The following is a 114,534-nucleotide window of genomic DNA, read 5'->3' as shown; positions in this document are numbered from 1 at the left end:
GTGCACTGGCTGGCTGCTGTTCAAAAGGACCGTGCTCGAGTACTTTGCCGGCTTTTGGTCTGTGCCCGGCGCGATCGGCCTCGCAAGCCAACTTTGCTTTGCAGGCTTTCCATTTCTGCAGGCGAGCGGTCACCGAATCGAATCGAGCAGGTGAGCGCGATTGCCGCGTGGTTTGGAAACGCCGTGCTCGCACATGCGAGGGCCGACGTCGCTCATGAGCAACGTCTCCGAATTTCCACAACAGGATCGTTCATCGACTGGGTTGTCGAGCTGATGAACGAACCTGCTTCGGTGGACAGGCGATGAACGTGTGCGATGTCACCGGGAACGACTCGCATCTCGTCCCGATGCCGGCAAGATCGCGCTTTGTCATGCACGGCCCGCCCCCTCCGCTGCCGAGCTGCCGGACGCGGCCAGCTCCGCAATGCGTGTCGCTCGCAACAACACGGGCCGATCGACCATCTTCCCGTCGACCGTCACCACGCCGCCGTTCGCTTCGCGCATCGCGTCGAGCACGCGGCGCGCCCAGCGCACCTCATCCGCACTCGGTCGAAAGCACGTGTGCACGAATCCGATCTGCCTCGGATGAATGCACAGCTTTCCGCCGAATCCCAGTTGCTTTCCGTTTAACGCGTCGCGCTCGATCCGTTCCCCGTCGTGAATATCCGGCGTCACGCCGTCGACCGGCGATTCGATCCCGGCGACGCGCGAAATCAACGTCAGCTGCGAGCGAAAGTGATTGAGCGAAACGCCATCATCCGACATACCCATGTCCACGATGAAATCGAGCGTGCCGAACAACAATCGTCCGACATGCGGTGCCTTGGCGACCTCAAGCGCATTCCACATGCCACGCGCGCTTTCGATCAGCGGATAGACCGGCACACGCCGGCGCGCAAGCGCAATGGCAGCGCACACGTCATCCGCACGCTCGGCCTTCGGCAGCACGATACCGGCCACCCCGTTCAACGCGCCGAGCGCGGCATCCGTCTCGAACCACGGCGTGTTTCGTGCGTTGATTCGAACGAGCACCGGATGCCCGGGCGAAACCCACTGTGCTATCGCCTCGCGCGCGGCCACTTTGGCCTCCGGCTCGACCGCATCCTCGAGATCGAGGATGACCGCATCGGCGCCGCTCGCGAGCGCCTTGTCGAACCGTTCGGGCTTGTTTCCCGGCACGAACAGGTATGACCGGGCATTCACGCGCACCGCTTCTCTCGCCGCGATGTCGACGCCCATGTTGTCCGACCTTACGCGAACCTTCACGTCGTCATCGACCGCTCGTTTCACTGCTGCTGCCATCTTCACGGGCGGCTCCTCCGTCGAGTCGTTGGCATCATCCTGTTTCGCCGGCCATTACACGCGGAAACCCGCCACGCGACAACTATCGATCGACACTGCCGGTCATAGCCCGAACCTATTGCGCCGCGCACTTTTGAGCGCCGGGAAGAAGTGCCCCACGGCCACTCCTCTTCATTGCGCCTACCCGCTTCCGAAGGTTGTGCGCTGCGTGAGTGGCGGCATTCACCCGCGCAGCGATTCGAGGACCGCGCGGCCTTTCTCCGCAGCCGGAAGCCGGCACGAAGCGCGTCGCCCACCGCGAAACCGCCGTCGGGATTCACAGGCCATCGGACAAGCCGTGTGCTGCTCCGCACAAACCGGATGCCGGGTTGCGCCGGCCCCGTGCACCGCAGCGCCACCGGTGCAATCGTCGCCGGGCAATCGGTCGCGACACCGCGCTAGCGCAAACCCGCCCCCGGTTGCACTGTTCATCGCCGTTCGCGTCCTGTATTGTCCTTCCATCCCCGGTTGCGGAACCGGTGCATGGGAGGCATCACGATGCAGAAAAAGAACGCTGCAGCCATCTGGATCCTGATCGCGATGGTGGCAGGCATCCTGATCGGCTACATGATCTTCACGAGCTTTCCTGACAAAAAGGCCACCACCGAGATCGCCGGATACATCTCGCTCATCTCCGACGTGTTCCTGCGCCTGATCAAGATGGTGATCGGGCCGCTCGTCTTCTCCACGCTGGTCGTCGGCATCGCGCACATGGGCGACGCGGCATCGGTCGGGCGCGTGTTCGCGAAATCCATCGGCTGGTTCGTCACCGCGTCGCTGATCTCGCTGCTGCTCGGGCTGTTCATGGCGAACCTGCTGCGGCCCGGCGACAACCTCGGCCTGCCGCTGCCGGACATCGGCGCATCGGCGAATCTCGCGACGTCCAAGTTCACGCTCAAGGATTTCGTCGGCCACATGGTGCCGAGGTCGTTCGCCGAGGCGATGAGCAACAACGAGATCCTGCAGATCGTCGTGTTCTCGATGTTCTTCGGCGTGGCACTCGCCGCGCTCGGCGAGCGCGGCAAGATCCTCGTGGCCGCGATCGACCAGCTGTCGCACGTGATGCTCAAGATCACCGGCTACGTGATGAAGCTCGCGCCGCTCGCGGTGCTGGCGGCGATGGCCGCGACCGTCGCGGTCAACGGGCTGTCGGTGTTGCTGAAGTTCGCGGTGTTCATGGGCGATTTCTACGTGAGCCTGTTCCTGCTCTGGACCTTGCTCGTCTGCGCGGGTCTGCTGTTCCTCGGCCGCCGCGTATTCAAGCTGCTGGTGCTGATCCGGGAAGCGTTCATGCTGTCGTTCGCGACGGCCAGCTCGGAAGCCGCGTATCCGAAGATCCTCGATGCACTCGACCGGTTCGGCGTCCGGCGCAGAATTTCGAGCTTCGTGATGCCGATGGGCTATTCGTTCAATCTCGACGGCTCGATGATGTACTGCACGTTCGCGGCGCTGTTCATCGCGCAGGCGTACAACATCCACCTGTCGCTCGGCACGCAGATCACGATGCTGCTGGTCCTGATGCTGACGTCGAAGGGGATGGCCGGCGTGCCGCGCGCGTCGCTCGTCGTGATCGCCGCCACGCTGCACCAGTTCGGGCTTCCGGAAGCCGGGCTGCTGCTGATCCTCGGTGTCGACACGTTCCTCGACATGGGCCGCTCGGCCACCAACGCGGTCGGCAATTCGATCGCCAGCGCGGTAGTCGCGAAGTGGGAAGGCCAGCTCATGTCGGAGGCGGAAGCCGAGGCCAACCTGGCGCGCATCGACGCGGAGCAGGAAGGGACGATCGCGCATCCGGCGGATGTCTGACGGAGGCCCGGCGATGAAGATGCAGCGATTCTGGCGTGCGCTCGCGCTCGCAGGCCTGCTTGCCGCGGGCGCCACCGCGCACGCGGAAGATGCGCCGTCCACGACGCCGCGCGTCGAGCCGTTCGCGCCGGCCCAACTGACTGGCACGCTCGCGAAGGTGCGCAGCAGCGGCACGATCGCGATCGGCTATCGCGACGCGTCGATCCCGTTCTCGTACCTGAATGCGCGCAACCAGCCGATCGGTTATTCGATCGAGCTCTGCAAGGCGCTCGTGTCGTCGATCGAGGATGCGGTCAACAAGAGCCTGACGATCCGCTGGGTGCCGGTCACGTCCGACAACCGCATCGACGCGGTGGTCAACGGCACGGTCGATCTGGAATGCGGCTCCACGACGAGCAACCTGGAGCGCCAGAAGCGCGTGGCGTTCTCGCCGATCATCTTCGTGGCCGGCACGAAGGTGATGGTGAAGCGAGGCTCGCCGATCCGCTCGTTCCGCGATCTCGCGGGCAAGAAGGTCGCGGTGACGGCCGGCACGACCAACGAGAAGGCGCTGCGCGACCTGGACGCGCGGTTCAGGCTCGGGATCCAGCTGCAGGTGGTGCCGGACCATGCGCAGGGCTTCGCGCTCGTCGCGAACGGTCAAGCCGACGCGTTCGCGACGGACGACGTGCTGCTGTACGGCCTGATTGCCGAGAATGCGAGCAAGGGCGGCAAGTACGACGTGGTTGGCGATTTCCTGTCATACGACCCGTACGGAATCATGTTCCGCAAGGACGATCCGCAGCTCGCGCAGGTCGTGAAAAGCACGTTCGAGGAGCTGGCCGTCGACGGCGAGATCACGCGACAGTACAAGCGCTGGTTCCTGCGCCCGCTTCCGTCGGGCATGAGTCTCAACCTGCCGATGAGCCCGCAACTGGAGACCATCATCGAGACGATCGGCGTCAAGGGCGAATGAGATTGCGCGACTGACCGCACGGACGCATGTAAAAGCGGCCCCGGTGTCTGACCTGACACCGGGGCCGTTCACATGAAGCACCGCGTTCAACCGACCCGCGCTTCTCCCTGCCGCGCCGCGTCACCGTCTTCCGTCGCCGTTCGCGCCAGCACGGGCTTCAGAGCGTGCCCGGTATGGCTCGCCCTCACCTGCGCGAGCCCTTCGGGCGGCGCCGCCGCGACGATCGTGCCGCCGCCCACGCCGCCTTCCGGGCCGAGATCGATGATCCAGTCGGCTTCCGCGATCACGTCGAGGTCGTGCTCGATCACGACCACGCTGTGCCCGCCGTCGACCAGCCGGTGCAGCACGCGGATCAGCTTCGCGACGTCGGCCATGTGCAGACCGACCGTCGGCTCGTCGAGCACGTAGAGCGTATGCGGCGCCTTCTGGCCGCGCCGCGTGATGTCGTCGCGCACCTTCGTGAGCTCGGTGACGAGCTTGATGCGCTGCGCCTCGCCGCCGGACAGCGTCGGCGACGGCTGGCCGAGCGTCAGGTAGCCGAGGCCGACGTCCTTCATCAGCTGCAGCGGATGCGCGATGTTGGAAATCGGCGCGAAGAACTCCACGGCTTCGTCGATTTCCATCGTCAGCACGTCCCCGATGTTCCGGCCGCGCCACGTGACCGCGAGCGTCTCCGGATTGAAGCGCTGCCCGTGGCACACGTCGCACGGCACCTTCACGTCGGGCAGGAAGCTCATTCCGATCGTGCGCACGCCTTGCCCTTCGCAAGCCGGGCACCGCCCGTCGCCGGTGTTGAACGAAAAACGCGACGCCGTGTAGCCGCGCGCACGCGCTTCGAGCGTATCGGCGAACAGCTTGCGGATCGTGTCCCACACGCCGATGTAGGTGGCCGGGCACGAGCGCGGCGTCTTGCCGATCGGCGTCTGGTCGACTTCGAGCACGCGGTCGATCCGTTCCCAGCCGCTCAGCGATTCGCAGCCCTGCCACGCATGCGTGACGTTCAGCGACGGCCGCGGCGCGCTGCGCGCGAGCACGCTCGAGCGGCGGTTCGTGGCCGGCGCGTCCTGCTGCGCGGCCTTGCGTGCGCGCCGCGTGGCCGGCGACGACAGCGCCGAGCGGCCCACCGCATCGAGCAGGTTCGTCATCAGCACGTCGCGCGCGAGCGTCGACTTGCCCGAACCGCTGACGCCCGTCACCGCGACGAGCCGCGCGAGCGGGATGCCGACGGTGACGTCGCGCAGGTTGTGCAGCGTCGCGCCGTGCACGGTCAGCCAGCCCTCCGGCACTGCCGGCGCGCCCTGCTTGCCCGGCAGGCTCACCGCACGGCGCGGTTGCAGCGGGTGCGTCATCGGGTGCGCGAGCAGGCGCCCCGTCACCGAGTCCGGCCGCGCGGCCAGATCGGCGACCGCGCCCTCGGCGACCAGCGTGCCGCCGCGCTTGCCGGCGCCCGGGCCCACGTCGATGATGTGATCGGCGCGGCGAATCGTGTCCTCGTCATGCTCGACGACGACGAGCGTGTTGCCCTTGTCGCCGAGCTTGCGCAGTGCATCCAGCAGGATCTGGTTGTCGCGCGGATGCAGGCCGATCGTCGGCTCGTCGAGCACGTAGCACACGCCTTGCAGGTTGCTGCCGAGCTGCGCCGCGAGCCGGATGCGCTGCGCTTCGCCGCCCGACAGGCTCGGCGCCGCGCGATCGAGGCTCAGATAGCCGAGCCCGACTTCCTCGAGAAACGCGAGGCGGCTGCCGATCTCGCTGACGATGTCGCGCGCGATCTGCGCGTCGCGCCCCGTCAGCTCCAGCGCGTCGATCCAGCGGCGCGTATCGGACACCGTCCACTGCGCGACCTCGACGATCGGATGCGCATCGAACGTGACCGCGCGCGCGGACGGATTCAGGCGCGTGCCGCTGCAATCCGGGCACGGCTCGTTGCCGACGCCTTCCGGTTCCTGCTCGTCCGACGGCAAAGTCTGCTCGCGGCCGCGATCGTCCCCGGCGAGCACCGTGTCGTCGTACGCGGCGCGCTGTTCGCGCGTGAGCGTGACGCCCGTGCCGACGCAGGTCGTGCACCAGCCGTGCTTGCTGTTGTACGAGAACATCCGCGGATCGAGTTCCGGATAGCTCGTGCCGCACACCGGGCACGCGCGCTTGACCGACAGCACCTTGATCTCGCCGACGCGCGCGGTCGAGCGGTCGTTCTGCATCGCGTGGTGCAGCCCGTCGAGCGGCGCGAGCAGGTGCATCACGCCCTTGCCGAGCTCGAGCGTCTCGTCGAGCACGCGCCGCAACTCGGCCTCGTTGTCCGGCGACACGACGATGTCGGCCACCGGCAATTCGATCGTGTGCTCGCGGAAGCGATCGAGCTTCGGCCACGGATCGACCGTCACGAACTCGCCGTCCACGCGCAGATGCGTGCTGCCGCGCGCCTTCGCCCACTTCGCGAGATCGGTATACACGCCCTTGCGGTTGACGACGAGCGGCGCGAGCAGCCCGACATGCTCGCCGCGATGGTCGCGCAGCAACTGCGCGGCGATCGATTCGACGGTTTGCGACGTGACGGGCGTGCCGTCGTGGATGCAATGCTGCAGGCCGAGCTTCACGTACAGCAGCCGCAGGAAGTGCCAGACTTCGGACGTGGTCGCGACCGTGCTCTTGCGGCCGCCGCGCGACAGCCGCTGTTCGATCGCCACCGTCGGCGGAATGCCGTACACGGCGTCGACCTCCGGCCGCCCGGCCGGCTGCACGATCGAGCGCGCATACGCGTTCAGCGATTCGAGGTAGCGGCGCTGGCCTTCGTGGAACAGGATGTCGAACGCGAGCGTCGACTTGCCGGAACCCGACACGCCGGTGATCACGTTGAACTTGCCGTGCGGGATGTCGACGTCGAGCGCCTTCAGGTTGTGCTCGCGCGCGTTGACGATCCGCACGACGTCCTCGCCCTCGATCGCGCGCCGCTCGCGGGCGGCGTTCAGCACGGCCTGCAGCGGCACGCCTTCGTCGGCGAGCGCGGTTTCGCCGTCCATCGCGCGGTCGTACTGCAGCAGCGCGACGCCGGTATGCGATTGCGCGCATGCCTTCACGTCGTCGGGCGTGCCCGCGCACAGCGCGAGGCCGCCGCCGTCGCCGCCCTCCGGGCCGAGATCGATCAGCCAGTCGGCCGCGCGGATCACGTCGAGGTTGTGCTCGATCACGATCAGCGAATGGCCGGCCGCGAGCAGCTTGCCGAACGCCTGCATCAGCTTCGCGATGTCGTCGAAGTGCAGCCCGGTCGTCGGTTCGTCGAACATGAACAGCTTCGCACGCGCGATGCGCGCCTCCTCGCTCGCGACGCGGCGCCCGCCCGCGGCGGCCGCCGATTCGGCGAGGAAGCCGGCCAGCTTCAGCCGCTGCGCTTCGCCGCCGGACAGCGTCGGCACCGGCTGGCCGAGCTTCACGTATTCGAGGCCGACGTCGACGATCGGTTGCAGCACGCGCAGCACCTCGGCATCGGTCGCGAAGAACGCCGCCGCTTCGCTGACGGTCAGGTCGAGCACGTCGGCGATGTTCAGCGCGCGGCCGTCGCGTTCGATGCGCACTTCGAGAATCTCGGCGCGGTAGCGGCTGCCGTCGCAATCCGGGCAGCGCAGATAGACGTCGCTCAGGAACTGCATCTCGATGTGCTCGAAGCCCGAGCCGCCGCAGGTCGGGCAACGGCCGTCGCCCGAGTTGAAGCTGAACGTGCCGGCGCCGTAGCCGCGTTGCAGCGCGAGCGGTGCCTTCGCGAACAGCTTGCGGATCTCGTCGAACGCGCCGACGTAGCTGGCCGGGTTCGAACGCGTGGTCTTGCCGATCGGCGATTGATCGACGAACACGACGTCGCCGACCTGGTCGGCACCCGTGAGATTGCGGAACGCGCCCGGCGACTCGGTCGCCTTGCCGTGGTGGCGCGCCATCGCCGGATAGAGCACGTCCTGCAGCAGCGTCGACTTGCCGGAACCCGACACGCCCGTCACGCACACGAGCCGCTGCAGCGGAATCTCGACCGTCACGTCGCGCAGGTTGTGCTCGGTCGCGCCTTCGAGCACGATGCGCGGCGTGTTCGCGTCCACCGGGCGGCGCGCCCAGTTCGACGCATGCGCGACATGCTTGCGGCCGCCGAGATACTCGCCCGTCAGCGTGTGCGCGGAACGGATGTCGCCCGGCGTGCCGTCGTAGACGATCGTGCCGCCGCGCTCGCCGGGGCCCGGACCCATGTCGATCAGCCGGTCGGCCGCGAGCATCACCGACGGATCGTGCTCGACGACCACCAGCGTATTGCCCGCGTCGCGCAGCCGCTGCATCGCCTCGACGATCCGCGTGAGGTCGCGCGGATGCAGGCCGATGCTCGGCTCGTCGAGCACGAACAGGGTTTTGGTCAGCGACGTGCCGAGCGCCGTGGTCAGGTTGATCCGCTGCACCTCGCCGCCCGACAGCGTGCGGCTTTGCCGGTCGAGCGTCAGGTAGCCGAGCCCCACGTCGCACAGGTATTTGAGGCGCGTGCGCACCTCGGCGAGCAGCAGCTTCAAGGCATCGTCGAGCAGCGCGCTCGGCAGCGTGATCTCGTCGAAGAAGCGGCGAATGCGCTCGATCGGCAGCAGCATCAGGTCGTGCACCGTCAGGCCCGGCAGCGCCTCGAGCTGCGCGCGCGTCCAGTCGACGCCGCGCGGCATGAAGCGATTCGCGGGCGCGAGCACCGTATCGGCGTTCGCCTTCGAGCCGAGCCGCCACTGCAGCGATTCGGTCTTCAGGCGCGCGCCGCCGCAGACCTCGCACGGCGTGTAGCTGCGGTACTTCGACAGCAGCACGCGGATATGCATCTTGTACGCTTTCGATTCGAGATAGCCGAAGAAGCGTTTCACGCCGTACCACTGGCTCTGCCACTTGCCGTTCCAGTCCGGCGAGCCGTTGATCACCCAGTCGCGCTCGGCGTCGGTCAGGTCGGACCACGGCGTATCGCGGCGGATGTCCGCCTTCGCCGCGTAACGCATCAGGTCGTCCTGACACTCCTTCCATGCGGGCGTCTGCATCGGCTTGATCGCGCCGCCGCGCAGTGTCTTGCGCGCGTCGGGAATCACCAGGCCGAGATCGACGCCAATCACGCGGCCGAAGCCGCGGCAGGTTTCGCATGCGCCGTATGCCGAGTTGAACGAGAACAGCGCCGCTTGCGGCTCCGCGTAGCGCAGGTCGCTGTCGGGGTCGTGCAGCCCGGTGGAGAAACGCCACACCTGCGGCTCGACGGTCGCGGCAAGCGCGTTTTCCGCGTCCGGCGCGAGCACGTAGACGTTCACGCGGCCGCCGCCGCGCTTCAGCGACGCCTCGATCGCCTCGACCACGCGCACCTTGTCGGTCTGCTGCACGCGGAAACGGTCGGCCACCACGTCGAGCAGCTTGCGCGGGCCCGTGGGCGACGCGACTTCGCGCTGCGCCTGCACGCGCGTGTAGCCGCTCGCGGAGAGCCACTGCGCGACTTCGTCCTCGGATGCGCTTTCCGGCAGCTCGACCGGGAACGTGACGACGACGCGCGGATCGTCGGCGCGCGTGCGCTCGACGAGTTCCGCGTAGATCGTCTCGGGCGTGTCGTGCCGCACCTGCCGCGCGGTCTGGCGGTCGAACAGCTCGGCCGCGCGCGCGTACAGCAGCTTCAGGTGATCGTTGAGCTCCGTCATCGTGCCGACGGTCGAGCGCGAACTGCGGACCGGATTGGTCTGGTCGATCGCGATCGCGGGCGGCACGCCGTCGACGCGCTCGACCTGCGGGCGGTCCATCCGGTCGAGGAACTGCCGCGCATACGCGCTGAACGTCTCGACGTAGCGCCGCTGGCCTTCCGCGTACAGCGTGTCGAACACGAGGCTCGACTTGCCGGAACCCGACGGCCCGGTGACGACCGTCATTTCGCCCGTGCGCAGGTCGAGATCGAGGTTCTTGAGGTTGTGCTGACGTGCTCCGCGAATGCGGATCAGATTGCTGGATGACAATTTGCCTGCCCGTCTGAGTGAGTTAGCCGGAATTCACGGTGCCGGAACGCTGCGGCGGATGCCCGCAGGCGCGGCGCACGTGCCGCACGGGTCATGCCCGCGCCGCTCGAGTTCGCCGGATACTATACTGTATATTCATACAGTTTTCCACGAGCAGGCGAGGCGGCACGATCCGTCGGCGTCGGCCACGGGCTCGATGCGCTTCAGCCGCCACCCGCCGTCGCATGGGCGACGCACGTGCGGGCGAGCACGTCGGTCGGGTCGACGAGCGTCGCCCGATGCCCGTTCCGCGCGACATATTCACCGCCCGGAAGCAGGATCGGCAATTCTGTGCAGCCGAGCACGATCACGCGCACGCCCTCGGCCATCAGCGCCTCGATCGCGGCGCCGATATCGTCCAGGCACTGCCCGGTCGTGAACCCGGCCTTGACGCCCTGCCTCCCGTAAATCGCTTCCATCACGCGCGCCTGCAACGCGGGCTTCGGCGCGACTTGCCGGAGTCCTTGCGACGCCAGCGCCCTCTCGTAGACACCGCTCTCGATCGTGCCGGTCGTCGCGAGCACGCCGACCTCCTTCAGCGCCGGATACGTGTCGCGCAGGTGAGCAACCGTGACCGTCAGCATGTTGACGATCGGAATGCCGAGGTACGGCTGAATCCGCTCGACGAATGCATGCGCGGTGTTGCACGGAATCGCGATGAGGTCGGCATCGCCGTCCTCGAGCTTCTTGCAGGTCGCATACAACGAGATCGTCGGGTCCGCGCCGGTGCCCACCAGGTTCTCGGTACGATCGGGAATCTGCGGATTCTGTTCGACCAGCAGCTTGACGTGCTCCTGATCGCGCGCCGCCGGCGTGTTGCGCACGATCTTGTCCAGGAAATCGACCGTCGCGGCCGGCCCGACGCCGCCGACCACGCCGATCTTGAACGTCGCCGCGCGCGCCCCCGGCTGCCCGGTCATCGCGTACTGCGCATACGCCAGGTTCGAATCCACGAGCGGCACGCGCTGCGGGCCGATTTCATCCGCGACCAGCGCGATCTCGGTCAGGCCGGGGACGATGACCTGCACGCCCTGATCGGCAAGGTCCGCGCACGCGCGGCGCAGCAGCTCGACCGGCCGGCCGCGAAGATTGCCGCGCTTGATGCCGTCGGCGCCGTAGATGGCCTCGGTCACGAGGTCGATCCCGTCGTGCATCCGCGGATGGACGATTTCGAACCGAGGCGACGGGAAATACGCATCGAAGAGTCGCTTGTCCCGCACGTAGTCGGACGCCAGCACGCCGATGCGCGTCGCGTCGGAATACTTGCGCCGCACGTGGCTGCGCACGGCCTCGACGATATCCACGATCGGCAGGCGCGTATTCGCCTTCAGCTCGTCGATGAACGTGTGGCTCAGAAAGCACGGCAGCACGACCGTCGTCACGCCGCGCTTCTCGAACGCGCGAATCATGTCGAACACGTACAGCTTGCGTTCGATCGTCGCCGCGCTGCCCAATCCCGAGCCCTTGAACGGATACTGCTCGAAAATCATTTCGGCGTGCTCCTCGTCGGACGACGCAGGCGTCGCCTTCACCATCTTGAAGAACACGTCGGCGCTCCCCAGCGGCCCGAGACCGCCGACGACGCCGAATTTCCGCCGTGCATTCACGATATCCGCGTGCATCATGCGTTCAGCTCCGGCTGCTCGAATACGGCGTCCTGCGATTTCGCGGACCGCCGGCTCTCCCACTTCGCGATCACCGCCGTCGCGACGCTGTTGCCGATCACGTTCGTCATCGTGCGGCCCATGTCGAGGATCTGGTCGATCGCGAGAACCATCGCGACGCCGGCCACCGGCAGATGGAACATCGGCGCGACCGCCGCGACCACGACCACCGAGCCGCGCGGCACGCTCGCCATCCCCTTGCTGCTCAACATCAGCACCAGCAACATGAACACCTGCTCCGACAGCGGCATGTGCACGCCGAACGCCTGCGCGATGAAGATGGCGGCAAACGCCTGATACATCATCGAGCCGTCGAGGTTGAACGCATAACCGAGCGGCAGCGTGAAGCCCACCACCTTCTTGTCGACGCCGAACCGTTCGAGCTGCTCGGTCAGGCGCGGATAGGCGGCCTCGCTGCTCGCCGTCGAGAACGCGATCAGCGCGGGTTCGCGCACGGCCTTCAGCAAGCTCACGACGCGCCGTCCGAGAAACGCGTAGCCGACGCCGATCAGGATCGCCCACAGGACGAGCAGGCCGAGATAGAACGCGCCGATCAGCTTCCCATACGTGTAGATCACATCGAGCCCGCGCAGCGTGACCGACGACGCGATCGCGCCGAACACGCCGAGCGGCGCCGCGCGCATCACGTAGTTCGTCAGGCGCAGCATCACCGGCACCATCCCGTCGATCGACCGGATCACGACGCCGACCCGCTTGTCGTGCTTCAGCGCACTCAGCGCGATGCCGAGGAAGACCGAGAACACCAGGATCTGCAGGATGTCGTTGCGCGCCATCGCGTCGAGCAGGCTGGTCGGGAACGCGTGCGTGATCACGTCCCGGGCGTTCAGTGCGGCGGTGTTCAGTCCGGTGCCGACCTCGCCCGCGCCCGCCGTGAGGTTCAGGCCGGCGCCAGGCTGCAGCGCATTGGCCATGACGAGGCCGAGGCTCAACGAAATCAGCGACGCGCAGACGAACCACCCGATCGAGCGCAGGCCGATGCGGCCGACGTCTTCGCCGCTGTCCATGCCGGCGAGGCCGGACACGAGCGTCACGAACACCAGCGGCGCGATGATCATCTTGATCAGGCGCAGGAAGATGTCGGTGACGATCGAGAAATAGCCGGCGATCGTCTTGAGCGTGGCCGGGTCCGCGATATTGGCGTGACATGCATAGCCGGCGACGACACCGAGGATCATGCCGACTGCGATGCTGAAGGTAAGGCGATTTTTCATGTCCATTCGTCCTTGGATGGCACCCGGCCGTGGGAATGCGGCGAGCGCTGCGAAGAAGGCCGGCGACGCGGATCACGCGTCACATGTGCCGTTGGAACGAATGGTAGGGACGGCCGGAAAAACCGTGATGCTGGTGCAACATGGCCGTATGCGAGCCCCGCATAAGGCGGGAAAACCCTGCTCAGCCGAGGCGGGAAGGCGCCGCGCGCAGGTGCTGCCAGAGCGTGTCGAGGAATTCGCTGCGATTGGAGACGTCGCGATACACGCGCAGTTCGATTTCCAGGTTCCACACCGCCGGGCCTGCCGGGACGAGGTCGCCGGCCGCCAGTTCGGCGGCGATTGCGCTGCGGGGCAGCCACGCGACGCCCTCGCCCTCCATCACGAGCTTCTTCAGTACCTCGGCCATGTCGGATTCGTAATGCAGCTGCAAGGCCGGCGCGTCCGGCGCACGGCCGAGCAGCAGCGCGAGACACCGGCCGAAATAGCTGGTTTCCGTATAGGAAATCAGCGGCAGCGGATTCTGCCTCGTGCCTGGAAGCCGGAACGCGGGCGCCGATCGCCGGTTCGGCCGGCACGCCGGCATCAACGTGTCGATGCCGACGGTCAGGTGCTCGTACTTCGCCGGATCGAGATGGAGCGGAAGCTCGGGATGGTGGTACGCGAACATCAGCTCGCAGTTGCCGTTGACGAGCATCAGGATCGAGTCGTGGACATTGGTCGGAATCACGCGCGCCCGCACTTCGCCGAAATGCGGGGCGAGCGCCTTGAGCCAGGCCGGCAGGAAACTCAGCGCGATCGTATGGCCCGCGGCGATCTGCAGGCTCTTGCCGCCGATCCGCTGCTCGGTGCGGATGATGGCGCGCGTGTCGTAAAGGCGGCTGAGCACGTCCTCGGCCGTTTCGCGAAACAGGCGCCCCGCCGGCGTCAGCACCGGCGGAAAGCTGCTGCGGTCGATCAGTTCGGCGCCGATCCATTGCTCGAGCGACTGGATGCGGCGGCTGAAGCCCGATTGCGTGACGTTGCGGAATTCAGCCGCGCGGGAAAAGCTTTGGTATTGCGCGAGCGCGAGGAAATCCTCGATCCATTTGATTTCCATGGTGGCCTTGGAGGGTCGCGGGTGGAGCGGTTTGCTCGCCACCGACGTGATGGCGAAGCGCGTGCCGACGGACGCCTCCATTGTATGTGCTCGATTCGGCGGCGGTTCCTGCCTCCTCGGCCCGTTTCCGCGACGAGCGCCGCTGCCGCGAGCGAGCCACCCGGTTTCGACGGCCACGCCCGCGGCAACCCGCGCGCCGCGCCTTACCGCTGCAACGAGATTTCCACCCGGCGATTGCGCGCCCGTCCCTCGGCCGTATCGTTCGAGGCGGCCGGATCGGCTTCGCCGTGCCCGGTCGCTTCAAACGAATCCGCCTTCAGCCCGCGCTCTCGCAAATACGCGGCGACCGCATCGGCGCGGCGCTTCGACAGCGCCTGGTTGTGCGCCTCCGGGCCGGTCGCATCGGTATAGCCGTCCACTTCGACACGCGAGAAATGCCTGTCGCCTTGCCGGTTCAGCAACGTGTCGAGCTCCGCGCGCGCGGCCGGCGAGAGCACCGCGGAGTCGGTCGCGAAGTACGCATCGCCGGTGAGGCTCACTTTCTCGACCGGAGCAGGTGCCGGCGCAACGGCCGCGGCAGCCGGTGCGGGCGCCGCGCCGCACTGGAACGCGATCGAGTGCGGATCGGCGCCGTCGCGGAACGGTGCCGTGGAATCGACCAGGCGCACGGGCTCGTTGCCGCACATGCGCGTTGCGACCTTCATGCAGGTCTTCGCGGTCGACAGGATGCCGTGGCAGTCGACCTGGAACGTCCGGATACCGTTTCGCGACTGCAGTTCGTAGGCGTTGTACGTCGGCCCCGACGCGCTCGAACAGGCTGCGAGGGACACGACGGACGCCAGCAAGGCAAGATGGATGTTTTTCACTTGAGGACTCCGAAAATGCGTTGGGCACGGCGCATGCGGCGCGATGGCGCGGCCGCATGCGCATGCGTTTGCGCTCGGCGCGGTCCGCTCCGGCAACGCGTGCCGGAACGAACCGCCGCGCGCGATCACTTCCACTGATACAGCATGCCCGCGCCGACGACGCGCTGGCTGCCGGCGAAACCGCCGTTCAGCGTCGCCTTCAGGTTCTCCGTAATGCGCGCCTGCACGCCGACCGCCATGGCCTTCTGGCCCTGGAACGACGCCGTGCCGACACCCATCGCGAAGTTCGAATCGCGGTCCATGTGCGGGATCGACGCCATCGCGGCGGTCGCCGCGATCCCCTCGCGCGCCATCGAATCGGTCTGCTGGATCTGCTGCTGCATCTGCGTGAGCTGGTTGTTGACCGTGTTCAGCGATTGCGTGAACTGGTTCGATACCGCATTCAGCTGGTTCACGTTCACCGCGTCGGTGCCCTGCGTGCCCGCCGCGACGTTGACGACTTGCCGCGCCGAATCCGCCGAGCCGACCGCGACGACGTTCGAGCGGCCGCCGTCGTTGCTGCCCGCGCCGACCGCCGCCGAATTGCTGCCCGACGAAGTCGCCCCGACGCCGAGCGCGGTCGAGCCGCTGCCGGACGCCGTCGACCCGTTGCCGACGGCCGTGCTGTTCGAACCGGAAGCCACCGCGCCCGAGCCGCCGGCCGACGAGTTCGAGCCTGACGGCCCCGGCGGCACGTTGCCGCCGGACGGGTTCGACGTGTAGGAACCGCCGAGGTTGGTCGTGCGCTTGTCGATGAGCGTCGTCAGCTGGTTCGCGACCGAGTCGAGCTGCGACACGTTCACCGCGTCCGTGCCGTTCTTGCCGGCGGCGAGCCCGGTGATCTGCCGGTTGCCGACGTTCACTTCGCCGGCCGACGACTGCGGGCTGCTCAGGCCGTACGCGACGTAGTTCGTCAGCGCGCCGACCGTGGTCAGCGAACCGGCGCCCAGCGCAACGCTGTTCGCGAACGTCGCCGACGCGCCGGCGCCGAGCGCGAGGGCGTCGGTCGCGTTGCTGCGCGCACCGGAACCGAGCGCGACGCTGCCCACGCTGACCGCCGCCGCATTCGCGCCCTGCGCGACGGACTGCGCGCCGGTCGCCGTCGCGCCGCTGCCGAGTGCGATCGCGTCGGCCTGCGCGGAACTCGCCGCCTGCCCGATCGCGATCCCGCCCGGCGCGGTCGCATCGACGATCGCGCCGTTGCCGATGCCGACGCCGTTGTCGCCGTTGACGACCGTCGTCGGCCCCACCGCGACCGATTCCGCGCCGACGGCCAGCGAATCCGCCGCTGTCGAATTCGCGTGGAAGTATTTCTGGCCCGTGACCGCGAACGACTGCAATGCGCCGGCAAGCTGCCGCACCGTGACCGCGTCTTGCTGGCCCGTGCCGTCCGCGACGTTGGTGATCTGGCGATACGTCCTGCTGGTCGCGTCGCCGACCGACACCGCGCCGAGCAGCGTCTGGTCCGTCGTGTTGAACGGGATCGACGCGGTGCCGTTGCGGATGGTCCCGGACGCCGGCACCGTCGCGCGGTCGGCCACCGAACCCGAGCCGAGCGCGATGCTGCCGTCGACCCGCGAAATGGCGTTCGGCCCGATCGCCACGCTGTCGACGCCGAGTGCCTGGCTGTCCGGCGCGGTCGAGTTCGCGTGGAAGTACTTGATGCCGTGCGCGTTGATGTTGTCGACCGCGGAACCGACGTTGTTGTTGATCGTCGTCGAGCCGTCGCTGTTGTACGTCACGTACGACGGCGCCGAGATCGTGCCGGTCGTCGGATCGTAGGTGGCCCCGCCGCCGATCGCGCCGGCCGTGCTGTTGCCGAGGTTGGTGTTGTTGTTCACGATGGAGCTCAAGCCCGTCGACAGTGACCCGATGCTCGTCGACGTGGCGGTCGACAGCGACGTCAGGTTGCTGTTCGTGCTCGACAGGCCGGTCGACAGCGAGCCGATGGTGGTCGATGTCGAGGTCGACAGCGACGTGATCGCGCTGTTCGTCGAGCTCAGGCCCGTCGACAGTGATCCGATGCTCGTGGACGTGGCAGTCGACAGCGAGGTCAGATTGCTGTTCGTCGAACTCAAGCCGGTGGACAGAGAACCGACGATGGTCGAGGTCGACGTCGACAGCGACGTGATCGTACTGTTGGTCGAACTCAGGCCGGTCGACAGCGAGCTGATTCCCGTCGACGTGGAGGTCGACAGGGACGTGATGCTCGACAGCGTCGACGTCGACAGCGACGTCACCGCCTGGTTCGTCGCATCGAGCTGCGACCCGTTGATCGCGTCCGTGCTCGACGAACTGATGCGCCCGGCCGCGACGTTGGTGATCTGGCGCTCGCTGCCCGCCGCGCCGACGCTGACGACGCTGGTCGGATTGACGCCGTTGAAGCTGTACGTGACACCCCCGATCGTCGCGGACGCCGTCGGATTCGGCGCGGCCGTCACCGAGCCGGAACCGAGCGCGACATCGTTGGCGTTGTTCGCCACGGCCGACGCGCCGAACGCCACTGCGCCCGCCGCTGCCGCCGTCGACGTATTGCCGAGCGCGAGGGAGCCGACGCCCTGCGCGTTGTTCGAATTGCCGATCGCCACCGCGCCGTTGCCGTTCGCGGTGTTGTTCGAGCCCATCGTCACCGCGCCGGTGCCGATCGCGGTGCTCGGATCGCCGATGGCGACCGCGCCGTTGCCGCTCACGGTCTGACCTTCGCCGAGCGCGACGGCGCCGGTGCCGCTCAGGACCTGCGAGTTGTTCCCGCCGGCGATCGAGCCCGCGCCCGCCGCCGCCGCGACCGAGTTGCTGGCGCCGATTGCGACCGTGGCACCCGCCGCCGCCACGCTGTTGATGCCGATCGCCGTCGCATTCACGGCAGACGCCGTCGCGCCGGCGCCCAGCGCGGTGCCCGATATGCCCGTCGCGAGCGCGAGATTGCCGAGCGCGACGCCGAACTGCTGCGTCGCGGTCGACTGCACGCCCATCGCGATCGAGCTGAGGCCCGATGCATTCGCGTTCAGGCCGAACGCCAGCGCATTGTCGGCGCCCGCCGAGGTATTCGAGCCCATCGCGATCGAACTGGTGCCGAGCGATTGCGCGCCCGACCCCGGCACGCCTGCCGTGCCGCCCCAGCCGATGGCGATCGACGACGTGCCCTTCGCGCCGCTGTTCACGCCCATGGCCACGGCCGAATTGCCGGAAGCGAGCGAGCCGCTGCCCACAGCTACGCCGGCCGCGCCCGAACTCGTCGACTGATTGCCGAGCGAGACGGAGCCCGTATTCGTGGCGTTTGACGAAAAACCGAGCGCGACGGCTTGCGCCCCCGACGCGACCGATCCGAGACCGAGCGCGGCCGCGTATTGACCGGAGGCCGTCGCATTGTTCCCGAGCCCGATCGCGGACACGCCGATCGCCGACGCACCGCTGCCGATCGCCACCGAGCCGCTTTGGGTCGAGCTCGACAGGTTGCCGATCGCGACCGAATAGTTGCCGGAGCCGATCGCCTGCACGCCCATCGCCACGCTGTTGACGCCGGTCGCCTGAGAATTGATGCCGACGGATGTCGAACCGTCGGCAATGGCGTGCGCGCCCGGGCCGATCGCCGTGGCTGAAACGCCCGTCGCCGTGGACAGGTTGCCGAACGCGGTGGAATTCACCTGCGTGGCGACCGAACCGTTACCGACGGCGATCGAACTCGCGCCGCCGGTCGCGGAGCCGCCCCCCGCCGAATACTGCGCGTGGGCGCCCGCCTGGAACAAGCCGAGATACGCGGCCGCGACCATCATCGCGATTCGCCGCGGCGACAGCCCCGCCAGCGCTGTCGTGCCAGCGCCAGCGTCCGGTGCCGCATGCGCATCCGCACGTCTCGACGACACCACGCGCTTGCCGCGCGCGCGATCGAGCTCGGACGCCGCGACCCACGCCCCCAGTGCTTCGTTCCAGATCGACTTGAACGACTTGTTCATCTCGTTTTCCCTCGGTTTTCGTGTGCTGAATCACGCGACAGCGAACGCGACGGCAATCGAAGCGCGCATCCATGCACGCGCCCATCGCCTCGCACCGCTCCATTGCTTCACTTCGTACAACTAACTTGATTGCAAACGGCCCCGCACGACACTAGCGACCGCTGTCGCGATCGCACGACCGCACACCGCTCGTGCCAATCGGACACGCGGCGCGGCGACGATCGCGGGTTATCGACTCACGGACACCGACATCGCTGGGCCAGGCGACGGCGCGACGCGCCCCGCGCCCGCGAAACGAACGCGTGCGGACACCGTCGCGCCGGACCCGCGGCGACGTCGAATCTCATGAGGAGGCGTCGTTCAGACGCCGGATGGAAGCAGCCGGCCTGACCTGCAGACCGGCCGCCCTGGTTCATTCGGGAGGCGGATGCCGCCGTGCGGCCCCGTGGGTTGACGCATGCGCCGCAGGATCGCGAACGCTGACAGCCGACACCGGTTCGAGCGAACCGGTGCGTTGATCTGCCATGCCTTTGATGTTCATGTCTTCTCGTGCCCGTCTGATCGACAGCGGTATCGCGCGACCGCCGTTCGAAGGATCGAACTGCCCGGCGATCGACGCGTACCCGCTCACCCCTTTTTACATCCAGGCCACCGCCGGACATTCCGGATTTCCGGAAATACCGCCGACTGACCGGATGACCCCTTCATTCCATTTATCGACTGACTTTCTTTGACGATTTCTTGCTGCCTGATGTGTCAAACTCGCATCGACTTCTGCATTCACCGATGCACCTTGTTACATCGGCACATTCGAAGAATGATGAAGTTTTTATTACCCTCGTGCCGGTTTCCGTCACACCGCTGCAATCCCGGAATATGAGATTGACAGCATGTAATGTCACATTGAATATTGCGCCCCGAAAAAGGCGGCGACGGCAAAACGTTTGCGGTGAATTCGCTGGTCATCCAGAACCGATTCCATCCGCCTCCAGCCTAGTGTGCCGGGGTTCGTCAGACCAAACCTTTTCCCGGGCGGAAAAATGCTTTTCCAGAGCGGACGATATTTACATTCATACAAGCCCGCCGGGCTGAAAATTTAAATACGAAAGCAATTTCAACCCGCCACCGATAAGATTTCCATTACGAGGCAATGAATTGATGAAATCGACCAGCACCGAATTCGGGCATGGCAACGACATAAAACGTTCAAAATCATTATTCGGGCCACGCCATTTTTATAAGGAATCGCGCGGAAATAAAAACCGATATTCGATCGGCAATCCGGAAAGTTTTTCCGCTCCCTTTTTCGCCGAACCGTTCGGAGCGGCCATGCGCCCGCTCAGCCGTGTCAGACATGCCCCCACGGACCGCACGGAATCCTCACCGACGACTTTGTTGTCGGCATATAATTTTTCGCAACAATCGTGCATATAGATGCATCGATTCCGACCCCGGCCTACCCTCCCTTCGCGTTCGCAACCATGTCATCCCGCTCGTCCAGTCCGGCGTCGCCCCGCGTCACGCCGGATCTCGTTGGCGCACACATTCTCGTCGTAGATGACCGACCGAACGACCTGCGGCTCCTGACGGAGATCCTGCGTTCCGCGCGCTGCCGGATCAGCGTCGCGTTCGATGGTCTGCAGGCCTATCACCGTGCGCAGGCGATCGCGCCCGACCTGATCCTGATGGACGTGCGGATGCCGCGCATGGACGGCTTCGCCGCGTGCCGGCTGCTGGCCTCGACGCCGTCGACGCAGAACATTCCCGTCATCATCCTGACTGCCGCGAGCGATCTCCAGGATCGCATCGCGGGGCTCGAAACCGGTGCGCTCGACTACATCGTGAAGCCGTTCGAACCGGTCGAGGTCATTGCACGGATCCGCAATCATCTGAAACGGGCGCGACGCAGCCAGCCGTTCGCGCACCTGCCCAAGCTGCCCGACCACCCCGACGCCGCGCTGGTGCGCGCGGCAAGCGACATCCTGCTGCGCGAGCTGCGCAACCCGCCCGGGCTCGACGAACTCGCGAGACAGGTCGGCACACACGAAAAACGGCTGTCGCGCGTGTTCCGCGATCATCTCGGCCAGACCGTATTCGAATACCTGCGCGACACGCGGCTGCGCGCCGCGAAGCACTTTCTCGCCGAGACGTCGATGGGCATCGGCGACATCGCCGAGGAGATCGGCTTCTCGACGCCGGGCAATTTCGCGACGGCGTTTCGCGAACGGTTCGGCATCACGCCGTCGGACTGGCGGCGTCAGCGGCCGACGATCGATGTTCCGCCGCCGTCGCATGACTGCCCGCGCGATGCATAGGCGTCGAACCTCGGGCTGGCACGCGATCGTGCTGCTGCTGACGGCACTGGTGCTCGCCTGCGCGACACACCGGGCCGCCGCGACGGAAAACCCCTCACAGCTGGACGCGGTCTCGTTGCTCGAGGATCCGGGCACGCAGTTGTCCGTCGACCAGGCCGCCGCACGGCTCGCCGAGTCTCAACGTCGTGCTGCCGCGGCGGCGCGACCGTCGTTCAACATCGAATTCTCACGCTCCGCGTGGTGGGTCGGCGCGACGCTGGTCAACCGCGACCGCGTCGAACAGCCGCTGGTGCTGGCGATCCGCGACGCGCGCGTCGACCGCGCCGATTTCTACGTCGGGCATGGCGGCACGTGGACGCTCGCCGGCCGCTTCCCGGCCGACGAAAACGGCATGAGCCGGCCGGCGTCCCGGTATCCGGTGCTCGATGCGACGCTGCGCCCGGGCGAACGGTTGCCCGTCCTGATCCGCATCACGTCGCGCAAGGAACTGCGGCTCGCGCCGAGCGCCTTCACGCGCGACGCATGGCAGGCCCACGAGCTGCACGCGACCATGTGGAACTTCGGCTTTCTCGGCGGGCTGCTCGCGCTCGTGTGGTGTGCGCTGCTGATCGGCTTCTTCTCGCGCAGCGGCATGTTCGTCGTGCTGGCCATGCTCGCGTTGAACACGACGCTGTTCGAGGCAACCTACCGCGGCTACACCGCGCTGTATCTGTGGCCCGCCGCGCGCGAATGGTCGGCGCGCGGCGAGGTGATCTTCGTCTACCTGTCGGTCGTGTGCTTCATCGCGTTCATCCTGACCGTCGCCCATCGCGAGAAGGCACGCATCCCGTTCCGCGCGATCTACGCGGGGTTCATCGCGCTCGAGTGCGCGGGCATCGCCGGGGCCGCATGCGGCGACCTCCTCACGTTTACGTGGTTCTGCCTGCGGCTGAACACCGTGCTGGCGATCGTGAACCTCACCCTCGCGCTGACGCTCGCGATTCGCCGGACGCCGACCGGCCGCGTGATGCTGATCGCGATCGCGTTCGCGAGCTTCAACATGGTGATCCGCATTCTCGACGGCAAGGACGCAATCCCGGCGTGGCTGTTCTGGCTCAAGTCCGACATCTACCCGAACCCCGTCATCGCGATCATCGGTCTCGCCACGCACCTGCTCGTGCTGGCCGCGTGGATCAACCACGTGGGCCGTCAGCGCACCGAAGCACGCAAGCGCCTCGAGCATTGGCAGCTCACCGAACAGGATCGTCTGCGCGACGAAGTCGCGAAGCGCACGGTCGCGCTCAACGACGCGCTGCAACAGGTTCGCATGCACATGCAGCAGAAGATCGAGACGCTCGGCTACGTGAGCCACGACCTGCGCGCGCCGCTGTCGACGATCAACGGCTACGCGAAGCTGCTGCTGCAAGGCGCGACGCGCAGCCAGGCGCGGCTGATCCGCTCGATCGACCGCAGCATCCGCTACCAGCTCACGCTGATCGACGAATTGCTGCAATACACGAAGGCGGAGTTGCAGCCGCTCGGCATTTCGCCGCACGCGACCGACCTGCCCGGCCTGCTGAACGACATTGGCGACTATGCGGTCGCGCTGTGTTCCCAGCAGGACAACCGGTTCGTCTACCGGCCGCTGACGCCGTTGCCGCGCAAGCTGTCGATCGACGGCATTCGGCTGCAGCAAGTGCTGCTCAACCTGCTGTCGAACGCGTCGAAGTTCACGCGCGACGGCACGGTCACGCTGTCGGTCGGCGCGTATCCGGAAGGCGATGCATGGCGGATCGTGTTCGAAGTCGCCGACACCGGAATCGGCATCGACATCGACAAGACCACCGACATCTTCCGTGCATACCAGCAGGTGCAGGCGGTGAACGGCGGCACCGGGCTCGGCCTGTTCATCGCGCAGCGGATCGTCGGCGCGATGCACGGCGAGCTGGCCGTATCGAGCCAGCCGGGCGTCGGCACGTCGTTCACGTTCCAGATCGTGGCGCCCGCGATCGGCCGCGCGATGATCCCGGCGTCGGCGCTCGTACGCGCCGCCGAACCCGCCGATCCAACCGGGCCCGTGCCGGACGCACACGCGATGCGCTGTCCGCCTGCCGACGCGCTCGACGAGCTGGCCGTGCTCGCGAGCGAAGGCCGCCTCACCGATATCGAGGAATGGCTCGGGCACCACGCGCATGCACCACGGCATGCCGCGTTCATGCAGGCGATGCGCGAGCGCCTGGACGCGCTGGATCTGCCGGCGATCGAACGACTCGCCGAGTCGCTGAAGCACACGGGCATCGCGGATGCGTCGTTCGACGTGGAACCCGACATGGCCGGGCCGGCGTGACTGCAACGCACGCGTCGCGGTCGCGCAATGCGCATTCGCGGATCGGTCGAACGCGACTGGCTGCCGCGCCCACGCGCGGCTGACGGCCGGCAACGGCGACGCAGCAAGCGATGCCGGCCCGCGCAGCCCTCCAAAGGCGCGCCGGCATCACGCCGAACGTTGCATACGCAACAACCTGCGCATCGTCGAACCGAGCGCCGCATCGTCGCGCGGCGCGGCGGCGGGCGTCACCTGCGCGGCATCGAGCTTCCGCCGTTTCGGATCGAGCCCGGTCCCACCGCTACGCCGCCGCGCCGCGTGCCGCTCGATGACCCGCTGCAGCAGACAGAACACGCACAGCAGCGCGCCGATCACGATCCGCGTCCACCACGAACTCAGCGTGCCGTCGAACGTGATCAGCACCTGGATCGTGCCGAGAATACCGACGCCGAACACCGACCCGATCACGTACCCCACCCCGCCCGTGAGCAGCGTGCCGCCGATCACGGTCGCGGCGATCGCGTCGAGCTCCATCCCCTGCGCCTGCAGCCCGTAGCCGGACAGCACGTACAACGTGAACACCACGCCGCCGAGCGCCGAACAGAAGCCGCTCAGCGCATACACGCCGACCTTCGTGCGCGCGACCGGCAACCCCATCAGCAACGCCGATCGCTCGTTGCCGCCCACCGCATACACGTTGCGGCCGAAGCGCGTGAAATGCGCGACGTAGATCGCGGCGGCCAGCGTCGCGAGCGCGATCAGCGCGCCCGCGCTCAGCGTCCCGCCGCCGACCGGCACGCTGATGCCCGCGAGCGCATGGAAGGTCGGCTCGTTGATCGTGATCGACTGCGTCGTGATCAGGAAGCATGCGCCGCGCGCGAGAAACATCCCGGCGAGCGTGACGATGAACGGCTGCAACCGGAAGTAATGAATCAACGCGCCCATCGCCGCGCCGTACAGCGCGCCGAACACGAGCACGAGCGGGACGATCACCCAGACGGGCCAGTGCAATCGTTCGGCGCCGACCGCGCAAAAGATCGTTGTCAATGCAACGACAGAGCCGACCGACAGGTCGATGCCGCCCGACACGATCACGAACGTCATCCCGATCGCGACGATCAGCAGGAATGCGTTGTCGACGAGCAGCCCGGTCAGCACCTGCATCGAGAAGAAGCCCGTGTACATCACGGATCCGAAGCTGAACAATGCGACGAACAGCACGATCGTCACGACGATCGGCAGCGTGCGCGGGTCGGTAAACCGTGCGAGGAATCGGTTCATCGCGGCGTGGCTCCGGTGGTGGTGCGCGAACGGGTGGAAGACAGCAGCCGCGACGCATGCTGGATCACCCGCGCGCGCGCCGCGTCCGACTGGATCAACGTCACGACGATCACGACGAGCGCCTTCACGACGAGCGTCGCCTCCGGCGGCACGCCGATCGAATACGTCGTATAGGTGAGCGTCTGGATGATCAGCGCGCCAAGCACGGAGCCCGCGAGGCTGAAGCGGCCGCCGAGCAGCGACGTGCCGCCGAGCGTCACCGCGAGGATCGCGTCGAGTTCGAGCAGCAGCCCCGCGTTGTTGCCGTCGGCACTGCGCACGTTCGAACTGGCGAGGATGCCGGCGAGCGCCGACATCACGCCCGAGAACAGATAGACACCGAACACGACCGCCCCCGCGCGCAGCCCGACGAGCCGCGTCGCGACCGGATTCACGCCGATCGCGCGGATGAACAGGCCGAGCGCCGTGCGGTTCACCAGCAGCGCGGTCGCCGCGATCGTCGCGATCGCGATCCAGACCGAGCACGGCACGGCCGCGAGATACCCGCCGCCGAGCTCGAGGTAGCCCGGCGCGCCGATCGGGATGATCTGTCCGCCGGTCAGCAACTGCGCGATGCCGCGTCCGGCGACCATCAGGATCAGCGTCGCGATGATCGGCTGCATCCCGACGAACGCGACGAGCACGCCGTTCCATGCGCCCGCGAGCAACCCGACGCCGAGCGCGGCGGCCAGCGCCGTGCCGACCCGCGTCGGATCGCCGTCGAGCACGATCGCCGCGGCCGCGCCGGCGATCGCGACGATCGCGCCGACCGAGATGTCGATCCCGCGCGTCGCGATCACGAGCGTCATGCCGAGCGACACGATCACGAGCGGTGCCGCGCGATTCAGGATGTCGATCGGCGCGCCGAACAAGTGGCCGTCGAGCACCACGATCGACAGGAAGCCCGGCCGATACGCGACGTCGAGCGCGAACAGCAGCGCGAGCGTCAGCACCGGCCACACGAGCGGATGGCGAAGCAACGTGCGTAACCGGATCATGACCGGCCTCCCGCGATCAATTGATACACGTGTTCCTCCGACGCCTCGGCACCGGTCAGCTCGGCGACCTTGCGGCGATCGCGCAGCACCGCGATCCGGTGGCTCACGCGCACCACTTCGCTGATCTCCGACGAGATGAACAGGATCGCGAGCCCCTGCGCGCACAGCGCGAGCACGCGCTCCATGATGTCGAATTTCGCGGCGACGTCGATGCCGCGCGTCGGCTCGTCGAGGATCAGCAGCTTCGGCTCCGTCGCGAGCCAGCGCGCGAGCAGCACCTTCTGCTGGTTGCCGCCGGACAGCAGCCCGATCGGTTGCTCCGCGTCGCGCGCCTTGATGCCGAGCCGCGCGATGTACGTCTCCGCGAGTTCGCGCTGGCGCGCGCGGCTGATCAGCCGCCACCAGCCGCGCCGCGCCTGCAGCGCGAGGACGATGTTCTCGCGGATCGACAACGCCGCGACGATCCCCTCCTTCTTGCGATCCTCCGGGCAATACGCGATCCCGTTGCGAACGGCATCGTGCGGCGACGCGAGCCGCTTGCGCGTGCCGTCGATCTCGATCGCGCCGGTGTCGGTGCGCTCGGCCGCGAACGCGAGCCGCGCGGTTTCCGTGCGCCCCGAGCCGAGCAGCCCGGCCAGCCCGACGATTTCGCCGGGCCGCACGTCGAGATCGAGCGGGCTCATCATCCCGCGCCGGCCGGCCTGCTGCATCGACAGGAACGGCGCGGCCGCGTCGGCGTCGCGCTGCACGGCCGCCGCGCCCGCTTGCAGCGTGCCGGACATCGGTTCGCGGCCGGTCATCTTCGCGACGAGCATGTCGACCGGCAGGTCGCGCGCGAGATACTCGCCCTCGCGCTCGCCGTTGCGCATCACGGTGATCCGGTCGGACACCGCATAGGTCTGTTCGAGAAAGTGCGTGACGAACAGGATCGCCATCCCCGACGCCTTCAGTCGGCGCAGCACGTCGAAGAGCCGCGCGACCTCGCCGTCGTCGAGGCTCGACGTCGGTTCGTCGAGAATCAGCACGCGCGCATCGACCGACACGGCCCGCGCGATCGCGACCATCTGCTGCACCGCGATCGGATACGCGTCGAGCGAACGCGTGACGTCGAGTGACAGGTCGAGCTCGGCGAGCGCATCGCGCGCCCGCGCATGGATCGTCTTCCAGTCGATCGCGCCGCGCCGCATCGGCTGCCGGCCCGCGAAGATGTTTTCGGCGACCGACAGGTTCGCGCACAGGTTCACTTCCTGGTACAGCGTCTGGATCCCGGCCGCCTCGGCCTCGCGCGGCGCGGCGAACCGCACCGGCGCGTCGCCGACGCGAATCTCGCCCGCGTCGTGCGCATGCACGCCGGTCAGCACGTTGATCAGCGTCGACTTGCCCGCGCCGTTCTGGCCCATCAGTGCATGAATTTCGCCCGGAAACAACCGGAAGTTCACGCGCTGCAGCGCGTTCACGCCCGGAAACGCCTTGTCGATGCCGATCATCTCGACCACCGGCGGATTCGTCATGGATCGCCCTCGATTCGAGGCGGACGACGGACGGCGGCAGCCGCGCCGCCGCCCGCGTCCGCCGGGACTCAGTACTTGCGGGTCGGCAGCACCTGCGCCGCGACGCTCATCGGGAACACCGTCTCGTTCGTGACGATGCGCTTCGGCAACTGCTTGCCGGCGACCACGTCCTTCACCGCGGTCATCAGCTGCGGGCCGAGCAGCGGGCTGCATTCGACGTCGACGTTGATCTTGCCGGCCACCATCGCCTGGAAGCCGCCCTTGGTCGCGTCGAACGACACGACGCTCACGTCCTTGCCGGGCTTGATGCCGGCCTCTTCCATCGCCTGGATCGCGCCGAGCGCCATGTCGTCGTTGTGCGCGTAGACGACGTTGATCTGCTTGCCGTACGTCTTCGCGAACGCTTCCATCACCTGCTTGCCGCCGGCGAGCGTGAAGTCGCCGCTTTGCGACGCGATCACCTTGAACTTCGGATTGTTCTTGATCACTTCGAGCAGGCCCGCGCGGCGGTCGTTGGCCGGTGCGGAGCCGACCGTGCCCTGCAGCTCGACGATGTTGATCGGGCCCGCATCGTTCTTGAAGCGCTCTTCCATCCAGTGGCCGGCGCGCCGCCCTTCCTCGAGGAAGTCGGAACCGATCATCGTCACGTACAGCGACGGATCCTTCACGTCGACGCCGCGATCGGTCAGGATCACCGGAATATGGGCCGCCTTCGCTTCGGTCAGCACCGGCTCCCAGCCCGACTCGACGACCGGCGAGAACGCGATCACGTCGACCTTCTGCGCGATGAACGAACGGATCGCGCGGATCTGGTTCTCCTGCTTCTGCTGCGCGTCCGAGAATTTCAGGTTGATGCCGGCATCTTTCGCCGCGCTCTTCACCGACACGGTGTTCGCGGTACGCCACGCGCTTTCCGCGCCGACCTGCGAGAACCCGAGCGTGATCGGCTTTTGCTGCGCGTGCGCGCCCGACGCGAATACCGTCGCCGCGGCGACGAGCGCACCGGCCGTCAGCTTCCTGATGAATGTCATGGTCCGTCTCCGATGATGTCGTTGTATGTCGCGGCCCGGCCTGGCGCGGTGCCGTGCTGTTGTGGTTCTGCGTGGCGCGGACGCGGTTCGGGCGGTGCCGGCCGGCGCGTGCGGTCGGCCCGGTATGTACGCCCCGGATCAGTCTAGAAACAAGTCCGATAACCTTCCAATGAAATATTGGATTGAAGCGATATCGGTATCGGCATACGTATAAACACCTAGCGCTTATCTTTGCCTGCCCCGACCGCTTCGACGTCGATGGGGTGGCGTATCCGGCGGCGGCGCACGGATCTTGCTGTCGGCCTTGCAAGCGCCGTTCGCGCCCCGCGACGGCCGCTCCGACAACAAGGAGAACAATGATGCTCGGCGCACATGGAAACGCTCGTCCGCTGGCGCCTCGCGCCATGAAGAAGCGCGCGTCCCGGCGCGGCTCCGGCACCGAAACCGGCGATCGTTCGGCCGCGCCGCTGCGCCATGTCGACGACCGGCATCCCGGCTACACGCGCCGGCGGTTGCGCCACGGCTTCGCGTACTACACGCAGGACGGCGCCCGGATCCGCGACGCCGACGAAATCGCCCGCATCGATGCGCTCGCGATTCCACCGGCGTATACCGACGTCTGGATCTGCATGGACCCGCGCGGCCACTTGCAGGCGACCGGGCGAGATGCGCGCGGGCGCAAGCAGTATCGCTATCACCCGCAGTGGCGCGAGACGCGCGACGCGAACAAGTACGCGCGGATGGCGGCCTTCGCCCGCGCACTGCCGCGCATCCGCACGCGCGTCGCGCGTGATCTGGCACTGCCCGGGATGCCGCGCGACAAGATCGTCGCGACGATCGTCCGGCTGCTCTACACGACGCTCGCGCGGATCGGCAACGCCGAATACGCACGCGAGAATGCGTCGTACGGACTGACGACGCTGCGCAAGCGCCACGTGACGATCCGGCCGGGACAGGTTCGCCTGCGCTTCACGGGCAAGAGCGGCATCGAGCATGACGTGACCGTGGAAGATCCGCGCGTCGGCCGGATCGTGCGGCGCTGCGCGGAGTTGCCCGGGCACGAGTTGTTCCAGTATGTGGACGACGACGGCGCACGTCATTCGATCGGCTCGTCCGACGTGAACGATTATCTGCGCGAGGCGGCGGGCGCGGAGTTCACCGCGAAGGATTACCGGACCTGGGCGGGCAGCGTTCAGGCGCTGGCGTTGCTGCGGCGCATCCCGCATGAGGACGTCACGCAGGCGCGCAAGCAGATCGTCGAAACGGTGCGGGCCGTCGCCGACATATTGCGCAACACGCCGGCCGTATGCCGGCGCTGCTACATCCACCCGGCGGTGCTCGATGCGTTCGAGGCCGGGATGCTCGCGGCGCTGGAGGTACGCCGCTCGCCGCGAGGGCTGCGCGTGGACGAGGCCGCGTTCGCGGCGTTGCTCGAACAGGCGGTGCGCTGATCGTCGAGGAAGTCAAGAAAATGACATGCCCGATACAGCGGCACACACCGCTCATCGCCCGACAGAATTCGCAGCACTGCGAAAGATCAGTGGACGCTCGTCCTGTCGCCCTGCCCGTCGCGCGAACTGCACGGCCTGCTCGACCCGGCCGTGATGCGGTGACTTCGCGCAGACCGGATCGGCCTGCGCCGGATCGCCGGCCAGCATGTACGCCTGGCAGCGGCACCCGCCATGATCCGCATGGCGCTCGTCACAGGTGCGGCACGGGTCGCGCATCCAGTCATCACCGCGAAACGCGTTGAACGCGTCGCTTTCGTACCAGATGTCCTTCAGCGACCGGTCGCGCACGTTCGGCAGCACGAGACCGGGCAATCCGCGCGCGGCATGGCACGGCAGCGCGGTGCCGTCCGGTGCGACACCGAGGAACACCGAGCCCCAGCCGTTCATGCAGGCCTTCGGCCGCTGCTCGAAGTAGTCGGGCACGACGAACAGGATCTTGCACCGGTCGCCGACGAGCTTGCGGTAGCGGTTGACCGTTTCCTCCGCTTCGCGCAGTTGTTCGGCGGTCGGCATCAGCTGGTCGCGATTCAGCATCGCCCAGCCGTAGTACTGCGTATTCGCGAGTTCGAGAAAATCCGCGCCGAGGTCGAGCGCCATCTCGATGATCTGGCCGACGTGCGGCAGGTTGTACCGATGCAGCACGCAGTTCAGCACCATCGGATAGCCGTGCGACTTGATCAGCCGCCCGACGCCGCGCTTGAGGTCGAAGGTGCGCGTGCTGGTCAGGAAGTCGTTCAGCTCGCGCGTCGAATCCTGCAGCGACAGCTGGATATGATCGAGTCCGACCGCCTTGAGCCGGTCGATGCGCGTGGCATTCAGGCCCACGCCCGACGTGATCAGGTTGGTATAGAAACCCAGTGACCGCGCATGCTCGACCAGCACCTCCAGGTCGCCGCGCTGCAGCGGTTCGCCGCCGGAAAATCCGATCTGCGCGGCGCCGAGCGCGCGCGCGTCGCTGATCACCGTGCGCCATGCGTCGGTATCGAGCTCCGCGCCGTGCGTCGCGAAATCGACGGGGTTGTAGCAGAACGCGCAGTGCAGCGGACAGCGGTACGTGAGCTCGGCAAGCAGCCACAGCGGCGCGGACGGCCGGTTCGGAGGAGGGGTCATGTCCATGTCAGTCGAGTCAGTCGAGTCAGTCGAGTCAGTCGAGTCAGTCGAGTCAGTCGAGCCAGCCGCGCAGTCGCGCATGATCGAGGAAGCGATAGACGTCCGACGCAAGGTCCGACGTGCTGAACAGCCGCTCGAGTTCGTCGATGATGTCGTCGAGCTCGCGCGTGCCGTCGCAGCGCGCGAGGATCTCGCCCGCGCTCGGGTTGAGCCGGACCATGCCTTCCGGATACAGGAGCACGTACGCATCCTGGGCCGCCTCCCATTGCAGGCGGTACATGCCCCTCAGCGAGGGGCGCAGCGGCACGCCGCTGACGGCGTCGTTGGAGTTCATGCGGGATACGCCTTTTCAATCGCATCGAGAATCGACCACAGCACATCCAGCTTGAACGACAGGATGTCGAGCGCGCGCCGTTGCGCGTCCGGTGTCGTGAAATGGTTCAGCGTCACCGCGAGCCCGTGTTCGACGTCGCGCTGCGCGAGCGGCACGCGGCTGCGGAAATACTGCAGCCCGGCCGCCTCGATCCACGGATAGTGGGACGGCCAGCCCGCGAGCCGGTCGAGGTGGATCTGCGGCGCGAACATCTCGGTCAGCGACGAGCACACGGCCTCCTGCCACGGCGCGCGCCGCGCGAAATTGACATAGGCGTCGACCGCGAACCGCACGCCCGGCAGCACATGCTCGAGCGACCACAACTCCGCGCGCTCGATACCGACCGCCTCGCCGAGCCGCGCCCATGCCTCGATCCCGCCTTCCTGGCCGCCGTGACCGTCGTGGTCGAGAATCCGCTCGACCCACAGCCGGCGCGTGTCGCGATCCGGGCAGTTGGACAGGATCGCCGCGTCCTTCAGCGGAATGCTGATCTGATAGTAGAAGCGGTTCGCGACCCAGCCGCGAATCTGCGCCGGTGAACACGCGCCGCCATTCAGGCGGCGGTTGAATGGATGGTGGATGTGATAGCGCGATTCGAGCGCGCGCAGGCGCGCCTCGAACTCCTGCGCACTCCAGGGCGTCGCGTGCAGCGCCGCGGCGGGAATCGGTGCGTTCATGGTCAGACCTCGAATTGCATGCCGTCGTGGGCGACCTCGATGCCGTGCTCGCGCAATTGCGCGCGCTGCGCGGAACCGGGGTCGAGAATCGGATTCGTGTTGTTGATGTGCGTGAGGACCTTGCGCGTGTGCGTCGGCAACAGCCGAAGGCGGTCGATCATGCCCGGCCGCGCCGCGTCGCCGCACTGCTCGAGATGCCCCATGTCGGCCGCGTGCTTCGACGACAGGCCGAGGTCGATCATCTCCGTGCCGGTCCAGAACGTGCCGTCCACCAGCACGAGGTCGGCGTCGCGCATCGCGGCGCGCACGCCGTCGTCGACGTCGGCGAGCCCCGGCGCATAGAACGCCTGTCGGCCGGTCGTCGTGTCCTCGATCAGGAGTGCGATGTTGTCGCCCGGCACGCTCGCCTCCCGGCGCGGCGAATAAGGCGGCGGCTTGCTGTCGACCGGCACGGCGGTGAAGCGGATGCCGCCGGCGCCCGGTATCGCGAACGGTTCGCCCGGTGCGATCGTGTGAACGTCGACGCCGCAGTAGTGGCCGAGCAGCGGCACGAGCGGCAGCCCGGTCGACAGGTCGTCGAGCACCGGCGCGCTCGCATACAGCGGCAGCGGCGACGTGCGTTCGCGCAGCATCAGCAGGCCCGTCACGTGATCGATCTGCGCGTCGCACAGCACGACGGCGACGATCGCGCTGTCGCGGATCGCGCGAGCCGGCTGCAGGTCGGGGGCGGCTCGCAGCTGCGCGAGGATGTCCGGCGACGCGTTCACCAGCACCCAGTCGACGCCGTCGCCGCTGACGGCGATCGACGATTGCGTGCGCGGAACGATGCCGTCGGTGCCGGCCCGCGCGCGACGGCAGTTGCCGCAGTTGCAATTCCATTGCGGCAGTCCGCCGCCGGCGCCCGAGCCGAGTATCTTGATCTTCATCTGCGTGTGCTCCCGGTGCCGCCCGCATCGTGTCCGTCGATGCGGGCGGCACAGCGCGCGTCGATCAGCGGTTGGCGATGTACATCGTGATTTCGAAACCGAAACGCAGGTCGGTATAGGCCGGGGTGGTCCATTGCATGATGTGTCTCCTTGTTGAGTGGGTGAGTCGAAAAAACCGCATCGATCGAGCGGCCGATACCCATTCAGCAAGGAGCGTGCCGGGGCGGGACTTGCGTCGCGCGGCGGCGTGCGAAAGCATGCGGCAGCCGCCGGGTGGTCACGGCACCGTCACTCTTACGATTTGCCAACGATAATATTTCAGAAACCGTCTGGCGACGGCTCATGTGACGCACGGCCGGTTGAGCAAGTGTTGAATCCTTGAACACCGGGTGTTGCAACCTGACACACCGGTGTGACAGTCGCGGCTTGCGTCACGATTCATCCCGCTCCAGCGCGTCCGGTCCGATAGCCGGCATCTTGCGGTAGATCGTGTTGCGCGATACGCCGAGCGCGCGTGCGGCGGCCGACACGTTGCCGCCGTGACGCGCGAGCGCGGCCGCGATCGCGGAGGCGGCCACGTCCTGCAGCCGCGCATCGCAGGCCGTGGTCGCGAACGCCGGCGCTTCCGATGCGAGCGGCGCGGGCGCACAAGTCTCCTGCGCCGCCGTGCCACCGTCGCGCCGCACGTCGTCGAAGAAATCGTCCGGCAAATGCTCGCAGCGAATCTCGCAGTCGTCGTCGACCATCGCGGCCGCCGTGCGCAGCAGGTTCGCGAGCTGCCGGAAGTTGCCCGGCCACGCGCAGCGCTCGAACAGCGCCATCACGTCGGGCGCGACGCTCAACGGCCGGCGCCCGGGTCCCGACAACGTCTCCCGTTGCAGCATCTTCTGGACGACCACCGCGAGGTCCGTGCGGTCGCGCAGCGGCGGCAGGCGCACGACGAGGCCATTGAGCCGGTAGTACAGGTCTTCGCGAAAGCGGTTCTGCGCGATCATGTCGCGCAGGTCGCGGTGCGTCGCGCAGATGATCGCGATGTCGACGCCGATCGCCTTCGTCGAGCCGAGCGGGTTGACGACGCGCTCCTGCAGCACGCGCAGCAGCCGCACCTGCAGCGGATACGGCATGTCGCCGATTTCGTCGAGAAACAGCGTGCCGCCGTTGGCCTGCAGCAGCTTGCCGGTCGCGCCCTTGCGGCGCGCGCCGGTAAACGCGCCCTCCTCGTAGCCGAACAGCTCGGATTCGATCAGCGTCTCCGGTATCGACGCGCAGTTGACCGCGACGAACGGCCCGTCGCGGCGAGGCGAGTCGTTGTGGATCGCCTGCGCGAGCAGCTCCTTGCCGGTGCCCGTCTCGCCGGTGATCAGCACCGGAATGTCCTTGCCGATGACCTTGCGGACCTTCGCGATCACCGCCGCCACCTGCGGATCGCCGGTGTCGAGATAGCTCAGCCGCGACAGGCTCGCCGCGCCCTGCGCGGCTGGCGGCCGCGCGGCCGACGCGGCGCCGTCGTGCACTTCGGCGGGCCGGCTGCCCTCGGCCCGCAACGCGCGCCGGAACTGCACGCGCGCGCAGACCACCGCGCCGTTGCCGAGGTTCAACGACACGTGCTGCTCGGTGCTCGCGCGCATCCGGTCGATCAGCTGCGCGCTCGTCACGTCGAACAGCGACGCGAGCGTATGTGCGCGCAGCGCGGCGAGCGGCATCCCGAGCTGGAACTGCGCACTGCGATTCGCCGACAGGAAGCGGCCGTCCGCGGTGAATGCGACGATCCCTTCCATCAACGTTCCGAGGAATTCGGGGCGGCCGTGAAACGACACCTGCAGCGTTTCCTGGAACGTCGTCGTGAACAGGTGGTTCTCGATCATCTGCACCGACATCTTCGCGAGCGCCATCGTGTGCTGGTGATAGCTGCGATGATCGCCCGTCACGTCGAGCACGCCGATCGCGTCGCCGTACGGGTCGAGGATCGGCACGCTCGAGCAGGTCAGGAAATGGTTCGCGGCCAGGAAGTGCTGGTCGCCGTGCACGACCATCGGGCACAGCTCCGCGAGCGCGGTGCCGATTGCGTTGGTGCCCTGCCGGCTCTCCGCCCAGTTCGCGCCGGGGCGCAGCGCGACCCGTTCGGCGCGCCGCAAAAAGTCGTCGTCGCCGATCGAATGCAGGATCAACCCTTCCGCATCGGTCAGCACGATCATGCTCTGCGTATTGACGATCTGCTCGTGCAGCGTCTCCATCACGGGCATCGCATGCACGCACAGCACGCGGTTCTGCTCGCGCTTGAGCGCCAGCGCGGCGCCGGACAGCAGGTCGTAGTCGGGACGTGCAGACGCCTGCAGGCCGAACGTCTCGGACCGCTCATGGGACTTCTGGATCGTCGGCGTCGGCCAGCCGGGCGCATGCGTGGCCCGTGCGTTGGCCGTCGGATGAACGTCATCGCGCATTGTCTCCTCCGGGGATCCTTCCGGTCGGTGCCGGACTTTGTGCTGGATCAAGCAAACTTCGGGCCACGCTGTCGGCAGCGTTGGCGTCGGGCGCCGCGCATCATCGCTCGACGCAAATCGAAATCAAAATGAAAGCAATGCCGATTGCATACGATTTAGGCGACGCGCCGGGACGCAATATCGCGATTCCGCCCGCCGCCGCTGCCCGATCGATCCCGATCGTGGTCGCTGGCGCGATTCTGGCTTTGACGTGAGTCAAGCCCCGGCCTGTTGTCGGGTTCTCCCGGACCCGTCACCCTCTCTCCGACACGACATGACGCAGCGACTGCCCCGACCTGCCCTGTCCCGCGACGCATGCCGGATCGCGTGGACCGAATTCGGCAACCCGCACGGCGATCCGGTCGTCGTGCTGCACGGCGGCCCCGGCAGCGGGAGCCGACCGGCAGTGCTCGGCCTGTTCAACCTGACGTGCATGCGCGTCGTGCTGGTCGACCAGCGCGGCGCGGGCGCATCGACACCGCGCGGCGGCCTGCGTCACAACAACACGATGCGTCTGATCGGCGACCTCGACGCGCTGCGTGCACGGCTCGGCATCGCGCGCTGGTGCGTCGTCGGCGGTTCGTGGGGCGCGGCGCTCGCGCTCGCCTACGCGGGACGGCATCCGTCGCACGTGACGGGCGTCGTGCTGCGCGGGTTGTTTCTGACGTCGTCTCGCGAAGTGCGCGGCCTGTTCGTCGGCACGCGCGCACGCGCGCCACGGGCCTGGCAGCGCCTGACGGCCGCCGCCGGCACCGCGCGCGCCGATCGCCTGATCGCCTGCTGCGCGCGGCGTCTCCAGCCGGGCGCCGGTGCGGCGCGGCAGCGTGCAGTCGCGCTCGCATGGAACGCGTATGAGGATGCGGTCCTGATCGGGCGGCCGGCGCGCAGCGCGCGGCCGACGCAACCTGCCATCGACCGGCTGATCGACAAATACCGGATCCAGGCCCACTACCTGCAACGCGACTGCTGGCTCGGCGAGCGCCGGTTGCTGGCGCTGGCGCGGCGGGCCGCGCAAGCCGGTGTGCCGCTGCATGCCGTGCACGGCACGCGCGACCGCGTGTGCCCGGTCGACAACGTCGATCGGCTCGCGCGCGCGGTGCCAGCGGCCATCGTCGAGCGCGTGCCGGCCGGGCATCTCGCGAGCGACGACGCCCTCGCGCGTGGCGTCGCTCGCGCGGTCCGCAAGATGCTCACCGTCACGACAGAAGACGCACCGCAACACGTCGAGCCGCCCGTTCAGTCCCACGCATAGCGGGCGCCCACCCACGCGCCGCGCGGCGCGCCCGGCCCGACGAACTGCTCGTTGACGGGGTTGAGCCCGTCGAACGAATGATTCGGACCGTTGAAGAAATTCCGGCCGAGCATCCCGAAGCTCGCGTAGCGCTTGTCGAGCAGGTTGGTGATCGACGCGAACAGCTGCAGGCGCTTCGTCACCTGCCACGTCGTATCGAGGTCAATCAGGACATAGCCGGGCACCTTCCCGTTCACGTCCTGGTTGTTCTCGTCGCCGCGCGCGAACACCCCGCTGCGATACGTGATGTTGGTGCCGACGTTCCACTTCGGCGTCGCCGCATAGTCGAGCCTCAGCTTCACGGTGCTCGACGGAATCCCGGGAATGCGGTCGCCGGAGCGAACGACGATGTTGCCTTGCGCATTGGCGCTCGAATTGCTCGCGCTGCTTTCGGTCCACGTCGAGCGGTAGGTGGCGGCGACATAGCTGTAGCTGACACCGATGCCGACCGGCCCCAGCCGCGTATGGCCCGCCAGCTCGAAGCCTTGCCGGCGCGTCTTGCCGACGTTCTGGAAATAACCGAGCGTGCTCGCGCCGCCATTGCTGCTGACAAACTGGATGTCGTCGTCGAGCGTCGTGCTGTAGACGGCCGCGCTCCACGTCGTCGCCTCACCGCTTCGGCCGCGCGCGCCCAACTCGATCGTCTTCGCGATCACCGGCTTCAGCGCCGGATCGGCGAGAAAGTCGTTCGGCAAGGAACACGGCGCGGCCGGATCGGCGCATGCGAGCTCGATCGCAGTCGGCGAGCGCATTCCTTCGTTGTACGTCGCATATGCGGTGAAGCCGGGCACCGGATTCCACGTCACGCCGACGGCCGGATTGAACCGCGAGAACGTATGACGCGCGGTGAGCAACGGCTGCAGGCCGCTCGCGTCCTCGATCGCCGCGCGCGACCAGTTGTAGCGGCCGGCCAGCGTCAGCGACCATTGCCGCGTCAGCGCCAGCGTGTCGTCGAAGTAGGCGCCGTAGCTGGCGTTGCGCGTCTTCGCGCGCGTCTTCCGGGTGAAGTCGCCGATGCCGACCGTCGCACGCGTATCCGTGAACATCGCATCCTGCGACGACTGCTCGAAGCCCGAGTTAGCGAGATCGGCGGACGCGCCCACGACGAACTGGTTGTCCAGGCCCGCGAGCTTGCCGAGCAGCGTCAGCTGCAGGTTCGCGCCGTAGCTGTCGGTCGTGATCACCGAGCGGCCGTTGGTCGCCTGCACGGTGTCGGTGGCGCCGCTGCCGTCGACGCTGCCGAAATCGTCGTTCACGTTGCTGCTGGTGTTGGTGTTGCGGTAGTGCCGATAATAGACGTTGCCGCTGAGCTGCACGTGATCGCCGAAAGCATGGTCGCCCGACACGGTGACGTACGCGGCGCTGTTGCGATTCAGGTCTGGATAGGTGTAGGCCTGCGCGCGATTGTCGAGAAACGAGCGCGGAATCGTCTGCGAGCCTTGCAGCGCATTGTCCGCGCCGCCGGCCGAGATCGACAGCGTCGTATCGGCGTCGGTGTAGCGCAGCTTGCCGAATCCCTGCCGCACGCGGCTCGCATTGTGGTCGGCCCAGCCGTTGTCGTTCGCGACGTTGCCCGTCACGTAGTAATCGAGGTTGCCGCCGATGCGTCCGCCCTGCTCGATCTGCGCGGTCTTGCGTCCCCACGAGCCGACCGATACCTGTGCGGTACCGCCCGGGCTCGTCTTGCCGTTCTTCGTCGTGATCGCGAGCGCGCCGCCGAGCGTGTTGAGCCCGTAGGTCGGGTTCGAGCCGGGAATCAACTGCATCGTGTCGATCGCCGCCTGCGGGATGAGATCCCAGTTCACGACGTCGCCGAACGGCTCGTTCACGCGCACGCCGTCGACGAACACCGACAGCCCCTGCGGCGTGCCGACGACCGGCGATGCCGTGAAGCCGCGGTAGTTCACGTCCGTCTGGTACGGATTGCCCTGCGCCTCGTTGATGTCGACGCTCGACACGTTCTTCTCGAAGTAGTCGGTCAGTACGCTGCCGTGCTGACGCGTGATGTCCTCGCCGCGAATCGTCTGGACGTTGGCCGGCACGCGCGACAGCGGCGTGCCGATCCCGAGCAGCGGCGTCGTGCCGACGACGACGATCGGCGCGAGCGTCGGCGCATCGACATTGCCTGCCGGTCCGACCTGCGCCGACGCCGGCGTCAGCCAGCCGCCGAGCATGCCGCCGAAGCACAGCGTGACGCCCGCGCGCCGGGCGACGAAGCGGCGCTTCGCCCCATCCGTTTCCTTCATCTCCACGTCTCCTCTTTTCTTGTCTTATCGTCGTTATATCGTTGTCCGTACCGATATGTCGGTGGCGACTCGGCTGACGTCGATCACCTCACCGTGCCGTACTGGCATCGCCGTCCGCCGTCGCGATCGCCACACGCGCGACACGCGCGCGCCCGATCGACGCGATGACACCGGCCACGGTGCCGAACGACTCGTTGCGGTCCGCGTGCAGGCTGACGCTCGTCCGCGGGTCGCGCGCGACGCGGCGTGCCAGCACGGCTTCGACCTCGGCTGGCGTGACCTGCGCGCCGTCGATACGGACCGCGCCGTGCGCGTCGACGGTCACGGTGACGGTCGATGCACGCATGTCGCGCGCCGGGGCGGCCGCCTTCGGCAGGTCGATGCGGATCGCATGCGTCATCAGCGGCGCGGCGACCATGAAGATCACCAGCAACACGAGGACGACGTCGACGAGCGGCGTCACGTTGATCTCGCCGAGCGGTTCGCCCGCGTCGGCTTCGCGGTTATCCGTCCTCATACGGCCGCCCGACGCACGGCGGCCGCGTTGCTCGCGGCCGGGAGCGCGGCATGCACCGGCGCGTCGATCCTGAACCGCCGCTGCTCGGCCAGCGCGATCAGGTCCTGCCCGAACTCGTCGAGCCCGGCCGTCAGGGTCTTGAGCCGCCGCAGGAACAGGTTGTACGCCAGCACGGCCGGAATCGCGACGCCGATGCCGATGCCGGTCGCGACCAGCGCCTGGCCAATCGGCCCCGCGATCGCATCGATGTCGTTCGTGGCCGACGCCGTCATCGACTGCAGCGTATGGACGATGCCGAACACGGTGCCGAACAGCCCGACGAACGGCGCGACGTTCGCGATCGACGCGAGCACGGTAAGCCCGCGCTCGAGCGACCGCTGCGCGCGCCGGATCTCGCGCGCGAGCGTGCGTTCGAGCAGATCGCGGCGATCCCACGCGACCAGCGCGGCAGGTGCGTGCGGCTCGGGCGCGTCGAGATCGCGCAATGCGATGCACACGGCACCTTGCAGACGCGCGTTCAGGCTGGCGGCCACATCGTCGTCCGTCGGCATCGACAGCGCCGGGCGATCGCCGCGGCGCGCGGCAAAACGGCGGTTGCCGAGCGCGACGCGCGCATACAGCAGCGTCTTGACGACGATCAGCGTCCAGGTGAGGGCCGACAGCACCGCGAGGAGTGCAAATGCGCCGACGACCGCGTAGTGGATGTAATCTGACATGACGGATTCCTTAGTTTCCGAGTTTGAACACGACCGGCACCCTGACCCAGCCGTCGATCGATTCCGTGCCGCGCTTCGCCGGTACGAAGCGCCAGTCCGAGACCGCCGCGACGGCCGCGTCGTCGAGCGCGTCGTGTCCGCTGCTCGCCGACAGCAGCACCTGATCGGGCCGGCCGGTCGCGAGCACATGCACGTTCAGGAACGTGGTGCCTTCCCAGCCGCGCCGCTGCGCGACGTCCGGATAGTCGGGCGCGGGATTGCGCAGGTAGGCCGCCGCGAAGCGCGGTGCGGTGACGGGTTCTGGTTTGGGTTCGGTAGACGACTGCGCGCCCGGCATCGCATGCGCGGCATCCGTCGCGGTATCCGCCGCTGCATTTTCAGCGGCAGGCTGAGCCGATTCCTGCCCCGGTACGGTTCGCCCACGTTCACTGTCCGGCTGCGCCGCCGCGATGGCGGCGGCTGGCTTGTGCGAAGGGCCTGCATGATCGGCCTGACGCGTTGCGGCCACACTCGGGCGAACCTCTCGATGCACGGCTGCTTCTCGTCTCGAATGCGACGGCATAGCCGCGTGAGGAACCTGCGTCGCGGCATCCCCCCGACGATGCACACCAGGCTCTGCCGCCCGCGTGAATTCGCTCGCGTCCACCTCGACGGCGAGTGCGTGTGGCAGCGTCGGGCGTCCATCGGATACCCATGCGTGCCAGAGGGCGACCACGATGACCGCATGAACGGCGAATACCGTTATCGCGACGGCTGGCAACGGTTCGCGGGCCCGCGCGGCCTGCGGCATCTCCATCGTCGCCGCGTACGGGCCGGCGGGCGCGACGCCGTATGCGAGCGCGACCACGCGGCGGCGCTCGCACCCGCGAGCAGCATCGGACGAAATCGGGACATGCATGGCGGTCTCTCGTTGCGCGGAATCATTCCCGTGTCGAACGGCAAGAAGCATGCCGATCCGCGCAACACCCGGCCGGCCGCCGATCGAAGCCGCCACGCATCGCTACGCAACCGCGCACGTGTTGCAGTTCGTGCCACCCCTGTTGCGCCTGTGTCAATTTGGATCAACGAGGCGATGCCTTCGGCCGCGCACCGCACTGTCATGTTTCGCAACACTCGACCCGCGGCTGTCCCCGAACGCAACACACGCGGATCATCCGCGCCACGCCGCGCATGTCGTCGCGGCGCGCACGATCGGCCGCTCCGCCTTGCGCGACAGGGCGTGCGCCCCAATGGCATGCGATTTGCGTGATTGGCTGCGCACTGGACCCGGATCCCCACCCTGCCGGCCCGGCCATGTGTTGGCCGCGGTGCGACCACAATGACTCTGGAGACAACCATGAAAAAACTCTCGGCTTCGACGAGCCGACTGGCAACGATCGGAATCGCGGCGGCGGCCGCGATCGCCCTGAATCCCGGCCTGGTGGACGCTGCCGCGGATTATCCGGCCGTCACGTACCAGCGGCTCACGGATGCGCAACGCGATCCGGGCTGGCTCACCTACTACCGCACGTACAACGGCCAGGCGCATTCGCCGCTCAAGCAGATCGACGCGTCGAACGTGAAGCAGCTCACGCAAGCGTGGAGCTACAAGTTTCCGGCCGAGCTGAAGCAGGGCTTCGAAGCCACGCCGATCGTCAACGGCCGCTACCTGTTCGTGACCACGCCGAAGGACAACGTGTACGCGTTCGACGCGGCCACCGGCGCGCAATTGTGGAAATACGAACCGAAACTCGGCGCCGAATCATTCAAGACGGCCTGCTGCGACGTCGTGAACCGCGGCGTCGCGCTGTACGGCAAGAACGTCTACGTCGCGATGCTGAGCGGCGAGGTGGCCGCACTGGATGCACAGACCGGCGCGCTCGTGTGGAAGAAGCAGATGTTCGAGCCGGGGCTCGGCTATGCGTTCTCGCTCGCGCCGCTCGCGCTCGACGGCGCGATCGTCGTCGGCAGCTCGGGCGGCGAATACGGCGCACGCGGCTTCATCGCGGCGCTCAGCCCGAACGACGGCACGCTGCTGTGGAAACGCTTCACCATTCCCGGCCAGGGCGAGAAGCACGCTGACACCTGGCCCGACGGCATGCAGGCGCACGGCGGCGCACCGGCCTGGCTGACCGGCACCTACGACGCGGCGACGCGCACGCTGTACTGGGGCGTCGGCAACCCGGGGCCGTGGCTTGCCGACCTGCGCCCGGGCGACAACCTGTACTCCGATTCGCTGCTCGCGCTGGATCCGAAGAACGGCGACCTCAAGTGGCACTACCAGTACACGAAGCACGACACCTGGGACTATGACGGCGTCAACACACCCGTGCTCGCAACGATCAAGTACAAAGGCAAGGAGCACGACGCGATCATCCACGCGGACCGCAACGGCTACTTCCATGCGATCGATCGCGACACCGGCAAGCTGATCTATGCGGAGCCGTTCGTGAAGGCGACGTCGGTGACCGGCTACACGGAAGACGGCGCGCCGATCCAGGATCCCGCGAAGTATCCGAAGGTCGGCACGACGATCGACACGTGCCCGAGCTTCCTCGGCGGCAAGAACTGGTGGTCGGTGTCGTACGACCCCGTGCGCCATCTCGCGATCGTGCCGGCGCTACATGCGTGCATGAGCTTGTCGGGCAAGTCGGTCAACTACATGGAAGGGCTGCCGTATCTCGGCGAAGGCTTCGAGATCAAGCCCGAGCCGGGCAGCGAAGGCTACGGCGAACTCCAGGCGATCGACGTGAACACCGGCAAGAAGGTATGGAGCCACTGGAGCAAGCTGCCGTGGAACGGCGGCGTCGCGACGACCGCGAGCGGCCTCGCGTTCAGCGGCTCGCTCGACGGCCACCTGTATGCGTTCGACGTCGCCACCGGCAAGGTGCTGTGGGAGAGCCCGAAGCTCGCGAGCGGGATCATCGCGCAGCCATCCGTCTTTGAAGTCGACGGCAAGGAGTACGTAGCGGTACTCGCCGGCTACGGCGGCGCGAATCCGATCTGGGGCGGCCCGATGGCCAAGGCGGCGGACGACGTGCCGCGCGGCGGCACGCTGTACGTGTTCGCCCTCGACCGCGGCTGATCGACACCCGGCCAACCGTTTTGCGTCCGCGCCGCCGGCGCGGGCGCCCCTCCCTTTCTCCTGTTCAACCGAGCGTACGATCATGAACATCCGACTTTCCCGCCTCGCCGTGGCCTGTGCGCTCGCGGCAGGCACGGCGCTGACACCGGCACTCTCCACGGCCGCGACGGCGGTGCGCGTCTGCTCGCTGCCGGGCACGCCGACGGCCGCGCTCGACAAGGCCGTCGCTCGCGACGTGTTCCGCACGGCCGGCATCGCCGCGAACTTCTCCGGGCATGACGCGGGCGGCAACGACGACGACGGCGTGTCCGCGCATGAGCTCGCCGGCATCCTCGAACACGACTGCGATGTGCTCGCCGGTTTTCCGCGCTCGGCCATCGCCGACGCATCCGATACGAAACTGCTGTTCTCGCAGGGCTATCTGCGCTCGGGGTACGTAAGCGTCACGCGCCGCGATGCCGGCGCGCCGGCCACTGGCCGCGAAATCGTCGCGGCGACCTACGCGAGCCCCGCGCAATTGATCGCGGTTCAGCAGAAGAACGCACGCTTCGATCTCGAGAACACATCCGAGCAAACGGTCGACGCGGTCGCGCGCGGCCGCGCGCATCGCGCGATCGTCTGGTATCCGGCAGTCGTCGCGTATCAGGCCGCCCATCCGAAACAGGCGTTCCGCATCGGTGCGACGTCGTCGCCGTATGCGGAATGGCAGCTCACGTTTGCATTCGCGCCGCGCTCGGCCGAGTTGCAGCAACGTATCGACGCGGCACTCACGCAAATGAAGAACAACGGCCGGCTCGCCGCGCTGACCCGCAAGTGGACGCTGCCCGGCAGCGCGCTCGAGGCGCACGAGTCGCGCATGCCGTCGCGTTTCCTCGACGGCGCGACGGCGAGCGCAGGCCGCGTGCCCGGTAGCCTGCTGCGCGCGCGCAACGCGCCGGCCGGCGGCGGCTTCATCCGCGTCGGCGCGAGCACCGGTGACGCCGCCCCGTCCTTCGACGCGGCCCAGGTCGCCCACGGCAAGGAAATCTACGGCAATGCATGTGCGAACTGCCACGGCGCCGATCTCGAAGGCAACACCGCGCCCGCGTTGAGCGGCCCATCGTTCGCGCCGCTGTCGCATTCGCACCTGACGATCGGCGGCGTGTTCGGCTACATGGCGACCAACATGCCGGCGGATCAGCCGGGCAAGTTGAAGGACGACGAATACGCGGACCTGATGGCCTTCCTGCTCGCGTCGAACGGCTATGCCGCAAGCAAGAACAAGCTGACGGCCGATACCGCTCACGCGTCGACCGCGCCGCTCGTCGCCGGGCCCGCCGCGCACAAGGACGCGAGCCAGTAACACCGGGCAAGCGGCTTCGCCACGCGATGCGGGCCGCGCCCGTCCCCACGATTTCATCTTCAACAGGAAACGACCGTGACGTACCCGACCTCCCGCAGAACCTTCATCATCAACGCCATCGGCCTGTGCGCGACGCTCGCCGCCGCACGCACCGCATGCGCGGCGCCGCCCCTCGTCGACGAGAACGACCCCGCCGCGAAGACGCTCGGCTATCGCGCGCATGCGTCCAGCGTCGACGCCGCGCAGTTCCCGAAATACCAGGCCGGCCAGCGCTGTGCAAATTGCCGCTTCTACAAGGGCGAAGCGGCGGACACCGCCGGCACGTGTCCGATGTTCGCCGGCAAGCTGGTCGCGGCGGACGGCTGGTGCAACGTGTATGCGAAGCGCGCGTGACGCGTCGCGCGACGGGCTGCCGGCGCGACACGCACCGGCGCCGGCGGCCGGCAGCGACGACGGCGCGCCGCCGCACGCGGTCGCGCATCTGCACGCGCTGATCGCGACCGGCCTGTCGCGCGGCTTCGTCACGCGCGGCGACATCATCGACGCGCTGCCCGACGACGATGCGAGCGAGAGCAGCATCGATGCGGCCGCCGCCGTGCTCGCCGAACTCGGCATCGCGGTGTCGGACAGCGCCGATGCCGCGAGCGGCTGGACGCTCGACCGCTACTTCCGGCCGGCGCCGCCCGCCCGTGCGTGGGTCGACGGCGCCGGCACGCTCGCCGCCGCCGACCTGTTCGCACCGCGCACGACCGATCCGGTCCGGCTGTACCTGCGCGAGATGGGCACGACGCCGCTCCTCACCCGCGATGAGGAATTCGCATACGCGCAGCGTATCGAGCGCGGTCGCGCGGCGTCGGTCGCGGTGCTGTGCGGCGATCCCGATGCGCTCGACGCGCTCGTGTCGATTCGTACCGAGATCGCCGAATGCCGAGCCGCCGCATCGACCTATGTGATCTTCCTCGCCGACGCCACGCGCGACGCCCGACAATCCATTGACGCCGATGCAGGCGCCTCGCCTGCCGCCGCCGGCGAGCCCGGGCGCGACGACGAGGCGCCATCGGAGGATTCGGCCTGGCGCGACGCGGTACTGGCACGGCTCGCCCGCATCGACGCATTCGCGGACGGCATTCGTGCCGCGCTGGCCTCGGGTGGCACCGCGTCTGCCGCGTATCGCATGCACGTACGCGACGCCGCCGCGCTGCTCGGCACGCTGTGTCTGTCCGCCCGCGCACTCGAACGAATGAGCGAACCGTTATGCAGCCGCGCGCGCCGGCACCGCGCGCTGCGCGGCCGGCTGGCTCGATTGTTGGCCGACGTGGGCGTCCCACCCTCATTCGCGCAGACGGACCACGACGATCACGCCGGCTGGCTCGCGTCGTGCATTGCCGCGCACCCGGCCTGCGCGCCGACGCTGACGCGACGCGCGGCGGAATTCGTCGACGCACGCGTCGCGATCGTGCGCGATGCCCCGTCGTCGGAACTGCCGCCCGGCGCGACCGCGTCGCTCGACGCCCGGCTCGGCGCGATCGAACGCGCGATGCAGCCGGCGAAAGCTGGCTTGTTCGACGCGAACCTGCGGCTCGTCGTGTCGATCGCGAAGCGCTATCCCGATCGCGGGCTGCCGTTCGCGGACCTGATCCAGGAAGGCAACATCGGCCTGTTGAAGGCCATCGAGCGCTACGACTACCGGCGCGGCTTCCGCTTCTCGACCTACGCGACCTGGTGGATCCGGCAGGCGATCACGCATGCGCTCGCCGACCTCGGCCGCACGATCCGCGTGCCGACGCATACGGTCGACGCGCTGAACAAGCTGACGCGGCTCGCACGTGAGCATCGGCAACGCGCGGGCACGGCCGCGACGCCTGCCGAATTGGCCGTCCACATGGGCGAGCCGGTCGACAAGGTGCGCGACCTGCTGGCGATCGTGAAGGAACCGGTGTCGGCGGACCTGCCGGTTTCGCCGGAAGGCGACATGACGTTCGCCGACGTCGCGCCGGATCTGTCGTCGCCGTCGCCGGAGGACGCCGCCGGCGCCACCCAGTTGCGCAACACGATCGCTGCCGCGATCGACCGGCTGCCGCCGCGCGAGGCGATGGTGCTTCGGCTGCGCTACGGGCTGCACGCGGACGAAGGCTGTTCGCTCCGCGACATCGGCCGCCAGATGAACCTGTCCGCCGAACGCGTGCGGCAGATCGAGGCGTCGGCTCTCACGCGCCTTCGTGCGTCCGACGCGCTCGGCGTGCTGCGGTCGTTCATCGCATAGCGCGGCCTCGGTCCCACGGCGCGCACGCCGTGCGTCGTGCGTCGTGCGTCATGCGCCGTGTTGACGCCTGCAACACCCGCTGCTGCATTTCGACGCAACATTCACGCTGACAAGAGCGCCGCTCGTTCCATCTTTCATTGCTCTGCAATGCAGATCAATTATCGGGAACCGCGCGCCAACGTGCATACACGCCTTTCCGGCCGAAGACCCGCGCAATTGGCATGCAAGTTGCGTTTCAACGGTCATGCGACACCCAACGCTTTCCATGGAGACCATCTTGACTGCCCTCGTATCGATCCTGCAGGAGCGCCGAATCTTCGAACCGACGGCCGACACGCGCGAGCGCGCGACCATTTCCGGCATGCCGGCCTACCGCGCGCTGGCCGCCGAAGCCGAGCAGGATTACGAAGGCTTCTGGGCGCGTCTCGCGCGCGAAGGCCTGAGCTGGCACAAGCCATTCACCAAGGTGCTCGACGAGAGCAATGCGCCGTTCTACAAGTGGTTCGACGACGGCGAACTCAACGCGTCGTACAACTGCCTCGACCGTCACGTCGAAGCCGGCAACGGCGAACGCGTCGCGGTGATCTTCGAGGCCGACGACGGCACCGTCACGCGCGTCACCTATGCCGATCTCCTTGCTCGCGTGTCGCGCTTCGCGAATGCGCTGAAGAAACGCGGAATCGGCAAGGGCGATCGCGTCGTCATCTACATTCCGATGTCGATCGAAGGCATCGTCGCGATGCAGGCCTGCGCGCGCATCGGCGCCACGCACTCGGTCGTGTTCGGCGGCTTCTCCGCGAAATCGCTCAACGAGCGGCTCGTCGACGTCGGCGCGGTCGCGCTCATCACCGCCGACGAGCAGGCGCGCGGCGGCAAGACGCTGCCGCTCAAGAGCATCGCCGACGAGGCGCTCGCGATGGGCGGCTGCGACGCAGTCAAGAGCGTGATCGTCTATCGCCGCACCGGCGGCAAGATCGACTGGCACGCCGGGCGCGACCTGTGGATGCACGAGATCGCCGACAGCGAATCCGACACGTGCGCACCCGAATGGGTCGGCGCCGAGCATCCGCTGTTCATCCTGTATACGTCGGGCTCGACCGGCAAGCCGAAGGGCGTGCAGCACAGCACCGGCGGCTATCTGCTGTGGGCCGCGCAGACGATGAAGTGGACCTTCGACTGGAAGCCCGCCGACGTGTTCTGGTGCACGGCCGACATCGGCTGGGTCACGGGCCACACGTACATCACCTACGGCCCGCTCGCGTGCGGCGGCACGCAGGTCGTGTTCGAAGGCGTGCCGACCTGGCCGGACGCCGGCCGCTTCTGGAAGATGATCGCCGATCACAAGGTCACGGTGTTCTACACCGCGCCGACCGCGATCCGCTCGCTGATCAAGGCCGCCGAGGCCGACGACAAGGTTCATCCGAAGAGTTACGACCTGTCGAGCCTGCGCATCATCGGCACGGTCGGCGAACCGATCAATCCGGAAGCGTGGATGTGGTATCACAAGCACGTCGGCCAGGAGCGCTGCCCGATCGTCGACACGTGGTGGCAGACCGAAACCGGCGGGCACATGATCACGCCGCTGCCGGGCGCGACGCCGACGGTGCCGGGTTCGTGCACGCTGCCGCTGCCGGGCATCATGGCCGCGGTGGTCGACGAGACCGGCCAGGACGTACCGAACGGGCAAGGCGGCATTCTCGTCGTCAAGCGTCCGTGGCCGGCGATGATCCGCACGATCTGGGGCGACCCGGAGCGCTTCAAGAAGAGTTACTACCCGGAAGAACTCGGCGGCACGCTCTACCTCGCCGGCGACGGCACGGTGCGCGACAAGGACACCGGCTACTTCACGATCATGGGCCGCATCGACGACGTGCTGAACGTGTCGGGTCACCGGCTCGGCACGATGGAGATCGAGTCGGCGCTGGTTTCGCACGAGCTGGTTGCGGAAGCGGCGGTGGTCGGCCGTCCGGACGACACGACGGGCGAGGCGGTGGTCGCGTTCGTGGTGCTGAAGCGTTCGCGCCCGGAGGGCGAGGAGGCGGCGGCGCTCGCGAAGACGCTGCGCGACTGGGTCGGCAAGCAGATCGGGCCGATCGCGAAGCCGAAGGACATCCGCTTCGGCGACAACCTGCCGAAGACGCGCTCGGGCAAGATCATGCGGCGCCTGTTGCGCTCGCTCGCCAAGGGCGAGGCGATCACGCAGGACACGTCCACGCTCGAGAATCCGGCGATCCTCGAGCAGCTCGGCCAGCCACTCTGAACGACGGGGCCGGCATCGGCCGGCCCTACCCAACCTCTTCGACGCACGCGCGTTCGGGCATCCATCCCCGCCATGAACGCGTCGCATGCGGCCAACACCCGGCCACGCACGTGCGTTCCGCCGCGCCCCATCCTGCGTATGCGGCCCGCGCGACGGACACCGCTTCGGATGTCCGGCGCATTCCCCGTTCGATGCATCGACGTACAACAACACTGGAGACATCCAATGAAAAGCAGAATCGTGATCGGTTGCGCCGCGCTGGCGGGCGCGATGGTGGGCAGCAGCGCCTTCGCGCAGAGCAGCGTGACGCTGTACGGCAACCTCGACGCCGCGTTGCTGTATACGAGCAAGACGCTTGACGCCGCCACCGGCGCGAACGCCGGCCATCAGTTCGCGATGACCGACACCGGCATGACGCCGACGACGTTCGGGATGACCGGCACCGAGGATCTCGGCGGCGGCCTCAAGGCGAAATTCCAGCTCGAAAGCGGCTTTGCCGTCACCAATGGCGCGTTCGCACATTCGAACGGCAACTTCTTCGGCCGCCAGGCGTGGGTCGGGCTCGATGGCGGCTTCGGCACGGTCAAGGCCGGCGTGCAGTACTCGCCGTTCCTGCTCGCGATCTTCGATTCGGATCCGCGCAGCTTCTCGCACTTCGGTAGCGGGCTGATCAACTACGTCGACAACGTGCTGGTGACGGGCCTGTTCAACCCGAACGCCGTGTCGTACACCAGCCCGACGATCGCCGGCCTCACCGGCAGCGCGATGTTCGCGTTCGGCGGCAAGGCAGGCGACTTCCAGGCCGGCCGCCAGTATTCGGCGAGCCTCAAGTATGAACATGAGGGCTTCATGATCGACGCCGCGTTCTACGACGGCAACGACGGCACCAACCCGACGCCGACGCCGAGCACCGTCGCGTTCGTCGGGCGCACGATCGGCGCCGCGTACCGCTTCGGCCCGGTCACCGCGAAGGCATCGTTCACGAGTTACAAGGTCGGCGGATCGTTCAGCAACAACGTGTATGGCGGCGGCCTCGATTACCAGGCCACGCCCGCCGTCGACCTGAACGGTGGAGTCTGGTTCACCAGCGATCGCAACGACACCGCCAATCACTCGCTGCTCGCAGCCGTCGGCACGACCTACAGCCTGTCGAAGGCAACCGCGCTGTACGCGCAGGTCGCGATGGTCAACAACCACGGTGCGATGAACACCGGGCTCGGGATCAACAACGCGCTTTACGCGGTCACCGGCACGACCGTCGGCGCGAACGTCGGGATCCGCCACATGTTCTGATGCGCAGGCGGCGGTTCAAGTGCCGAATCGCCGCCGCCGTGCATTCGCAGATCGTCGGCATCGTGTCGGTGCTCGCGCTGCGCGAAACCGCACGGCGGCCGCTGCCCGGCTCCGCGCCGTGTGTCGCGAGCCGCGCGGAAGCGCAGGACCTGATTCGCCGCGGCGTTGACGAGGGGCGCGTGCGCGACCGCAAGTTCACGCCGGTCGGCGAACGCGCGTAATCCAGTGATGCAGTAATGGAAGTCGTTGCGACGCCGCGCGGCGCTCAGCCCGCCGCGAGCTGCTGTTCGTCGAACCAGTCGAGCAGCGTCCTCGTGACGAACGCGGGATTCTCCAGGTTCGAGATGTGGCCGGCATCCGGCACCAGCGCATGGCGGCAACCGATCACGCTCGCCATCTTCACCGTCTCCGACGGCGGACGCGCCATATCGCCCGCGCCGCACATCAGCAGCGTGCGCTCGGCATCCAGTTCGGCGAGTGCGGCCAGCGTATCCGGCCGCCCGAAGATCAGCCGACCGAGCGGGACGATCGACTGCCGCAGCCGATCGGCCGGCAGGTTCGCGAGCGCGGCGCGAAACGCGGTCGGCACCGGGTCGGCGAGGTTCACGTCCGGCCGGAAGAACAGCGGCACGATCGCATCGAGCAGCGGCGGCGCGATGCAGCCGGCAGCGGCGATCGCATCGAGCATCCCGAAGTAACGCAGCCGCGTCGCGTCGGGTTCGGCCTCCAGCGATGCATCCATCAGCACGAGGGAGCGCACGCGCTGTGGTTCGCGCAACGCGAGCCGCGCGCCCCACATCCCGCCGACGCTCAGCCCCACGACCGCACACTGCTCGATCTCCAGCGCATCGAGCAATGCGCTCGCATGCGCGGCGAGGTCGTCGAGCGTCTGGGTGCCGTCGGGCAGCGGGCCGGACGCGCCATGCCCCCACAGGTCCGGCACGATCACGCGATAGCGGCTCGATAGCGCGTCGATCTGCGGCGCCCACATCGCCGAATCCCACAGGTAGCTGTGTCCGAGCAGCACCGGAAAGCCGGCGCCGTGATCCTGGTAATGCAGGGTGCTGCCATGAACGATGTGTGCGGGCATGTCGTCTCCGGATGTCGATGCGATCGGCGGCGGCCCGGAATCGGGCCGCGAACGCGAAGCGCCGAATCATCGCACAGGTTGCCGCATTGCGTATGACTGCCGTCGCGCACTTCCGCCGTGCGACCGGGACGACGCCGAACGCCGGAATGCCGGAATGCCGCGGCTGTCGCAGTTCGAGACACACGCTTACGTCGCCGCATGCGCGAGCGATGCGGCCAACGCGAATGCGGCGGCCGCGACGGCGCGCCATGCTCTCTTCATGTCGATATGAATTCGCTGTGCGTGAAGCACACCGTAGACGTGACCGCGGCGCCGGACAACCTCGGTCATCCGGCGCCGCGACGGGCGAAACGCGCGATCAGAACACCGCGTGCCCGCTGATGAGGCTCGGCAGCCAGGTGGAGAAGAACGGCATGTACGTGACGATGTTGATCGCACTGAAGATCGCGAGGTAATACGGCCACGCCATCTTCGTCGTCTCGCCGATCGACACGTTGCCGATCGCGCAGCCGACGAACTGCACCGAGCCGATCGGCGGATGAACGAGGCCGAGCGAGCAGTTCAGCAGCAGCATGATCCCGAACTGCACCGGCCCGACGCCGCACGCCATCGCGATCGGCAGGAACAGCGGCGTCGTGATCAGGATGTGCGCGGCCATGTCGACGAACGTGCCGAGGAACACCTGGATGATGTTGATGTACAGCAGCATCAACCAAGGCGCCGCGGTCGACTGCTTCAGCAGCCCCTCGATCGCATCCGGAATCTCCAGGTACGACATCTGGAAGCGCAGCATGTTCGACACGGCGATCAGCAGCAGCACGACGCCCGTCGTGCGCGCCGCATGCGACAGCGCGCGGCGCAGCTTCTCGACGGTCAGCGTGCGGTACACGATCGCGGTCAGCGCGAGCGAATACACGACGGCGATCGCGGCCGCTTCGGTCGCGGTGGCGATCCCCTTCGCGACGCACACGAGGATGATCGCAATCACCATCAGGCCCGGCACCGCGCCGACGAAGCTGCGCAGCACCGCATACCAGCCCGGGAACGCCGGCAGCGCGGACGAACCGTCTTCACGGCGCGGATAGCCGTGACGCATGGCCTGCCAGTACGCGGCGGCGAGCACGAAGCCCATCACCCACAGCACCGGCAGAAGGCCGGAGAACAGCAGGTCGCCGATCGACACGCCGCTCACCTGCTGGCCGTGCAGCATCCCCGTGATCCCCTGCGCGGCGAACGCGTAGATGATCATGTTGGTCGACGTCGGCATCAGCGCGCCGGCGAGCGACGCGTGGGTCGTCACGTTGACCGCGTAGGCCGCGCTGTAGCCTTCGCGCTTCATCAGCGGAATCACCACGCCGCCCATCGCGGACGTATCGGCGGTCGGCGAGCCCGACACGCCGCCGAACAGCGTGCACGCGACGACGTTGGCCATCCCGAGGCCGCCGCGGAAGTGGCCGACGGTCGCCTGCGCGAAACGCAGGATCCGGTCCGCGATGCCGCCGTGCAGCATCAGCTCGCCGGAGAAGATGAAGAACGGCACCGCGAGGAACGAGAATGCGTTCATCCCCGAGATCATCGACTGCATCGCGGTCGCGATCGGCAGCCCTTCGACCATATAGGTCAGCACGCAGGCAATTCCGAGCGCGAACGAAACGGGCACGCCGAGCACGAGGAAAATCAGAAAACTGACGGACAGGATCGCGAGTTCCATGACGTTATTGGCCCGACGAAGAACGACGAAGCGCGAGCAGGTGCTCGAGCGAGAAGAGGATGATGGCGATCGCCGCGGGAATCGTGATCAGGTAGCGCACGCCCTCGGGCAGCCCGATGATCGGAATGCGGTCGCCCATCGTCTCGGCGGCCATGCTGCCGCAGCCGACCATGATCGCGATCGCGAACGCGATCAGGCTCAGGTGCTGGATCGCGATCACCACGGTGCGCGCGCCCGGCGACAGGCGCCGCACGAGCGAGTCGAGGCCGATGTGGCCGCCGTCGCGCACCTTCATCGCGGCGCCGAACATCGCGATCACGATCACCAGCAGCAGCGCGATCGGCTCGACGAAATCGGGCGCGTTCTCGAATACGTAACGCATCACAACTGCGTAGAACACCAGCACCGTGAGCGCCGCGAGACTCAGCGACGCGACCACGGCCAGCGCGCGAAACAACAGGTCGTTCACGCAGCGCAGGAGCGGCGCCGCCGCGCGCGGCCGGCACGGCGCCGCACCGTCCGCGGCGGCCGCATCTGGCGCGCCCACGGCCGCCGCGCCGTTCAGGGAAGTGCGACGGGTCACTTGGTTGCCTCAATCTCGTCGACGATCTGCTTCATCTGCGGCGTCTTTTCGTACTTCGCCCACAGCGGCTGCATCGCCTTCACGAACGCCGCGCGATCGACCTGCGCGGCCGGCAGGATCTTCGCGCCGCCCTTCGTCACCGTCTGCTGCGCCGATGCCTCGCGCGCGGTCCAAAGCTTCTGGTAATACGGCACGGAATCGGCCGCGGCCTTCCTGATCGCGGCCTGTTCCTGCGGCGACAGCGTGTCCCAGATCTTCTTGGAGAACACCAGCACTTCCGGCGTCATCGCGTGCTGCGTCTCGGAGTAGTCGGGCGCTACTTCGAAGTGCTTGGTTTCCTCGTACGACGGCAGGTTGTTTTCCGCCGCGTCGACGAGGCCCGTCTTCAGGCCCGTGTAGACCTCGGCGAACGGCATCGGCGTCGGCGTGCCGCCCATCGCCCGGATCTCGTCGACCATCAGGTCCGATGGTTGCACGCGCACCTTCAGCCCCTTCATGTCGGCGGGCGTGCGCACCGGGCGCTTCGCGTAGATCGAGCGCGCGCCGCTCTCGTAGAACGTCAACGCGATCATCCCCTTCGCCGCGAACGCGTCGAGAATCTTCTGGCCGGCCGGGCCGTACATCGCCTTGCGGAAATGGTCGACGTCGCGGAACAGGAACGGGAACGACGGAATCAGCGATTCCGGCACGATTTCGTTGAACGACGCGCCGTTCACGCGCGCCATGTCGATCGCGCCGATCCGCACCTGGTCGACCGTGTCCTTCTCGGAGCCGAGCGCGCTGTTGCCGAACACCTTGATCGAGTCCTTGCCGCCCGTCAGCTTCGACAGCTCGTCGCCCATGTACTTGACCGCCATGTTGGTCGGGAAGCTGTCGCCGTGCACGTCCGCCGAGCGGAACACGCGGGCGTGCGCGGACATCGCGAAGCCGGCCATCAGCGCGACGGCCAGTGCGTTACGGGAGCGGGTGAATCGGTGCTTCATCGTCAGTCTCCTTGCTGGTTGCTCGTTATTTGGCGGCGATCCGGGCGGCATCCGCATGCATCGACGTACGGCCCGTCGAGGAATCGCAGTCATACGTTGTATGACGTGTCGGAGCGAATTTACGGCGGTTAATCGTTTTACTCACTTGGTGCATACCCTATAACGCGCACAGGCAAGGGATTGCGCCGGGATATGGGAAGAAATCGTCCCTCTTCGGGTAACTTTTAGCGAAACGTTTTCCGGAAATGGGTCCGCATCTGGATCGGCACGACGTTGCATCGCTTTCCCGAGACCGAACGCCGGTATTCGCTTCTATTTTGCAAGTTGTAGGATGACCGACCACACGACAATCGCTGCCACGCGATATCAGGCCTCGACGATCAACCGGATGCGAACCTCACGCTTCGCAACGTGGCTCGATGTGGGCGCCGTCGTTGTAATGACGATACGATGACGACTTCCGGCATACGGACCGGCGTCCACACGCATGCAGTCGCCGCGGGCACGCGCGATGCGTCCTCGCGGCGACATCGAAAATGCGAAAGGAGGTATGCGATGCAGACGACCAGAATGTCGGCAGGGCCGAATCAGGACACACCGCTGAATCCGGGCGACGAAGGGCCGCCCGATGCGCCGGGCGTGGGCGAGGACTTGTGCGGCGTGTGCCGCGGCACGGGCATGGTCGAAGGACAACCGTGCACGGTGTGCGGCGGAACGGGCAAGGTGCTGCAGGGTATCGGCGGCGGATAGACGAACGTCACGCGCATGCGATCGCGCCTCGATGCCGGAATCTGCTGCAAAGCGGTGTTCGCAGCGTCCTGGCCGGACGCACGCTCACCGACCGAGGCGTCGATCGCGCAGAAACGCGTTCAGCTCGCCGCCCGCATGCTCGATATGCCGCTTAAGGAGCGATGCCGCCGCGCGCGCATCGCCCTTGCGGCACAACGCGACCAGTTCGGCGTGTTCGGATTCGGCCACGTCGCGCGCGGCCTCGGACAGCGACAACTGCACGCGCGTGTAGCGGTCGGTCTGCTGCAGCAGCGACGCGACGATCGCCGCCGTCTTCGGCTGGTCGGCGCGCGACAGCAGCAGATGATGCAGTTCGGTGTTCAGTTCGCCCCAGCGCCCGGACTGGCTCGCATGCAGCACCTCGCTGTATTCCTCGAGGATCGCATCCAGCCGCGCGAAATCCTCGGCGGTCAGCTTCGGAATCGACTTCTTCAGCAGCACGGGTTCCAGCAGCGCGCGCAGTTCGAACAGTTCGGTGATGTCTTCCGGGGACAGTTCCGACACGATCGCCCCCTTGTGGGGCAGGATCTTGACGAGCCCCTCGCTCTCGAGCTGCACGAGCGCCTCGCGCAGCGGGATCCGGCTGATGCCGAGCTCGGTCGCCAGCGCATCCTGGCGAAGCTGATAGCCGTCGACATACTCCCCTGTCAGGATACGGCGGCGCAATTCGTTCGCTGCGGCTTCGGCGCGCGTGGCGTAGACAAGAGCAGGGCGTTTCTCGTTCATGTTCGGGCTGGGGGGAAGGCGGTCAGGCAGGGTGCCGGCGCGGCGGCGGATATTGCATATTTTCTACAATATTAGCAGAGCGCCCGTGTCGTCGAACCGCCTCCGCATGGGCTTCACGCTGTCGCGCCCTTCGTTCGGCCGCCTGCGGATGTCGTATGCCACCCCACTGCACCCGGCACGACTCGAGCCCCCAATGGCAAGCGACGATCAGAGATCTCCGCGCACTTCACCGGTTCCCAGCGCGCTTCGCTGCCGATTGACTTCCGCCCACAGCTCATCGCTGTCGTCATCGCGCAGCAGGACCATGCAGTCCAGTTGATCGTCGGTCACGCCGAAGTATTCCAGGATTTCCCGGCGAACCGCATCGACGAACTCCGCGTATTCCGGGGTTGTCTGGGCCTGCGCGTGCAGCGCATCGTACGCTGCATCGTCCGCCCCGCCGCCGTGCTCGTCGATATAGCGCGAGATCCACTGGTCTCGCTCGCGGTCGTAATCGGCCTCGGCGCGCATCGCTTGCACCGCCGTGTAGAAATCCAATTGGGCAAATGCGGCGATCGCCGCCGTTGTCGCCTGGTCGAACGTAGTCGTCATTCCATCTCTCATGTTGGTCACGGCACATGATCGCATGAGTCGCACCCGGACAGGTGCCGCGAATTCGGACGATGCAACGCGCCGCCTGACGCCGATGTTTGGCCCGTGCGCCTTCGCGCCTGTTCAACGGCCGTATTGCCGTCCCGGGCCTCTGCCTCGCAAGTGGGTCAACTCATCGTCGTCGACGGGACTGACCGTTTAGTGGTGCAGATTCAATCCAATTAGCCATCGATTCATGAAGCAGTCGATCGAAGAACCTCCCCCGAAGACGGCACCGATCGCGCTCGAGTTCCGCGTTCGCAAAACCGGTCACCCACCAGGACTCACTGGCGCAGCCCGAACATGCCGTGCCACAGAGCGCGGAAAAAGTCCGTATGCGCGTGTTCGTCACTCCTTCGCGCGTCGCTCTCTGACGCTTGCGCCGATGCCGCCTGCGTCGCCCTCTCGTCGCATTGCGGCATCTGCTCATCATGCCGTCCATCCCGCGATGCGCCCGGCTGGCGCGACGCATGCAGCTCGACCACGCTGTCGGCAATGCGCTCGGCGAGTTGAACATCGCAATCGCGGCCGAGCAGAACACCGAACACGACGTCGCGGTTGTGCCCTTGCTCGGCGAAGCGCATCGCCCATGCCACGAATCGCGCATATTCCGCTTCGCGCTCCGCCTTCAAGCGCTCCTCTTCTTCGCGAAGCCGTGCGTGACGGAGCATTTCCTCTGCGTAAACGGTGTCGTAGACGCGGCGCAGCTCCGGGTTCGAGAGAATCGCGTATGCCTCCTTGATCTCCTGAAATCGCGCATGCGCGTCCGCTTCGCACCCGACGTTGCGGTCGGGATGCGCTTTCATCGCTGCCTTTCGGTAGCCGCGCTTGATTTCCTCGTCGGTGGCGTTCTCGCACACACCGAGCAATTCATACATTGTCGTCATCGTGCGTCGGGATGAAAGTCGGATCGCGTTGATCGTAGCATGTCGCCGCAACGCCAATTTGTCGGGTTGAGAATTCACCAGACGCTAAAAACCCTGAGTGCAGGTCGGGAGCACTTTGGCGGATGACGAGATCCGAATCATTCACATCGGAACGTCCGTTTGCCAACCGGAGCGGTCGATCGAGTATCCGAATGTGCATGCAGGCCGACGGCGCTTCCTGGCCCGCAAACGTCACCGTCATATAGAATGATGCGCTTTGCCCGCACGCCTATGTGGTTCAAGAATCTTCAGCTTCATCGTCTTCCGGCACCGTGGGCCGTTACCCCCGATCAGATGGAAGCATGGTTGGCGCCTCACGCGTTTCAGCCGGGCACCAGCGTCGAGATGCAGCGCGTCGGATGGGCGTCGCCGCGTGACGACGGCGCGCTCGTGTATTCGATCAACCGGCAGATGCTGCTGACGTTTCGTGCCGAAAAGAAGCTGCTCCCGGCCTCGGTCGTCAATCAGGTGACCAAGGCCCGCGCGCTTGAAGTCGAGGAGCAGCAGGGCTTCAAGGTCGGACGAAAACAGCTGCGCGAACTCAAGGAGCAGGTCACCGACGAACTGCTGCCGCGCGCGTTCACCATTCGCCGCGATACCCGCGTGTGGATCGATACGGTGAACGGCTGGCTCGTCATCGATGCGGCTGCACAGGCGCTTGCCGACGACGTCCGCAGCCTGCTCGTCAAATCGATCGATCAATTGCCGCTCGCCGGCGTTCAGGTGGCGCTTTCACCGGTCGCCGCGATGACGGATTGGCTGCTGTCCGGCGACGCGCCGGGCGGATTCACCGTGGACCAGGATGCCGAGTTGCGCTCGAGCGGTGAAGGCGGCGCCACGGTGCGATACGTCGGCCACGCGCTGGAAGCGAACGACATGCGCCGGCACATCGAGGCCGGCAAACAATGCATGCGCCTCGCGATGACCTGGGATGACCGGATCTCCTTCGTGCTGACACCGTCGCTGACGATCAAGCGTGTCACGCCGCTCGACGTGATCAAGGAAGCGACGGATCCCACCGCGCAAAACGACGACGAACGCTTCGACTCGGACGTCACGCTGATGACGGGCGAATTGGGGCGGATGTTGACCGATCTTGTCGATATCCTGGGCGGCGATCGAGACGACGCGATTCATCAGGCGGCAGCAGCCTGAACCCCGTCGGCTGTCGAAAATCACCGCCCCGCGGCGGCGCGGTTTTGCCCTGACGCGACATGTCGAGCAGGACCGTCGCCGCGCCGGCGCGGGTCGCGGCTGCGCGCTCGCGATCCATAGGAAACCGGAGCAATTCCTGAACGCGGCTGCGATCGTCAAGGGCTCCAGGCAATTCGTAGAAGGCCACCGACCGTCTTCCCCGCCCTCCCCCGGGAATCCGCGATGAACCGAAAAAAAGCCACCCTCGCGGGTGGCTTCGGTGCGTTCAAGCAGACTTCGGCCGCATACGTCACGCGTGGGTCCGTCGGCTTGCCTCGGCGTCGACGTCGCGCAGCGACTTGCCGCGCGTTTCCTTCGCGAGGCCCACGCATACGATCGAGATCGCCGCCGCCGCGACCAGATACAACGCGATCGGCGTCGACGAATGATAACGCTCGAGCAACGACAGCCCGATCAACGGCGCGAGCGAGCCCGCCATCAGCGGCGCGACCTGATAGCACAGCGACAGCGCGGTATAGCGCACGTTGGTCGGGAACATCTCGGTCATCAGCGCCGAGTACGGCGAGTAGGTCATCGATTCGATGAACAGGCCGAGCACGATCGCGGCCATGATGATCCAGTCGTTGCCGGTGTCCATCATCGGGAACGCGACGAAGCCCCAGCCCGCGGTCAGCACCGCGCCGGTCAGGTACACGGGCTTGCGGCCGACGAGGTCCGACATCAGCCCCATCAGCGGAATGAAGAAGAAATGGATCGCGTTGGCGGCGAACATCAGCTTCAGGATCCGCGTGGTATCGAAGCCGACGACCAGCTTCAGGTACGTCAGCGAAAACGTGACGACCATGTAGTACAGGATGTTTTCGGCGAAACGCGCGCCGATACCGATCAGCACCTGCCGCCAGTGGTACTTCAGCACGTGCCCCACGCCGAGCTGCTTTTCCTGCTTCTGCGCGCGGCGCGCCTGCGCTTCCTTGAAGATCGGCGCATCGTCGACCTTGCGGCGAATCCAGAAACCGATCAGCACGACCACCGCCGAGAACCAGAACGCCGCGCGCCAGCCCCACGCGAGGAAGTCGGCCTCGGACAGCGAGCTCGACAGCACCAGCAGGATGATCGTCGCGACCAGGTTGCCGGCCGGCACGCCGGCCTGCGGCCAGCTGGCCCAGTAGCCGCGGCGGTTGTCCGGGCTGTGCTCGCTGACCAGCAGGATCGCACCGCCCCACTCGCCGCCGAACGCAAAGCCCTGAATCAGGCGCAGCGACACCAGCAGCACCGGCGCCCAGTAGCCGATCGCATCGAAGGTCGGTAGGCAGCCCATCAGGAACGTCGTGATGCCGACCACGATCAGGCTGACCTGCAGCAGATATTTGCGGCCGAACTTGTCGCCGTAATAGCCGAACACCAGCCCGCCGATCGGGCGCGCGGCGAATCCCACCGCATACAGCGCGAACGCCGCGAGCAGGCCGTCGATCGGGTTGCCCGTCTTCTTGAAGAAATGCGTGCCGAACACCAGCGCCGACGCCGTTCCATACAGGAAGAACTCGTACCACTCCGCCACCGACCCGACCATCGACGCCGCGACGACCCGCTTCAATTCCCGTTTCGATGCCGTGCCCTGCACGGCCGCCACACCACCAGGCGAGACTGCCTCGCCGACCTGACTTGTCATCTCCGTATCTCCTCTCGTTGTCTTCCATTTCCCTTGACGGGCCGGTTCGCGGGTAAGCGCGCCGAAAGATTTTATACAATATCCAATACACAATCCAAGTAATCTCAAAAATGCCTTCTGCGGAAATGCGACACGTCGGCGTGCCACCGTCGATCGTTCCGAAAGTCATCGGAGGGAGCGGATTTCGGTCAGATAAAAGCGCGACGGGAACAGGCTTACGCGACGCTGGTCCGGCTTTGTGGACCATCGTGCGGCGCCAGGACCCGCATCGCGCCGACTTCGCCGGAATCGCCCGCCATCCTCGCCGGAGGCCGTCGCGGCAGGGTTCACCGCCCGTCCCGCTGCCCGGAACGACGGCCTTCGTCATGCCCTTTTTATTTTATATTGTATAAAATATGCGAACTCGCTAGAATGCACTCGTCGATGGCTGACTCTCGGGCGAAACCGGAGGCAACGTTTCGGCACCGAGGCAAACAAGAGGTGGCCAGCCGCCGTCCGGATCATGTGAAGCATCGACGAGACGGCGAGCGCGCGTACCGCCCACGTTGCCAGCAATGGCAGTTGACCCTATCTGAATGTGAGGAAACGAGATGAGCGACAACATTTTTACCGGCACCATTCCGGCCCTGATGACGCCGTGCACCGCTGACCGTCAGCCGGATTTCGACGCGCTGGTGAAGAAGGGCAAGGAACTGGTGGCACTCGGCATGCGCGCGGTGGTGTACTGCGGCTCGATGGGCGACTGGCCGCTGCTGACCGAAGCGCAGCGCCAGGAAGGCGTCGCGCGCCTGGTCGAAGCCGGCGTCCCGACGATCGTCGGCACCGGCGCGGTGAACTCGAAGGAAGCCGTGTCGCACGCGGCGCATGCCGCGAAGGTCGGCGCGCACGGCCTGATGGTGATCCCGCGCGTGCTGTCGCGCGGCGCATCGCCGGCCGCGCAGAAGGCACACTTCGCCGCGATCCTGAACGCCGCGCCGAACCTGCCGGCCGTGATCTACAACAGCCCGTACTACGGCTTCGCGACCCGTGCCGACCTGTTCTTCGAACTGCGTCGCCAGCACCCGAATCTGATCGGCTTCAAGGAATTCGGCGGCGCCGCCGACATGCGTTACGCAGCCGAGAACATCACGTCGCAGGACGACAGCGTGACGCTGATGGCCGGTGTCGACACGCAAGTCTTCCACGGCTTCGTGAACTGCGGCGCCGCGGGCGCGATCACCGGCATCGGCAACGCGCTGCCGCGCGAAGTGCTGCAACTCGTCGACCTGTGCAAGAAGGCCGCGCAAGGCGATGCGGTGGCACGCGTACGTGCGAAGGAACTGGAAGCGGCGCTGGCCGTGCTGTCGTCGTTCGACGAAGGCTGCGACCTGGTCCTGTTCTACAAGCACCTGATGGTGCTGAACGGCGACAAGGAATACACGCTGCACTTCAACGAAACCGACGCACTGAGCGACGCGCAACGCAACTACGCGGAAGCGCAGTACACGCTGTTCCGCAACTGGTACGCGAATTGGTCGAAAAGCATCGCGTAAGCGCGCTCGCACGATGCAGTGCGATACGCGGCCGTGACACGGCTGCGTGATCGAGCAGAAAAGCCACGGAGCCCTCCGTGGCTTTTCTTGTTCATGCCGCGCCCCCAAGCAACGCGCCCGCACGTGTTCGGCAGGCCCTCGCCGCATCAGTGTTGCTGCACGGCCGCGCCATTCGCGCGCTCCTGTTCCGTGATTTCCGTGCGGTAACGGCCGATCGCATGCAACGCACCGGCCGCGACGAGCGCCGGCACCGCGAGCAGGCTGAACACATCGCCGAAGCGCCAGCCGAGCCCCATCAGCAGCGCGCCGGCGAACGCGCCGGCCACGCCGCCGATTCGTCCGACGCCGAGCATCCAGGCCACGCCCGTCGCGCGCACGCTCTGTGTCAGAACACCGCCGATCGGCGCACGATTTGGTTCATATCATCGGATCATTGCCGCGCAGCCTTCGAAACGTCGCCGCCGTGCCGCGTCGGTTGCATCCGCAACTCGATCCTCCGTCGACGATCGTAGATGCTCAGCCTCGCGGCGGCATCCCCAATATTGAGGATGCCTGCTGGAATCGATCGCACCGCATCCGTGCGATGCAGCGCGTGCGGCAATCAGGAATTGGGGATGTCCGAGGCACGCTCACGCGTGCGGAAATGGCCGTCACGACCGACATCGACAGCGGCATGCACAGCGTGCGGATCGGCACCGTGCGCAGCAAGATCAACGCGATCGTCGCAAGAACGGGTGTGAGAAGGCGCGCCGGTCCCGGCGCGCTGTAAGGCGACCGAACCCGCTCAGCCGCGCCGGCCGCGCAAGCCCTTGCTCTTGCCCGCAGGCGGTTCGCCCGCGCTCATCCGGTCCAGTTGCCGAACGATCTCCGCGCGCAACTCGGCCGAAATCTCCACGCTGTCGAGCAGTTCGGAAATCCACAGCCCGTCGGCCGCGAGCCGGCAGATCATCAGCGTCGCCGCCTGCTCGAGCGGCACCGGGTCCGGGCGCGTCCACTCACGCATCGGCACCGACCAGCGCGCGCGTGTCTCCTGCTCGGTGATCATCGATGCGACCAGCACGCGCAGCACGTCGGTGCTCGCGGCCGGCTGCGCGGTGTCGAGCACCGCATGCAGATACGCGCGCGCCGCCGCGCCATTGTCATGCGCATCGGCCGCCCGGTGCGCGGCCATCTGCGATGCGAAGCGCTCGGTCGCCTGCCCGAACAGCGCATCGAGCAAGCCTTGCTTGTTTGCGAAGTGATACTGGAGCGCGCCTTTCGTCACGCCCGCGCGTTCGGCGACCGCGTCGAGCGTCAACGCGGCCACGCCCTGATGTGTCGCGATCTCGGACGCGGCTTCCAGCAGTTGCGTGCGCACCTGCTCCGGCGCTTTTTTTCGCCGCACGCCGGCGGCGGGCGCGGCTTCGTGTGCTTCCGGTGCGCCTGCCGGCCCGGCCGTGTCGACAGGCATGGAGATGTCGCGCGAAGCGGATTCTGGGCGTTTTTTCATGGGGGCGATGTTAGCACCCGCGGTCTCGATATAAACATTCCGTCTGGATGGTATGATCCGCCGCATGAACAAACCCGCCCCCTCCCACTGGTCCGCGCTCGACGCCGCGATCGCCCGCGGACGCGACGCGCTGATGCGTCTTCAGCAGCCTGACGGCAGCTGGTGTTTCGAACTCGAGTCCGACGCGACGATCACCGCGGAATACATCCTGATGATGCATTTCATGGACAAGATCGACGACGTGCGCCAGGCGCAGATGGCGCGCTACCTGCGCGCGATCCAGCGGCTCGACACGCACGGCGGGTGGGACCTGTACGTCGACGGCGATCCGGATGTGTCGTGCAGCGTGAAGGCGTACTTCGCGCTGAAGGCCGCCGGCGACAGCGAGCATGCACCTCACATGGTCCGCGCGCGCGACGCGATCCTGAAGCTCGGCGGCGCCGCACGTGCGAACGTGTTCACGCGCATCCTGCTCGCGACGTTCGGCCAGGTGCCGTGGCGTGCGGCGCCGTTCATGCCGATCGAATTCGTGCTGTTCCCGAAGTGGGTGCCGATCTCGATGTACAAGGTCGCGTACTGGGCGCGCACGACGATGGTGCCGTTGCTCGTGCTGTGCTCGCTGAAGGCGCGTGCGCGCAACCCGCGCAACATCGCGATTCCCGAGCTGTTCGTCACGCCGCCCGACCAGGAACGCCAGTACTTCCCGCCCGCGCGCGGGATGCGCCGCGCGTTCCTCGCGCTCGACCGCGTGGTGCGCCACGTCGAGCCGCTGCTGCCGAAACGCCTGCGGCAGCGCGCGATCCGGCATGCGGAAGCATGGTGCGCGGAGCGCATGAACGGCGAGGACGGCCTCGGCGGAATCTTCCCGCCGATCGTGTACAGCTACCAGATGATGGACGTACTTTGCTATCCTGACGATCATCCGTTGCGCCGCGACTGCGAGAACGCACTCGAGAAGCTGCTGGTCACGCGGCCCGACGGCAGCGTCTACTGCCAGCCGTGCCTGTCGCCGGTATGGGACACCGCGTGGAGCACGATGGCGCTCGAACAGGCACGCGGCGTGGCCGCGCCGGAAGCCGGCGCACCCGCGAGTGCACTGGAAGAACTAGACGCGCGCATCACGCGCGCGTACGACTGGCTCGCCGAGCGCCAGGTGAACGACCTGCGCGGCGACTGGGTCCAGAACGCGCCCGCCGACACCCAACCGGGCGGTTGGGCGTTCCAGTACGCGAACCCGTACTACCCTGACATCGACGACACCGCGGTCGTCACCGCGATGCTCGACCGTCGCGGCCGCACGCATCGCAACGCGGACGGCTCGCACCCGTATGCGGCGCGCGTCGCACGTGCGCTCGACTGGATGCGTGGCCTGCAATCGCGCAACGGCGGCTTCGCGGCCTTCGACGCCGATTGCGACCGCATGTACCTGAATGCTATCCCGTTCGCCGATCACGGCGCGCTGCTCGATCCGCCGACCGAGGACGTGTCGGGCCGCGTGCTGCTGTGCTTCGGCATCACGAAGCGCGCGGACGACCGCGCGTCGCTCGCGCGCGCGATCGACTACGTGAAGCGCACGCAGCAACCCGACGGCAGCTGGTGGGGCCGCTGGGGCACGAACTACATCTACGGCACGTGGAGCGTGCTGGCCGGGCTCGCGCTCGCAGGCGAGGACCCGTCGCAACCGTACATCGCCCGTGCACTCGCGTGGCTGCGCGCGCGTCAGCACGCGGACGGCGGCTGGGGCGAAACGAACGACAGCTACATCGACCCGGCGCTCGCCGGCACCAACGCGGGCGAAAGCGCGTCGAACTTCACCGCGTGGGCGCTGCTCGCGCAGATGGCGTTCGGCGATTGCGAATCCGACTCGGTGAAACGCGGCATCGCGTATCTGCAATCGGTGCAGCAGGACGACGGCTTCTGGTGGCACCGATCGCACAATGCGCCGGGCTTTCCGCGCATCTTTTACCTGAAGTATCACGGTTACACCGCGTACTTCCCGCTGTGGGCGCTCGCGCGCTATCGGCGTCTGGCCGGTGCGTCTTTTTCCAGCGGGTCCGGCGTGGCGACCTCGCACACCACCGACACCGCGCTCGCCTGAGCATATGCGTCATGTCCGAGCCCAGGCTCGGGCGGCAACGCGCCGGTGTGCGTCACGGCGTCCGGCGCGATCACGCTTTGATCCGCCACCCTTCCCGCTCGCTCGTCGCGCGGATCGCTCTCGGACACTGCACGCCGATCGTCGGCAATTCCGCGCGGGCCGGTGCGACGCAGGTTACGGCTTGCCCTGCAGCGACTCGACGATCCGGTACGCGGTCTTCACGCGATCCTCGATCGGGAAGCTGCGGTTCGCGAGCATCACGATCGCGATCCGCTTCGCGGGAACGAACGCGACATACGTGCTGAAGCCGTTGGTCGACCCCGTCTTGTTGATCCACGTGTCCGGGCGCGGCTTGAGCGGCGGCTCGATTTTGGTCACGGGCGTCGCGTTGTGGAGCATCGGCGGCGCATTCCCCGCGAGCAGCGTCGGCAACGCGACCGGATACGGATACTGTTCCCAGATCAGGTCCTGCGTGAACGGGCCCGCACGGAAATAGCCGGTATGCGTGCGTTCGAGCGCGCGCTGCAGCCGCGGCGACGTTTCGACGAGCCCCATGCTCGCCTGCACGAAGCGCAGCAGGTCGGCCGCCGTCGTCCTGACGCCGTACGCCGGCTGCCACAGCATGCCGCCCGTCATCCGGATCGGCTTGCCGTCCTGCGTATAACCCTGCGCATAGTCGGCCTGGCGCGCGGCGGGCACGTCGATGTAGGTATGCGTCATCCCGAGCGCGGGGAACAGCCGCTGTTCCATCAGCACCGCGAAGTCTTCGTGCATCGCCTTCGCGGTAAGAAAACCGAGCATCCCGATCGCGACGTTCGAATACGTGCGACGCGTGCCCGGCGCATACGCAGGCCGCCATGCGTCGAGATAGCGCATCAGGTCCGCATCGTCGCGGATGCTGTCCGGCACCTGCAGCGGCATTCCGCCGGGCGTATGCGTGCCGAGATTGAGCAGCGTGACGACACCGAACGGCTTGCCCTGCAGCGCGGGAAGGTACTTGCCGGCCGGGTCCGTGAGCGACAGTTCGCCGCCTTCCTGTGCGTCGGCCGCGAGCGTCGCGGTCAGCGTCTTGCTGACGGAGCCGATCTCGAACAGCGTATCGCCGGTCACCGGCTTGCCGGTTTGCGTCGACATCACGCCGTAGTCGAACACATAAGGCTTGCCGTCGGCGACGACGCCGATCGCCATGCCGGGAATGGCGAACTGCTTCATCAGCGGCGCGACGTGGCGGGTCACGGTGTCGTGAATTTCGTCCTGCGTGGCGGCGGCCGAGCGGCCGGCCATAGCGGCGGCGCACGCGGCGACGAACAGGGTCGCGGCGATGCGGATCGCGTTGAATCGCATGATTGCGGTTCCTTCGATTTTTGTGATGGTTGCGTGAACAACAGGTCCGGCCGCGCCGCGCGAGGACTGCGGCAGCCGGCCTGTCGAGCAGGACTATCCACCGCCGGCCGCTTGCCAACAATCGATGAAATTTTGCGCGAGCCTAAAGAAAAACTTATGCGGCGCGCGAACCGGCCATGCGGACGTCAGTCCGCCAACCGGTCGAGAAACGCCAGCATCGCGGCGTTGAAGCGCGCCGGCCGTTGCAGCGGCGCAAAGTGGCTCACGCCTGGCAGGATCGTGAGCGTCGCGCCCGGAATCTTGTGTGCGAGATACGCTGCATGGTCGGGGCGGATGAATTCGTCGTGCTCGCCCTGCACGATCGCGACCGGCACGGCGATCGCCGCGAGGTCGGCCGCGCTGTAATCCGGTTGCGTGCGCATCATTTCGCTGACGGCCGCGACGAACGCATCGAACTCGCCCGGCGTCGCGGACAACCGCGCGTAGTCCTTGCGGTGCCGCGCGAAGCAGCGGTCGATCAGCGGGCTCGGCACCATCTCCTTCGTGCCGCCCGGATCCATGTTGCACGCGAAGAAGAACACGCCCACCACACGCTCCGGCGCGCGGGCAGCCAGCACGAGCGACACGCACGCACCGTCGCTCCAGCCGACGAAGCGCGCGCGCCCGATGTGCAGCGCATCGAGCACCGCGAGCACGTCGGAGGCCATGCGTTCGTAGGAATACGGGCGATCGTCGCGCGTGCTGCGGCCGTGGCCGCGGCTGTCGATCACGATCGCGCGGTAGCCGGCAGCAAGCAGCGCCGGCACCTGGTCGCCCCAGTTGCCGGCGTGGCCGAGACCGCCGTGCAGCAGCACGACAGGCGGCCCATCACCGAACGACGCGTGCCAGATGCGCACGCCGTCGTGGTCCAGCCATCCTTCGGCGTCGGCCGCCGGCAGTGGCGTGCCGCCTTGCGCGTCGAAACGGACGAGATCGTCGTCGGTGAATTCCGCATTCATCGTTCTGCCATCCTTACGAGGGAGACGAGCTTGCGATTGTAATGCGCGGGGTGGCGTGCCGCGATGCGTCCGCGCTCTGCGCGACGGTGCGGCGCCGAGCTGTCAGGCCTGCGTCGACACCAGCCCGCCTGAGGCCGAGCCGCCAGACTTCTGGATCGCCTGCGCAAGCTGCGCGATCGCCGTCGACAGCGCGGCGGAGATCGTGCTGGCTTCCGCGCTCAGCGTCTGCTGCTCGATCGCCGCGGCCGGATCGTTCTTCGCGCGCTGCGCGGCGGCCGCCATTTGCTGCTGCACTTGCGCGAGCTGTTTCTGCAAGCGCTCGATGAGTTGCTTCAGCTGCTTGACCGCGGGATCCTCCAACGAGGATCCCGACGCGCCCGGCGTCTGCCCCGCGCCGTCGGCCGGCGCCGCATTGCCCGTCGGCGACGACGCGGTGGACGTCGCCGTCGACGCGGCGCCGGTGGCCGTCTGACCGGTGGTGAGCGAAGTCTGCGCGGCGGAAGAAAGATCGATCTGCATCGTGTCGGTCCGTAATGAGTGTGCGACTCGGTTCGGTTGAACAAGGGATACCTTGCAACTCGTTTACGGCATTCGTCGGACAAAACTTTAGCCCCGCCCTGCGAAGTGCGTTGAAACGGCGCCTGCGCCGTGGCTGCCGTACGCGCACCGTCGATTGTCGCGAAGGGGCCAGATTAGGCGACCGTCGACGCTGGTAAAATCGCCCGCTGGCCTGCTGCCGCAGCACACCGGCTGCTTCCGGCAAGGCCGCGCGGGCTACCCCGCGTCGACGCCCGCCCGATCGGGCCCGATACGCGATGCCGTCCGGCGCCGTCGGTACGCGAGCCCCGCGCCCGCATCGACATCACGACGCGCCGACTCCGGCACGCACACCCTTCATCACGCATTTCGAGGAACTCACGATGGCCCGCATCGGCGCCTTCTGCCTGACCACGTGGCTCGCCGCCGCGATTCTCTATTTCGGCCAGCATTCGGTCGCGATGATTGCGCTCAGCGGCGTGGTCGTGTTCGGCGGATTCGACCTGCTGCGCCCGTAACGCCGGTCGGCGCAGCGCGAACACGACCAGCCCGTCAACGCTTCCACACATCACCGCAGCAACGTCCTCAACGACGACGGCCCGCCCGACAGCGCAATGCGCTTGCCCGTATCGCGCAGCTTGCCGCCTTCGACCGCATACAGCGCGAGCTGGCGCTCGACGTTGAACTGCACGATCACGTGCCGGCTATCGGCGGTAAACACGATACCCTGCGCGGCTTCGCCGCCCGGCACGTCGCTCGTCTGCACCGCACGGCCGTCGCGGATCTCGAACAGCACCACCCTGCCGAGCTTGTGGCGAGCCGGGTTGTCGGCGGTCAGGTTCGAGCCGTCCATCGCCTGCACGGCGATCCACTTCCCGTTCGGCGAGATCGCGACGCCTTCCGGCAGCGACGGCACCGTCAGGTACTGGACCGTACGGAACGGCGTGCGCGACACGTCGATCAGCGCGACCGAATCGGCATCGCCCGCGAGCGTGCCCGTGTAACCCTGCAGCCCCGCGAGCCCGACGTTGCTGACGACGGCCCAGCGATTGTCGCTCGACACGTCGATCGTATAAGGCGCGACGCCCGTGCTCAGCCGCGTGCCGCTGTCGGTCACCTTGCCGTCGTCGACGTTCAGCACCGCCACACCCTGCTCGTCGCGCAACGACACGAGCGCATGCTTGCCGTCGTGCGTGAAGCTGATCCCCGCGAGCCGCTTCTTGCCGATCCTCAGGTTGCCGTCGAGCGTCACCTGCGTCCCGTCGATCCGCAGGATCGACACGCTGCCGTCGATGTTCGCCACCAGCGCAAGCCGGCCCGACCGGTCGATCGCGATCCCCTGCGGGTGCGTGCCGAGTTCGATACGCGTGATCGCCGGCGGCGACGCATCGAGGTTCACGACCTGCAGGAACGTGTCGTACACGAGCTGCTTCGCGTTCTGGTCATAGCGCGTCGGCGCGCCGACCAGCGCGAGCTTCGCGCCGGGCGCGATCGCGACGGCCTGCGGCGGCCCCTGGATGCCGTTCTCGACATCGACCTGCAGCACGACCTTCGGCGGAACCACGCTCGCGTCGAGCAGCGTCAGCGTGTCGGCGGGCGGCGACGCGAGATAAGTATCGCGCCCTTCGACGCGCTGGTACTTGCCGTCGTTGCCGGACACGATCCAGTCGGCTGCGTGCGCGGCGACGGCAGTGGTGACGAGCGTCAGCGCGGCGAGCAGGCGGGCGCGACGAAGGCGACAGGAATTCGAATGCATGGCGGGTCGGTTCTCCGGATTGGTTGCGGACGCAATGACTCGCACGACCCCGCTGCTCGACGGGTCGATGCAACCGCATGATGCATGAAAGCCCGCGAATCCGGCGTCTCGTGCCCGCGGCTCGAGAACATGCAGGGCGGGTTGATGCGTCCCACGCTATGTCACAGATCAATCAATTTGTGACAACGTGTGCGAGAATTCCGAACCGGCGCATTCGGTCGGCACACCGGCACACGCCGCGCGACTCACGACACTCACGGCATCGAGGAAAAGCATGGATCGGCAACTGCGCTGGGGCGACGCCAGCAGAAGGGACAGCGTCAACGACGGGCGAAACGCCATCCTGCGCGCGACGCTCGATACGATGATCGAGCACGGGATCGACCGTCTGTCGATCGACGACGTCGCGCGTCGCGCGAACATTTCTCGACGCACGCTGTACCGCTATTTCGGCACGAAGAAGGAACTGATCCAGGGCGTGATCGGCATCGAGAATGCCGCGTTCTTCGACGAGATGCAGCGTGCGCTCACCGGCTTCGAGCACGACTTCGAAGCCTATTGCGAGGAAAGCATGTGCTTCGCGGTGCGCTACCGCGATCGTCATCACGGCGGTTTTCACCACAACTATCTCGCGACGAGCGTCTCCACTGAGGTGTTCGGCTACATCGTCGAGAACGTCGCGCCGATGTGGCAACGCGTGCTGGAACGGCCGTACCGCGAATACGTCGCCCTGCATGGCGCGCAGGTGCCCGCACTTGACGACATCATCGCGCTGATCAGCCGCGTCGGACTCGCGTACTGCCTGATTCCGGCGGACGAGCAGGCGATGCGCGCACAGATGCGCATCCTGTGGACGTTCCGGCCCGAGCCGACCGGCAAGCCGGTCGCCGCCAGGTTGAAGGCGGTGCGCTGAACGACAACGCGCGCGATGTCGCGCAACCCGGCCGATGCCATCCGATACCGGCCACGAACCTTTCAACTCACACTGGATTCCCTCATGACGAACTGCGGAGTTTCCGTCTCCGGCCGAACGCTCGATCGCGCCGACCTGCTGCTTCTCGTCGAAGGCTCGCCCGCGCCGATTCGTCTCGAAGACTGCGACCTCGAAGGCGCGGACCTGTCGCGGCTCGATTTGCGCGGCGTGCGATTCGAGCGCTGCGCGCTCGCGGAAGCATCGTTCGTCGGCGCGACCCTCGCGCAGACCACGTGGATTCGCTGCCGCGCGCGCCAGACGAGCTTCGCGTCGGCCGACCTGGAGGACGCGCAGTTTCAGTCCTGCGATCTCAACAACACGAGTTGGCGCCGCAGCAAGCTGAGCTCCGCACGCTTCGACGAATGCAGGCTCACCGGCGCGGACTTCGAGGAATGCAAGTCGCTCGGCATCGAGTTCTCGAACACGCTGCTGGTCGGCGCGAGTCTGCGCCGTTTCTCGTTCCGAAAGACGCGGCTCGTGGCGCTCGACTTCTCAGATGCCGATCTCGCCGGCACCGACTTTCGCGACGCCGTGTTCGAAGGCGGCAGCCTGCGCAACGCGCATCTGAACGACGTCCGGTTCGATGGAGCCGATCTGCGCGACGTGGAACTCGGCGGCACGCCGAAGCTGCTCGCGTCGAGCGTGCTGCGCGGCGCGACCATCTCGTATGACCAGGCCGCGATGCTGATCGAGAATCTGGGGATCCGGGTCGCCTGACGACTGCACGCGCATTGCTTCGCATCGCGGCCGATATCCGCGACTTCGCGCGCGAACCGCGCATGGTGCAAATGCCACCGGCGATCTGTCGAATATTTTCGTCACTTCGGCGGCATTCCAAGCGGCGCGCACCACGCATGTCCCGCGCGCTCACATTCGCCGACCGAACCCAACGGCATTCAAATCACTAGGGAAAATCCGGAGACATCCTTACAGCGATTTACCTGATGATTCACAGGAACGTCATGTTTCGGCGATTCCACTTTGCAACATGCTTTCGTTTTGCTTCAACGCTTCGATATCGCCGCGCGGCAAGCGCGACGATCGAAGCATGAAACGGCAAGCGTCCGCGAGTCGCCAGGTGTTCAATACTTTCAACAACCCGGTCGAGAGTAACGTGAGAATCCGTGGCCCGCTGGTGCGGTGGAGACGAGGCGATGCGCGCAACGTGCGCGTCGCGATCTCGTCCGCCGGCGACAGTGACCGCCGGCAGAGTCCTCGCCTGCATCTGTCGATCTATACCATCCTGTCCCGCCGTTCCGTCCGCCGTCACAACGCCGTCGCCGCACGCGCGTTCGTTGCGATCCACACCGACGACGTGGCATCGCTCCTGCCTTAGCGCCCCCTGCCTTCCGTTCGACCTGCGCATCGTGTTCGTGCGATTCGCTTCGTAGACCGAACGGACTCCCGATCATCATGCACCGCCGGCGCTCGTTTCGAATGCCGGCCGGTTACACACGTCCACCCTTGAACCGTGGCGCGGCGACTCGCCAACCGCCGAGCACCGCGCGCTCCAATACGGAAGACATGCCATGCAACTCCGCACCCTTCGCCGCGCCATCGCAACCGCCGCCATGATGTCCGTCGCGGGCATCGCCGCCTTCGGCAGCACGAACGCCCAGGCGGCCGGCGAGCTGAATATCTACAACTGGTCCGACTACATCGCACCGGACACGATCCCGAATTTCCAGAAGCAGACCGGCCTGCACGTGCGCTACGACAACTACGACAGCGACGACACGCTGCAAGCGAAGCTGCTGTCGGGGAACTCCGGCTACGACATCGTCGTGCCGACATCGAACTACATGGCCAAGCAGATCCAGGCGAACGTCTACCAGCCGCTGGACAAGACGAAGCTGCCGAACCTGTCGCACCTCGATCCGCTGCTGATGAAGATGGTCGCCGACGCCGATCCGGGCAACCAGTACGGCGTGCCGTGGGCGTATGGCACCGACGGCATCGGCTACAACGTGCAGGCGGTGAAGAAAGCGCTAGGCGACAAGGCGCCGGTCGACAGCTGGGCGCTGGTGTTCGACCCGGCCAACATGGCGAAGCTGAAGAGCTGCGGCGTATCGTTCCTCGACCAGGCCGTCGATGTGTTCGCCGCGACGCTGCAGTACATGGGCAAGGATCCGAACAGCACGAATCCGGCCGATTACCGCGCCGCGTACGAGGTGCTCAAGAAGGTGCGCCCGTACATCACGCAGTTCAACTCGTCGGGTTACATCAACGATCTCGCGAACAACGACCTGTGCGTGTCGTTCGGCTATTCCGGCGACGTCGGCATCGCGCATCGCCGGGCAGCGGAAGCGAAGCGTCCGTACGAGATCCGCTTCGCGAATCCGAAGGAAGGCGGGCTGCTGTGGTTCGACATGATGGTGATCCCGAAGGACGCGCCGAACCGCGACGCCGCGCTGAAGTGGATCAACTACCTGCAGGACCCGAAGGTCAACGCGGGAATCACCAACGCGGTGTTCTACCCGACCGCGAACAAGGCCGCGCGCCAGTTCGTGAAGCCCGCGATCGCGCGCGATCCGTCTGTCTATCCGGCCGACGAGGTACTGAGCAAGATGACGTTGCTCAAACCGATGCCGCCCGAAATTCGTCGGCTCCAGAACCGGTTGTGGGCGCAACTGAAGACCGGGCGCTGACGGGACGGCTCGCGACGGGCAGCGACGGCCACGGCCGCCCTATCGCTGCGCCCGCGCCGCATGCGGCAACGCGGCCGCGAACGTGGCGTCGATGAACCGGATCACATCGTCGAGCGACGACGTGCACGTCGCGCCCGCGGCAAGCTCCCGGAACGCGCCGTCCGGCCCGAGGCAGATGAGCGGCTTGCGCCAGCGCCGCGCGAGCGCGATCTCCTCGGCCGTCCCGTGCCCACCGGGCAGCGCGACGATCAGGTCGCTGCTCAGCACGTTCACGTAGTTCCGGTTGATGGTATGCGGTTCGGCGCCCGGTTCGCGGCGCGGCAGCGGCGTGAGGATCGGGATCTCGACGAACGGATGCGGATAGCCTTCGAGCGGCACGAAGCCCGCGTGCGGATCGGCCTGCGTCGGCACGATGCCGATCGACCGGCCGGCCCGTCCCGGCACGCCGGCGAACGCACGCGCGACCGCCAGCATCACGCCCTGGCCGCCGCCCGTCAGCAGGTTGAAGCCGGCCTGCGCGAGCCATGCGCCGAGCGGCTCGGAAAACGCGAGCCACGGCTCCTTGCCCGAGCCCATCACGCCGATCGTTCGGTTGTTGCGTTGCATCGTGAATTCCGGTGATGAAGTTGAATTGAACCGCGGCGTGCGCCGGGTCGCGAATCCCGGCGCGCGCCGCGCGTCGTCATTCGAGTTCGACGCCCTTGAGCTCGGGAATCAGGAACAGCGTCGCGACCATGTCGAGCACGTAGAGGCCGGCGAGCAGCGCGATCGCCGTCTGGAACGAGTAGTGTGCGGCGAGCGCGCCGACCGCCACCGGTCCGAAGCCGCCGACCGCGCGGCCGATGTTCCACAGCACGTTCTGCGCGGTCGCGCGCGCGGCGGTCGGATAGCCTTCGGACATCAGCGTGCCGTAGCCGCCGACCATCCCGTTGACGAACATCCCCATCAGCGCGCCGGCCCACAGCATCGCCGTCGGGTCCGTCAGGCGCGCATATGCGAGGACCGTCACGACCGAACCGAGCTGGTACAGCAGGAACGTCGGCTTGCGGCCGATGCGATCGGCGAGCTGCCCGAACGTCCAGACGCCGATCATCATCCCGACGACAGTCGCCGCCGTCCACAGCCCCGACTTCGTCAGCGAGAAACCCATCTGCTTCGACAGGAAGGTCGGCAGCCAGATCATGATCCCGTAATAGCCGAAGTTCTGGACCGAGCACAGGATCACGATGCCGAGACTCGTGCGCGCGGTGCGGGCGTCGGCGACGAGCATCCGGAACGCGTTGGCCCGCGGCCGCGCCGCGCGTTGCACGAAGACTTCCGGCTCGTGCAGCCGGTTGCGCAGCAGCCACGCGAGCAGCGCGGGCAGCACGCCCACCACGAACATCCCGCGCCAGCCGATATGGAGCAGCAACAGCGGCGTCAGCAGCGCGGCCAGCAGCACGCCGGCCTGCCAGCCGAGCGCGACGTAGCACGACACGCGTGCCCGCTTGCTCGCCGGCCACGCTTCCGCCGCGAGCGCCATGCCGATTCCGAACTCGCCGCCGAGGCCGATGCCCGCGATGGTCCGATACACGAGCAGATCGCGGAAACCCTGGGCGAACGCGCACAGGCCGGTGAAGACCGCGAACAGCATGATCGTCCAGGTCAGGACGCGCACGCGGCCGTAACGATCGCTCAGGGCACCGAACAGAATGCCGCCCGCGACGGCGCCGATCAGCGTCCACGTGACGAGCGCGCCGCCCTGCCCGGGCGTCAGCTGCAACGCCGCCGTGATCGCCGGCAGCATGAAGCCGAGGATCAGGAGGTCGAAGCCGTCCATCGCGTAGCCGATCGCCGAGCCGGCCAGCGCCTTCCACGCGTACGCGCCGACCTGCTCGCCGCGCGGCGCCGCCGGATCGCCGAGCGCCGAAGATTTCATGTTTGCTGCCATGGTGTCCTGCCGGAAATGTCCGGGCGACATTCTAAAGCCTGTTCCCGCGCATCACGGGCGCCGGACGCGCGCACGCGGAAAGCACCGCGCCGCCCGCTTCCGGGAACGGAAGCAGGCAGCGTCGGTAATGAATTTGAAAGACATTGAAGCCGGCGATCCGCAGTCAGGCGGGACACCGAAAGAACGCGATGAAGCGGGTGTTGCGAGGCCGGCGTCGCCGCCGGCGCGGGTCGAACGACACCGGAGCGGTGCCGGCGCGGGGCAGCCTCAGCCCCGATCGTCGCCGGGCCACCAGGTTTTGGCTTCGCGGTCGACGAGCAGCGTATCGAGATCCTTGCCTTCGAGCCACTTGGGACGCGGGCCACGGCCCGACCACGAGCGGCCGGTCGTCGGATCGTAATACTTGGCAGGCGCCTTGCGTTTGCGCTGGACGATGTAGCCGAGGGCGCTCAGCACTTCCTGCTGCGAGATGCCCAACAACTCGACCTGCTCCTTGAATGCCGCGAGTGCGGCTTGCTTCTCCTTCTGCTTGGCTTCAGACAGCTTGATATTCAGGTCCCGAAGTTGTGCTTCGAGATCCTGCAGGGCCTGGGTCATGTATTCATCCTCTTTGGGCATGTTTTTATTCAAAAAAACCTCCGATGGCCGAACCTATCACGAAGTTCCGCCAATCGGTGTTGCGATATGTGAATCGTTTGCCTGGACCTGTAACGCTTTCGAAGTGTACCGAACGCCACGCCATCGTCGAAAACCGCACGGCATCGGCACGCAACACATGGCGCCGCACCCATGCACAGGCGCGGCATGGCGCGAATGATAGCAGTGCGCATCCGTCATGTTCGAGGACTTTTGCGGTCCGGCGCACACTTGCCTTCGCCAGCCCGCGCGCATCGGCGCCGGCGCGGCGGTTTACGTGCCGAAGCGGCACCCGTTCCACGCAACTCGCGCGAACAGCGCATGCAGCTTCGTGCCGCGCGCGACCCCGATCTGACGACCGCGCTGGCCGCGCGCGACGCGCATGCCGGTGCGTGGCGCGTGCAACGTTCCAGCATCGATATGGATAACGTAACGTTTCACGTCTCCCGGCAACGCGGCCAGAAGGCAGCCTGGCCGGGAACGGGCACGCGCGAGGTCGTGCACGCGATTGAATCCGATACGAAGACGCAGCGCGATGGGCGCTCTCTGCTCTCGTGATTGTTCGAATGCGTCAAGCCATCGGCGAACCCGACGCACCGCCCCGCAGCCTCGACGTTCCCCGCCGAGCGGGAATGTTGCGCGGCGTGGCGTCTTGCCGTGCACCTGCGATGACCGCTGCGACGCGTCGCGGCATCACGGTTCGACGCGCTTACGGCAGCGGCGGTGCGTCGCGCAGCACGGCTTGCAGCCCGGTCGCGAACGGCGTCGCATGATCGATCCCGAGGGCGCGCACGCGCGACGCATCCAGGTGGCAATCGTACGGACGCGGCGTCGCGTCGGCCGGCGTGTCGATCCGTGCAAGCGCCGCATCGACGCCGAGCGCGACCGCGATCCGTTGCGCGATGTCATACTTCGTCATCGGCTCCTCGCCCGACCAGTGACGGATGCCCGTGACGGTCGAGCCCGCGAGATGGCGCAGCGTCAGGTCGCGAATGACCGCCGCGACGTCGGGCGTGTAGGTCGGATAGCGGATCGCCCATGCGTCCATCCCGACCGCATCCGCACCCGGACGCGCGGACGCGACGATCGCCGGCACGAGGCTCGTGACGGCCGACTCGCGCCAGTCGACGATCGGCCCGTAGAGCAACGGCAGTCGCAGCACGCAGGCAAGCGGCGATGCGGCGAGCAACGCGGCCTCGCCTTCCAGCTTGGTGCGGCCGTAGATGTTCAGCGGATTCGGCGCGGCATCTTCGCGGTACGGCGCGGCCTTGCCGTCGAACACGTAGTCGGTGGAGATGCCGAGCGTCCACGCGCCGTAGCGCGCCGCGAGCGCGCCGATGCGGGCCGGTGCGTCGACGTTGATCGCGCGCGCGGCGGCGGGGTCGCGTTCGCAGACGTCCGGGCGGCGTTCGGCGGCGCAGATGATCACGGCGGCCGGTCGGCGAGTTGCGAAGAGGTGTTCGAGCGCCGGCTGATCGAGCGCGTCGAGTCGGGCGACGTTTTCCGGCGGCAACCCGAGGCGCCGGGCGCCCGCGGTGTCCGGGTTACGGATCGTTCCGATCGGCGTCAGCGACGATTCGCGGGACAGCGATGCGGCAACCGCACGGCCGAGCAGGCCGGACGCGCCGATGAGAAGGATGGTTGGATGCGACACGGTGGCCAACGATGAAAGGGAATGAGGGCCCCCAATCTATACGAGAACACGCAACCGATGTCGATTTCGATCGCACGTCGACGACGTGCGCGTGATGAAAACAAGGCCCGATGCGCGATTGCGCGCACCGGGCCTGTCGTGCGGCACGAAGCCTCGCGCCCGCTTACTTCCGGTCGAACGAATAGCGCCCCGGCCCGCTCACCGCGAGCAACAGCAGCCCGCCGATGATGCTGATGTTCTTGTAGAAGTTGATCATCGCGAGATACTGGTCCATGCCTTGCAGCGCCCAGTAGCGATGCCCGATCAACGCGGTCGCGAGCGTGTAGACCGCGAACACCAGCGCAAGCGGACGCGTGTAGAACCCGACCGCGATCAGCGCGCCGCCGACCAGTTCGACCGCCACCGCGATCACCGCCGACAGCTCGGGCGACGGTGCGCCCGTCGACGCCATGTACGCGACCGTGCCCGAGAAGCCGTTCAGCTTCTGCCAGCCGAACAGCACGAACAGGATCATCATCAGCACGCGAGCCGCCAGCAGCAGCTCGTCCTTCTTCGACTCCAGCGAAACGTAACGCATAGCAATCACCTTGAATTGACGGTTTGACGCATTCGGTGCCGATGGCCGCCGCAATGGCGAACCCACGGATCGGCAACGAACCCTCCTCGCACGATCGAACGGCGGGCCGGTCGGCCCGCTGCCGAGGAATCCGTCCCGTCGCGCCGTCGTGGCGCGCTGCGGAGCGGTTCTGGCGAAGCACGGGTGCAGTCTACTGTCTCACCGGAAATCATCAATCCGTCGAAACAAGATTGGCTGTCGCAATTGAGTGGACAATTGTCACGTAACAAACGCGTCATAGGCGGCCAGGTACATCGACCGGCGCGCCTGCCCGCCGGATCACATCAGATCGACCGGCAGCGTCTTGTCGAGATTGTCGTGCCATGCGCGAATGGTCTTCGGCACGGTCTTTTTCCACGCCGGCGCGCTCGTGTAATAGCGCATCCGCACCTTGTCTTGCGCATCGAACACCAACAGACCGATCCACAAATCGGTGCCCCGGCGCATCACGATCGCGGCGTTCGTCGTCGCGATGCCGCGTACCCAGTACGACTTCACGCCGGCATTCAGGCCGTCGAGATCCTGTTCGTCCGCGCTGGAATTGACCGTGTCGACGAGCGTTTGATAATCGGCGCCCAGCAGCTTGTGCGCGATCGCGTTCTGCCGCGCGTCCGCCAGCACCTTCAGGGTCACGAGATCCGCCGCCTGACCCGCCTGCGCCTTCGACGCCGTCACGTAGTCGCCCGAATACACGACGCCCGCACCGGCGCCGCAATCGGCATCGCCTCCCTGCTGCGCGACCCGCACGCGCCCGCCCTTGCGGCTGAAATCGAGCCGGCATCGATCCTGGCGAAATGTGGCGCTGTCGCCGTGCAATTCGATATCGCCGCTGAGTCCGCCGGTATTCGCGCCGTTGTTGCCGCTCAATTCGAAGTGAAGGCGCGGTGCCGTGCCGGTGAACGTCAGCACGCCGCCGACCGACGGGTTCGCGCTGTCGCGATACCACGTCTGCTGCCAGCGGTCGGCCGCAAGCGACGTGCCGTTCAGGATCGCGAGCCGCTCGCGATAGCGGTCGCCGAGGCACGACGCTTCGGTGCCGCAGCGATCGCGCTGCTTGAGCCATTTCAACTGCGCGGCCTTCAGCGCGGCCGTATCGCCGCCTTTCGCGAGCGCCTTCTTCCATGCCACCGCCAGTTCGCCGTCGAGCGACGACAGCCCGGCGTCCGCGCAGATCGCCTTTTCGGTCGGCGAAACGGCTTTCGCGCAATCGAAGCCGGCCGCGTGCGCGGCAATCGGCGAGATCGTAAGCATTGCCAACATCATGACGGATCGCAGGTTCGCGCTCCACGCATGCCGGCCGTGAAGTGCGGCCTGCCCTCGCTCGCCCGCGCGAGCATTCGATCGATTCTTCATTGTCATTGGACTGGACTCGTCGTGGATGGCGGTGAGTAGAAGCTACGTGCCCGATGTACGCGCCCGATTCGTTCGAGGTAAAAATACCCGGCCCGACATGCGCTGTCGGCCCGCACCCCCGGCGAAGCCTAACGCGAATGCGCGCCGCCGATCAATCGGCGCGCGGCATCGCGTGCGCGCGAATGGAAAGTCATCCGATACCGGCGCGCGAGCGCCGAAACGAAACCATCGCCGCGCGCGACGCACTGGCCCGCATTCGGGACGCCAACGTGCTCACGTCACTCGCCATGCCGCTCGACGAAAGCCACGGCGACTTCCACCGCGCGCGCAACGTTTCCTTCCTCGGGTGGAAAAAGAGGTTCTTCGTGGATTTCCGTGGTCGTCGCTTGCCGACCCACAACCGCCACTCGCCCCGTGACGCTTTGACGACACCTACCTGGGGTGGATTCAACCGGTCGATGCAACGCAATGAGCGCTGCGTCAGCGGCGGAAGTATTGCGATGAAAGTAACGCTCGATATGTACCGTCTGTTCTCGAGAGCGCGACCTATGCAATCTGAATATCAATTGCAGTGGCACCGATTGAGGATATGTCGCAGAGGAGAATAGTCTTTCGCGTTGCTCCTCCTTCTTCCCATCAGCCGCGCCGCAGAGTGTGGCGCCGCTGGCAATACGTCGTGATATGTGTCCAAGAGTTTCGCATCCGGTGGGCTAAGCAATAATGGCTGATAATCACCTTAAGCTGACAATCAGTACCCCCCCCAAAAAATGGAAAGCAAGAATGCGGACAATTGATCGCACGCAACGAATGGCTCCTACGCTAGATGATCTTCTCAACGACAATCGACTAGGTCGGCTATTTTCAAAAGATGCCCGCGACTGCGCTTTGCAGTTGTGGATATTGCAGATCAAGTCTGAGCAATCGATCCAAAATCGCATAGTCTACGGTCGCTTGCTGCCCTATAGTCACTCCAGCGACCAGTGGTCCTCCAGCGACGACGATAGATTCATCCCCTTCGGGCAGTTCGAAGCTCAGGTTATAAAAGTCAACCTCTTCGTCAGGAGTACGCTGTGTGCGAGTCTTCTACGCCTGTTGAGTGCTGGCCGAACCATATCGGAAGTCAGCGAAGAACTAAAGCTCGGGATATCAGACCGGTCCAAAGCGCGGTTCGGTGCGACGGCGCTCTCTGCCAATAGCCTGGTTTTCCGGCCGGTCGCATATTTACTCAACCGCGACGCGTATGACAAAAATTCGCCCTCCAGCCCGCATGGCGGTGCTGGGGCCTTCAGCGCTTCGATTACCCAGACCGACAAGGTCGAGCTGTTTCGCTTGGGTCCCGGCTATGACATCGCTTTGACTGCATCAGTAGTCACGCACCTGAACAAGGATACAGGTTTGGACTTTGCAGGCGTCGATACTACTCGGTTCGGCGACATCGAATTGCTGGTCTTTCCTGCCTTGGATGACCGAGAAAGGCGCTTGCTGAGCGTGAGCTGGACCAACGACCCGCCGACCCTAGTCGCGCGATTCAATCCGATGCAGGTGCCGCAATTCAGCGGCTTTCAGTTTCGGCTGAGCATAGCGAACGACAGCCAAATCGTCTACTCGGGCTTAGCCACAGCTGAACGCGATAAAGACGACGCGTTCAGCTGTAGGTTTGAAGTAAGCGATCAACTGCGCGACAGAACTGACAGCACTGAACTGGAAATCTTCGGATTCCATGCCGAGAATCGCAATCAAGGCACCCTTTGTTGTCGGTGGCGCGTCGGATACCTTCGGGAGCTCAATCTTCAGGGGCATGTCGTCGGACAGCGAGCCAACGCGGTCAAGTTTGACTGGCTGGAAAAGACTACTCGGGCTTCAGCGCGGGTGCAGGCCGCATTGACGATCAATCGTGGCAATATGGGATTCGGCAACCGCATCGGCGGGCGACAGTCCGACCCTTGGGTCCCAGCCAATCGCGACCTTGCCGCCCTTTTTGCGCGGCTCCATCCATCGCCGTCGGAGGGGCAGTTCTTCCTGCGCTGGGGCCAAAGCGACGGCGAAGGACGACTGCAATTCGTGGAGTGGTTCAGAAAGCTACTATCTAAGTACCAACAGCATCAGTTGGTCATTTTCGATCCATACTTCGAGGACGCCGGGTTGGGGCTGATGTTGCTCTGCGCGGCACCGGATTCCGATTACATTGTCTTCACGTCTCTACCGAAGCAATCCAAGGTCGATGAGGCCGCGCGGGATGCACTCGAGAAACCCATTCCGGGGCGGATTAACAATCTAGTAGCGAGTTGTGAGCACAACAGCCAGTTGCTGCAGCGCATAAAGCTGCGCATCTACGGCCTAAAGGAAGGCCGGCTTCACGATCGTTACATCTTGGTCATGGGATCAGACGGGCTACCCGTCGCTGGCTTCAACCTGTCAAATTCGTTCCAAAAAGCCGCCGAAAACTACCCGTTGCTGGTAACGCCGATTCCTGCGGATACTCTCCTTAAAGTTGAGCAGTACAAGTCCGCGCTGCTGAAAGAGACAGAGGCTGCGCAACCCGAAGGCGAGTCTGAGAATCCCACCATGCGGCTTCTCTTCGACTCCAAGGCGTCGACGGCGGCACCGCGACGCTACGAGCCATTACGCTTCCTCGAGAGAATCAAGGCAGGTGACGTGCTGAGCGTGTGGACCGGCCAGCCGTCACTACAAGGCTTAAGCGGCGATCCGTTGAAGGAGCGGATGGAGGCGCTTGGTGTGCTCAAAGATGACTCGCTCGCACTCCCCGAAACGGCGGGGTTGCGCAATTGCCTCGCCCAGCTGGCGGGGAACTTCGCGAGCTTCACTGAAACGTGGGAGGTGCTTGGCGAGGTGCTTGCACATTCGCGGACCGAGGACCGTCACTTTCGAGAGGTCGAATCTGAGCGTGAATTTCTAGATTTCCTGACAGGTTTTCTCAAGGCATCGTTCGATCGCACGCATGATGAGGGAAACTCGGAACTGGCCGTGGTGGACGCTCGGTTGTTTAGAGAACCGGTCAAAACCCTGCTGCGCAGCTCCTATAACGTCCATCATCTGTTCCATGCGACAAAGTACGCAGCCCTGACTTGGCCAGAGTACTACACCGTCAAACTTCTATGGTGGTTTGCCCCAGACATGCTCCTGACGACCGCTGAATCCGAAGCGGCCAACGTGCCAAACGAGCCTCAAAGCGTGGACGCTATTCGGCTTTCCATATTAAGCCAAATCGTCAGCGACATTTCGCTGTCAGTACAGTTCGACATCAGCAAACTCCAACGAGACCGCCTCATGAGCAGTAACAACGGCTTGCTGCAATGGATGGGGCTGAACGCGCTAGAACGTCAGTTGGAAAAGCCGGGAGGGCTATCTGCTGTGCTGCAGTCGGCGAGCGCCTTCGCCTATCCGGAGCGAGTATCCGCCCTAGGCTGGATGATTCATCGCGCTTCCGGAAACGCGGAGAAAGCGGAAATATATAAAGGCTTGGTCGCGGCGTTGCACGAGACGCTGCCTTCTACCATCGCCACAGAAGAATTTCGGCATCTCATTGATTCGATGCGCGGTCACATGCACGAACTGGCTTGGGCCGGGCCGTGGCTGTTCCAGGATGTGGTTTTTCCCCTGTTGCAGAATGGCCGCGCCGATACAGACGATGCTTGCGAAATCTGGATAGAAGAGTTGACCCACGCGCTGGAACCGACGTGGGAAAAGCGGCCTCGGCTGTTTAATCGATCCCGCGAAGGCCAGATGACCAATATCGCCGCATTCCTCTTCGCACACAGTAGCCCCACGCGACAGCGCGACAGCCTGAAATCTATGCGGGCAATCTTGAAGCGGCAGCAGCGGATCGTCCAACAGCCCCTCGCTAGCACTTCAGATTGGACTCGATGGGACGGCGCCCTTACCGTGTCACTGTGGATCTTGGCGTTTAGCAGATGGAGCGAATATTATTTACAGCAGAGGGAATTACGCGTCCGCGAGTTGGAAGAGCTAATGCAGAGCGCGTGCGCTATTGCCATGGCGAGGCCAATGGATGAATGGCGGTCGAGAAGCGCGGGAGAGCCCGATGAGCTCACCGCCTTTCTCGACCAGGCGGAGGAACTGAAAGCTGCGATCGACAAATCAAAAAGCAATACTCAATAGCCGAGTTCCGTATGAACAGCTGCTTTAGGTGAGTAGATAAAACCGCTGAGGGGTTGGGCAGACCACTGATTGACAGCGAGACGTGCCATTCGCCGACGTCGGATTGCGAATGGCCGCTAACCGACTTGCTGCTGACGCAACACTCGCTTGTTGCCGAACGTCAGCAATAGCCGATGACGCGCCGCAGGCACACGCGATCGAATGGCCGTTTGCTGAGTGGATCGGTCGCCTGAACGTCTTGGCGATGCATCAAACGAAGGTCCCTTCATGGCCGAACGCCGACGTTCGTCGCCGGCGTTCCCCCGGAAATCCACGAAGAACCAAAAAAAGCACCCCACGCTCGCCCCACCCGCTACCCCCGCGCGCCCAACCGCTCCGCCAGAAACCCGATGAACGTGCGCAGCGTGACGAACCCTTCCCGGTGCTGCGGAAACACCGCATTCAGCGTGATCGGCGACGGCGCATACGCGTCGAGCACCGGCACGAGCGCGCCGCTGTCGAGCGCCGCGCCGACGATGAAATGCGGCAGCAGCGCGATGCCGAGCCCCGCGATCGCCGCGTCGCGCACGACTTCGCCGTTGTTCGCGACGAGCGGCCCCTGCACGTCGAACGTGCGCGCCGCGCCGTCGACCCGGAACTCCCAGCCGACGCGCCGCTCGCGCCCATACATCAGGCAGGTGTGGCCGGCGAGGTCGGCCGGCGTCGCCGGCGTGCCGTGGCGCTTCAGGTAAGCGGGGCTCGCGCACGCGATCATCTCCCACGCGCCGAGCTGCCGCGCGATCAGCGTCGAATCCTCGAGCGTGCCGATCCGCAGCACGAGATCGAAGCCCTCGCCGATCAGGTCGACACGCCGGTCGGTCAGGTCGACGTTGAGCCGCACGGCCGGATGCGCGGACAGGAATTCGGCGATCAGCGGCGACACATGCGTGATGCCGAACGACAGCGGCGCGCTGATCTTCAGCGAGCCGTGCAGCTCGGTGCTGCGCACCGACATCGCCTGCTCGGCGTCGGCGACCTCGGCCAGGATCCGCTGCGCACGCGCATAGAACTCGTGCCCCGATTCCGTGACCGCGAGATTGCGCGTATTGCGATGCAGCAAACGCACGCCGAGCGCTGCCTCGAGCGCCATCGTGCGCCGGCTCACGAACTGCTTGGACAGCATCAGTTGGTCGGCCGCCGCCGTGAAGCTGCCCGCATCGACGGTCGCGACGAAGATCCTCAGGTCGTTGAGTTCCATATTGTCCACCTCAGAGTGACAGTCATTATCTCTACAGCCATTTATTTGTCAAATCGATTGACCTAAGATTCATCTCAACGAACAGCCGGACCCACTTCCGAGGTCCGGCGAGATCCAGGAAAAAATCATGATCGAGACTCGTGCAGCAAACCAACGTGGCCGCGCCGAGCATGGCTGGCTCAGCTCCCGTCACACGTTTTCTTTCGCGAATTACTACGATCCGAAGCAAGTCGGCTTCTCCGACCTGCTGGTCATCAACGACGACCGCGTCGCCCCGGGCCGCGGCTTCGGCACGCACCCGCACCGCGACATGGAGATCCTGTCGTACGTGCTCGACGGTGCGCTGGAGCACAAGGATTCGATGGGCACCGGGTCGGTGATCGTGCCGGGCGACGTCCAGTTGATGAGCGCGGGTACCGGCGTGCGTCACAGCGAGTTCAACCACTCGCACGAGACACCCGTCCATTTCCTGCAGATCTGGGTCGGGCCGTCCGAGAAGGGTGCCGAGCCGCGCTATCAGCAGACGAACATCGCAGCAGACGACAAGCGCGGCAAGCTCACGCCGATCGTGTCGCCCGACGGTAGCGGCGGTTCGCTGAAGATCCGCCAGGACACGCGGATCTACGCGGGCCTGTTCGACGGCGACGAGCGCGCCACGCTCGAACTCGCACCGGATCGCTTCGCCTACGTGCATGTCGCGCGCGGCAGCGTGACGGTCAACGGCGTGACGCTCGGCGAAGGCGACGGCGCACGTATCCGCGACGAGCAGGCGCTGACGTTCACGGATGGCAAGGATGCCGAAGTGCTGGTATTCGATTTGCGTCCGGTCGAAGTGACGGCCGAGTGGGCATGACGCCCGTTCGGAACATCGTGCCCCGCTGAACGCGGGGCCTTCTTATTCGGAGATTCGCAACATGGCCAAGGTACTCGTTCTCTACTACTCGTCCTACGGGCACATCGAAACGATGGCGCAGCACGTCGCGGAAGGCGCGAAATCGGTGCCCGGCGTCGAGGTCACGCTCAAGCGCGTGCCTGAAACCATTCCCGTCGACCAGGCGAAGGCGATCGGCATCAAGGTCGACCAGGCCGCACCCGTCGCCACCGTGGACGAACTCGCGGGCTACGACGCGATCATCTTCGGTACGCCGACCCGCTTCGGCAACATGGCCGGCCAGATGCGCACGTTCCTCGACCAGACCGGCGGCCTGTGGATGAAGGGTGCGCTCGTCGGCAAGATCGGCAGCGTGTTCGCGTCGACCGGCACGCAGCACGGCGGCCAGGAAACGACCATCACGTCGTTCCACTCGACGCTGCTGCACCACGGGATGGTGATCGTGGGCGTGCCCTACGCGTGCAGCGGGCTCGTCAACATGAACGAAATCACGGGCGGCACGCCGTACGGTGCGACCACGCTCGCGGGCGCGGACGGCAGCCGTCAGCCGAGCGCGAACGAACTCGACATCGCGCGCTACCAGGGCAAGCACGTCGCGGAACTCGCCGCGAAGCTCGCGTCGTAACGCGGGCGCCGTCCGTCCCGGAAAGCCCGGGACCGCGGCGCGTGCCGCCTGCGCGACACGCACGAGCAAGCACGGCGCCGGTCGACCCGGCGCCGTTTTCCGTCGCGCGAACGCCGGCCGTTACTGGCCCGATGCCGGCGCGGCCGGAGCAGCGGGCGCCGCCTTCGTCGCGGGCGCCTTCTCGACCGCGTTCTGCGGATAATTGCTCTGATCGTTGGTCAGCCGGTAGCCGGTGCCCGTGCCGATCGCCTTCAGGTCCGTCGCGTGGCGCGCGCGGGCCGCCTTGCGGGCGGCCTTCTTTTGCGCCTTGTCGAGTTGCTTCTGCGTCGGCGCGGACGCCGGATCCTGCGCGTATGCCGCCGGCGCTGCGGTCAACAGCAGACCGAACGACGCCGTTACTGCCACTGCCACCGAAACCACGCGAGACTTCGTCATGGCCGGATCTCCTTGTCGATTGTTGGTTGTGGGTCGAACGCCGGCACGCACGCGACGGACGTCGGCGTGCGACCACGGCGCCGATGCAACGTTAGCCGATCGCTGCGCAAATGTCCGTGCCCGTTCCTGAATTCTCCTGATAACGGCAACGATACATGCGCGGCAGGCGCCCGGCCAGACGGCGTGACGCACGTGCCATCAGGGAAACCGATAGCATCGCGCGCCGCCGGCACCCGGCGCCGCTCAGATCCAGCGCGACAGCACCGGCAGCAGGATCGGCACGACGAATGCAGTCAGCACGCCGTTCAGCCCCATCCCGAGGCCGGCGAACGCGCCGGCCTCCTCGCTGACCTGGAACGCTCGCGCGGTGCCGATCCCGTGCGACGCGACGCCGAGCGCGAAACCGCGCACCGCCGGCTCCTCGATGCGCAGCGCGTTCAGGATCGCGCGGGCGCACACGGCGCCGAAGATCCCGGTCGAGATCACCAGCACGGCGGTCAGCGACGGAATCCCGCCGATTTCCTGCGCGACGGCCATCGCGATCGGCGTGGTCGCGGATTTCGGCGCGAGCGACGCGATCGTCTGGTGCGACGCGCCGAACAGCGCGGCAATGCCGACCGCGGACACGATCGCGGTCAGCGAACCGGCCAGCAGCCCGACGAGCAGCGGCACCGCGGCGCGCCGCAGCTTCGACCACTGGCGGTACAGCGGCAGCGCCAGCGCGACGGTCGCCGGGCCGAGCAGGAAGTGGACGAACTGCGCGCCCTCGAAATACGTCGGATACGGCGTGTGCGTGATCGTCAGCAGCACGACGATCAGCGCGACCGCGATCAGCACCGGGTTCGCGAGCGGGTTGAAACGCGCGCGTGCATAGACGGCCTGTGCAATCAGATACGCGATCAACGTGATCGTCAGGCCGAGCAGCGGGGTCGCGGCGAGGTAGACCCAGATCGCGCCGAGTTTCGGGAAGGCCGTCATTGCGTGCCCTCCGCCGTGCCGTCCGCGCGCCGCTGGCGGCGCAGCAATGCACGCGTGACGAGCGCGGTCACGGCAATCGCGAGCGACGTGCTCACCGCCAGCGCGACGACGACCGCGAGCGCATCGCCGCGCACGCGGTCGGCCGACACCATGATGCCGACGCCGGCCGGCACGAACAGCAGCGACAAGTGACGCAGCAGTTCGAGCGCGGTCGGCTCGATCGCGTCGGCCACCTGCGGGCGCAGCATCACGAAGCCGAACAGCAGCAGCATGCCGATCACGGGGCCCGGCACCGGCAGGCCGAACAGATAGGACACCCCTTCCCCAAGACACTGGAAGGTCAGCAAGACCGCGAACGCCTGCAGCATGAAGCGCTTCTCCCGAACGTGGCCGCGCGATCGTGCAGACGCGCGACCGATGGGCCGGCGGCGTGTCGCGCCGGCGTGGACGATACGCGCGATCGTATCAACAAAGGCCGCCGGGCGGGCTGCCGGCGCGGCGCGCGACTGCGGGCAACCGCCCTGCAGCCGGATCGAATCGATGCGACACTTGCCGCCGGACGATGCGAAAACGACGCAATCCGCGCGCACGCGGATGCGTCGCCTACGCTCGGCGCACATGAAACACGCATGAGCGGCCGCGCCACCTGCCCGCGCCGCATCAAGGAGAAGGTTCAATGTTTTCGTGGTTTGAACGGCGCCTGCCGACATTCCCGCTCGAGGATCCCGTCACGCCGCCGAAGGGGTTTTTCTCGTTCGTCTGGGCGTGCACGAAAGGCGCGCGCGGCTGGATCCTGCTGATCGCGCTGACGTCGGCCGCAACCGCCGCGTACGAAGCCGTGCTGTTCGCGATGATGGGGCGCGTGGTCGACTGGCTGTCGTCGACGACGCCGGCCGAATTCGGCGGCCGGCATTTCGGCACGCTTGCCGGCTTTGCGGCGATCCTTGCCGGCAGCGCATTGCTGATCGCGCTGCATACGATGATCAAGCACCAGGTGCTCGCGATCAACTTCCCGATGCGGCTGCGCTGGCTGTTTCACCGGCTGATGCTCGACCAGAGCCTGTCGTTCTACGCGAACGAGTTCGCGGGCCGCGTGACGACCAAGATCATGCAAACCGCGCTCGCCGTGCGCGACGCGCTGTTCATGTCGGTCGACGTCGTGATCGGCGTCGGCGCGTACCTGATCGGCATCCTCGCGCTCGCGGCGAGCTTCGACTGGCGGCTGATGATTCCGCTCGCGCTGTGGGCGCTCGGCTACGGCGTGGCGTGCGCGTATTTCGTGCCGCGCCTGGGTGCGGTCGGCAGCCGGCAGGCCGACGCGCGCGCGCTGATGACGGGCCGCATCACCGACGCCTATTCGAACATCACGACCGTGAAGCTGTTCTCGCACACGCGCCGGGAAGCCGACCACGCGCGGCGCGCGATGGAGGCGTTCAAGGTGACCGGCGATGCGCAGATGCGGCTCGTCAGCGCGTTCGAGGTCGTCAACCACCTGCTGTCGACGTTGCTGCTGGTCGGCTCGACCGGCCTCGCGCTCTATCTGTGGCTGCACGGCGAGGCGAGCGCGGGCGTGGTCGCGGCCGTGATCGCGATGGCGCTGCGCCTGTCGAGCTATTCGCACTGGATCATGTGGGAGATGACCGAACTGTTCGAGAACGTCGGCACGGTCCAGGACGGCATCAACACGCTGACGAAGGTGCGCAGCGTGGTCGATGCACCGGACGCGAAGGCGCTCGCCGTGCAACGTGGCGGCATCGTGTTCGACAACGTGAGCTTCGCGCACGAGGACAACGAGCGCGCGGTGTTCGACGGGCTGAACTTGACGATCCGGCCGGGTGAGCGGATCGGCCTGATCGGCCGCTCGGGCGCCGGCAAGTCGACGCTCGTGAACCTGCTGCTGCGCTTTTACGACGTGGATGGCGGCGCGATCCGGATCGACGGACAGGACATCGCGCACGTGACGCAGGACAGCCTGCGCGCGGCGATCGGGATGGTCACGCAGGATACGTCGCTGCTGCACCGGACGATGCGAGAGAACATCCTGTACGGGCGCCCCGACGCGACCGAGCGCGAGATGCACGACGCGGCCGTGCGCGCGGAAGCGTCCGACTTCATCGACCGGCTGCGCGACCGGCACGGGCGCAGCGGCTACGACGTTGAAGTCGGCGAGCGCGGCGTGAAGCTGTCGGGCGGCCAGCGGCAGCGTGTCGCGATCGCGCGCGTGATGCTCAAGGACGCGCCGATCCTCGTGCTGGACGAAGCGACCAGCGCACTCGACTCCGAAGTCGAAGTCGCGATCCAGCGCAGCCTCGACGGCCTGATGCGCGGCAAGACGGTGATCGCGATCGCGCACCGGCTGTCGACGATCGCGGCGATGGACCGGTTGATCGTGCTCGACGAAGGGCGCATCGTCGAGGAAGGCACGCACCTGCAGCTGCTTCAGGCGGGCGGCATCTATGCGGCGCTGTGGGCGCACCAGAGCGGCGGGTTCCTCGGCGAGACGGCGGATGCGGAGGGGGCCGAGCAGTGACGTTCATGCACGCGCGGCAGGCGCATGCCGGCCTGCCGCGCGTGCGTGATGCGTGATGCGTTACAACCGCACGATCGTCGATTTCAGCTCGGTGTATTTGTCGAGCGCGTGCAATGACTTGTCGCGACCATTGCCCGACTGCTTGTATCCGCCGAACGGGAAGTTCATGTCGTCGCTGCCGTCGCCGTAGCAATTGACCCACACGGTGCCGGCACGCAAGCGCCGCGCGACCGTATGCGCCGTCGCGTGGTCCGCCGACCACACGGCTGCCGCGAGCCCGTACTCGGTGTCGTTGGCGATGCGCACGGCCGCATCGACGTCGTCGAACGCGATCACCGACAGCACCGGCCCGAAAATTTCCTCGCGCGCGATCGTCGCATGCGCGTCGACGTCGAACACGGTCGGCTCGACATAGAACCCGCCCGTCTCCTCGCGCACGCGCGCACCGCCCGTCACCAGGCGCCCTTCCTCCCGTCCGATGCCGATGTAACGCATCACGCGTTCGAGCTGCGCGTGATCGACGATCGCGCCCATCGCCACCGCGGGATCGAGCGGATGCCCGGGCGCGAAGCGCCGCGATGCGGCGACCACCTTGTCGACGAACGCGTCCTTGATGTCGCGATGCACGAGCAGGCGCGAGCCCGCCGTGCACACTTCCCCCATGTTGAAGAAGATCGCATCGGCGGCCGCCTGCGCGGCGCGATCGAGATCGGGGCAATCGGGCAGCACGATGTTCGGCGACTTGCCGCCCAGTTCGAGCCACACGCGCTTCAGGTTCGATTGCGCGGCACACGCCATGATCTGCCGCCCGGTGCGCGCCGAACCGGTGAACGCGATGCAATCGACGTCACGATGCAGCGCCAACAACCGTCCCGGCTCGGCGCCACCGGGCACGACGCTGAACACGCCGGGCGGCACGCCGGCCTCGCACGCGAGCTGCGCGACGCGGATCGCGGTCAGCGGCGATTTTTCCGACGGCTTGAGCACCACGCTATTGCCTGCCGCGAGCGCCGGCGCGAATTTCCATGCGGCCATCAGCAGCGGGAAATTCCACGGCACGACCGCCGCGACGACGCCGATCGGTTCGTGCGTGACGAGTCCGACGAGATGGCGATCGGCGGGGACGACCTCGCCTCCGACCTTGTCGATGGCCTCGGCGTACCAGTCGACGCAGTGCGCGGCGGCCGGCACGTCGATGGCCGTGGTGTCGGCGATCGGCTTGCCGGTATCGAGCGTCTCGAGCAGCGCGAGTTCGTCGCCATGCTCGCGCATCAGCGTCGCCCAGCGCTGCAGCACGGCCTTGCGTGCGCGCGGATTCATGCCGGCCCACGCCTGCGCGTCGAACGCGCGGCGCGCAGCTGCCACGGCCGCATCGACGTCCTCGGCGCCGCAGTCGGCCACGTGCGCGAGCACACGGCCGTCGATCGGGCTCACGCACGCGAACGTTGCCCCGGTGCGCGCGTGGCGCGCCTCGCCGTCGATGAACGCGCGCGCTTCGATGCGCAGAACGGCCGCGCGCGCCTGCCAGTCTTCGAATGTGGATGGATTCATGGGTATTCCTTACCGTCAGAGGTCGACCATCACGATCCAGTCACCGGATCGATCGGCGTGAACGTACCGGCGCGCGCCTCGATCGCTTCGCCGGCGGCGAGGCACAGTGCCTCCTGGAAGCGGCCCGCGACGACCTGCACGCCCGTCGGCACGCCGCCACGCACGCCGGTCGGCACCGACAGCCCGGGCAGCCCGAGCAGCGCGGTTGCCAGCAGCGGCCCCTGCATGTCGACGATGTGGCGCACCGCCTCGTCACCGTGCTGGTCCGCATCGATCGCGAACGGCTGCGCGCACGACACCGGCATCAGCAGCAGCGGGTAACGTGCGAAGAACTGCTGCCAGTCGCGCAACAGCGCGGTCCGCCGCGCCAGACCATTCATGTAGCCGGCGAGGTCGAGCGGCGACGCGAGGTTGCGCTGGCTCGCGAACGCGGTCCGGATCGCCGCGTCGCCGTGCTGCATGATCACGTCGCCGAGCCCGCTGCGTGCTTCGTTGGTCACGAGGTCCAGCCACAGCGCGCACGCCTCGGCGAACCGCGGCGGCTCCGCTTCCTCGACGATGCAGCCGGCCTCCTCCAGCCACCGCGCGGCTTGCCGAACCGCATCGACGACGATCGGGTCGGACGGTACGCCCGGCAGCGTGGGACACACGGCGACGCGTGCGGGAAACGCCGCGTCGTGGCCGGCCGGCGCGACCGGCATCCACCATGCGTCTCGCGCGTCGCCCGCCGCCATCGCATCGAGCGCGAGGCGCAGGTCGCCGACCGTGCGCGCCAGCGGCCCCTGCACGGACGCGAGCTGCACGGCGAGCGTGCGGTCCTTCGATTGCGTCGGGTTGTAGGCAGGCACGCGGCCGGTGCTCGGCCGCAGCCCCGCGACGCCGCACGCGTAGGCCGGGTAGCGGATCGAGCCGCCAAGGTCGTTGCCGTGTGCGATCGCGCCGATGCCGGCAGCGACCGCCGCGGCCGCGCCGCCGCTGGAGCCGCCGGGCGTCAGTGACGGATTCCACGGATTCGACGTGCGGCCGTGCAGGTCGTTGTCGGTGAACCACCGGTACGAAAACGCCGGCGCATTGCTGCGCCCGATCACGATCGCGCCTGCGTTGCGCAGGTTGGCGGTCACCGGGCTGTCGTCGTGCGCGACCAGGCCTGCAAACGCGCGCACGCCGTTCGTCGTCGCGCGGCCGGCCGTGTCGACGTTGATCTTTACCGTCACCGGCACGCCGTGCAGCGGACCGACGGGCGTGCCACGCGCGATCACGGCATCGGCATCGGACGCCGCCTGCAACGCGCTGTCGGCCAGCACGTCGACGATCGCGTTGATGACGGGGTTCACCTGCTCGAGCCGCCGCAGGCAGCTGTGCACGAGTTCCGTCGACGACACGTCGCGCCGCGCGACGTGCGCGGCCATCTCGGCCGCGCTCAGACGCCACAATTCCTGGGTCATGGGATGCTCCTCGTTGATGACTGGATCGAATGGATTCGGCCTCGCGTTACGCACACGAGGGCTCCGCCTGCGGCGCATGCGACGCGTAGATCTTCCGGCACGTCTCGACGACCTCCCAGGTGCCGCGAAAGCCCGGTGGGATCACGAAGCGGTCGCCGGCACGCAGCACGCGTTCGCCGCCGTCGGCATCGCGCACGATCGCGACGCCGCTCAGCATCTCGCAGTACTCCGACTCGTCGTAGTCGATCGTCCAGCGTCCGGGCGTGCATTCCCAGATCCCGCAACTGAACTGCCCGCACCGGCTGATGTAGTGATGCGACAGCGTCTGCATCGGATTGCCGTCGAGCAGCAGACCGGCCGGCACGCGGCTTTGGGTGAGCCGGGCCGGCGCCTGCATCAGGTCGACGAGACGGGTAACGTGGGTCATGAATGCCTCCAGCGCATGAGTGAATGGTTCGAAACGATTCGTGGCCGCGCGGCCGCGCGAGCCGCGCTCCACGGGTCAAAGCAGGTCCATCGTCCGATGCCACGCCATCGCGAGCGCCAGCATCGGCGTGCGCAACACGCGGCCGCCCGGAAAGTCGCGATGGCGAATCCGGCCGAACAGGTCGAAGCGCGCGGCCTGCGCGTCGATCGCTTCGGCAATCAGCCTCCCGGCGAGGCCGGTCACGTTCACGCCGTGCCCGGAGAAGCCCTGCGCGAAATACACCGTGGGCTCGAGCCGCCCGAAATGCGGCGCGCGGTTCATCGTCGCGTCGATCAGGCCGCCCCACGCGTAGTCGATCCGCACGTCGGCGAGCTGCGGGAACGTCTTCAGCATGTCGCGCCGCATCGCCGTCGCGAGATCGCGCGGAGCGCGCGTCGAGCTGCTCGCCTTGCCGCCCCACAGCAGACGCCGATCGCGCGTCAGCCGGAAATAGTCGAGCGCCGAATTGCAGTCGCTGATCGCCGCGTCGGCAGGCATCGTCTCGGCCGCGCGTGCTTCGCCAAGCGGCTCCGTCGCGATCAGGTAAGTCGCCACCGGGATGATCTTGCGCGCCAGGCTCGGCGCGAGCCGCCCCAGGTACGCATTGCCGGCCAGCACGACGTAGCGGGCATCCACATGCCCGCGCGCGCACCTGACGCGGTGGTGCGGCGCGGCGCGCTCGAGCGCGAGCGCGGGCGTGTCCTCGTGGATCGTCACGCCGGCCGCGCGCGCCACGCGCGCGAGGCCGAGCGTGTAGTTCAGCGGATGCAGGTGGCCGCTGCCTTCGTGACGCAGGCCGCCGGCGTAACGATCCGATGCGACGAAGCGCGGCATGTCGGCGCGCTCGACGATGTCGTAGCCGCGGTAGCCGAAGCGGCTCGCCGCGGCGTCGCGCCATTTGCGCAGCGCGTCGACGTGGCGCTGCTTGTTCGCCGCCGTCAGATAACCGAAGGTCAGGTCGCAATCGATGCCGTGCCGCTCGACACGCCGCCGGACGATATCGACCGATTCGAGCCCCATCGCCCAGATCTTCCGCACGTCGTCTTCCGGCAGATGAGCCGAGAACGTATCGATGTCGCACGAGTAGCCGGCGATCAGCTGGCCGCCGTTGCGGCCGCTGGCGCCCCAGCCGATTCGCGACGCCTCGACGAGCACGACCGAATGACCGCGCTCGGCGAGATCGAGCGCCGCGGACAGGCCGGTGAGTCCGCCGCCGATCACGCATACGTCGGCGGATACGGCACCGTCGAGCGACGGATGGCGGGTCCGGTCGTTGGCCGTGTCTGCGTAGTACGACTGAACATGTTGCTGATTTTCGAACTTGAGCATGAGTGACATTCGCGAACAGCGTCGCGTCAGAACGCGTAGATGAGTTGAGTCGCGAGCAGGTCGTTCGACTTCGCGTACGACCCGTCGTGACGCAGGAATACCTTGTTGCTCGCCCAGTCGTGCCGATACTCGACCTTGACCGTCACTTGCTGAGTCGGATAGAACAGCAGGTCGAATGCGGCCGCCTGCCGCGTCGCGCCCTTGCATTCGAAGCCGACGCCGCCGTTCGCCTTCGACATCGCGAGGCAGTCCGCGTCGATGCCGAAGCCGTTGTACGGATCCATGCCGTTGCCGTTCAGGCCGATCGACGATCCGCCGCCGCCGTTCCTGCGGTTGACGAGCAGGTCGTAGCGCAACGTCGCACCCATGCGGCCGACCACCGGCACGTTGAACTTGCGATGCGCGAGCAGCGACAACCCGAACCACTGCGCGAGCCCGCCGTTGAACGCGCCGTGTTGTTGCTGGCCGTAATCGAGCTCGGCGTTGTACTGCGCATCGGCGAGCGTGTAGGTCGCATCGGCTTCCGCAAAGAAGAACGCGCCGTATGCGCTCGGCGCATTGCCGCCCACGCCGTAGTGCACGGTGCCGGTGGCCGGGTCGATCGCACTCGGCAGCGTCTGGCGACCGATGTTGATCGAGCCGCCGATGTCGAGCGCGCTGCCGCGCATGTAGTCCACGCGCGCGGTGAAGGTCGGTACCTTGTTGCTCGTCGTGATCGGGTCGCCGAGCGCATTCACGCCGGTCTGCGTGACCGCGCCGGCGCTGCGGAACTGCTCGTTGCCGACGAAGAACTTCCACGCCCACTGGCCGCTCGGGCTCAGGTAGTTGATGCCCGCGCCGATCGACGAACCCGGATCGGAGAAGTCGTACAGCAGGTTGTGCGTGAGCGTGAGCATCTGGTTCGACTGCTGGTACTCGTAGCCGCCGAAGCCGAGCACCAGCCCGCCGACGAACGCGGTCGTGCCCGACAGCGGCACCGTGACGACGGCCGTGTTCACGATGTCGAGACCGCTCGCGCCGCTGCCCGTCATCATCGACAGGCCGGCGCCGCGGTTCGGCATCAGCGTGATCTCGGCGGACGGTGCGGTCGGCCCGACGCCGAACGTCTTCTTGATGTCGAGGAACACGTCGCCGAACGTGCTGTTGTAATACGTGTACGCGTTCTCATGGTTCGCGAACTGGAACGACGAGGTGCCGGCGCCGCGGTTGTACACGTAAGTCGGATCGAGATATCCGGTCACCGACAGCCCGGCGATCGGGCCGGTGCGCGCGGCGTCGGTCAGCGAGTCGACCTTCAGTTGCTGGTTCGCGACCTGCTGCCGGATTTCGGTCACGTCGTCGTTGGTCAGCACCGCCGGCGCCTGCCCATAGCCGGGCACCGACGGATCGGCGGCGGGCACGCTCGCCACCGCTGTCGACGACACCGGGGCAGCCGCCGGTTTCGCAGCCAGTCGCGATTGCAGCGCACTCATCTGCCGCTGCAGCACGGCGATCTGCTGTTGCAGCGCCCTGATCTGGTCGGCACTCGAACTCGCGGCGGCCAGCCCCGGCAACGCACCGGCGATCAACGCGCAAAGCACCTTCTTTTTCATTCGACGTCTCCTTGTCGTTCTTCACTTCACGGGATGCGGTGCGGGGTCGTGCCGCGCGTGCGCGGCCGACGGGCGAGCGGGCGGCAACGCGGGCGGTGGGGCGAGCGCATCCGGCGCGGCGGCCGCGTGCCATGCACGGGCCTCGCGAGCCTGTCGTCGCTCGCGGGCCAGCATCGAGCGGTTCACGACGACGACGCCGATCGTCACCATCGTGATGAACACCGTTGCGAGCGCATTCATCTCCGGATTGAGTCCGAGCCGCACGCGCGAGAACACGACGAGCGGCAGCGTCGTCGAACCGGGGCCCGACAGGAAGGCGGAAAGAATGACGTCGTCGATCGACACGGTGAACGCGAGCAGCCATCCCGATACCAGCGCCTGCGCGATCAGCGGCAGCGTGATCACGAAGAACACTTTCAGCGGCCGGGCGCCGAGATCGAGCGCGGCTTCCTCGATCGAGCGGTCGAGTTCCTTCACACGCGACTGCACGATCACCGCGACGAACGACAGACACAGCATCACGTGGCCGATCCAGATCGTCAGCCAGCCGCGTCCGGCGGGCCAGCCGAAGGTCTGCTGCATCGCGACGAACAGCAGCAGGAGCGAGATGCCCTGGATCACTTCGGGAATCACCAGCGGCGCGTTGATCATCGCCGCATAGAGCGTGAAGCCGCGAAAGCGCCCCATGCGGGCCAGCACGAAGCCGGCCCAGGTGCCGATCGCGACCGACGCGGTCGCCGTCAGCAACGCGATCTTCAGCGACAGCCACGCGGCCGTCAGCAATTCGCCGTCGTGCAGCAGCGCACCGTACCAGCGCAACGAGAAACCGGACCACACCGTCACCAGCTTCGACGCGTTGAACGAATAGACGACGACGCTCGCGATAGGCACGTACAGGAACAGGAAGCCCGCGCCCAGCACACAGGCAGAGAACAGGCGGTTCGCGCGGGTCATGAGCGCCCCTCCGCTTCGGTCTGGCTGTAATGGAGCAACGCCATCGGCACGAGCAGCAGCGCCACCATCGTCACCGTCACCGCGGACGCCATCGGCCAGTCCATGTTGTTGAAGAACTCGTCCCACATCACGCGGCCGAGCATCAGCGTGTTCGCGCCGCCGAGCAGTTCGGGAATCACGTATTCGCCGACGGCAGGAATGAACACCAGCAGACTGCCCGCGACGATCCCGTTTCTCGACAGCGGCAGCGTGATGCGCCAGAACGCGGACCACGGCGTCGCGCCGAGATCGTGCGCGGCCTCGAGCAACGTGAGGTCCAGCTTCACGAGATGCGCGTAGAGCGGCATCACCATGAACGGCAGGTACGAATAGACCATCCCGATGTAGACGCCCGCGTCGGTGTGATAGAGCCGCAGCGGCGCCGCGATCACGCCGAGCGCCGTCAGCGCACGATTCAGCAGGCCGTCGTCCTTCATGATCCCAACCCACGCATAGACGCGAATCAGGAACGACGTCCAGAACGGCAGCATCACGGCCATCATCAGCAGGTTGCGGCGTGCCGGCGCCGCGCGGGCGATGCAGTACGCGATCGGATAACCGGCGAGCAGACACATCAGCGTCGACGCGGCGGCCATCTTCAGCGAACTGACGTAGGTGTTCAGGTACAGGTCGTCCTGCAGCAGCAGCGCGTAATGCTTCAGCGACAGCGCGACCTGTACCGTGCCCGCTTCCAGTCGCGCGAGCGCGGTGTACGGCGGAATGCCGAGCATCTGGTCCGCAAAGCTGATCTTCAGCACCAGCGCGAACGGCAACGCGAAGAAGATCGCGAGCCACAGGAACGGCACGCCGATCGCCAGGTTGCGACCCGACGGCACGAAGCGCGACAGCGCGGACGCAGCATCAACGGTGGGTTTCGTCATGTCGCCCTCACTGCGTCAGCACGACGCCGCTGGCCGGCGACCACGACACGAACACGTCGTCGTTCCACGCCGGCGCGCTGTCGTGCATCAGGTGCGAGCTCGACAGGTTCGACACCACCGTCTTGCCGCTCGGCAGACGCACGTGATACAGCGAGTACGCACCCATGTACGCGATGTCGGTCACCACGCCGCGCGCCCAGTTGTGATGCGAGCCGGGCTTTTCGCGCGACACGTGCACGCGTTCCGGACGCACCGAGATGCCGACCGGCATGCCGAGCGGGCCCGTCACGCCGTGGCTCACGTACATGCGTGCCTCGAGGTCGTCGCTCTCGACGAAGATGTGATCGGGTTCGTCCTCGACCACGCGCCCTTCGAACAGATTGGTCGAGCCGATGAACTCGGCCGAGAAGCGGCTGTTCGGGTATTCGTACACTTCGCCCGGCGTGCCGATCTGCACGATCTTGCCTTCGCTCATTACCGCGAGGCGGCTCGCCATCGTCATCGCTTCTTCCTGGTCGTGCGTGACCATCACGCAGGTCACGTCGACCCTCTCGATGATGTTCACGAGTTCGAGCTGGGTCTTCTGACGGATCTTCTTGTCGAGCGCGGACATCGGCTCGTCGAGCAGCAGCAGCTTCGGGCGCTTCACCAGCGAGCGGGCGAGCGCGACGCGCTGCTGTTGGCCGCCCGACAGTTGATGCGGCTTGCGCTTCGCGTACTTGCTCATCTGCACGAGCGCGAGCGCGTCGGCCACGCGTTCCTTGATTTCGTTCTTCGGCGTGCCTTCCTGCTTCAGGCCGAACGCGACGTTCGACTCGACCGACATGTGCGGAAACAGCGCGTACGACTGGAACATCATGTTCACCGGCCGGCGGTACGGCGGCAGCGACGCGAGGTCCTCGCCGTCGACGAAGATCTTGCCGGAGGTGGCCGTTTCCAGCCCGGCGAGCATGCGCAACAGTGTCGACTTGCCGCAGCCCGAACTGCCGAGCAGTGCGAACAATTCGTTCTTCGCGATCGTCAGGTTGACGTTGTCGACGGCCGTGCTGTCGCCGAACTTCTTCACGACGTTTTCGATGCGCACGAAGGCGTCGTGCGCGGGCTGGCTGCGATGACCGGCTGCGGCCGGCCGGGCGGATACGATATGGTCCATGATCGTCGCCCTCAACCGCCCGACTTCAACTGCAGCCACAGGCGGTTCTGCATTCGAGCGATGTCGGCGCTGCGCGGCATCGCGAGCGACGTCTTCGCGATTGCGGCGTCCGACAGGTAGACACCCGAATCCTGTGCGATCGCAGGCGTCACGAACGCTTTCGCGGCCTTGTTCGCACTCGGATAGAAGATCTCGTTCGTGATCGCCGCGTTGGTCTTCGGCTCCTCGATATAGTTGATCCACTTCAGCGCGGCTTCGGGGTGCGGCGCATCCTTCGGGATCGCCATCACGTCGAACCACAGGAGGCCGCCTTCCTTCGGATTCACGTAGCGGATCTCGTACGAACGCTTCGCATCCAGCGTGCGGCGCCGTGCGACGCTGACGTCGCCAGACCAGCCGAGCACGACGCACACGTCGTTGTTCGCGAGGTCGTCCGCGTAGCCCGCCGAGCTGAACTGCGTCACGTACGGACGGATCTTCTTCAGCACGTCGTACGCGGCCTGATAGTCCGCCGGGCTCTTGCTCTCCGGGTCCCTTCCCATGTACTGCAGCGCGGCCGCGAACGCGGCGTCCGGCGCATCGAGCAACGAAATGCCGCACCCCTTCAGCTTCGCCGCGTTCGCGGGATCGAACAGCAGCGCCCAGCTGTCGGTGGGCGCGGCGTCGCCGAGCCGCTTCTTCACTGCCTCCACGTTGTAGCCGATGCCCGTCGTGCCCCACGCCCACGGTACGCCGTACTGATTGCCCGGATCGGCCTTCGCGATCATCTTCATCAACACCGGGTCGAGGTTCGCAAGATTCGGCAGCTTCGATTTGTCGAGCTTCTGGTACACGCCGGCCTGGATTTGCTGGGCGAGATAGTTCGACGTCGGCACGACGATGTCGTAGCCCGAGCTGCCCGCGAGCAGCTTGGTCTGCAGCGTGTCGTCGCTGTCGTAGCTGTCGTAGCGCACCTTGATGCCCGTCTGCTTCTCGAAGCCGGACACCGTGTCCTTCGCGACGTATTCCGACCAGTTGTACACGTTCAGGTTGGCATCGCCCGCACGGGCAGGCAGGCTGGCCGTAGCGGCCAGCGCCACCGACGTGGCAAGCGCGGCGCGCAAGGCCGCGCGACAACGGAAACGGATACGCATGGAGATTCTCCTTGTGATGGATATCGGCCGTGACGCCCGCTCCGGATCCGGACCGGCGTCGACGCCGTCAGGCGGTGTTCAGCACAAGGGGCAATGTAGAGATCGCGGCTCGTATCGTCAGTCCCGAAAACCGGGACAAACGCCATCGTCGTTCGGGACCGTTTGGGTAGATTCCCGCGTAGGCAGTCGAAAATTTTCGTGATACCTGTAGTCCACCCGATTTCTTCGACACCCGACGCCATGAGCGCTGCGCTTTCCGCCCCCGATCTCCCGCTGAGCCATGTCGCATTCGTGACCGATACGCTCGGCGACATCGCACAAGCGATCGGGACCCCGCAGTTCATGCGCGCCGTGTACGACACGCTCGTGCGCTACGTCGATTTCGACGCCGTGCATCTCGACTACGAACGCGGTGCGGCGTCGGGCAGGCGCAGCGTCGGCTGGATCGGCAGCTTCGGCCGCGAGCCCGAGCTCGTCGCGCAGGTGATGCGTCATTACTACCGTAGCTACGCGAGCGAGGACGTCACGTATGCGGCCATCGACAGCGAAAGCGACACGCAGCTGCTTCAGGTGTCGTCGCAGCGGGTCGCGAGCGAGCTGCGGCACCTGTTCTTCGACGCGGGCGACATTCACGACGAATGCGTAATCGCGGGCGTGACGGGCGGCACGCGCTACTCGATTTCGGTCGCGCGTTCGCGGCGGCTGCCGCCGTTTTCGCTGAAGGAGCTGAGCCTGCTGAAGCAGCTGTCGCAGGTCGTGCTGCCGATGGCGTCCGCGCATAAGCGGCTGCTCGGCGCGGCCTGCGCGGACGAAGCGCCGCGCGACGAACTCGATCTCGACCTCGTCGCGCAATGGCTACCGGAACTGCAGGAACGGCTGACCGCGCGCGAGATGCGCGTGTGTGCATCGTTCATCCAGGGCATGACCTCGGCGGCGATCGCACAGTCGATGGGCCTCAAGACGTCCACCGTAGATACCTACGCGAAGCGCGCGTTCGCGAAGCTCGGCGTCGATTCGCGCCGGCAGCTGATGGCGCTCGTGCTCAGGAATGCATCACGCCGACGCGATGCGTGAGCTGTTCGGCTACCAGAAGGCGAGCGGCAATACGCTGAACGCGAGTGGCGCGATCGTGAAGGCCGCGGCATCGGTCGGCTCGTATGGCGTGAACTCGGGCACCGATACGCAGGAACTCGCGATCGTCGGGATCCGCGACAAATTCTGATGGCACCCGTCACATCGTGATGACCCAGCGGACGCACATTGCGGTGTGCGGCCGCCGCGCCGTGTGCGCAGGTCTAATGCCGGCGCATCCCGCCGAACCCGTGCTCCCCGCCGACAAAGGTCGGGCCACGATGAAAGCCGCTGCCCATCGGAACGCCGACGCGGCCACGCATGCCCCCGTCGAAGTGACCGAAGTGACCGAAGTGACCGAAGTGACCAACGTGACCGAAGTGGTCGAAGTGATGACGATGATGGAAACGGTCGATGAAGACGAAACTGACACCCGTGCCGACGAACACCGCCGGCCCCCAGTACCACGGGTCGGCGTACGGATAAGCGGTGTCCGGGTACCACACGATGGTGCCGTCCTGGCTTTGCATCATCTGCCAGGTGCCGTCGCTTTGCCGGCACGCGCGCCCGACGATCTGCTGTTCCGTGCCGTCGATTTCCGCTTGCACGACGACCGCACGGCAACGGGCGCCCTCATCCGGCGTGTCGTCGTACGTTTGCGCAAGCACGCACATGGAACAGCCGAGACAAACGACGCCCATCCCGACCCGAAACAAGTTGCACATGATCGGCTCCCGCATGATTGCCCCGACCACCCGATCCTTGGCATCACGAACGACGCGCGGCTTCGTATCGGGTCACCCGATCATTAGACGATGTAGCGTGCCGGATTATTCCAGGGGTCGGGATGCGAATGCGCGACGCAGGGACCATCGGCGATCATGCGCGCGGCGAGCGCCGGACGATGCAGTAGACGCCCGCCGCAACGACACCGAACGCCACATGGGCGACCAGCGTGATCGCGCCGCGCACTGCGGCGAACCACGGGAACACCGCAGTGAACACATGCAGGTTGATGCCGTAGAGAAGGCATCCGAATGCGCCGCCCGCAAGCAGCGCGACGCCCGGCGACAGGTTGCGGACCATTCTCGCCAGCACGGCCGCATAGGCAAGCGACAGCGCGGCATGCACCAGCGTCGCCACGCCCATGATCGTCGGATCGAAGCCCGCTGACGCAACGAGCACGGATCGCCCCATCACGAGGGCGGCCGTCAGGCGCGCGTCGCGAAGCAGGTTGTGAAAGGCGTCTTCTCCGGCGATCGGCCAGAGCAGCAACTCGACGACGGTCGAGCCGAACGCCGCGCCGAACGCTGCCCAGAGAATCGGGACCGCACCGGTCTGCTTCAATTGCCCTCCGCGGCGACGGCGCGCCGTGCGCGCCTTACAACGGGCGTTCGCAATCCGTCCAGTACGCGAACGGATCGCGATGCTTCGGGTAGTGCTCGTCGAGCCATTTCAGCAACGTCGCACGCGCGTTGTCCAGATCGGCCTTCGACGACGACGTCGTCATCTCGTGCACTTCGACGGACTTTTCCCGATCCATCACGTAGCAGTTCCAGTCGGGGCCGTCGAGATCCGGATCGTCGGACGCCTTCGACGACTTGCGCCAGCCGAACCCCTTGCGCGCATCGATGTAATAGCGCGGATGCACTTTCAGATACGACATCTCGCCGCCCTGCAGGCTGCTTTCCGCGCGCAGCACGTCGCGTTCATCGACGATCTGCGTGACTTCCGGAAGCCGGCGCGAGCGCCAGCCGGCCGGCAGCGTCGCCGTCGCCCGCACGGCGTCGTACGGGCCCCACGCGAGGCCCCAGGCTTCGGCCATGCGCTTCATGAACGCATCCGCGCCCGGATAGCCGCGCAACTGGATTCTCGTCGACAACGTGACTTCGACGCGGCCGTCGGCGCCGGCGGGGTCGCCTGCCGCTTCGAACGGATTGCCCGGACGCGACGCGCGCTGCTGCGCGTCCGCGGGCGCCATGCCCGAAAACAGCTGGTCGAGCGCCGCACGCGCTTTCGACGACTTGTCTGGTCTATTCATTACTCACTCTCTCCCTCTGCATCCGCACGTCTGCAAAAACTGTCGATTCTCGTTCATCTTCGGATCTCGCGGTTTTCCGCGGTCGCATTGTCGACGATCCCATGGCCGCGGTCGAGCACCGGTGGCATCGACGCACGTCGTGTCGCCGGTCCCGACGCTGCCGTCGCCTACCCCAGCGCCGCCCGCATCCGCTCCATCAGCGCGAGCACTTCCGGACGATTCTCGCCCTTCGCATGCACGAAGTGATACCTCAGCAGCGACTCGACCTCATGCCGGCTCACGCGCACGAGCGCGCTGCGCTTGAGATACGCATCGGCGAGCGGCATCCGCGCCAGGGCCACGCCGAGCCCGGCTTCGGCCGCCGCGAGCACCAGGTTGTAGTCCTCGAAGCGGCGATCCTGCGCGCGCGGCTTGAACGGAATGCCGAGCGCGTCGAACCAGGTACGCCAGCCCGTCACATCGGAGTCGTGCAACAGCGGCATCTCGAGCAGCGCGGCGTCGCCGTTTCGACGGCGCAGCGCGGCCAGTTGCGCGGCGAGCCGCGGATGCGCGACCGGATAAAGCGTCTCCGGCATGAACTCGCGCGTCTCGAGCCGACGCCAGTTGCCGCGCCCGTAACGGATCGACAGATCCGCTTCGCCGGCGGCGATATCCACGTTGCGAAGCTCGATGCCGAGCTCGATGCGCAACGCGGGCGCCTCGCTCTCGAGCGCATGCTGGCGCTCGAGCAGCCAGAGCTGCGCGAACGCCGGCACCACGCTCATCCTGACCAGTCTCGGCGTGCGCGGCAAGCGCCACTGATCGGCCGCGCCGTCGATGATCGCGAACGCCTGTTCGATCCGGCCGACGAAGCGCTGGCCGTCCGGCGTCAGCCGCACGCCGCGCGCATGACGTTCGAACAATGCCATGCCCAGCCAGTTCTCGACGGCCGCCACGCGCCGGCTGATCGCGCCATGCGTGACGCCGGAGGCATCGGCGGCCGCCAGAAACGAACCCTGGCGCGCCACCGTGCAGACGGTCTCCAGACTGGCCAGCGGCGGACGCGGGCCGGGTGCCGACGCGAGGGCCGGCAGCGCGTCCGCCACACGCCGCCGCATGCGCACCGAGCTGTGAGCCATATTCATACCCGCATGTTGATCTGTGCGCTAGCTTAACATCTGACCACGCCGCACCATTGCCGCATGAACACGCTTTCTTCCTCCTCGTCGCGCGGCGCGCGACTGCCGCTCGTCGCGGCCGGCGCGGTGGCGTTCACGATCGTCTCGTGGGCCTCCGCCTTCCCGTTCATCCGCATCGGCCTGCACGGGCTGGCCCCGCTACAGCTCGCGGCCGCACGCTTCGCGACCGCGGCCGTGCTCGTGATCGCATGGCTCGCGTGGCGGCGGCCTCGACTGCCGGCCACGGGCGACGCGTTGCGCTTTCTCGTCTGCGGCTTGCTCGGCATCGCGCTCTACAACGCGCTGCTCAATACCGGCGAGCAGACCGTGTCGGCCGGCGCCGCGAGCTTCATCGTGAACACGCTGCCGATCTTCACGGCGGTGCTGGCCGCGCTGTTTCTGCGCGAACGCTTCAATCGCTGGGGATGGCTCGGCTCGCTGGTCAGCCTGGCCGGCATCGCGGTGATCGCGCACGGACAGCCGGGCGGTCTCGTCCTCGGCTCCGGGAGCACGCTGATTCTCGGCGCGGCACTGTGTTCGGCCAGCTATTTCGTGTTGCAGCGGCGGCTGATTCCCGTGTACGGCGCGCTGCCCTGCGCCGCCTATACGCTGCTGGCGGGTGCGGTGCTGCTCGCGCCATGGTTGCCCGGCGCGCTCGTGTCGCTCGGCGGCGGGGCTTCGCGCGACACGGTGCTTGCCGTCCTGGTGCTCGGCGTCTTTCCCGCCGCGCTGGGCTACGCGACGTGGACCTTCGCGCTTGGCCACTTCGGCGCGGCGCGCGCCGCCAATTTCCTCTATCTGACGCCGGCGGTCGCGACGGCATTGTCGATGGCGCTGACGGGCGAGCGCCCCGGCATCGAGACGGTGTGCGGTGGCCTGCTCGCAATTGCCGGCGTGATACTCGTGGCCTTGCGCGGACGGACATAGGCGCGCGGTTTCGTCGGACGGCAAGACTTGCTCGAAGAACGACGGGGGCGCGGTTCCGCCAAGCCGGGCCCCGTCGGCTGCAAAACTGGACACACATGCAGTTCGACGCCGCGCGCCAATTCATCGACGCGGGCGAACATGACCGTTAGTTGCATCAATCGGATGGCGGCTTTGCTGCGGCGTCACGATGAAAGTGTGCAGACAAACCGACCGAACAGTTCTCGATTGATTGCATGGCACTGTCCATGGTCATCGGTGGCGGTCCGGTCGAATAATCGGAGCATTCGACGGTACAAAACAGCCACATCTGCGCGAAAAGCCGCGCAAGCGCATCACATTTGCGCAAGGCCGGGCAATTCGCGCAAGCGGGCGCAAACGGGTTCGGATATATTCATACCAGTTGCATGTCGTCAGACGAAATCGCCGGTCTCGACGGCCCGGCGACATGCGAGCCGAACCCGTCATGGGTCACGGAGACGCGTCCGGCTCGCCGATCGCCTCACGAGGGCGCGCGGCCGACCGGGCGGCAATAGAAATATCAATCAACGGAGATGGCAGATGGAACGAAGCATTGTCGGCATGCGCTGCAAACCCCTGATGACCGTCGCACTGGCCGCCGCCGCATTCGCGGCCGCATCGGGCGCGATGGCCGACCAGGTCGTGAAGATCGGCAGCGTCGAACCGACGACGGGCGGCATCTCGCACCTCGGCAAGGACAACGAGAACGGCGCGCGCCTCGCGGTCGAGGAAATCAATGCGAAGGGCCTGACGATCGGCGGCAAGAAGATCACGTTGCAGCTCGACGCGCAGGATGACGCGGCCGACCCGCGCCAGGCCACGCAGGTCGCGCAGAAGCTCGTCGACGACAAGGTCGTCGCCGTCATCGGCCACCTGAACTCGGGCACGTCGATTCCCGCGTCGAAGATCTACAGCGACGCGGGCATCGTGCAGATCTCGCCGTCGGCCACGAACCCCACCTACACGCAGCAGGGCTTCAAGACGACGTATCGCGTGGTCGCGACCGACGCGCAGCAAGGTCCGGCACTCGCGAGCTACGCGCAGTCGAAGGGCGTGAAGAGCGTGGCGGTGATCGACGATTCGACCGCGTACGGCCAGGGCCTCGCGAACGAATTCGAAAAGAAGGCGAAGGCGCTCGGCCTGAAGGTGCTGTCGCACGATGCGACCAACGACAAGGCCGTCGACTTCCGCGCGATTCTGACGAAGGTCAAGGGCGAGAACCCGGACGCGATCATGTACGGCGGCATGGACGCCACCGGCGGCCCGCTCGCGAAGCAGGCGAAGCAGCTCGGCCTGCGCGCGAAGATCCTGTCCGGCGACGGCGTGTGCACCGACTCGCTGGCCGAGCTGGCCGGCCCGGCGGCCGACAACGTGCTGTGCTCGCAGGCCGGCGCGGCGCTCGAGAAGATGCCGGGCGGCGCGGCGTTCCTCGCCAAGTACCAGAAGCGCTTCAACCAGGGCATCAAGTTCGATGCGCCGTTCGCGTACGACGCGGTCTACATCGCGGTCGACGCGATGAAGCGCGCGAACTCGACCGACCCGGCGAAGATCCTCGCGGCGATGCCGTCGACGAAATATGAAGGCGTGATCGGCACGACGACGTTCGACGCGAAGGGCGACCTGACGCACGGGATCATCTCGATCTACGGCTACAAGAGCGGCAAGAAGACCTTCCTCGACCAGGTGAAGATGTAACGCCCCGCGACGCCGGCACGACGGGAACGCCATCCGTCGGCGCCGGCGCCGCGCGGAGCCGATTCAAGTTTTGCGGAGATGAAGCGACATGTGTGCAATGGCGTATGCGGAATTTCAACAGGAGTTGAAGAAAGCGCAGTTGACGGCTCGGGAATTCGCCCGCCTGATCCGTATGAACGAAAGTTCCATCACGAACTATTCGAGCAAGGGCACCGTCCCTTCCCACCTCGCGGTCATCGCGACCCTGATCGGCGCGCTCGCCGCGCACGAGATCGATTTCCGGCACGTCATCGGTAAAACGGGCATCGAGCCGAAACGGCCGCGCGGCGTCGGCGCGTTTCCGGCAGCGCGCAAGCCGCGCGCGCGGAAGACCGCGAAAGCCGGCGCCTGAGCCAGGCAGGGCGTCAGTCGCGGCATTGCACGTGCCGCTCGATCCGGCGCGTGCGCTGCCGCATCACACTCACCACCGCCCGTCACCCCGCCGCACGCACGTGATCGAGCAGCGCCTGCAGCGGATGACGCAGCTGCCGCGCGGACATGCGCTTCACCTGGCTGCGGCACGAATACCCGGTCGCCAGCGCTTCGCCCGCCTCTTCCGGCGCATCGACATGCGCGGCCCACGATTGCGCATAGATCGCCCGCGACGTCTGCAGGTTGCGCGCCTCGTGCCCGTAGGTCCCCGACATCCCGCAGCACCCGGCCGCCTGAACCGCCAGGCGCAGCCCGCGACGCGCGAACACCTGCGCCCACTGCTTGCCGCTGTCCGGTGCGTTGGTCTTCTCGGTGCAATGCGGCAGCAGCCGATACGCCGCCGATACGCCGCCCGAACCCGCGCCCGCCGCGACTTCCGGCAGCGCGTGCAGCAGCCACTCCTGCGGCAGCGCGACCTTCGGCACGTCGGCGAGCCCCGTCACCTTCAGGTATTCCTGCCGATACGTGAGCGTCATCGCCGGATCGAGGCCGACGAGCGCGACACCCGAGCGCGCGAGCGCGGCCAGTTGCGTCGCGTTGCGAATCGCCGCCTGCTCGAACGCGCGGAGGAAGCCCTGCACGTGCAGCGCCTTGCCGTTCGGCGCGAGCGGTGCGAGCCACACCTGGAAGCCGACGCGCGCGGCCAGCTCGATCAGCGTCGCCAGTTGCTCGGTGTCGAAATAGCGCGTGAAGGTGTCCTGAACGATCACGACGCCGCGCGCGCGCTGCGCATCGTCCAGCGCGGCGAGCGCCCGCGGATCGGCCGGCCGCACGTTCCACTGCCGGATCACGGCCGCGAGGTCGAAGCGGCTCAGGAGCGGGCTGTCGACCATGCCGACGTGCCGCTCGAGCAGCGTGCGCACCCAGCCGGCACGCATCAGGCCGTTGTACAGCGCGGGCACGCGCGCCATCCACGGCATCGTGAATTCGAGCGAGCCGATCAAATAGTCGCGCAGCGGCCGCTGGTAGCGCTGGTGATACAGCTCGAGAAAACGCGAGCGGAACTCGGGCACGTTGACCTTGACCGGGCACTGCCCCGCACACGACTTGCACGCGAGGCAGCCGGCCATCGCGTCGTACACCTCGTGCGAGAAGTCGGCTTCGCCGTCGCGCGCGGCGCGGCTGTTGCGCCAGCGCGCAACGAGGCCGCGCAGAAACGGCTGTCGCGCGCGCGCCGCCGCGACGACGTCGATGCCGGCCTGTCCTTGCAGACGCAACCATTCGCGCATCAGCGACGCGCGCCCCTTCGGCGACTGCACGCGTTCGCGCGTCGCCTTCCACGACGGGCACATCGCGTCGTCCGGATCGAAGTTGTAGCACGCGCCGTTGCCGTTGCAGTGCATCGCCGTGCCGTAGCTCTGCCACACGCGCTCGTCGATCTGCCGGTCGTGGTCGCCGCGCGTCGGCACTTCGTCGATCTTCAGCAGCCGCAGCGTGTTGTCCGGCGGCGTCGCGATCTTGCCCGGGTTGAACTGGTTGTGCGGATCGAACGCGGCCTTCAGTTGCTGCAGCGACGGATACAGCTCGCCGAAGAACGCCGGCGCATATTCGGAGCGCACGCCCTTGCCGTGTTCGCCCCATAACAGGCCACCATGGCGCTGCGTGAGTTCGGCCACCGCGTCCGACACCGGCCGCACCAGCGCGGCCTGCTTCGGGTCCTTCATGTCGAGCGCCGGGCGCACGTGCAGCACGCCCGCGTCGACGTGGCCGAACATCCCGTACTGCAGCCCGTGGCCGTCGAGCAGCGCGCGGAATTCGGCGATGTACGCGGCGAGATTCTCGGGCGGCACCGCGGTGTCCTCTACGAACGGCTGCGGGCGCGCCTCGCCCTGCACGTTGCCGAGCAGGCCGACCGCGCGCTTGCGCATCGCGTACACGCGTTTCACCGCATCGTCGCCGGTCGCGAGCGTGTGGCCCAGCCGCTCGACACTCGTGTCGGTGCGCAAATGCTCGACGAACGCGCGCACGCGCGCATCGACGTCGTCGGCATCGTCGCCGCTGAATTCGATCAGGTTGATGCCGAGCGTCGGACGCGCATCGTCCTGCGGAAAATACTCGGCCACGCTGCTCCACACGAAATCCTTCATCGCGAGCATCAGCACCTTCGAGTCGACCGTCTCGATCGACAGCGGCTTGAGTTCGAGCAGCGCACGCGCATCGCGCAACGCGTCCATGAAACCGGCGTAGCGCACGTTGACGAGCACCGAATACTTCGGGATCGGCAACACGTTCAGCTTCGCCTCGACGACGAAACCGAGCGAGCCTTCGGCGCCGCACAGCACGCTGTTCAGGTTGAAGCGGCCGTCCGGTTCGCGCAGGTGCGCGAGATCGTAGCCGGTCAGGCAGCGATTGAGCTTCGGAAACTTCGCGTCGATCAGCGCGGCCTTTTCGTCGCTGATACGGCGCGCGGTGCGATACACCTTGCCGACGCGGTCCTGCCTCGTGCAGCGGCGTTCCAGTTCGTCATCGGCGAGCGCGTCGCTGTGCAGCTGCTCGCCGCCCATCAGCACGAAGTCGAGCGCCAGCACGTGGTCGCGCGTCTTGCCGTACGTGCAACTGCCCTGCCCGCTCGCATCGGTATTGATCATTCCGCCGACCGTCGCGCGGTTCGACGTCGACAGTTCGGGCGCGAAAAAGAGGCCGTGCGGCTTCAGCGCGGCGTTGAGCTGGTCCTTGACGACGCCCGCCTGCACGCGCACCCAGCGCTCGCCGGCGTTGATTTCCAGGATCCGGTTCATGTTGCGCGACAGATCCACGACCATGCCGTCGGTCAGCGACTGCCCGTTGGTGCCCGTACCGCCACCGCGCGCCGCCACGGCGACGTCGCGGTGCGCGGGCTCGGCGAGCAGGCGCGCGAGCAGCCGCACGTCGTCCGCATGCGCGGGACAGATCACCGCCTGAGGCAGGCGCTGGTAGATCGAGTTGTCGGTCGCCTGCACGGTCCGGTTCGCATGGTCCGCGCGGATTTCACCGGCGAATCCGGCTGCCTGGAGGGCGGCGAGAAAGTCGCGATAACGGCCCTCGGACGGGCTGACGGGACGGGGCAACGAAGCGATCGACATGGGATGAAAGCGCAGTGTGGACGGAGCGGCGCGTGGCTTCGCTCGGAAACATGAGTTTTGAGCAAGATTCCCCGCAACGCGGAAATCCAGTATCTTGCGAATCATCGCGAGAAACAAACGAATTCTCCCCCGGCAAAACTTGCATAAAACTCATGAATTACCGCCGCCTGACCCCGTCCATGTCGTTGCTGCTCGTGTTCGAGGCCGCCGCGCGCCACGAAAGCTACACGCGCGCGGCCGACGAGCTGTCGCTGAGCCAGAGCGCGATCAGCCGGCAGGTCCAGACGCTCGAGGATCAGCTTGGTGTGCCGCTGTTCCGGCGTGAGGGCCGCTCGGTGAAACTGACGGAAGTCGGACGGCGCTACTTCGTCGAGCTGAGCGGCGCGCTCGGGCGCATCCGCGGTGCGACGCTGCAGGCGATGTCGCATCAGGCCGGCGCCGGCACGCTTCGGCTCGCGACCTTGCCGACCTTCGGCTCCAAATGGCTGCTGCCGCATCTGCACGATTTCTACGCCGCGCATCCGGGCGTGACCGTGCACCTGCATTCGCGGATCGGCGGCATCGACTTCCACACTGACGACCTCGACGCGGCCATCACCGTCGGCGCGGGCGACTGGCCGGGCTTGCACGCGCACCGGCTGTACAACGAGTTCCTGATCGCGATCGCGAGCCCCGATGCGGCGGCCGGGCGCCGCAAGGCCGGCCCGCGTGCGCCGGCGTGGGCGGTGGGGCAGACGCTGCTGGGCGTGACGAGCAATCAGCACGCGTGGGCCGAATGGTTCTCGCATTTCGGGCTCGATCATCGCGAGATGCGGATCGGCCCCAGTTTCGAGCTCACGTCGCACCTGATCCAGGCCGTGCGGGCCGGGATGGGGATCGGCCTCGTGCCGAAGGTGCTGGTGGAGGACGAGCTGAGCCGCAACGAACTGGTGTCGATCGGCGACGCGATCACCAGCCAGCGCAGCTACTACCTCGTGTATCCGCCGGAAAACGACACGCTGCCGTCGCTGGTGGCGTTTCGGGAATGGCTGCTGAAATCGTGCTGACGCGCGGGCAGACGGACAGCGCGATCACGCGCGCCATTCATTGAGAATCTGTTCGGCGAGGTAATCGCACGGCGGGCGCGCCGACTGCGCGCTGCGCGCCAGCACGACGTCGAGCGCGTCGAGCGGCGGTAGCCCTTCGTTCGGCGACAGTTGAACCAGATGAGCGGGGATGCTGCAGCGCGCGAGCGGCGCGACCGCGAGACCGGCCTCGACCATGCTGAGCAAGCCGAGGAAGCTCGGGCTCTCGTACGACATCCGGAACGGAATCTTCTGCCGGTTCAGCGCCTTGATCGCGTGATCGCGCGCCATGCTGCCGCCGTGCGTGAAGAACGCGACCGGCAGCGGCCGCTCTTCCCACACGTTCCGTTTTGCCGAGCCCGTCCACACGATCGGCTCGCGCCGCACCAGTTCGCCGGTCACGCCCTTGATGCGCGTGAGACAGGCAAGGTCGACGGTGTTGTCCTTCAGCATCGGCACGAGCGCGCTGCTCGGCTGGCCGATCACGCGCACTTCGACGCGCGGATGCATCGCGGCGAACTTGCCGAGCACCTGCGGCAGCAGCGACGAGATGTAATCGTCCGGCACGCCGATCGTCACGCGCCCGCGGATCTCCGGGCGCACGACCGACGCCCACGCCTCGTCGCGCATCGCCAGCATCCGGCGGCCGTAATCGGCGAGCATGCGGCCGTCGTCGGTGGCCGTGACGTTGCGCGTGTCGCGAATGAACAGCGGCTTGCCGAGCGCATCCTCCAGCGCCTTGATCTGCATGCTCACCGCCGACGGCGACCGGTGCACCGTTTGCGCGCCCTGCGCGAACGAGCCGGATTCCGTCACCGCCACCACCATTGCCAGCACATCGAGATCGAGCTTTTTCATCGCGTTCAGAAAATCTGATCAATCGATTCAGTTTATCCCGTTTTACTGGCCGCCTCCATCGCCGGACAATGAACGCCATCGACATTCATCGCGGGAAGCAGCAACCATGCATACCTCCGGCTCGCTCTACGGATTCCTGGTCATCGGCGGCATGCTCGCGATCACGCCGGGGCCGAACATGGTCTACGTGATGTCGCGCTCGATCGCGCAGGGGCGCACCGCCGGGCTGATTTCGTTGGCGGGCGTGATGGTGGGCTATCTGTTCTACATGTTCGGCGCCGCGTTCGGGATCACGACGCTGTTCCTGAGCGTGCCGTACGCGGGCACCGTGCTCGGCGTGGTGGGCGCCGCGTATCTGCTCTACCTCGCGTGGCAGGCGGTCCGGCCGGGCGGCCGGTCGCCGTTCGAGGTGAAGACACTGCCGAACGAGCAGC

At 66.7% G+C, this 114,534-nt stretch carries 97 protein-coding genes and 3 pseudogenes (2 of these 100 running past the window's edge); 39 read left to right on the top strand and 61 right to left on the bottom strand.

All coding sequences use genetic code 11. From position 1 onward, the window contains the following. Positions 1 to 154, top strand: the 3' end of a protein-coding gene (locus tag ACV22V_RS15900) for a hypothetical protein (RefSeq protein WP_448014579.1). 290 nt of this gene lie to the left of the window's left edge; only the last 154 of its 444 coding nucleotides appear in the window; its start codon lies off the left edge, out of view; the stop codon is at positions 152 to 154. A 215-nt stretch (positions 155 to 369) separates the two neighbouring features. Here ACV22V_RS15900 and ACV22V_RS15895 read toward each other — a convergent pair whose 3' ends face one another. Beyond that, the gene (locus tag ACV22V_RS15895) at positions 370 to 1,239 is read right to left on the bottom strand and encodes an HpcH/HpaI aldolase/citrate lyase family protein (RefSeq protein WP_448014577.1); all 870 of its coding nucleotides are present in this window, start codon (positions 1,237 to 1,239) and stop codon (positions 370 to 372) included. Positions 1,240 to 1,839: 600 nt separating this feature from the next. Here ACV22V_RS15895 and ACV22V_RS15890 point away from each other — a divergent pair. Then, positions 1,840 to 3,147: a dicarboxylate/amino acid:cation symporter gene (locus ACV22V_RS15890; RefSeq protein ID WP_059529163.1), complete on the top strand. Its 1,308-nt coding sequence runs from the start codon at positions 1,840 to 1,842 to the stop codon at positions 3,145 to 3,147. Positions 3,148 to 3,160: 13 nt separating this feature from the next. Continuing rightward, positions 3,161 to 4,102 carry an amino acid ABC transporter substrate-binding protein gene (locus tag ACV22V_RS15885; protein ID WP_448014575.1) on the top strand — a complete coding sequence of 314 codons (942 nt, stop codon included), beginning with the start codon at positions 3,161 to 3,163 and terminating at the stop codon, positions 4,100 to 4,102. An 86-nt stretch (positions 4,103 to 4,188) separates the two neighbouring features. Here ACV22V_RS15885 and uvrA read toward each other — a convergent pair whose 3' ends face one another. The 7 genes from uvrA to ACV22V_RS15850 form a co-directional block, all read right to left on the bottom strand. Continuing rightward, positions 4,189 to 10,092: an excinuclease ABC subunit UvrA gene (uvrA, locus tag ACV22V_RS15880; protein ID WP_448014574.1), complete on the bottom strand. Its 5,904-nt coding sequence runs from the start codon at positions 10,090 to 10,092 to the stop codon at positions 4,189 to 4,191. Positions 10,093 to 10,295: 203 nt separating this feature from the next. After that, positions 10,296 to 11,756, bottom strand: a complete 1,461-nt coding sequence (locus tag ACV22V_RS15875; RefSeq protein WP_448014572.1) for an amino acid racemase — start codon at positions 11,754 to 11,756, stop codon at positions 10,296 to 10,298. Next, positions 11,753 to 13,027, bottom strand: a complete 1,275-nt coding sequence (locus ACV22V_RS15870; RefSeq protein WP_448014570.1) for a dicarboxylate/amino acid:cation symporter — start codon at positions 13,025 to 13,027, stop codon at positions 11,753 to 11,755. Before ACV22V_RS15870 ends, ACV22V_RS15875 begins: the two co-directional genes overlap by 4 nt. Positions 13,028 to 13,208: 181 nt before the next feature. Further along, positions 13,209 to 14,123 (bottom strand): LysR substrate-binding domain-containing protein, encoded by a 915-nt coding sequence (locus ACV22V_RS15865; protein ID WP_448014569.1) that lies wholly within the window; start codon positions 14,121 to 14,123, stop codon positions 13,209 to 13,211. Positions 14,124 to 14,326: 203 nt separating this feature from the next. Next, the gene (locus tag ACV22V_RS15860) at positions 14,327 to 14,989 is read right to left on the bottom strand and encodes an OmpA family protein (protein ID WP_448014567.1); all 663 of its coding nucleotides are present in this window, start codon (positions 14,987 to 14,989) and stop codon (positions 14,327 to 14,329) included. Between the two features lie 125 nt (positions 14,990 to 15,114). Then, positions 15,115 to 18,981: a YadA-like family protein gene (locus tag ACV22V_RS15855; RefSeq protein WP_448014566.1), complete on the bottom strand. Its 3,867-nt coding sequence runs from the start codon at positions 18,979 to 18,981 to the stop codon at positions 15,115 to 15,117. A 412-nt stretch (positions 18,982 to 19,393) separates the two neighbouring features. Beyond that, a complete protein-coding gene (locus ACV22V_RS15850) occupies positions 19,394 to 19,522 on the bottom strand; it encodes a hypothetical protein (RefSeq protein WP_257129951.1) in 129 nt (42 codons plus the stop codon). 617 nt (positions 19,523 to 20,139) lie between these two features. Here ACV22V_RS15850 and ACV22V_RS15845 point away from each other — a divergent pair. Genes ACV22V_RS15845 through ACV22V_RS15835 form a run of 3 tightly spaced genes read left to right on the top strand, consistent with a single transcriptional unit; the run spans position 20,140 to position 23,622 of the window. Further along, a complete protein-coding gene (locus tag ACV22V_RS15845; protein WP_448014564.1) occupies positions 20,140 to 20,415 on the top strand; it encodes a hypothetical protein in 276 nt (91 codons plus the stop codon). A gap of 47 nt (positions 20,416 to 20,462) precedes the next feature. Beyond that, positions 20,463 to 21,296 (top strand): response regulator transcription factor, encoded by an 834-nt coding sequence (locus tag ACV22V_RS15840; protein WP_448014563.1) that lies wholly within the window; start codon positions 20,463 to 20,465, stop codon positions 21,294 to 21,296. Further along, positions 21,289 to 23,622, top strand: coding sequence for a sensor histidine kinase (locus tag ACV22V_RS15835; protein ID WP_448014562.1), 2,334 nt, complete (start codon positions 21,289 to 21,291; stop codon positions 23,620 to 23,622). The genes ACV22V_RS15840 and ACV22V_RS15835 overlap by 8 nt, the downstream gene beginning before the upstream one ends. Positions 23,623 to 23,769: 147 nt before the next feature. Here the strand turns inward: ACV22V_RS15835 and yjfF are convergent, their stop codons facing one another. The 4 genes from yjfF to ACV22V_RS15815 form a co-directional block, all read right to left on the bottom strand. Beyond that, on the bottom strand, positions 23,770 to 24,882 hold the full coding sequence (gene yjfF, locus ACV22V_RS15830; RefSeq protein ID WP_448014560.1) for a galactofuranose ABC transporter, permease protein YjfF: 1,113 nt from the start codon (positions 24,880 to 24,882) through the stop codon (positions 23,770 to 23,772). After that, a complete protein-coding gene (locus ACV22V_RS15825) occupies positions 24,879 to 25,919 on the bottom strand; it encodes an ABC transporter permease (RefSeq protein WP_448014558.1) in 1,041 nt (346 codons plus the stop codon). Before ACV22V_RS15825 ends, yjfF begins: the two co-directional genes overlap by 4 nt. Beyond that, on the bottom strand, positions 25,916 to 27,430 hold the full coding sequence (locus tag ACV22V_RS15820; RefSeq protein ID WP_059529185.1) for a sugar ABC transporter ATP-binding protein: 1,515 nt from the start codon (positions 27,428 to 27,430) through the stop codon (positions 25,916 to 25,918). Before ACV22V_RS15820 ends, ACV22V_RS15825 begins: the two co-directional genes overlap by 4 nt. Before the next feature lie 68 nt (positions 27,431 to 27,498). Continuing rightward, positions 27,499 to 28,461: an ABC transporter substrate-binding protein gene (locus tag ACV22V_RS15815; protein ID WP_059529188.1), complete on the bottom strand. Its 963-nt coding sequence runs from the start codon at positions 28,459 to 28,461 to the stop codon at positions 27,499 to 27,501. 404 nt (positions 28,462 to 28,865) lie between these two features. On the opposite strand from ACV22V_RS15815, the gene ACV22V_RS15810 reads away from it, so the two are divergent. Then, positions 28,866 to 29,912, top strand: coding sequence for a DNA topoisomerase IB (locus ACV22V_RS15810; RefSeq protein WP_448014555.1), 1,047 nt, complete (start codon positions 28,866 to 28,868; stop codon positions 29,910 to 29,912). Between the two features lie 51 nt (positions 29,913 to 29,963). Here ACV22V_RS15810 and pqqE read toward each other — a convergent pair whose 3' ends face one another. The 6 genes from pqqE to ACV22V_RS15780 all read right to left on the bottom strand — a co-directional run bounded on the left by pqqE (position 29,964) and on the right by ACV22V_RS15780 (position 35,499). After that, positions 29,964 to 31,082 (bottom strand): pyrroloquinoline quinone biosynthesis protein PqqE, encoded by a 1,119-nt coding sequence (gene pqqE / locus ACV22V_RS15805; protein ID WP_448014553.1) that lies wholly within the window; start codon positions 31,080 to 31,082, stop codon positions 29,964 to 29,966. Between the two features lie 52 nt (positions 31,083 to 31,134). Then, positions 31,135 to 31,416 (bottom strand): pyrroloquinoline quinone biosynthesis peptide chaperone PqqD, encoded by a 282-nt coding sequence (gene pqqD / locus ACV22V_RS15800; protein WP_006751646.1) that lies wholly within the window; start codon positions 31,414 to 31,416, stop codon positions 31,135 to 31,137. After that, the gene (gene pqqC / locus ACV22V_RS15795; protein ID WP_448014551.1) at positions 31,413 to 32,132 is read right to left on the bottom strand and encodes a pyrroloquinoline-quinone synthase PqqC; all 720 of its coding nucleotides are present in this window, start codon (positions 32,130 to 32,132) and stop codon (positions 31,413 to 31,415) included. Before pqqC ends, pqqD begins: the two co-directional genes overlap by 4 nt. A 2-nt stretch (positions 32,133 to 32,134) precedes the next feature. Further along, positions 32,135 to 33,058 carry a pyrroloquinoline quinone biosynthesis protein PqqB gene (pqqB, locus tag ACV22V_RS15790; protein WP_448014549.1) on the bottom strand — a complete coding sequence of 308 codons (924 nt, stop codon included), beginning with the start codon at positions 33,056 to 33,058 and terminating at the stop codon, positions 32,135 to 32,137. 64 nt (positions 33,059 to 33,122) lie between these two features. Continuing rightward, on the bottom strand, positions 33,123 to 33,197 hold the full coding sequence (gene pqqA, locus ACV22V_RS15785; protein ID WP_006410019.1) for a pyrroloquinoline quinone precursor peptide PqqA: 75 nt from the start codon (positions 33,195 to 33,197) through the stop codon (positions 33,123 to 33,125). A 292-nt stretch (positions 33,198 to 33,489) separates the two neighbouring features. Next, positions 33,490 to 35,499, bottom strand: a complete 2,010-nt coding sequence (locus ACV22V_RS15780) for a sigma-54-dependent Fis family transcriptional regulator (RefSeq protein WP_448014547.1) — start codon at positions 35,497 to 35,499, stop codon at positions 33,490 to 33,492. Positions 35,500 to 35,627: 128 nt separating this feature from the next. On the opposite strand from ACV22V_RS15780, the gene ACV22V_RS15775 reads away from it, so the two are divergent. Both ACV22V_RS15775 and ACV22V_RS15770 read left to right on the top strand, forming a co-directional pair. Further along, positions 35,628 to 35,753 carry a hypothetical protein gene (locus ACV22V_RS15775; RefSeq protein ID WP_448014546.1) on the top strand — a complete coding sequence of 42 codons (126 nt, stop codon included), beginning with the start codon at positions 35,628 to 35,630 and terminating at the stop codon, positions 35,751 to 35,753. A gap of 59 nt (positions 35,754 to 35,812) precedes the next feature. Further along, entirely contained in the window at positions 35,813 to 36,790 is a 978-nt protein-coding gene (locus ACV22V_RS15770) for an alpha/beta fold hydrolase (protein WP_448014544.1), read from the top strand. Here the strand turns inward: ACV22V_RS15770 and ACV22V_RS15765 are convergent. The 4 genes from ACV22V_RS15765 to ACV22V_RS15750 all read right to left on the bottom strand — a co-directional run bounded on the left by ACV22V_RS15765 (position 36,775) and on the right by ACV22V_RS15750 (position 41,302). Further along, positions 36,775 to 39,075: a TonB-dependent receptor gene (locus ACV22V_RS15765; protein WP_448014542.1), complete on the bottom strand. Its 2,301-nt coding sequence runs from the start codon at positions 39,073 to 39,075 to the stop codon at positions 36,775 to 36,777. The genes ACV22V_RS15770 and ACV22V_RS15765 overlap by 16 nt on opposite strands. An 88-nt stretch (positions 39,076 to 39,163) precedes the next feature. Then, entirely contained in the window at positions 39,164 to 39,592 is a 429-nt protein-coding gene (locus ACV22V_RS15760; RefSeq protein WP_448014541.1) for an ExbD/TolR family protein, read from the bottom strand. Further along, positions 39,589 to 40,308: a MotA/TolQ/ExbB proton channel family protein gene (locus ACV22V_RS15755; RefSeq protein ID WP_448014540.1), complete on the bottom strand. Its 720-nt coding sequence runs from the start codon at positions 40,306 to 40,308 to the stop codon at positions 39,589 to 39,591. The genes ACV22V_RS15760 and ACV22V_RS15755 overlap by 4 nt, the downstream gene beginning before the upstream one ends. Positions 40,309 to 40,318: 10 nt before the next feature. Next, on the bottom strand, positions 40,319 to 41,302 hold the full coding sequence (locus ACV22V_RS15750) for an energy transducer TonB (RefSeq protein ID WP_448014539.1): 984 nt from the start codon (positions 41,300 to 41,302) through the stop codon (positions 40,319 to 40,321). A gap of 342 nt (positions 41,303 to 41,644) precedes the next feature. Between ACV22V_RS15750 and ACV22V_RS15745 the strand changes: the two genes are divergently transcribed. The 7 genes and pseudogenes from ACV22V_RS15745 to ACV22V_RS15715 form a co-directional block, all read left to right on the top strand. Beyond that, positions 41,645 to 43,372, top strand: a complete 1,728-nt coding sequence (locus ACV22V_RS15745; RefSeq protein WP_059690429.1) for a methanol/ethanol family PQQ-dependent dehydrogenase — start codon at positions 41,645 to 41,647, stop codon at positions 43,370 to 43,372. Between the two features lie 82 nt (positions 43,373 to 43,454). Continuing rightward, on the top strand, positions 43,455 to 44,714 hold the full coding sequence (locus tag ACV22V_RS15740) for a c-type cytochrome (RefSeq protein WP_448014538.1): 1,260 nt from the start codon (positions 43,455 to 43,457) through the stop codon (positions 44,712 to 44,714). A 75-nt stretch (positions 44,715 to 44,789) separates the two neighbouring features. Beyond that, positions 44,790 to 45,107, top strand: coding sequence for a high-potential iron-sulfur protein (locus ACV22V_RS15735; protein ID WP_059510566.1), 318 nt, complete (start codon positions 44,790 to 44,792; stop codon positions 45,105 to 45,107). Further along, on the top strand, positions 45,091 to 46,977 hold the full coding sequence (locus ACV22V_RS15730; RefSeq protein ID WP_448014537.1) for a sigma-70 family RNA polymerase sigma factor: 1,887 nt from the start codon (positions 45,091 to 45,093) through the stop codon (positions 46,975 to 46,977). Before ACV22V_RS15735 ends, ACV22V_RS15730 begins: the two co-directional genes overlap by 17 nt. A 265-nt stretch (positions 46,978 to 47,242) precedes the next feature. Continuing rightward, on the top strand, positions 47,243 to 49,237 hold the full coding sequence (acs, locus tag ACV22V_RS15725; protein WP_448014536.1) for an acetate--CoA ligase: 1,995 nt from the start codon (positions 47,243 to 47,245) through the stop codon (positions 49,235 to 49,237). Positions 49,238 to 49,462: 225 nt separating this feature from the next. Then, entirely contained in the window at positions 49,463 to 50,530 is a 1,068-nt protein-coding gene (locus tag ACV22V_RS15720) for a porin (RefSeq protein ID WP_175916715.1), read from the top strand. 44 nt (positions 50,531 to 50,574) lie between these two features. Beyond that, positions 50,575 to 50,751 (top strand): annotated as a pseudogene (locus ACV22V_RS15715) (MFS transporter); the annotation flags it as partial. 44 nt (positions 50,752 to 50,795) lie between these two features. Here ACV22V_RS15715 and ACV22V_RS15710 read toward each other — a convergent pair. The 4 genes from ACV22V_RS15710 to ACV22V_RS15695 form a co-directional block, all read right to left on the bottom strand. Then, a complete protein-coding gene (locus ACV22V_RS15710; protein WP_448014534.1) occupies positions 50,796 to 51,620 on the bottom strand; it encodes an alpha/beta fold hydrolase in 825 nt (274 codons plus the stop codon). 358 nt (positions 51,621 to 51,978) lie between these two features. Then, entirely contained in the window at positions 51,979 to 53,331 is a 1,353-nt protein-coding gene (locus ACV22V_RS15705; RefSeq protein ID WP_448014532.1) for a TRAP transporter large permease, read from the bottom strand. A 4-nt stretch (positions 53,332 to 53,335) separates the two neighbouring features. Continuing rightward, positions 53,336 to 53,914: a TRAP transporter small permease gene (locus ACV22V_RS15700; RefSeq protein WP_448014531.1), complete on the bottom strand. Its 579-nt coding sequence runs from the start codon at positions 53,912 to 53,914 to the stop codon at positions 53,336 to 53,338. Next, positions 53,911 to 54,897 (bottom strand): TRAP transporter substrate-binding protein, encoded by a 987-nt coding sequence (locus ACV22V_RS15695; protein ID WP_448014530.1) that lies wholly within the window; start codon positions 54,895 to 54,897, stop codon positions 53,911 to 53,913. Before ACV22V_RS15695 ends, ACV22V_RS15700 begins: the two co-directional genes overlap by 4 nt. A gap of 555 nt (positions 54,898 to 55,452) precedes the next feature. Between ACV22V_RS15695 and ACV22V_RS15690 the strand changes: the two genes are divergently transcribed. Beyond that, positions 55,453 to 55,647, top strand: a complete 195-nt coding sequence (locus tag ACV22V_RS15690) for a hypothetical protein (protein ID WP_059693630.1) — start codon at positions 55,453 to 55,455, stop codon at positions 55,645 to 55,647. Between the two features lie 84 nt (positions 55,648 to 55,731). Here ACV22V_RS15690 and ACV22V_RS15685 read toward each other — a convergent pair whose 3' ends face one another. From ACV22V_RS15685 to ACV22V_RS15675, 3 genes are all read right to left on the bottom strand, one after another. After that, a complete protein-coding gene (locus ACV22V_RS15685; protein WP_059525948.1) occupies positions 55,732 to 56,412 on the bottom strand; it encodes a GntR family transcriptional regulator in 681 nt (226 codons plus the stop codon). A 207-nt stretch (positions 56,413 to 56,619) separates the two neighbouring features. Then, a complete protein-coding gene (locus ACV22V_RS15680; RefSeq protein WP_448014529.1) occupies positions 56,620 to 57,003 on the bottom strand; it encodes an ATP-dependent protease in 384 nt (127 codons plus the stop codon). A 323-nt stretch (positions 57,004 to 57,326) separates the two neighbouring features. Further along, on the bottom strand, positions 57,327 to 57,929 hold the full coding sequence (locus ACV22V_RS15675; protein ID WP_448014646.1) for a J domain-containing protein: 603 nt from the start codon (positions 57,927 to 57,929) through the stop codon (positions 57,327 to 57,329). 270 nt (positions 57,930 to 58,199) lie between these two features. On the opposite strand from ACV22V_RS15675, the gene ACV22V_RS15670 reads away from it, so the two are divergent. After that, the gene (locus tag ACV22V_RS15670) at positions 58,200 to 59,123 is read left to right on the top strand and encodes a recombination-associated protein RdgC (RefSeq protein WP_321852170.1); all 924 of its coding nucleotides are present in this window, start codon (positions 58,200 to 58,202) and stop codon (positions 59,121 to 59,123) included. Positions 59,124 to 59,412: 289 nt separating this feature from the next. Here ACV22V_RS15670 and abaF read toward each other — a convergent pair whose 3' ends face one another. Next, entirely contained in the window at positions 59,413 to 60,792 is a 1,380-nt protein-coding gene (gene abaF, locus ACV22V_RS15665; RefSeq protein ID WP_448014527.1) for a fosfomycin efflux MFS transporter AbaF, read from the bottom strand. Positions 60,793 to 61,382: 590 nt separating this feature from the next. Here abaF and ACV22V_RS15660 point away from each other — a divergent pair. Then, the gene (locus ACV22V_RS15660) at positions 61,383 to 62,324 is read left to right on the top strand and encodes a dihydrodipicolinate synthase family protein (protein ID WP_059525958.1); all 942 of its coding nucleotides are present in this window, start codon (positions 61,383 to 61,385) and stop codon (positions 62,322 to 62,324) included. Between the two features lie 146 nt (positions 62,325 to 62,470). Here ACV22V_RS15660 and ACV22V_RS15655 read toward each other — a convergent pair. Further along, positions 62,471 to 62,698 (bottom strand): annotated as a pseudogene (locus tag ACV22V_RS15655) (aromatic acid/H+ symport family MFS transporter); the annotation flags it as partial. 38 nt (positions 62,699 to 62,736) lie between these two features. On the opposite strand from ACV22V_RS15655, the gene ACV22V_RS15650 reads away from it, so the two are divergent. Further along, on the top strand, positions 62,737 to 63,093 hold the full coding sequence (locus tag ACV22V_RS15650; protein ID WP_448014525.1) for a hypothetical protein: 357 nt from the start codon (positions 62,737 to 62,739) through the stop codon (positions 63,091 to 63,093). 15 nt (positions 63,094 to 63,108) lie between these two features. Here ACV22V_RS15650 and ACV22V_RS15645 read toward each other — a convergent pair whose 3' ends face one another. After that, positions 63,109 to 63,813, bottom strand: coding sequence for a TetR/AcrR family transcriptional regulator (locus ACV22V_RS15645; protein ID WP_448014524.1), 705 nt, complete (start codon positions 63,811 to 63,813; stop codon positions 63,109 to 63,111). Between the two features lie 52 nt (positions 63,814 to 63,865). On the opposite strand from ACV22V_RS15645, the gene shc reads away from it, so the two are divergent. Next, positions 63,866 to 65,911: a squalene--hopene cyclase gene (gene shc, locus ACV22V_RS15640; RefSeq protein ID WP_448014522.1), complete on the top strand. Its 2,046-nt coding sequence runs from the start codon at positions 63,866 to 63,868 to the stop codon at positions 65,909 to 65,911. A gap of 174 nt (positions 65,912 to 66,085) precedes the next feature. On the opposite strand, the gene ampC is transcribed toward shc, so the two are convergent. The 3 genes from ampC to ACV22V_RS15625 all read right to left on the bottom strand — a co-directional run bounded on the left by ampC (position 66,086) and on the right by ACV22V_RS15625 (position 68,772). Continuing rightward, positions 66,086 to 67,255 carry a class C beta-lactamase gene (ampC, locus tag ACV22V_RS15635; protein ID WP_448014520.1) on the bottom strand — a complete coding sequence of 390 codons (1,170 nt, stop codon included), beginning with the start codon at positions 67,253 to 67,255 and terminating at the stop codon, positions 66,086 to 66,088. Positions 67,256 to 67,440: 185 nt separating this feature from the next. Then, positions 67,441 to 68,253, bottom strand: a complete 813-nt coding sequence (locus ACV22V_RS15630) for an alpha/beta fold hydrolase (protein WP_448014519.1) — start codon at positions 68,251 to 68,253, stop codon at positions 67,441 to 67,443. A gap of 102 nt (positions 68,254 to 68,355) precedes the next feature. Beyond that, positions 68,356 to 68,772, bottom strand: a complete 417-nt coding sequence (locus ACV22V_RS15625; protein ID WP_448014518.1) for a hypothetical protein — start codon at positions 68,770 to 68,772, stop codon at positions 68,356 to 68,358. A 401-nt stretch (positions 68,773 to 69,173) separates the two neighbouring features. On the opposite strand from ACV22V_RS15625, the gene ACV22V_RS15620 reads away from it, so the two are divergent. Next, positions 69,174 to 69,308, top strand: coding sequence for a hypothetical protein (locus ACV22V_RS15620; RefSeq protein WP_006750603.1), 135 nt, complete (start codon positions 69,174 to 69,176; stop codon positions 69,306 to 69,308). Between the two features lie 50 nt (positions 69,309 to 69,358). On the opposite strand, the gene ACV22V_RS15615 is transcribed toward ACV22V_RS15620, so the two are convergent. Then, complete coding sequence (locus tag ACV22V_RS15615; RefSeq protein ID WP_448014517.1) at positions 69,359 to 70,546, bottom strand: beta-propeller fold lactonase family protein; 1,188 nt, start codon at positions 70,544 to 70,546, stop codon at positions 69,359 to 69,361. A gap of 274 nt (positions 70,547 to 70,820) precedes the next feature. Here ACV22V_RS15615 and ACV22V_RS15610 point away from each other — a divergent pair, with 274 nt between their 5' ends. From ACV22V_RS15610 to ACV22V_RS15595, 4 genes are all read left to right on the top strand, one after another. Then, positions 70,821 to 71,459 (top strand): TetR/AcrR family transcriptional regulator, encoded by a 639-nt coding sequence (locus ACV22V_RS15610; protein ID WP_448014515.1) that lies wholly within the window; start codon positions 70,821 to 70,823, stop codon positions 71,457 to 71,459. 84 nt (positions 71,460 to 71,543) lie between these two features. Further along, the gene (locus tag ACV22V_RS15605; RefSeq protein WP_448014514.1) at positions 71,544 to 72,236 is read left to right on the top strand and encodes a pentapeptide repeat-containing protein; all 693 of its coding nucleotides are present in this window, start codon (positions 71,544 to 71,546) and stop codon (positions 72,234 to 72,236) included. Between the two features lie 331 nt (positions 72,237 to 72,567). Continuing rightward, complete coding sequence (locus ACV22V_RS15600) at positions 72,568 to 72,855, top strand: hypothetical protein (protein WP_156436994.1); 288 nt, start codon at positions 72,568 to 72,570, stop codon at positions 72,853 to 72,855. Between the two features lie 193 nt (positions 72,856 to 73,048). Further along, entirely contained in the window at positions 73,049 to 74,167 is a 1,119-nt protein-coding gene (locus ACV22V_RS15595) for a polyamine ABC transporter substrate-binding protein (protein WP_448014513.1), read from the top strand. Positions 74,168 to 74,206: 39 nt separating this feature from the next. Here the strand turns inward: ACV22V_RS15595 and ACV22V_RS15590 are convergent, their stop codons facing one another. The 3 genes from ACV22V_RS15590 to ACV22V_RS15580 form a co-directional block, all read right to left on the bottom strand. Continuing rightward, complete coding sequence (locus ACV22V_RS15590) at positions 74,207 to 74,773, bottom strand: SLOG cluster 4 domain-containing protein (RefSeq protein WP_059693660.1); 567 nt, start codon at positions 74,771 to 74,773, stop codon at positions 74,207 to 74,209. A gap of 76 nt (positions 74,774 to 74,849) precedes the next feature. Continuing rightward, positions 74,850 to 76,097 (bottom strand): MFS transporter, encoded by a 1,248-nt coding sequence (locus ACV22V_RS15585; RefSeq protein ID WP_448014512.1) that lies wholly within the window; start codon positions 76,095 to 76,097, stop codon positions 74,850 to 74,852. Between the two features lie 267 nt (positions 76,098 to 76,364). Beyond that, positions 76,365 to 76,694 (bottom strand): H-NS histone family protein, encoded by a 330-nt coding sequence (locus ACV22V_RS15580; RefSeq protein WP_059525998.1) that lies wholly within the window; start codon positions 76,692 to 76,694, stop codon positions 76,365 to 76,367. Between the two features lie 360 nt (positions 76,695 to 77,054). Here ACV22V_RS15580 and ACV22V_RS15575 point away from each other — a divergent pair, with 360 nt between their 5' ends. Further along, a complete protein-coding gene (locus ACV22V_RS15575) occupies positions 77,055 to 77,291 on the top strand; it encodes a hypothetical protein (protein ID WP_448014510.1) in 237 nt (78 codons plus the stop codon). A 151-nt stretch (positions 77,292 to 77,442) separates the two neighbouring features. Here ACV22V_RS15575 and ACV22V_RS15570 read toward each other — a convergent pair whose 3' ends face one another. The 3 genes from ACV22V_RS15570 to ACV22V_RS15560 form a co-directional block, all read right to left on the bottom strand. Then, positions 77,443 to 78,387, bottom strand: coding sequence for a dTDP-4-dehydrorhamnose reductase family protein (locus tag ACV22V_RS15570; RefSeq protein WP_448014508.1), 945 nt, complete (start codon positions 78,385 to 78,387; stop codon positions 77,443 to 77,445). A gap of 163 nt (positions 78,388 to 78,550) precedes the next feature. Continuing rightward, on the bottom strand, positions 78,551 to 78,964 hold the full coding sequence (locus ACV22V_RS15565) for a DoxX family protein (protein WP_059449243.1): 414 nt from the start codon (positions 78,962 to 78,964) through the stop codon (positions 78,551 to 78,553). Between the two features lie 318 nt (positions 78,965 to 79,282). Next, positions 79,283 to 80,263 (bottom strand): lysozyme inhibitor LprI family protein, encoded by a 981-nt coding sequence (locus tag ACV22V_RS15560; RefSeq protein WP_448014506.1) that lies wholly within the window; start codon positions 80,261 to 80,263, stop codon positions 79,283 to 79,285. A 230-nt stretch (positions 80,264 to 80,493) separates the two neighbouring features. Here ACV22V_RS15560 and ACV22V_RS15555 point away from each other — a divergent pair, with 230 nt between their 5' ends. Both ACV22V_RS15555 and ACV22V_RS15550 read left to right on the top strand, forming a co-directional pair. Next, entirely contained in the window at positions 80,494 to 80,964 is a 471-nt protein-coding gene (locus tag ACV22V_RS15555; RefSeq protein ID WP_448014504.1) for a hypothetical protein, read from the top strand. Between the two features lie 172 nt (positions 80,965 to 81,136). Beyond that, a complete protein-coding gene (locus ACV22V_RS15550; protein WP_448014502.1) occupies positions 81,137 to 84,496 on the top strand; it encodes a VPA1262 family protein in 3,360 nt (1,119 codons plus the stop codon). Positions 84,497 to 84,848: 352 nt separating this feature from the next. On the opposite strand, the gene ACV22V_RS15545 is transcribed toward ACV22V_RS15550, so the two are convergent. Continuing rightward, complete coding sequence (locus ACV22V_RS15545; RefSeq protein WP_059693670.1) at positions 84,849 to 85,733, bottom strand: LysR family transcriptional regulator; 885 nt, start codon at positions 85,731 to 85,733, stop codon at positions 84,849 to 84,851. 127 nt (positions 85,734 to 85,860) lie between these two features. Here ACV22V_RS15545 and ACV22V_RS15540 point away from each other — a divergent pair, with 127 nt between their 5' ends. Then, positions 85,861 to 86,586 carry a pirin family protein gene (locus ACV22V_RS15540; protein WP_059526006.1) on the top strand — a complete coding sequence of 242 codons (726 nt, stop codon included), beginning with the start codon at positions 85,861 to 85,863 and terminating at the stop codon, positions 86,584 to 86,586. A gap of 61 nt (positions 86,587 to 86,647) precedes the next feature. After that, entirely contained in the window at positions 86,648 to 87,250 is a 603-nt protein-coding gene (gene wrbA, locus ACV22V_RS15535; RefSeq protein WP_059526008.1) for an NAD(P)H:quinone oxidoreductase, read from the top strand. 120 nt (positions 87,251 to 87,370) lie between these two features. Here wrbA and ACV22V_RS15530 read toward each other — a convergent pair whose 3' ends face one another. From ACV22V_RS15530 to ACV22V_RS15520, 3 genes are all read right to left on the bottom strand, one after another. After that, positions 87,371 to 87,685, bottom strand: coding sequence for a hypothetical protein (locus tag ACV22V_RS15530; RefSeq protein ID WP_059693672.1), 315 nt, complete (start codon positions 87,683 to 87,685; stop codon positions 87,371 to 87,373). A gap of 243 nt (positions 87,686 to 87,928) precedes the next feature. Continuing rightward, positions 87,929 to 88,663 (bottom strand): LrgB family protein, encoded by a 735-nt coding sequence (locus ACV22V_RS15525; protein ID WP_059526012.1) that lies wholly within the window; start codon positions 88,661 to 88,663, stop codon positions 87,929 to 87,931. Then, entirely contained in the window at positions 88,660 to 89,031 is a 372-nt protein-coding gene (locus tag ACV22V_RS15520; RefSeq protein WP_059697916.1) for a CidA/LrgA family protein, read from the bottom strand. Before ACV22V_RS15520 ends, ACV22V_RS15525 begins: the two co-directional genes overlap by 4 nt. Positions 89,032 to 89,339: 308 nt before the next feature. Between ACV22V_RS15520 and ACV22V_RS15515 the strand changes: the two genes are divergently transcribed. After that, positions 89,340 to 91,193: an ABC transporter ATP-binding protein gene (locus ACV22V_RS15515; RefSeq protein WP_059526014.1), complete on the top strand. Its 1,854-nt coding sequence runs from the start codon at positions 89,340 to 89,342 to the stop codon at positions 91,191 to 91,193. 60 nt (positions 91,194 to 91,253) lie between these two features. Here ACV22V_RS15515 and ACV22V_RS15510 read toward each other — a convergent pair whose 3' ends face one another. From ACV22V_RS15510 to ACV22V_RS15470, 9 genes are all read right to left on the bottom strand, one after another. After that, a complete protein-coding gene (locus tag ACV22V_RS15510) occupies positions 91,254 to 92,744 on the bottom strand; it encodes an aldehyde dehydrogenase (RefSeq protein ID WP_448014499.1) in 1,491 nt (496 codons plus the stop codon). Between the two features lie 29 nt (positions 92,745 to 92,773). Next, positions 92,774 to 94,189, bottom strand: a complete 1,416-nt coding sequence (locus ACV22V_RS15505; protein ID WP_448014497.1) for an amidase family protein — start codon at positions 94,187 to 94,189, stop codon at positions 92,774 to 92,776. A gap of 46 nt (positions 94,190 to 94,235) precedes the next feature. Beyond that, on the bottom strand, positions 94,236 to 94,616 hold the full coding sequence (locus ACV22V_RS15500; protein ID WP_448014495.1) for a cupin domain-containing protein: 381 nt from the start codon (positions 94,614 to 94,616) through the stop codon (positions 94,236 to 94,238). A 75-nt stretch (positions 94,617 to 94,691) separates the two neighbouring features. Next, positions 94,692 to 95,984 carry an NAD(P)/FAD-dependent oxidoreductase gene (locus ACV22V_RS15495; RefSeq protein WP_448014494.1) on the bottom strand — a complete coding sequence of 431 codons (1,293 nt, stop codon included), beginning with the start codon at positions 95,982 to 95,984 and terminating at the stop codon, positions 94,692 to 94,694. Positions 95,985 to 96,010: 26 nt separating this feature from the next. Next, entirely contained in the window at positions 96,011 to 97,576 is a 1,566-nt protein-coding gene (locus tag ACV22V_RS15490) for a DUF3138 family protein (RefSeq protein WP_448014492.1), read from the bottom strand. Positions 97,577 to 97,597: 21 nt separating this feature from the next. Next, positions 97,598 to 98,530 (bottom strand): ABC transporter permease subunit, encoded by a 933-nt coding sequence (locus tag ACV22V_RS15485; RefSeq protein WP_059526024.1) that lies wholly within the window; start codon positions 98,528 to 98,530, stop codon positions 97,598 to 97,600. Beyond that, positions 98,527 to 99,450, bottom strand: a complete 924-nt coding sequence (locus ACV22V_RS15480; RefSeq protein WP_059693689.1) for an ABC transporter permease subunit — start codon at positions 99,448 to 99,450, stop codon at positions 98,527 to 98,529. The genes ACV22V_RS15485 and ACV22V_RS15480 overlap by 4 nt, the downstream gene beginning before the upstream one ends. A gap of 7 nt (positions 99,451 to 99,457) precedes the next feature. Next, entirely contained in the window at positions 99,458 to 100,603 is a 1,146-nt protein-coding gene (locus tag ACV22V_RS15475; protein WP_448014491.1) for an ABC transporter ATP-binding protein, read from the bottom strand. 11 nt (positions 100,604 to 100,614) lie between these two features. Continuing rightward, the gene (locus ACV22V_RS15470) at positions 100,615 to 101,736 is read right to left on the bottom strand and encodes a polyamine ABC transporter substrate-binding protein (RefSeq protein WP_448014489.1); all 1,122 of its coding nucleotides are present in this window, start codon (positions 101,734 to 101,736) and stop codon (positions 100,615 to 100,617) included. 240 nt (positions 101,737 to 101,976) lie between these two features. On the opposite strand from ACV22V_RS15470, the gene ACV22V_RS15465 reads away from it, so the two are divergent. Next, positions 101,977 to 102,810 (top strand): helix-turn-helix transcriptional regulator, encoded by an 834-nt coding sequence (locus ACV22V_RS15465; protein WP_448014487.1) that lies wholly within the window; start codon positions 101,977 to 101,979, stop codon positions 102,808 to 102,810. A gap of 1 nt (position 102,811) precedes the next feature. Next, positions 102,812 to 102,958, top strand: a pseudogene (locus ACV22V_RS15460) (porin); the annotation flags it as partial. Positions 102,959 to 103,031: 73 nt separating this feature from the next. Here the strand turns inward: ACV22V_RS15460 and ACV22V_RS15455 are convergent. The 4 genes from ACV22V_RS15455 to ACV22V_RS15440 all read right to left on the bottom strand — a co-directional run bounded on the left by ACV22V_RS15455 (position 103,032) and on the right by ACV22V_RS15440 (position 105,972). Beyond that, the gene (locus ACV22V_RS15455) at positions 103,032 to 103,532 is read right to left on the bottom strand and encodes a hypothetical protein (protein WP_448014645.1); all 501 of its coding nucleotides are present in this window, start codon (positions 103,530 to 103,532) and stop codon (positions 103,032 to 103,034) included. Between the two features lie 154 nt (positions 103,533 to 103,686). Beyond that, the gene (locus ACV22V_RS15450; RefSeq protein ID WP_448014486.1) at positions 103,687 to 104,154 is read right to left on the bottom strand and encodes a sodium:proline symporter; all 468 of its coding nucleotides are present in this window, start codon (positions 104,152 to 104,154) and stop codon (positions 103,687 to 103,689) included. Positions 104,155 to 104,188: 34 nt separating this feature from the next. Beyond that, positions 104,189 to 104,848, bottom strand: coding sequence for a hypothetical protein (locus ACV22V_RS15445; protein WP_059530720.1), 660 nt, complete (start codon positions 104,846 to 104,848; stop codon positions 104,189 to 104,191). 167 nt (positions 104,849 to 105,015) lie between these two features. Continuing rightward, on the bottom strand, positions 105,016 to 105,972 hold the full coding sequence (locus ACV22V_RS15440; RefSeq protein ID WP_223964304.1) for a LysR substrate-binding domain-containing protein: 957 nt from the start codon (positions 105,970 to 105,972) through the stop codon (positions 105,016 to 105,018). 57 nt (positions 105,973 to 106,029) lie between these two features. Here ACV22V_RS15440 and ACV22V_RS15435 point away from each other — a divergent pair, with 57 nt between their 5' ends. The 3 genes from ACV22V_RS15435 to ACV22V_RS15425 all read left to right on the top strand — a co-directional run bounded on the left by ACV22V_RS15435 (position 106,030) and on the right by ACV22V_RS15425 (position 109,036). Next, complete coding sequence (locus ACV22V_RS15435) at positions 106,030 to 106,932, top strand: DMT family transporter (protein WP_448014484.1); 903 nt, start codon at positions 106,030 to 106,032, stop codon at positions 106,930 to 106,932. Positions 106,933 to 107,490: 558 nt separating this feature from the next. Continuing rightward, complete coding sequence (locus ACV22V_RS15430; protein WP_059536583.1) at positions 107,491 to 108,645, top strand: branched-chain amino acid ABC transporter substrate-binding protein; 1,155 nt, start codon at positions 107,491 to 107,493, stop codon at positions 108,643 to 108,645. Positions 108,646 to 108,733: 88 nt separating this feature from the next. Then, on the top strand, positions 108,734 to 109,036 hold the full coding sequence (locus tag ACV22V_RS15425; protein ID WP_059820767.1) for a hypothetical protein: 303 nt from the start codon (positions 108,734 to 108,736) through the stop codon (positions 109,034 to 109,036). Between the two features lie 82 nt (positions 109,037 to 109,118). On the opposite strand, the gene ydiJ is transcribed toward ACV22V_RS15425, so the two are convergent. Further along, a complete protein-coding gene (gene ydiJ, locus ACV22V_RS15420) occupies positions 109,119 to 112,178 on the bottom strand; it encodes a D-2-hydroxyglutarate dehydrogenase YdiJ (RefSeq protein ID WP_448014482.1) in 3,060 nt (1,019 codons plus the stop codon). A gap of 152 nt (positions 112,179 to 112,330) precedes the next feature. Between ydiJ and ACV22V_RS15415 the strand changes: the two genes are divergently transcribed. Beyond that, positions 112,331 to 113,224 carry a LysR substrate-binding domain-containing protein gene (locus ACV22V_RS15415; protein ID WP_059530738.1) on the top strand — a complete coding sequence of 298 codons (894 nt, stop codon included), beginning with the start codon at positions 112,331 to 112,333 and terminating at the stop codon, positions 113,222 to 113,224. Between the two features lie 24 nt (positions 113,225 to 113,248). Here ACV22V_RS15415 and ACV22V_RS15410 read toward each other — a convergent pair whose 3' ends face one another. Next, positions 113,249 to 114,100 (bottom strand): LysR substrate-binding domain-containing protein, encoded by an 852-nt coding sequence (locus ACV22V_RS15410; protein ID WP_059691006.1) that lies wholly within the window; start codon positions 114,098 to 114,100, stop codon positions 113,249 to 113,251. 106 nt (positions 114,101 to 114,206) lie between these two features. On the opposite strand from ACV22V_RS15410, the gene ACV22V_RS15405 reads away from it, so the two are divergent. Continuing rightward, a protein-coding gene (locus tag ACV22V_RS15405) for a LysE family translocator (protein WP_321852038.1) crosses the window boundary here: on the top strand, positions 114,207 to 114,534 show its 5' portion. 320 nt of this gene lie beyond the right edge of the window; only the first 328 of its 648 coding nucleotides appear in the window; the start codon lies at positions 114,207 to 114,209; the stop codon falls past the right edge of the window.

The organism is Burkholderia sp. AW33-5 (genome assembly GCF_053427615.1).
This window is presented reverse-complemented; position numbering and strand designations above follow the sequence as displayed.

What these genes read in the sequence shown, in the direction of transcription:
- ACV22V_RS15550 (WP_448014502.1), top strand. Translation starts at nt 81,137, where the DNA reads ATGCGGACAATTGATCGCACGCAACGAATGGCTCCTACGCTAGATGAT.
- ACV22V_RS15890 (WP_059529163.1), top strand. Translation starts at nt 1,840, where the DNA reads ATGCAGAAAAAGAACGCTGCAGCCATCTGGATCCTGATCGCGATGGTG.
- ACV22V_RS15885 (WP_448014575.1), top strand. Translation starts at nt 3,161, where the DNA reads ATGAAGATGCAGCGATTCTGGCGTGCGCTCGCGCTCGCAGGCCTGCTT.
- ACV22V_RS15475 (WP_448014491.1), bottom strand. Translation starts at nt 100,603, where the DNA reads ATGGACCATATCGTATCCGCCCGGCCGGCCGCAGCCGGTCATCGCAGC.
- ydiJ (WP_448014482.1), bottom strand. Translation starts at nt 112,178, where the DNA reads ATGTCGATCGCTTCGTTGCCCCGTCCCGTCAGCCCGTCCGAGGGCCGT.
- ACV22V_RS15575 (WP_448014510.1), top strand. Translation starts at nt 77,055, where the DNA reads ATGCAGCTTCGTGCCGCGCGCGACCCCGATCTGACGACCGCGCTGGCC.
- ACV22V_RS15855 (WP_448014566.1), bottom strand. Translation starts at nt 18,981, where the DNA reads ATGAACAAGTCGTTCAAGTCGATCTGGAACGAAGCACTGGGGGCGTGG.
- ACV22V_RS15545 (WP_059693670.1), bottom strand. Translation starts at nt 85,733, where the DNA reads ATGGAACTCAACGACCTGAGGATCTTCGTCGCGACCGTCGATGCGGGC.
- ACV22V_RS15815 (WP_059529188.1), bottom strand. Translation starts at nt 28,461, where the DNA reads ATGACATTCATCAGGAAGCTGACGGCCGGTGCGCTCGTCGCCGCGGCG.
- ACV22V_RS15455 (WP_448014645.1), bottom strand. Translation starts at nt 103,532, where the DNA reads ATGTGCAACTTGTTTCGGGTCGGGATGGGCGTCGTTTGTCTCGGCTGT.
- ACV22V_RS15820 (WP_059529185.1), bottom strand. Translation starts at nt 27,430, where the DNA reads ATGACGAATCCGCCGGTGGTCGAGATGATCGGCATCGACAAGGCGTTT.
- ACV22V_RS15825 (WP_448014558.1), bottom strand. Translation starts at nt 25,919, where the DNA reads ATGATCCGGTTACGCACGTTGCTTCGCCATCCGCTCGTGTGGCCGGTG.
- ACV22V_RS15770 (WP_448014544.1), top strand. Translation starts at nt 35,813, where the DNA reads ATGACGCAGCGACTGCCCCGACCTGCCCTGTCCCGCGACGCATGCCGG.
- ACV22V_RS15480 (WP_059693689.1), bottom strand. Translation starts at nt 99,450, where the DNA reads ATGACGAAACCCACCGTTGATGCTGCGTCCGCGCTGTCGCGCTTCGTG.
- ampC (WP_448014520.1), bottom strand. Translation starts at nt 67,255, where the DNA reads ATGCGATTCAACGCGATCCGCATCGCCGCGACCCTGTTCGTCGCCGCG.
- ACV22V_RS15615 (WP_448014517.1), bottom strand. Translation starts at nt 70,546, where the DNA reads ATGCATTCGAATTCCTGTCGCCTTCGTCGCGCCCGCCTGCTCGCCGCG.
- ACV22V_RS15740 (WP_448014538.1), top strand. Translation starts at nt 43,455, where the DNA reads ATGAACATCCGACTTTCCCGCCTCGCCGTGGCCTGTGCGCTCGCGGCA.
- ACV22V_RS15600 (WP_156436994.1), top strand. Translation starts at nt 72,568, where the DNA reads ATGAAACGGCAAGCGTCCGCGAGTCGCCAGGTGTTCAATACTTTCAAC.
- ACV22V_RS15840 (WP_448014563.1), top strand. Translation starts at nt 20,463, where the DNA reads ATGTCATCCCGCTCGTCCAGTCCGGCGTCGCCCCGCGTCACGCCGGAT.
- ACV22V_RS15755 (WP_448014540.1), bottom strand. Translation starts at nt 40,308, where the DNA reads ATGTCAGATTACATCCACTACGCGGTCGTCGGCGCATTTGCACTCCTC.
- ACV22V_RS15565 (WP_059449243.1), bottom strand. Translation starts at nt 78,964, where the DNA reads ATGCGTTACGTTTCGCTGGAGTCGAAGAAGGACGAGCTGCTGCTGGCG.
- ACV22V_RS15495 (WP_448014494.1), bottom strand. Translation starts at nt 95,984, where the DNA reads ATGCTCAAGTTCGAAAATCAGCAACATGTTCAGTCGTACTACGCAGAC.
- ACV22V_RS15870 (WP_448014570.1), bottom strand. Translation starts at nt 13,027, where the DNA reads ATGAAAAATCGCCTTACCTTCAGCATCGCAGTCGGCATGATCCTCGGT.
- ACV22V_RS15695 (WP_448014530.1), bottom strand. Translation starts at nt 54,897, where the DNA reads ATGAAGCACCGATTCACCCGCTCCCGTAACGCACTGGCCGTCGCGCTG.
- shc (WP_448014522.1), top strand. Translation starts at nt 63,866, where the DNA reads ATGATCCGCCGCATGAACAAACCCGCCCCCTCCCACTGGTCCGCGCTC.
- ACV22V_RS15585 (WP_448014512.1), bottom strand. Translation starts at nt 76,097, where the DNA reads ATGGCAGCAAACATGAAATCTTCGGCGCTCGGCGATCCGGCGGCGCCG.
- ACV22V_RS15625 (WP_448014518.1), bottom strand. Translation starts at nt 68,772, where the DNA reads ATGCAGATCGATCTTTCTTCCGCCGCGCAGACTTCGCTCACCACCGGT.
- ACV22V_RS15610 (WP_448014515.1), top strand. Translation starts at nt 70,821, where the DNA reads ATGGATCGGCAACTGCGCTGGGGCGACGCCAGCAGAAGGGACAGCGTC.
- ACV22V_RS15595 (WP_448014513.1), top strand. Translation starts at nt 73,049, where the DNA reads ATGCAACTCCGCACCCTTCGCCGCGCCATCGCAACCGCCGCCATGATG.
- ACV22V_RS15780 (WP_448014547.1), bottom strand. Translation starts at nt 35,499, where the DNA reads ATGCGCGATGACGTTCATCCGACGGCCAACGCACGGGCCACGCATGCG.
- pqqC (WP_448014551.1), bottom strand. Translation starts at nt 32,132, where the DNA reads ATGAACGCACCGATTCCCGCCGCGGCGCTGCACGCGACGCCCTGGAGT.
- ACV22V_RS15705 (WP_448014532.1), bottom strand. Translation starts at nt 53,331, where the DNA reads ATGGAACTCGCGATCCTGTCCGTCAGTTTTCTGATTTTCCTCGTGCTC.
- ACV22V_RS15555 (WP_448014504.1), top strand. Translation starts at nt 80,494, where the DNA reads ATGCGCGCCGCCGATCAATCGGCGCGCGGCATCGCGTGCGCGCGAATG.
- ACV22V_RS15540 (WP_059526006.1), top strand. Translation starts at nt 85,861, where the DNA reads ATGATCGAGACTCGTGCAGCAAACCAACGTGGCCGCGCCGAGCATGGC.
- ACV22V_RS15875 (WP_448014572.1), bottom strand. Translation starts at nt 11,756, where the DNA reads ATGATGCACGCGGATATCGTGAATGCACGGCGGAAATTCGGCGTCGTC.
- ACV22V_RS15605 (WP_448014514.1), top strand. Translation starts at nt 71,544, where the DNA reads ATGACGAACTGCGGAGTTTCCGTCTCCGGCCGAACGCTCGATCGCGCC.
- wrbA (WP_059526008.1), top strand. Translation starts at nt 86,648, where the DNA reads ATGGCCAAGGTACTCGTTCTCTACTACTCGTCCTACGGGCACATCGAA.
- abaF (WP_448014527.1), bottom strand. Translation starts at nt 60,792, where the DNA reads ATGACAAGTCAGGTCGGCGAGGCAGTCTCGCCTGGTGGTGTGGCGGCC.
- ACV22V_RS15465 (WP_448014487.1), top strand. Translation starts at nt 101,977, where the DNA reads ATGAGCGCTGCGCTTTCCGCCCCCGATCTCCCGCTGAGCCATGTCGCA.
- ACV22V_RS15430 (WP_059536583.1), top strand. Translation starts at nt 107,491, where the DNA reads ATGGAACGAAGCATTGTCGGCATGCGCTGCAAACCCCTGATGACCGTC.
- ACV22V_RS15425 (WP_059820767.1), top strand. Translation starts at nt 108,734, where the DNA reads ATGTGTGCAATGGCGTATGCGGAATTTCAACAGGAGTTGAAGAAAGCG.
- ACV22V_RS15525 (WP_059526012.1), bottom strand. Translation starts at nt 88,663, where the DNA reads ATGACGGCCTTCCCGAAACTCGGCGCGATCTGGGTCTACCTCGCCGCG.
- ACV22V_RS15690 (WP_059693630.1), top strand. Translation starts at nt 55,453, where the DNA reads ATGCAGACGACCAGAATGTCGGCAGGGCCGAATCAGGACACACCGCTG.
- pqqE (WP_448014553.1), bottom strand. Translation starts at nt 31,082, where the DNA reads ATGACCCCTCCTCCGAACCGGCCGTCCGCGCCGCTGTGGCTGCTTGCC.
- ACV22V_RS15680 (WP_448014529.1), bottom strand. Translation starts at nt 57,003, where the DNA reads ATGACGACTACGTTCGACCAGGCGACAACGGCGGCGATCGCCGCATTT.
- ACV22V_RS15685 (WP_059525948.1), bottom strand. Translation starts at nt 56,412, where the DNA reads ATGAACGAGAAACGCCCTGCTCTTGTCTACGCCACGCGCGCCGAAGCC.
- ACV22V_RS15485 (WP_059526024.1), bottom strand. Translation starts at nt 98,530, where the DNA reads ATGACCCGCGCGAACCGCCTGTTCTCTGCCTGTGTGCTGGGCGCGGGC.
- ACV22V_RS15490 (WP_448014492.1), bottom strand. Translation starts at nt 97,576, where the DNA reads ATGAAAAAGAAGGTGCTTTGCGCGTTGATCGCCGGTGCGTTGCCGGGG.
- ACV22V_RS15835 (WP_448014562.1), top strand. Translation starts at nt 21,289, where the DNA reads ATGCATAGGCGTCGAACCTCGGGCTGGCACGCGATCGTGCTGCTGCTG.
- ACV22V_RS15775 (WP_448014546.1), top strand. Translation starts at nt 35,628, where the DNA reads ATGAAAGCAATGCCGATTGCATACGATTTAGGCGACGCGCCGGGACGC.
- ACV22V_RS15500 (WP_448014495.1), bottom strand. Translation starts at nt 94,616, where the DNA reads ATGACCCACGTTACCCGTCTCGTCGACCTGATGCAGGCGCCGGCCCGG.
- ACV22V_RS15845 (WP_448014564.1), top strand. Translation starts at nt 20,140, where the DNA reads ATGAAATCGACCAGCACCGAATTCGGGCATGGCAACGACATAAAACGT.
- ACV22V_RS15435 (WP_448014484.1), top strand. Translation starts at nt 106,030, where the DNA reads ATGAACACGCTTTCTTCCTCCTCGTCGCGCGGCGCGCGACTGCCGCTC.
- ACV22V_RS15415 (WP_059530738.1), top strand. Translation starts at nt 112,331, where the DNA reads ATGAATTACCGCCGCCTGACCCCGTCCATGTCGTTGCTGCTCGTGTTC.
- ACV22V_RS15530 (WP_059693672.1), bottom strand. Translation starts at nt 87,685, where the DNA reads ATGACGAAGTCTCGCGTGGTTTCGGTGGCAGTGGCAGTAACGGCGTCG.
- ACV22V_RS15810 (WP_448014555.1), top strand. Translation starts at nt 28,866, where the DNA reads ATGAAGAAGCGCGCGTCCCGGCGCGGCTCCGGCACCGAAACCGGCGAT.
- ACV22V_RS15620 (WP_006750603.1), top strand. Translation starts at nt 69,174, where the DNA reads ATGGCCCGCATCGGCGCCTTCTGCCTGACCACGTGGCTCGCCGCCGCG.
- yjfF (WP_448014560.1), bottom strand. Translation starts at nt 24,882, where the DNA reads ATGAACCGATTCCTCGCACGGTTTACCGACCCGCGCACGCTGCCGATC.
- ACV22V_RS15720 (WP_175916715.1), top strand. Translation starts at nt 49,463, where the DNA reads ATGAAAAGCAGAATCGTGATCGGTTGCGCCGCGCTGGCGGGCGCGATG.
- ACV22V_RS15410 (WP_059691006.1), bottom strand. Translation starts at nt 114,100, where the DNA reads ATGAAAAAGCTCGATCTCGATGTGCTGGCAATGGTGGTGGCGGTGACG.
- ACV22V_RS15660 (WP_059525958.1), top strand. Translation starts at nt 61,383, where the DNA reads ATGAGCGACAACATTTTTACCGGCACCATTCCGGCCCTGATGACGCCG.
- ACV22V_RS15440 (WP_223964304.1), bottom strand. Translation starts at nt 105,972, where the DNA reads ATGAATATGGCTCACAGCTCGGTGCGCATGCGGCGGCGTGTGGCGGAC.
- ACV22V_RS15730 (WP_448014537.1), top strand. Translation starts at nt 45,091, where the DNA reads ATGCGAAGCGCGCGTGACGCGTCGCGCGACGGGCTGCCGGCGCGACAC.
- pqqD (WP_006751646.1), bottom strand. Translation starts at nt 31,416, where the DNA reads ATGAACTCCAACGACGCCGTCAGCGGCGTGCCGCTGCGCCCCTCGCTG.
- ACV22V_RS15580 (WP_059525998.1), bottom strand. Translation starts at nt 76,694, where the DNA reads ATGACCCAGGCCCTGCAGGATCTCGAAGCACAACTTCGGGACCTGAAT.
- ACV22V_RS15510 (WP_448014499.1), bottom strand. Translation starts at nt 92,744, where the DNA reads ATGAATCCATCCACATTCGAAGACTGGCAGGCGCGCGCGGCCGTTCTG.
- ACV22V_RS15445 (WP_059530720.1), bottom strand. Translation starts at nt 104,848, where the DNA reads ATGAATAGACCAGACAAGTCGTCGAAAGCGCGTGCGGCGCTCGACCAG.
- ACV22V_RS15590 (WP_059693660.1), bottom strand. Translation starts at nt 74,773, where the DNA reads ATGCAACGCAACAACCGAACGATCGGCGTGATGGGCTCGGGCAAGGAG.
- ACV22V_RS15630 (WP_448014519.1), bottom strand. Translation starts at nt 68,253, where the DNA reads ATGAATGCGGAATTCACCGACGACGATCTCGTCCGTTTCGACGCGCAA.
- ACV22V_RS15515 (WP_059526014.1), top strand. Translation starts at nt 89,340, where the DNA reads ATGTTTTCGTGGTTTGAACGGCGCCTGCCGACATTCCCGCTCGAGGAT.
- ACV22V_RS15745 (WP_059690429.1), top strand. Translation starts at nt 41,645, where the DNA reads ATGAAAAAACTCTCGGCTTCGACGAGCCGACTGGCAACGATCGGAATC.
- ACV22V_RS15560 (WP_448014506.1), bottom strand. Translation starts at nt 80,263, where the DNA reads ATGTTGGCAATGCTTACGATCTCGCCGATTGCCGCGCACGCGGCCGGC.
- ACV22V_RS15675 (WP_448014646.1), bottom strand. Translation starts at nt 57,929, where the DNA reads ATGACGACAATGTATGAATTGCTCGGTGTGTGCGAGAACGCCACCGAC.
- ACV22V_RS15520 (WP_059697916.1), bottom strand. Translation starts at nt 89,031, where the DNA reads ATGCTGCAGGCGTTCGCGGTCTTGCTGACCTTCCAGTGTCTTGGGGAA.
- ACV22V_RS15645 (WP_448014524.1), bottom strand. Translation starts at nt 63,813, where the DNA reads ATGAAAAAACGCCCAGAATCCGCTTCGCGCGACATCTCCATGCCTGTC.
- ACV22V_RS15670 (WP_321852170.1), top strand. Translation starts at nt 58,200, where the DNA reads ATGTGGTTCAAGAATCTTCAGCTTCATCGTCTTCCGGCACCGTGGGCC.
- ACV22V_RS15865 (WP_448014569.1), bottom strand. Translation starts at nt 14,123, where the DNA reads ATGGAAATCAAATGGATCGAGGATTTCCTCGCGCTCGCGCAATACCAA.
- ACV22V_RS15760 (WP_448014541.1), bottom strand. Translation starts at nt 39,592, where the DNA reads ATGAGGACGGATAACCGCGAAGCCGACGCGGGCGAACCGCTCGGCGAG.
- acs (WP_448014536.1), top strand. Translation starts at nt 47,243, where the DNA reads ATGGAGACCATCTTGACTGCCCTCGTATCGATCCTGCAGGAGCGCCGA.
- ACV22V_RS15765 (WP_448014542.1), bottom strand. Translation starts at nt 39,075, where the DNA reads ATGAAGGAAACGGATGGGGCGAAGCGCCGCTTCGTCGCCCGGCGCGCG.
- ACV22V_RS15895 (WP_448014577.1), bottom strand. Translation starts at nt 1,239, where the DNA reads ATGGGCGTCGACATCGCGGCGAGAGAAGCGGTGCGCGTGAATGCCCGG.
- ACV22V_RS15850 (WP_257129951.1), bottom strand. Translation starts at nt 19,522, where the DNA reads ATGAACATCAAAGGCATGGCAGATCAACGCACCGGTTCGCTCGAACCG.
- pqqB (WP_448014549.1), bottom strand. Translation starts at nt 33,058, where the DNA reads ATGAAGATCAAGATACTCGGCTCGGGCGCCGGCGGCGGACTGCCGCAA.
- ACV22V_RS15470 (WP_448014489.1), bottom strand. Translation starts at nt 101,736, where the DNA reads ATGCGTATCCGTTTCCGTTGTCGCGCGGCCTTGCGCGCCGCGCTTGCC.
- ACV22V_RS15505 (WP_448014497.1), bottom strand. Translation starts at nt 94,189, where the DNA reads ATGACCCAGGAATTGTGGCGTCTGAGCGCGGCCGAGATGGCCGCGCAC.
- ACV22V_RS15710 (WP_448014534.1), bottom strand. Translation starts at nt 51,620, where the DNA reads ATGCCCGCACACATCGTTCATGGCAGCACCCTGCATTACCAGGATCAC.